This window comes from Glutamicibacter sp. JC586 (assembly GCF_009805585.1).
GTDB lineage: Bacteria > Actinomycetota > Actinomycetes > Actinomycetales > Micrococcaceae > Glutamicibacter.
Genome location: NZ_VHIN01000009.1, coordinates 115,343 through 230,685 on the forward strand (window position 1 = coordinate 115,343; position 115,343 = coordinate 230,685).

At 56.2% G+C, this 115,343-nt stretch carries 101 protein-coding genes, 1 tRNA gene and 1 pseudogene (2 of these 103 running past the window's edge); 34 read left to right on the top strand and 69 right to left on the bottom strand.

All coding sequences use genetic code 11. From position 1 onward, the window contains the following. The 4 genes from FJV47_RS07000 to FJV47_RS07015 form a co-directional block, all read right to left on the bottom strand. Positions 1 to 247: the 5' end (the start) of an SH3 domain-containing protein gene (locus tag FJV47_RS07000; protein WP_159611426.1), read on the bottom strand. 1,184 nt of this gene lie to the left of the window's left edge; 247 of the gene's 1,431 nt are visible here — the first part of the coding sequence; the start codon lies at positions 245 to 247; its stop codon lies off the left edge, out of view. Positions 248 to 655: 408 nt separating this feature from the next. After that, complete coding sequence (locus tag FJV47_RS07005; protein ID WP_159611428.1) at positions 656 to 2,134, bottom strand: MFS transporter; 1,479 nt, start codon at positions 2,132 to 2,134, stop codon at positions 656 to 658. 197 nt (positions 2,135 to 2,331) lie between these two features. After that, positions 2,332 to 3,150: an IclR family transcriptional regulator gene (locus tag FJV47_RS07010; RefSeq protein WP_159611430.1), complete on the bottom strand. Its 819-nt coding sequence runs from the start codon at positions 3,148 to 3,150 to the stop codon at positions 2,332 to 2,334. Further along, positions 3,150 to 4,211: a D-2-hydroxyacid dehydrogenase gene (locus FJV47_RS07015; RefSeq protein ID WP_159611432.1), complete on the bottom strand. Its 1,062-nt coding sequence runs from the start codon at positions 4,209 to 4,211 to the stop codon at positions 3,150 to 3,152. Before FJV47_RS07015 ends, FJV47_RS07010 begins: the two co-directional genes overlap by 1 nt. Before the next feature lie 119 nt (positions 4,212 to 4,330). Between FJV47_RS07015 and FJV47_RS07020 the strand changes: the two genes are divergently transcribed. Further along, complete coding sequence (locus tag FJV47_RS07020) at positions 4,331 to 5,275, top strand: NAD(P)-dependent oxidoreductase (protein WP_159611434.1); 945 nt, start codon at positions 4,331 to 4,333, stop codon at positions 5,273 to 5,275. A gap of 28 nt (positions 5,276 to 5,303) precedes the next feature. On the opposite strand, the gene FJV47_RS07025 is transcribed toward FJV47_RS07020, so the two are convergent. The 5 genes from FJV47_RS07025 to FJV47_RS07045 are packed head-to-tail and all read right to left on the bottom strand — an operon-like array spanning position 5,304 to position 10,984. Next, the gene (locus FJV47_RS07025; RefSeq protein ID WP_159611436.1) at positions 5,304 to 6,446 is read right to left on the bottom strand and encodes a cysteine desulfurase family protein; all 1,143 of its coding nucleotides are present in this window, start codon (positions 6,444 to 6,446) and stop codon (positions 5,304 to 5,306) included. Continuing rightward, positions 6,443 to 7,309: a carboxylating nicotinate-nucleotide diphosphorylase gene (gene nadC, locus FJV47_RS07030; protein WP_159611438.1), complete on the bottom strand. Its 867-nt coding sequence runs from the start codon at positions 7,307 to 7,309 to the stop codon at positions 6,443 to 6,445. The genes FJV47_RS07025 and nadC overlap by 4 nt, the downstream gene beginning before the upstream one ends. Next, on the bottom strand, positions 7,306 to 8,937 hold the full coding sequence (locus FJV47_RS07035; protein WP_159611440.1) for an L-aspartate oxidase: 1,632 nt from the start codon (positions 8,935 to 8,937) through the stop codon (positions 7,306 to 7,308). The genes nadC and FJV47_RS07035 overlap by 4 nt, the downstream gene beginning before the upstream one ends. Continuing rightward, the gene (gene nadA / locus FJV47_RS07040) at positions 8,934 to 10,214 is read right to left on the bottom strand and encodes a quinolinate synthase NadA (RefSeq protein ID WP_159611442.1); all 1,281 of its coding nucleotides are present in this window, start codon (positions 10,212 to 10,214) and stop codon (positions 8,934 to 8,936) included. The genes FJV47_RS07035 and nadA overlap by 4 nt, the downstream gene beginning before the upstream one ends. Before the next feature lie 44 nt (positions 10,215 to 10,258). After that, positions 10,259 to 10,984, bottom strand: a complete 726-nt coding sequence (locus FJV47_RS07045) for an NUDIX domain-containing protein (RefSeq protein WP_159611444.1) — start codon at positions 10,982 to 10,984, stop codon at positions 10,259 to 10,261. Positions 10,985 to 11,100: 116 nt separating this feature from the next. Here FJV47_RS07045 and FJV47_RS07050 point away from each other — a divergent pair, with 116 nt between their 5' ends. Continuing rightward, positions 11,101 to 11,850 (top strand): alpha/beta fold hydrolase, encoded by a 750-nt coding sequence (locus FJV47_RS07050; protein ID WP_159611446.1) that lies wholly within the window; start codon positions 11,101 to 11,103, stop codon positions 11,848 to 11,850. A gap of 176 nt (positions 11,851 to 12,026) precedes the next feature. On the opposite strand, the gene FJV47_RS07055 is transcribed toward FJV47_RS07050, so the two are convergent. Beyond that, complete coding sequence (locus FJV47_RS07055) at positions 12,027 to 13,613, bottom strand: Na+/H+ antiporter (RefSeq protein WP_159611448.1); 1,587 nt, start codon at positions 13,611 to 13,613, stop codon at positions 12,027 to 12,029. Between the two features lie 529 nt (positions 13,614 to 14,142). Between FJV47_RS07055 and FJV47_RS07060 the strand changes: the two genes are divergently transcribed. Then, on the top strand, positions 14,143 to 14,853 hold the full coding sequence (locus FJV47_RS07060; RefSeq protein WP_159611450.1) for a hypothetical protein: 711 nt from the start codon (positions 14,143 to 14,145) through the stop codon (positions 14,851 to 14,853). Between the two features lie 88 nt (positions 14,854 to 14,941). On the opposite strand, the gene FJV47_RS07065 is transcribed toward FJV47_RS07060, so the two are convergent. Beyond that, entirely contained in the window at positions 14,942 to 15,721 is a 780-nt protein-coding gene (locus FJV47_RS07065) for a helix-turn-helix transcriptional regulator (protein ID WP_159611452.1), read from the bottom strand. An 85-nt stretch (positions 15,722 to 15,806) separates the two neighbouring features. On the opposite strand from FJV47_RS07065, the gene ilvD reads away from it, so the two are divergent. Further along, the gene (ilvD, locus tag FJV47_RS07070) at positions 15,807 to 17,729 is read left to right on the top strand and encodes a dihydroxy-acid dehydratase (protein ID WP_159611454.1); all 1,923 of its coding nucleotides are present in this window, start codon (positions 15,807 to 15,809) and stop codon (positions 17,727 to 17,729) included. Between the two features lie 118 nt (positions 17,730 to 17,847). On the opposite strand, the gene FJV47_RS07075 is transcribed toward ilvD, so the two are convergent. Continuing rightward, positions 17,848 to 18,510, bottom strand: a complete 663-nt coding sequence (locus tag FJV47_RS07075) for a histidine phosphatase family protein (RefSeq protein ID WP_159611456.1) — start codon at positions 18,508 to 18,510, stop codon at positions 17,848 to 17,850. A gap of 179 nt (positions 18,511 to 18,689) precedes the next feature. On the opposite strand from FJV47_RS07075, the gene FJV47_RS07080 reads away from it, so the two are divergent. The 5 genes from FJV47_RS07080 (at position 18,690) to hpaD (ending at position 24,530) form a co-directional block, all read left to right on the top strand. After that, entirely contained in the window at positions 18,690 to 19,424 is a 735-nt protein-coding gene (locus tag FJV47_RS07080) for a hypothetical protein (protein ID WP_159611458.1), read from the top strand. Between the two features lie 217 nt (positions 19,425 to 19,641). Beyond that, positions 19,642 to 21,168, top strand: a complete 1,527-nt coding sequence (locus FJV47_RS07085; RefSeq protein WP_200831971.1) for a fumarylacetoacetate hydrolase family protein — start codon at positions 19,642 to 19,644, stop codon at positions 21,166 to 21,168. Continuing rightward, the gene (locus FJV47_RS07090) at positions 21,168 to 21,827 is read left to right on the top strand and encodes a GntR family transcriptional regulator (protein WP_159611462.1); all 660 of its coding nucleotides are present in this window, start codon (positions 21,168 to 21,170) and stop codon (positions 21,825 to 21,827) included. Before FJV47_RS07085 ends, FJV47_RS07090 begins: the two co-directional genes overlap by 1 nt. Positions 21,828 to 21,894: 67 nt before the next feature. Continuing rightward, on the top strand, positions 21,895 to 23,388 hold the full coding sequence (hpaE, locus tag FJV47_RS07095; RefSeq protein ID WP_159611464.1) for a 5-carboxymethyl-2-hydroxymuconate semialdehyde dehydrogenase: 1,494 nt from the start codon (positions 21,895 to 21,897) through the stop codon (positions 23,386 to 23,388). 32 nt (positions 23,389 to 23,420) lie between these two features. Then, positions 23,421 to 24,530 carry a 3,4-dihydroxyphenylacetate 2,3-dioxygenase gene (gene hpaD / locus FJV47_RS07100; protein ID WP_370514979.1) on the top strand — a complete coding sequence of 370 codons (1,110 nt, stop codon included), beginning with the start codon at positions 23,421 to 23,423 and terminating at the stop codon, positions 24,528 to 24,530. A 282-nt stretch (positions 24,531 to 24,812) separates the two neighbouring features. Here the strand turns inward: hpaD and FJV47_RS07105 are convergent, their stop codons facing one another. Then, entirely contained in the window at positions 24,813 to 25,523 is a 711-nt protein-coding gene (locus FJV47_RS07105; protein WP_370514981.1) for a FadR/GntR family transcriptional regulator, read from the bottom strand. 152 nt (positions 25,524 to 25,675) lie between these two features. Between FJV47_RS07105 and FJV47_RS07110 the strand changes: the two genes are divergently transcribed. The 5 genes from FJV47_RS07110 (at position 25,676) to FJV47_RS07130 (ending at position 32,801) form a co-directional block, all read left to right on the top strand. Next, positions 25,676 to 27,037, top strand: coding sequence for an SLC13 family permease (locus FJV47_RS07110; protein ID WP_159611466.1), 1,362 nt, complete (start codon positions 25,676 to 25,678; stop codon positions 27,035 to 27,037). An 82-nt stretch (positions 27,038 to 27,119) separates the two neighbouring features. Next, on the top strand, positions 27,120 to 28,325 hold the full coding sequence (locus tag FJV47_RS07115) for a CaiB/BaiF CoA-transferase family protein (protein ID WP_200831975.1): 1,206 nt from the start codon (positions 27,120 to 27,122) through the stop codon (positions 28,323 to 28,325). After that, positions 28,326 to 29,834, top strand: a complete 1,509-nt coding sequence (locus FJV47_RS07120; RefSeq protein WP_159611469.1) for a carboxyl transferase domain-containing protein — start codon at positions 28,326 to 28,328, stop codon at positions 29,832 to 29,834. It begins immediately after the preceding gene. Between the two features lie 99 nt (positions 29,835 to 29,933). Then, positions 29,934 to 31,574 (top strand): ABC-F family ATP-binding cassette domain-containing protein, encoded by a 1,641-nt coding sequence (locus tag FJV47_RS07125; protein WP_159611471.1) that lies wholly within the window; start codon positions 29,934 to 29,936, stop codon positions 31,572 to 31,574. 129 nt (positions 31,575 to 31,703) lie between these two features. Beyond that, the gene (locus FJV47_RS07130) at positions 31,704 to 32,801 is read left to right on the top strand and encodes an acyl-CoA desaturase (RefSeq protein WP_235026387.1); all 1,098 of its coding nucleotides are present in this window, start codon (positions 31,704 to 31,706) and stop codon (positions 32,799 to 32,801) included. A gap of 78 nt (positions 32,802 to 32,879) precedes the next feature. On the opposite strand, the gene FJV47_RS07135 is transcribed toward FJV47_RS07130, so the two are convergent. The 6 genes from FJV47_RS07135 to FJV47_RS07160 form a co-directional block, all read right to left on the bottom strand. Beyond that, positions 32,880 to 34,436, bottom strand: coding sequence for an MFS transporter (locus FJV47_RS07135; protein ID WP_159611475.1), 1,557 nt, complete (start codon positions 34,434 to 34,436; stop codon positions 32,880 to 32,882). Between the two features lie 101 nt (positions 34,437 to 34,537). Next, positions 34,538 to 35,287 carry a TetR/AcrR family transcriptional regulator C-terminal domain-containing protein gene (locus FJV47_RS07140; protein ID WP_159611477.1) on the bottom strand — a complete coding sequence of 250 codons (750 nt, stop codon included), beginning with the start codon at positions 35,285 to 35,287 and terminating at the stop codon, positions 34,538 to 34,540. Positions 35,288 to 35,341: 54 nt separating this feature from the next. Beyond that, positions 35,342 to 36,331, bottom strand: coding sequence for a hypothetical protein (locus tag FJV47_RS07145; RefSeq protein WP_159611479.1), 990 nt, complete (start codon positions 36,329 to 36,331; stop codon positions 35,342 to 35,344). A 104-nt stretch (positions 36,332 to 36,435) separates the two neighbouring features. Continuing rightward, positions 36,436 to 37,356: a sugar ABC transporter permease gene (locus FJV47_RS07150; protein ID WP_159611481.1), complete on the bottom strand. Its 921-nt coding sequence runs from the start codon at positions 37,354 to 37,356 to the stop codon at positions 36,436 to 36,438. Then, a complete protein-coding gene (locus FJV47_RS07155; RefSeq protein WP_200831972.1) occupies positions 37,356 to 38,951 on the bottom strand; it encodes an ABC transporter permease subunit in 1,596 nt (531 codons plus the stop codon). The genes FJV47_RS07150 and FJV47_RS07155 overlap by 1 nt, the downstream gene beginning before the upstream one ends. Before the next feature lie 116 nt (positions 38,952 to 39,067). Continuing rightward, positions 39,068 to 40,333 (bottom strand): maltose ABC transporter substrate-binding protein, encoded by a 1,266-nt coding sequence (locus FJV47_RS07160; protein ID WP_159611483.1) that lies wholly within the window; start codon positions 40,331 to 40,333, stop codon positions 39,068 to 39,070. A 265-nt stretch (positions 40,334 to 40,598) separates the two neighbouring features. Between FJV47_RS07160 and FJV47_RS07165 the strand changes: the two genes are divergently transcribed. Continuing rightward, positions 40,599 to 42,287, top strand: coding sequence for a glycoside hydrolase family 13 protein (locus FJV47_RS07165; RefSeq protein WP_159611485.1), 1,689 nt, complete (start codon positions 40,599 to 40,601; stop codon positions 42,285 to 42,287). Between the two features lie 119 nt (positions 42,288 to 42,406). Further along, the gene (locus FJV47_RS07170; RefSeq protein ID WP_159611487.1) at positions 42,407 to 43,420 is read left to right on the top strand and encodes a LacI family DNA-binding transcriptional regulator; all 1,014 of its coding nucleotides are present in this window, start codon (positions 42,407 to 42,409) and stop codon (positions 43,418 to 43,420) included. Positions 43,421 to 43,521: 101 nt separating this feature from the next. On the opposite strand, the gene FJV47_RS07175 is transcribed toward FJV47_RS07170, so the two are convergent. Further along, on the bottom strand, positions 43,522 to 44,862 hold the full coding sequence (locus FJV47_RS07175) for an MFS transporter (protein ID WP_159611489.1): 1,341 nt from the start codon (positions 44,860 to 44,862) through the stop codon (positions 43,522 to 43,524). 263 nt (positions 44,863 to 45,125) lie between these two features. On the opposite strand from FJV47_RS07175, the gene FJV47_RS07180 reads away from it, so the two are divergent. Beyond that, on the top strand, positions 45,126 to 45,821 hold the full coding sequence (locus FJV47_RS07180; protein WP_159611491.1) for an IclR family transcriptional regulator: 696 nt from the start codon (positions 45,126 to 45,128) through the stop codon (positions 45,819 to 45,821). 88 nt (positions 45,822 to 45,909) lie between these two features. Here FJV47_RS07180 and FJV47_RS07185 read toward each other — a convergent pair whose 3' ends face one another. The 3 genes from FJV47_RS07185 to FJV47_RS07195 all read right to left on the bottom strand — a co-directional run bounded on the left by FJV47_RS07185 (position 45,910) and on the right by FJV47_RS07195 (position 51,515). Beyond that, positions 45,910 to 47,184, bottom strand: coding sequence for an MFS transporter (locus FJV47_RS07185; RefSeq protein ID WP_159611493.1), 1,275 nt, complete (start codon positions 47,182 to 47,184; stop codon positions 45,910 to 45,912). Positions 47,185 to 47,298: 114 nt separating this feature from the next. Beyond that, a complete protein-coding gene (locus FJV47_RS07190; RefSeq protein ID WP_159611495.1) occupies positions 47,299 to 50,352 on the bottom strand; it encodes an AAA family ATPase in 3,054 nt (1,017 codons plus the stop codon). Further along, entirely contained in the window at positions 50,349 to 51,515 is a 1,167-nt protein-coding gene (locus tag FJV47_RS07195) for an exonuclease SbcCD subunit D C-terminal domain-containing protein (RefSeq protein ID WP_159611497.1), read from the bottom strand. Before FJV47_RS07195 ends, FJV47_RS07190 begins: the two co-directional genes overlap by 4 nt. Before the next feature lie 51 nt (positions 51,516 to 51,566). On the opposite strand from FJV47_RS07195, the gene FJV47_RS07200 reads away from it, so the two are divergent. Continuing rightward, positions 51,567 to 52,505 carry a hypothetical protein gene (locus FJV47_RS07200; RefSeq protein ID WP_159611499.1) on the top strand — a complete coding sequence of 313 codons (939 nt, stop codon included), beginning with the start codon at positions 51,567 to 51,569 and terminating at the stop codon, positions 52,503 to 52,505. A gap of 95 nt (positions 52,506 to 52,600) precedes the next feature. Here the strand turns inward: FJV47_RS07200 and FJV47_RS07205 are convergent, their stop codons facing one another. The 5 genes from FJV47_RS07205 to FJV47_RS07225 all read right to left on the bottom strand — a co-directional run bounded on the left by FJV47_RS07205 (position 52,601) and on the right by FJV47_RS07225 (position 56,475). After that, a complete protein-coding gene (locus FJV47_RS07205; protein ID WP_159611501.1) occupies positions 52,601 to 53,602 on the bottom strand; it encodes an exonuclease domain-containing protein in 1,002 nt (333 codons plus the stop codon). 218 nt (positions 53,603 to 53,820) lie between these two features. Beyond that, positions 53,821 to 54,318, bottom strand: coding sequence for an SRPBCC domain-containing protein (locus FJV47_RS07210; protein ID WP_159611503.1), 498 nt, complete (start codon positions 54,316 to 54,318; stop codon positions 53,821 to 53,823). 158 nt (positions 54,319 to 54,476) lie between these two features. After that, positions 54,477 to 55,172, bottom strand: a complete 696-nt coding sequence (locus FJV47_RS07215) for a hypothetical protein (protein ID WP_159611505.1) — start codon at positions 55,170 to 55,172, stop codon at positions 54,477 to 54,479. Then, positions 55,169 to 56,086, bottom strand: coding sequence for an ABC transporter ATP-binding protein (locus tag FJV47_RS07220; RefSeq protein WP_159611507.1), 918 nt, complete (start codon positions 56,084 to 56,086; stop codon positions 55,169 to 55,171). The genes FJV47_RS07215 and FJV47_RS07220 overlap by 4 nt, the downstream gene beginning before the upstream one ends. A 29-nt stretch (positions 56,087 to 56,115) precedes the next feature. Beyond that, entirely contained in the window at positions 56,116 to 56,475 is a 360-nt protein-coding gene (locus FJV47_RS07225) for a GntR family transcriptional regulator (RefSeq protein ID WP_159611783.1), read from the bottom strand. Positions 56,476 to 56,802: 327 nt separating this feature from the next. On the opposite strand from FJV47_RS07225, the gene FJV47_RS07230 reads away from it, so the two are divergent. From FJV47_RS07230 to FJV47_RS07240, 3 genes are read left to right on the top strand one after another with little or no spacing between them, the layout of a single operon-like run. Then, positions 56,803 to 57,420, top strand: coding sequence for a DUF4956 domain-containing protein (locus FJV47_RS07230; protein ID WP_159611509.1), 618 nt, complete (start codon positions 56,803 to 56,805; stop codon positions 57,418 to 57,420). Beyond that, the gene (locus tag FJV47_RS07235; RefSeq protein WP_159611511.1) at positions 57,417 to 58,190 is read left to right on the top strand and encodes a polyphosphate polymerase domain-containing protein; all 774 of its coding nucleotides are present in this window, start codon (positions 57,417 to 57,419) and stop codon (positions 58,188 to 58,190) included. The genes FJV47_RS07230 and FJV47_RS07235 overlap by 4 nt, the downstream gene beginning before the upstream one ends. A 7-nt stretch (positions 58,191 to 58,197) precedes the next feature. Continuing rightward, positions 58,198 to 60,009 (top strand): CotH kinase family protein, encoded by a 1,812-nt coding sequence (locus FJV47_RS07240; protein ID WP_159611513.1) that lies wholly within the window; start codon positions 58,198 to 58,200, stop codon positions 60,007 to 60,009. A 72-nt stretch (positions 60,010 to 60,081) separates the two neighbouring features. On the opposite strand, the gene rdgB is transcribed toward FJV47_RS07240, so the two are convergent. The 6 genes and pseudogenes from rdgB to clpS all read right to left on the bottom strand — a co-directional run bounded on the left by rdgB (position 60,082) and on the right by clpS (position 64,322). After that, the gene (rdgB, locus tag FJV47_RS07245; RefSeq protein WP_159611515.1) at positions 60,082 to 60,717 is read right to left on the bottom strand and encodes an RdgB/HAM1 family non-canonical purine NTP pyrophosphatase; all 636 of its coding nucleotides are present in this window, start codon (positions 60,715 to 60,717) and stop codon (positions 60,082 to 60,084) included. After that, positions 60,714 to 61,448, bottom strand: coding sequence for a ribonuclease PH (gene rph, locus FJV47_RS07250; protein ID WP_159611517.1), 735 nt, complete (start codon positions 61,446 to 61,448; stop codon positions 60,714 to 60,716). The genes rdgB and rph overlap by 4 nt, the downstream gene beginning before the upstream one ends. A gap of 290 nt (positions 61,449 to 61,738) precedes the next feature. After that, positions 61,739 to 62,533: pseudogene (locus FJV47_RS07255) on the bottom strand (MBL fold metallo-hydrolase); the annotation flags it as partial. After that, positions 62,530 to 63,453, bottom strand: a complete 924-nt coding sequence (gene murI, locus FJV47_RS07260; protein ID WP_159611521.1) for a glutamate racemase — start codon at positions 63,451 to 63,453, stop codon at positions 62,530 to 62,532. The gene murI and the pseudogene FJV47_RS07255, both read right to left, overlap by 4 nt. A 3-nt stretch (positions 63,454 to 63,456) precedes the next feature. After that, positions 63,457 to 64,035 carry a DUF2017 domain-containing protein gene (locus FJV47_RS07265; RefSeq protein ID WP_159611523.1) on the bottom strand — a complete coding sequence of 193 codons (579 nt, stop codon included), beginning with the start codon at positions 64,033 to 64,035 and terminating at the stop codon, positions 63,457 to 63,459. A 2-nt stretch (positions 64,036 to 64,037) separates the two neighbouring features. Then, a complete protein-coding gene (gene clpS / locus FJV47_RS07270; protein ID WP_159611525.1) occupies positions 64,038 to 64,322 on the bottom strand; it encodes an ATP-dependent Clp protease adapter ClpS in 285 nt (94 codons plus the stop codon). A 141-nt stretch (positions 64,323 to 64,463) separates the two neighbouring features. Between clpS and FJV47_RS07275 the strand changes: the two genes are divergently transcribed. The 3 genes from FJV47_RS07275 to FJV47_RS07285 all read left to right on the top strand — a co-directional run bounded on the left by FJV47_RS07275 (position 64,464) and on the right by FJV47_RS07285 (position 67,047). Beyond that, positions 64,464 to 65,762, top strand: coding sequence for a nicotinate phosphoribosyltransferase (locus FJV47_RS07275; protein ID WP_159611527.1), 1,299 nt, complete (start codon positions 64,464 to 64,466; stop codon positions 65,760 to 65,762). A gap of 22 nt (positions 65,763 to 65,784) precedes the next feature. Then, positions 65,785 to 66,378 carry an isochorismatase family protein gene (locus tag FJV47_RS07280; protein WP_159611529.1) on the top strand — a complete coding sequence of 198 codons (594 nt, stop codon included), beginning with the start codon at positions 65,785 to 65,787 and terminating at the stop codon, positions 66,376 to 66,378. An 84-nt stretch (positions 66,379 to 66,462) separates the two neighbouring features. Further along, the gene (locus FJV47_RS07285; protein ID WP_159611531.1) at positions 66,463 to 67,047 is read left to right on the top strand and encodes a dihydrofolate reductase family protein; all 585 of its coding nucleotides are present in this window, start codon (positions 66,463 to 66,465) and stop codon (positions 67,045 to 67,047) included. Here FJV47_RS07285 and FJV47_RS07290 read toward each other — a convergent pair. The 9 genes from FJV47_RS07290 to FJV47_RS07330 all read right to left on the bottom strand — a co-directional run bounded on the left by FJV47_RS07290 (position 67,044) and on the right by FJV47_RS07330 (position 77,610). Further along, a complete protein-coding gene (locus tag FJV47_RS07290; RefSeq protein WP_159611533.1) occupies positions 67,044 to 67,670 on the bottom strand; it encodes a DUF998 domain-containing protein in 627 nt (208 codons plus the stop codon). The two genes, FJV47_RS07285 and FJV47_RS07290, sit on opposite strands and share 4 nt — an antisense overlap. After that, positions 67,667 to 68,509 carry a hypothetical protein gene (locus tag FJV47_RS07295; protein ID WP_159611535.1) on the bottom strand — a complete coding sequence of 281 codons (843 nt, stop codon included), beginning with the start codon at positions 68,507 to 68,509 and terminating at the stop codon, positions 67,667 to 67,669. Before FJV47_RS07295 ends, FJV47_RS07290 begins: the two co-directional genes overlap by 4 nt. Further along, the gene (locus FJV47_RS07300; RefSeq protein ID WP_159611537.1) at positions 68,509 to 70,227 is read right to left on the bottom strand and encodes a bifunctional lysylphosphatidylglycerol flippase/synthetase MprF; all 1,719 of its coding nucleotides are present in this window, start codon (positions 70,225 to 70,227) and stop codon (positions 68,509 to 68,511) included. Before FJV47_RS07300 ends, FJV47_RS07295 begins: the two co-directional genes overlap by 1 nt. 34 nt (positions 70,228 to 70,261) lie before the next feature. After that, positions 70,262 to 72,028, bottom strand: a complete 1,767-nt coding sequence (locus FJV47_RS07305; protein ID WP_159611539.1) for a DEAD/DEAH box helicase — start codon at positions 72,026 to 72,028, stop codon at positions 70,262 to 70,264. Between the two features lie 55 nt (positions 72,029 to 72,083). After that, positions 72,084 to 72,335, bottom strand: a complete 252-nt coding sequence (locus FJV47_RS07310) for a DUF3039 domain-containing protein (RefSeq protein WP_159611540.1) — start codon at positions 72,333 to 72,335, stop codon at positions 72,084 to 72,086. 220 nt (positions 72,336 to 72,555) lie between these two features. Further along, complete coding sequence (locus FJV47_RS07315) at positions 72,556 to 74,121, bottom strand: transporter (RefSeq protein ID WP_159611542.1); 1,566 nt, start codon at positions 74,119 to 74,121, stop codon at positions 72,556 to 72,558. Continuing rightward, on the bottom strand, positions 74,097 to 74,861 hold the full coding sequence (locus FJV47_RS07320) for an ABC transporter ATP-binding protein (RefSeq protein WP_159611543.1): 765 nt from the start codon (positions 74,859 to 74,861) through the stop codon (positions 74,097 to 74,099). Before FJV47_RS07320 ends, FJV47_RS07315 begins: the two co-directional genes overlap by 25 nt. Before the next feature lie 122 nt (positions 74,862 to 74,983). Next, positions 74,984 to 75,895, bottom strand: coding sequence for a co-chaperone YbbN (locus FJV47_RS07325; protein ID WP_159611545.1), 912 nt, complete (start codon positions 75,893 to 75,895; stop codon positions 74,984 to 74,986). A 5-nt stretch (positions 75,896 to 75,900) separates the two neighbouring features. Continuing rightward, a complete protein-coding gene (locus FJV47_RS07330) occupies positions 75,901 to 77,610 on the bottom strand; it encodes a hypothetical protein (RefSeq protein WP_159611547.1) in 1,710 nt (569 codons plus the stop codon). A 161-nt stretch (positions 77,611 to 77,771) separates the two neighbouring features. Between FJV47_RS07330 and FJV47_RS07335 the strand changes: the two genes are divergently transcribed. Then, entirely contained in the window at positions 77,772 to 79,088 is a 1,317-nt protein-coding gene (locus FJV47_RS07335; RefSeq protein ID WP_159611549.1) for an AI-2E family transporter, read from the top strand. Between the two features lie 28 nt (positions 79,089 to 79,116). On the opposite strand, the gene FJV47_RS07340 is transcribed toward FJV47_RS07335, so the two are convergent. Further along, entirely contained in the window at positions 79,117 to 79,467 is a 351-nt protein-coding gene (locus tag FJV47_RS07340; protein ID WP_159611551.1) for a hypothetical protein, read from the bottom strand. Positions 79,468 to 79,526: 59 nt separating this feature from the next. Between FJV47_RS07340 and nucS the strand changes: the two genes are divergently transcribed. The 3 genes from nucS to FJV47_RS07355 all read left to right on the top strand — a co-directional run bounded on the left by nucS (position 79,527) and on the right by FJV47_RS07355 (position 82,332). Continuing rightward, positions 79,527 to 80,222 carry an endonuclease NucS gene (gene nucS, locus FJV47_RS07345; RefSeq protein ID WP_159611553.1) on the top strand — a complete coding sequence of 232 codons (696 nt, stop codon included), beginning with the start codon at positions 79,527 to 79,529 and terminating at the stop codon, positions 80,220 to 80,222. Positions 80,223 to 80,321: 99 nt separating this feature from the next. Further along, the gene (locus FJV47_RS07350) at positions 80,322 to 81,044 is read left to right on the top strand and encodes a DUF4126 domain-containing protein (RefSeq protein WP_159611555.1); all 723 of its coding nucleotides are present in this window, start codon (positions 80,322 to 80,324) and stop codon (positions 81,042 to 81,044) included. Between the two features lie 79 nt (positions 81,045 to 81,123). Beyond that, positions 81,124 to 82,332, top strand: coding sequence for an N-acetylglucosamine-6-phosphate deacetylase (locus FJV47_RS07355; protein ID WP_159611557.1), 1,209 nt, complete (start codon positions 81,124 to 81,126; stop codon positions 82,330 to 82,332). A gap of 73 nt (positions 82,333 to 82,405) precedes the next feature. Here FJV47_RS07355 and FJV47_RS07360 read toward each other — a convergent pair whose 3' ends face one another. The 20 genes from FJV47_RS07360 to argS all read right to left on the bottom strand — a co-directional run bounded on the left by FJV47_RS07360 (position 82,406) and on the right by argS (position 103,853). After that, positions 82,406 to 82,834, bottom strand: coding sequence for a DUF2550 domain-containing protein (locus FJV47_RS07360; protein ID WP_159611559.1), 429 nt, complete (start codon positions 82,832 to 82,834; stop codon positions 82,406 to 82,408). An 8-nt stretch (positions 82,835 to 82,842) separates the two neighbouring features. Then, positions 82,843 to 83,112, bottom strand: coding sequence for a F0F1 ATP synthase subunit epsilon (locus tag FJV47_RS07365; RefSeq protein WP_131087871.1), 270 nt, complete (start codon positions 83,110 to 83,112; stop codon positions 82,843 to 82,845). Positions 83,113 to 83,114: 2 nt separating this feature from the next. Then, positions 83,115 to 84,560, bottom strand: coding sequence for a F0F1 ATP synthase subunit beta (gene atpD / locus FJV47_RS07370; protein ID WP_159611561.1), 1,446 nt, complete (start codon positions 84,558 to 84,560; stop codon positions 83,115 to 83,117). Positions 84,561 to 84,596: 36 nt separating this feature from the next. Next, positions 84,597 to 85,490 (bottom strand): F0F1 ATP synthase subunit gamma, encoded by an 894-nt coding sequence (locus tag FJV47_RS07375; RefSeq protein ID WP_159611563.1) that lies wholly within the window; start codon positions 85,488 to 85,490, stop codon positions 84,597 to 84,599. Positions 85,491 to 85,566: 76 nt separating this feature from the next. After that, positions 85,567 to 87,204 carry a F0F1 ATP synthase subunit alpha gene (gene atpA, locus FJV47_RS07380; protein ID WP_159611565.1) on the bottom strand — a complete coding sequence of 546 codons (1,638 nt, stop codon included), beginning with the start codon at positions 87,202 to 87,204 and terminating at the stop codon, positions 85,567 to 85,569. A gap of 123 nt (positions 87,205 to 87,327) precedes the next feature. Then, entirely contained in the window at positions 87,328 to 88,140 is an 813-nt protein-coding gene (locus FJV47_RS07385; protein WP_159611567.1) for a F0F1 ATP synthase subunit delta, read from the bottom strand. Further along, positions 88,140 to 88,694 (bottom strand): F0F1 ATP synthase subunit B, encoded by a 555-nt coding sequence (locus FJV47_RS07390; RefSeq protein WP_159611569.1) that lies wholly within the window; start codon positions 88,692 to 88,694, stop codon positions 88,140 to 88,142. The genes FJV47_RS07385 and FJV47_RS07390 overlap by 1 nt, the downstream gene beginning before the upstream one ends. Before the next feature lie 80 nt (positions 88,695 to 88,774). Continuing rightward, complete coding sequence (locus FJV47_RS07395; protein WP_022876338.1) at positions 88,775 to 88,981, bottom strand: ATP synthase subunit C; 207 nt, start codon at positions 88,979 to 88,981, stop codon at positions 88,775 to 88,777. Between the two features lie 105 nt (positions 88,982 to 89,086). Then, positions 89,087 to 89,878, bottom strand: a complete 792-nt coding sequence (gene atpB, locus FJV47_RS07400) for a F0F1 ATP synthase subunit A (protein ID WP_159611571.1) — start codon at positions 89,876 to 89,878, stop codon at positions 89,087 to 89,089. Between the two features lie 286 nt (positions 89,879 to 90,164). After that, positions 90,165 to 90,599, bottom strand: a complete 435-nt coding sequence (locus tag FJV47_RS07405; protein ID WP_159611573.1) for a hypothetical protein — start codon at positions 90,597 to 90,599, stop codon at positions 90,165 to 90,167. A gap of 168 nt (positions 90,600 to 90,767) precedes the next feature. Next, the gene (locus FJV47_RS07410; protein ID WP_159611575.1) at positions 90,768 to 91,886 is read right to left on the bottom strand and encodes an MraY family glycosyltransferase; all 1,119 of its coding nucleotides are present in this window, start codon (positions 91,884 to 91,886) and stop codon (positions 90,768 to 90,770) included. Next, positions 91,883 to 92,566 carry an L-threonylcarbamoyladenylate synthase gene (locus FJV47_RS07415; RefSeq protein ID WP_159611577.1) on the bottom strand — a complete coding sequence of 228 codons (684 nt, stop codon included), beginning with the start codon at positions 92,564 to 92,566 and terminating at the stop codon, positions 91,883 to 91,885. The genes FJV47_RS07410 and FJV47_RS07415 overlap by 4 nt, the downstream gene beginning before the upstream one ends. A gap of 42 nt (positions 92,567 to 92,608) precedes the next feature. After that, positions 92,609 to 93,469 (bottom strand): peptide chain release factor N(5)-glutamine methyltransferase, encoded by an 861-nt coding sequence (gene prmC / locus FJV47_RS07420; protein WP_159611579.1) that lies wholly within the window; start codon positions 93,467 to 93,469, stop codon positions 92,609 to 92,611. A gap of 8 nt (positions 93,470 to 93,477) precedes the next feature. After that, entirely contained in the window at positions 93,478 to 94,551 is a 1,074-nt protein-coding gene (gene prfA, locus FJV47_RS07425; RefSeq protein WP_159611581.1) for a peptide chain release factor 1, read from the bottom strand. Positions 94,552 to 94,716: 165 nt separating this feature from the next. Beyond that, the gene (gene rho, locus FJV47_RS07430) at positions 94,717 to 96,990 is read right to left on the bottom strand and encodes a transcription termination factor Rho (protein ID WP_159611583.1); all 2,274 of its coding nucleotides are present in this window, start codon (positions 96,988 to 96,990) and stop codon (positions 94,717 to 94,719) included. A gap of 339 nt (positions 96,991 to 97,329) precedes the next feature. Then, the gene (gene thrB / locus FJV47_RS07435; RefSeq protein ID WP_159611585.1) at positions 97,330 to 98,262 is read right to left on the bottom strand and encodes a homoserine kinase; all 933 of its coding nucleotides are present in this window, start codon (positions 98,260 to 98,262) and stop codon (positions 97,330 to 97,332) included. Between the two features lie 131 nt (positions 98,263 to 98,393). Continuing rightward, positions 98,394 to 99,494, bottom strand: a complete 1,101-nt coding sequence (thrC, locus tag FJV47_RS07440; RefSeq protein WP_159611587.1) for a threonine synthase — start codon at positions 99,492 to 99,494, stop codon at positions 98,394 to 98,396. A 1-nt stretch (position 99,495) separates the two neighbouring features. Next, entirely contained in the window at positions 99,496 to 100,782 is a 1,287-nt protein-coding gene (locus FJV47_RS07445; protein WP_159611590.1) for a homoserine dehydrogenase, read from the bottom strand. Next, positions 100,783 to 102,204 (bottom strand): diaminopimelate decarboxylase, encoded by a 1,422-nt coding sequence (gene lysA, locus FJV47_RS07450; RefSeq protein WP_159611592.1) that lies wholly within the window; start codon positions 102,202 to 102,204, stop codon positions 100,783 to 100,785. A gap of 5 nt (positions 102,205 to 102,209) precedes the next feature. Then, positions 102,210 to 103,853, bottom strand: a complete 1,644-nt coding sequence (gene argS / locus FJV47_RS07455) for an arginine--tRNA ligase (RefSeq protein WP_159611594.1) — start codon at positions 103,851 to 103,853, stop codon at positions 102,210 to 102,212. A 167-nt stretch (positions 103,854 to 104,020) separates the two neighbouring features. Between argS and FJV47_RS07460 the strand changes: the two genes are divergently transcribed. The 5 genes from FJV47_RS07460 to FJV47_RS07480 all read left to right on the top strand — a co-directional run bounded on the left by FJV47_RS07460 (position 104,021) and on the right by FJV47_RS07480 (position 107,324). Continuing rightward, positions 104,021 to 104,096 (top strand) — tRNA-Arg (locus FJV47_RS07460). 99 nt (positions 104,097 to 104,195) lie between these two features. Next, positions 104,196 to 104,918, top strand: coding sequence for a VIT family protein (locus FJV47_RS07465; RefSeq protein ID WP_159611596.1), 723 nt, complete (start codon positions 104,196 to 104,198; stop codon positions 104,916 to 104,918). Positions 104,919 to 104,946: 28 nt separating this feature from the next. Beyond that, complete coding sequence (locus FJV47_RS07470; protein WP_159611598.1) at positions 104,947 to 105,435, top strand: N-acetyltransferase; 489 nt, start codon at positions 104,947 to 104,949, stop codon at positions 105,433 to 105,435. A gap of 79 nt (positions 105,436 to 105,514) precedes the next feature. Continuing rightward, on the top strand, positions 105,515 to 106,714 hold the full coding sequence (locus FJV47_RS07475) for an MFS transporter (protein ID WP_159611600.1): 1,200 nt from the start codon (positions 105,515 to 105,517) through the stop codon (positions 106,712 to 106,714). 127 nt (positions 106,715 to 106,841) lie between these two features. Continuing rightward, complete coding sequence (locus tag FJV47_RS07480; protein ID WP_159611602.1) at positions 106,842 to 107,324, top strand: hypothetical protein; 483 nt, start codon at positions 106,842 to 106,844, stop codon at positions 107,322 to 107,324. Positions 107,325 to 107,464: 140 nt separating this feature from the next. On the opposite strand, the gene FJV47_RS07485 is transcribed toward FJV47_RS07480, so the two are convergent. The 3 genes from FJV47_RS07485 to FJV47_RS07495 all read right to left on the bottom strand — a co-directional run bounded on the left by FJV47_RS07485 (position 107,465) and on the right by FJV47_RS07495 (position 110,247). Beyond that, on the bottom strand, positions 107,465 to 108,256 hold the full coding sequence (locus FJV47_RS07485; protein ID WP_159611604.1) for an ABC transporter ATP-binding protein: 792 nt from the start codon (positions 108,254 to 108,256) through the stop codon (positions 107,465 to 107,467). After that, positions 108,249 to 109,166, bottom strand: coding sequence for an ABC transporter permease (locus FJV47_RS07490; RefSeq protein WP_159611606.1), 918 nt, complete (start codon positions 109,164 to 109,166; stop codon positions 108,249 to 108,251). Before FJV47_RS07490 ends, FJV47_RS07485 begins: the two co-directional genes overlap by 8 nt. 85 nt (positions 109,167 to 109,251) lie before the next feature. Next, complete coding sequence (locus FJV47_RS07495; protein WP_159611608.1) at positions 109,252 to 110,247, bottom strand: ABC transporter substrate-binding protein; 996 nt, start codon at positions 110,245 to 110,247, stop codon at positions 109,252 to 109,254. A 399-nt stretch (positions 110,248 to 110,646) separates the two neighbouring features. Between FJV47_RS07495 and hrpA the strand changes: the two genes are divergently transcribed. Continuing rightward, positions 110,647 to 114,594, top strand: coding sequence for an ATP-dependent RNA helicase HrpA (hrpA, locus tag FJV47_RS07500; RefSeq protein ID WP_159611610.1), 3,948 nt, complete (start codon positions 110,647 to 110,649; stop codon positions 114,592 to 114,594). On the opposite strand, the gene FJV47_RS07505 is transcribed toward hrpA, so the two are convergent. Next, complete coding sequence (locus FJV47_RS07505) at positions 114,589 to 114,912, bottom strand: branched-chain amino acid transporter permease (protein ID WP_159611612.1); 324 nt, start codon at positions 114,910 to 114,912, stop codon at positions 114,589 to 114,591. The genes hrpA and FJV47_RS07505 overlap by 6 nt on opposite strands. After that, a protein-coding gene (locus tag FJV47_RS07510) for an AzlC family ABC transporter permease (RefSeq protein ID WP_159611614.1) crosses the window boundary here: on the bottom strand, positions 114,902 to 115,343 show its 3' portion. 308 nt of this gene lie beyond the right edge of the window; only the last 442 of its 750 coding nucleotides appear in the window; the start codon falls outside the window, past its right edge; its stop codon occupies positions 114,902 to 114,904. The genes FJV47_RS07505 and FJV47_RS07510 overlap by 11 nt, the downstream gene beginning before the upstream one ends.

Consider the following 115,343-nt stretch of genomic DNA (forward strand, 5'->3'; position numbering starts at 1 on the left):
TGAGCTTGGTTCCCTTGGGAATCACGACCAAGGTGGCCGAATTGGCGGTGGCCTTGGCACGCAGGCGCAGGTTAGCGGTGGTGCGCTTGGTGACGGAGCTCTTGGCTGCGACGACTTTCAGGTGGGTCGAAGGCAATGATTTGGGAACGTCGGCCTTGGCCGGAGCGGCAACTACCGCCTGTGCACCCGTTCCTACGGTCATGGTTACGGCCAGCGCTACGGCGGCGGTACGTCCAGGAATCCTCATAAGGTCCTTCTCTTGGTGAGTCGGAGCAGTCCCCTGCCACGGATCTTGCGTGGCGTGGCGCTACCCCAACGAGCGATGCGAGTTGACTCAGTTCTAGGCTTGAGCCTTGAGACTGCGCCGGTTCCGAGGCCTAATTAGGACTAGGTTCCCAGTGTAACTTTGCCATATCTAGCGCGTCCGTGCACCTATATTCGGCCATATCAGTGCCAATGTCTGATTTTAGATAGGAGGATTACTCTCCGCTTACTACTTCTAAGTAGTCAAGTTCTTCGTGTTTATTGACTGCCGTGGCCAAGATCCCTACTCCCCGCACCAGCTCGCTCAATGTGCGTTAACAGCAAGAACCCCCGAGCAACTGAAATTGCCCGGGGGTTCCTGCGTTACTTATTTAGTGTGCGTCGCTTGACCTTAGCGTTCGTCAGCGGTGACCGACTCACGGTCCACGGTAAAGGAGGTACGAGCCGAGACTGCCGAAGCTCCGATACCTTGGCTTCCTTTGAGCCAAACATCGTCTCCAGCCTCAACCGATGAGATCTTCACCGCATCGTCGGTGCGGGTCAAGTCGCGGCGCAGGGTTTCTGGAACCAGGAAGGTTGATCCGACGGTGATGGCGGAGAGAGCTGCCATGTACAGACCCAGCACCAACCAACTGCCATCGGTGATAGCAATCAGGTAAGCACCTAGGACACCGGCCAGGCCACCGGCGAGCACTGCGGAGATTTCGCGAGCCATGGCCACACCGAGGTAACGGTGACGACTACCAAAGAGTTCAGGAAGCATTGCGCACTGTGGGCCAAGCATCGTGGCAACGCCAATGCCGATGCCCAGAGCGATTACCGTAATGGCCAGTGCGTGGCTGCCCAGGGTCAGCGCCCACCAGGCCGGCAGCGAGTAGACCAGCATAAAGATGGCACCTGCACGGTAAATGATGCGACGTCCGAAGCGGTCAGAGAGCGCCCCAGCGAATGGAACGGTAAAGACTGCGATCAGCGAACCGATGGTCACGCCCCAGGTGAGCAATCCCTTGTCTGCCTCTGGTCCAACAACGGTGACGAAGAAGCTCAGGGCCAGACCCTGGAACATGTAGGAGCCACCGTTCTCAGCCATACGTAGCCCGATGCCTACCAGAACGCCAGGGAAGCCATTGCGGAACAACTCACGCATTGGGTGTTCGGAAACCTGCTCGCGCTTTTCCATCTCAACGAAGGTTGGGGTTTCTTCCAGCTTCGTACGGATCAGCACTGCCAGGATAATCAGCAAGAAGGATGCCAGGAATGGTACGCGCCAGCCCCAAGTCATCAGCGCTTCTTCGGGCAGCATGGTCAGTAGCGAGAAGACCACTGCAGCAAGCAACGTGCCGACCTGAATACCGACAAATGGCAGGGCCGAGAAGAAGCCACGACGTGCGGTTGGTGAGTACTCGGCCATTAGCACGGTTGCACCAGCCTGCTCAGCACCTGCACCGAAGCCCTGCAGGAGCCTGAGCAGTACCAGAAGGATTGGTGACCAGATGCCTGCGGTCTCGTAGGTTGGCAGCACGCCGATCAGTGTGGATGCTCCACCCATGAGCACGATGGTGATCACCAAAACGATCTTGCGTCCCAGTCGGTCACCGAGCATACCGAAGAACATTCCGCCGAAGGGGCGGGCGACAAAACCAACGCCGAAGGTAGCGAATGCTGCCACCGTGGCCATAGCTGGGTCCCCTTGCGGGAAGAAGAGCACGTTGAAGATCAGCGCTGTAGCCAAGCCGTATAACGCGAAGTCGAAGTACTCAAGGGCGCTACCGACGCTAGAGGCCAAAGTGGCCCGTTGCAGGTTCTTAGCGTAGTTGGCATCAGCTGCCGAACCGCCGGAGCCTTTGGCCCCTGTTGGCGTTGAATTCATGGTGGTCTCCTTTGACGAGTGAAGCGCATCACTTCTACCTGAATTGAAGATACCAGTATAGCGAACGCTGTACAACATATTGAACGCACTATTTTGAGAGATTTTTATCTGCAGACAAAAATCTCGCCCCACCGTGCCTATATCTAGGGACGGTGGGGCGAGAATTCGTCGATATATTCAGTTCTTAGGCTGGAGACTTAGTCACGTGCAGCGCGTGCCCTCCACGGATTTTCCAGCCGGGCAGCCACTTCGCGCAGCGCCGTACCCACCGCAGCAATGCGCAACGGATCGGCCTGGTCTACCGGAAGCGCAGTTCCTAGGGCCAGTGGTGGGTCACCGGGCGACCAAGCTGCCAATGGAACAGCCACACCCATAACTCCGCTGGTTGAGCGACCGTCATCGACGGCGAAGCCACGTTCACGAGCCAGCTTTAGTCGCTCACGTAGTTCCTGACCGGTCAGCTCATGGCCGTCGACATCGCTACGCCTGGGCAGCTCGTGATCAATCACCGCAGAGAGCTGTTGTTCATCTAGTGAAAGCAACAGCGCATTTCCAGCAGCGCTCATCACCGCAGGTAGGCGTGAGCCCAGGGGCGCACCAAAACGGTAGGGCATACGCCCTTCATGTCGCGCCAGATACAGGGCCTGAGACCCATCAAGCATGGCAATCTGCACCAGCTCGCCGCGCAGGGTGGGCGAGGAAGAAATAAGTCCGAAAAATTCTCGCACCTGATTGAACTGTACCGAGTACGCCCCGCCAAGTTCAGCGTTCCGTCGCCCGAGTCCAAAGCCATCACTGGTGCGGCGAATCATTTCGCCATCCTCTAAAGCCTGGCAAAGATTCGCACAAGATGATTTGGCAATGCCCAGCGTCCGAGCCAGCTCGCTTAAGGACAGCGAGCGACCCTCAGCTTCGGCCAACAAGCCAAGGATTCCCAAGGCGCGGGTCACCGCCGGAGCGGGATCCCTACCAACCCGTTCTCCGGACTCTTCTACGACCTCGTTCACGCTTGTCATTAGTAGAACTCTACGGTGTCTACCTTGTTGCGCACAGCCTGACCGTCCAAAATACTGGTGGCATTCTGGGCGAACAACCGAGCAATGCGGGTGGTTTCCTGGGTGCTCAATGCGGCAGTATGCGGACTGATCAGAACATTGGGGTGTTCCCACAACACACTGTTAGGATCTAGTGGCTCTTGCGCCACCACATCTAGTGCAGCAAAGCCGATGCGGCCCGCCTCCAAAGCAGGAATCAGTGCAGACTCATCAACCACAGTTCCGCGTCCTACATTGACAAAAATGGTTCCCTCTTTGACAGCTTCAAAGACCTCGGCCCCCAGCAACCCTTCGGTGCTTTTGGTGCCCGGCAAGGTGGCCACAATAGCGTCAACTTGGCCCGCGACTTCGGCGATCTTTGCTGGATCAATCAGGCGGTCCACTCCATTGACCGGCTGGCCACTGCGCGAGGTTCCCCAAACCGTTGAACCGCAGGCCTTGAAGCGTTCAGCCACTGCGGTACCAATACCACCAAGGCCTACAACCAGAACGGTCATTTCATCAAGGTGGCGCATGCCCCAGCGCTCCGAAGGCCAGAATTTATTGGCCTGGTCTGCCTCCAACTTGCGCAGGTTTTTCGCTCCGGCCAAGACGCCAAAGAGTGCAAATTCAGCCAGCGTTGATCCGTGAACACCGGCGCTGGTGGTGAAGGTGACCTTCTCGAGTTCTTCTGAGCTCAGCCCGGCAGCCTTGACTTGAGCGCCACCGCCGGCAGCCGTGGTGTGAACCCAGATGAGGTCCGGATTCTGTTCCACCGTTTTCTTCAGCAGAGCTGGATTAACGTCCGGAATGCCAAAGAGGGCTTGCGACGAAGTGATGATCTCTTCATAGCGCTTGGTCTGCTCTTCTGTGCGAGTGAACTGCGAATCACCCTCCCAGTCCCCCTGCCAGCGCTGTGGGCGATAGAGTCCTGGTTCGTACGCGAAGTCCAGGCGCGGTTCGAGCTCTTTCATCAATTCAAGATCTGCAGCGGGGAGATCTACAGCGATTCCTACGCGCAAGCGTTCGGTTTTAGGCGTCATTGCTCTGTTTTCCTTTCGTCTGGTGACAGCATACCGGTATGGACAGTATATTGAACAGTGTTCGCTATATTGACCAATAATATTTTTGGTATTGCCACCTCACAACAAAGGAGTTGCTGATGAATCTACCAGCCTCACACCACACACCGAACGTTGGCGTTATCGGCCTGGGAGCTATGGGCCGTCCCATGGCGCGTCTACTGGCTCAGCGCCATGGCGCAGTCACTGTCACCTCTAGTCGCGATGAAGAGGCTGTGCTGCGTGAGCTGCGTTCAGAACTACCCGAGGGCAGCACCCCCTCGAGTATTCACTGGGCCGATAAGACCGCACAGCTCGCCGTGTCTTGTGATGAAATCTTACTGATGCTGCCAGACCTTCCGCAGATCATCGAGTGCCTCGAAGCGCGAGAGGGACTGCTGGCAGGTTTAGAGCACCGCGAAGAGAATGCGGAACCACTGCTGTTGTTGATCGGCTCCACCTGCTCTGCCCCCGGAGTTAGAAAGCTAGCCGAAGATCTCAACTCTCGCTTCGGCGAGCGCATTGCCGTAGTTGATGCTCCAGTTTCCGGTGGTGAAGACGGAGCAAAGCAGGGTTCGTTATCCATCATGCTTGGCGGATCAGAAGAACTCTGCGAGCGCGCAGCTGCGGCTCTTGCTCCATGTGGCACCCCGGTGCGTTTAGGTCAGCTCGGATCCGGTCAGGTGGCCAAGGCATGTAATCAGTTGGTGGTGAGCGCGACGATCTTCGCCTTGGGCGAAGCCTCGGTCTTGGCCGAGCGTTCAGGTCTTGATCTACAGGCCATGTGGGATCTGTTAGGTCATGGTTATGCTTCCTCACGCTTGCTCGATAGCCGTAAGGATCGGTTGGTCAGTGGGGATGACTCACCATCGGGTGCGATCAAGTACATGGTCAAAGATCTGCATGGCGCCAATGACATCGCTAAAGCTACCGGGACCAATGCCACGCTGTTGCCACTATTACGTCAGGCGGTGGATGAGGTGGTTGATGCGGGGCTTGGCGACAGGGACATTTCGGTCACCAAGCGTTTTATCGCCGGGCGCTAGGACGCCGCTAGAGCAATAGGAGCTTCGCTTAGCCAACCAAGGACTTCAGGGTGGCTACCACTGCGCTGGCGACCTGGGAGATTTCGTTTTCTTTGCTTCCACGGGTGAATGATAGTCGAACGGCGGTGTGCGCCAATTCTTCGGGGTACCCCATGGCGGTGAGCACCGCTGAGGGTTCAGTGCTACCTGCCGAGCAGGCCGAGCCCGAGGAACATTGGACGCCTCGACGTTCCAACTCAATAAGTACGGTTTCACCGGCCGTGCGGGGGAAAACGAAGGAGACGATGCCACCGACGCGTTGGACTTGGTGACCGGTTAGTTCAACTAATCCGGGAGCGATGGCGCCGACTTCTTTGGTGATGCGTTCTATGAGGTATTTTCCGTAGCCTTCACCTGTGCCAGCCGCACGCTGTTCACTCGATAGTTGCAAGGCACGGGCTATTCCAACGGCTGCCGCGGGGTTTTCGGTGCCTGAGCGCATTTCCCTTTGTTGCCCGCCACCGTGGAGCAGTGGGACCAAATGATGCTGGTTGCTGAAGTACAACACTCCGCTGCCTTTGAGCGCTCCAATTTTGTGCCCAGAGATGCTCAGCGCATCAACGTGCTTGGTTACTTCAGCGAGGTCCAACCATCCGGCTGCTTGGACGGCGTCGGTATGCAGCAGTGCCCCGGCTTGGTGAGCCATTGCCGCTAGTTGGGCGATGGGTTGGATGCTGCCCACCTCGTTATTCACCGTCATCACGGACACCACACTCACCTGTTCATCAATCAGGTCTTTGGCGGTTTCGAGATCGACCACCCCGTGATGGTCTACCGGGATGATGCGGTGGGTGAAGCCGTGAAACCTCACTAGGTAGGCACACGCTTCGAGTACCGCGGGGTGCTCAATGGAGCTGGTGACCATCACCTTGCCACGAGGATTGGCCAGCGCCGCGCCGATCACTGCGGTGTTATCTGACTCGGTACCGCCGGAGGTGAAGTAGATTTCACTCTCATCCACACCAAACTGCCCAGCTACCTGAGCTCGTGCCCAGTCATTGGCTCGTTTGGCTTGATGCCCAAGCTCATGCAGGGACGCCGGGTTGCCAAAGTTGCTGGTGAGCAACGGGGTGACAAGGTCAAGAACTTCTTGGCGAGGTGGTGCGGTGGAAGCGGCGTCCATGTAGATCATGCAATAACCATATCCAAACCGAGGTCAATGGCTCGCACCGAGTGAGTTATTGCTCCGCTAGAAATGATGTCCACCCCGGTCTGCGCAATGGCTGCTACGGTTTGTGCGCTCACCGTTCCGCTGGCTTCAATAATTGCTTGCCCGTTGATGAGCTCGATTGCTGCCGGGATGTCCAACAGGTCAAAGTTATCGAGCATGATGATATCCACCCCTGCATCAAGAACTGCTGGGATCTGTTCAATCCTGTCTACTTCCACTTCCATGGCGGTGGTATGGCCTAGCTGGGAGCGGACCCGCTTCAACGCTTGACTCAGTTCTTCGCCTTCACCGAGCAAAGCGAGGTGATTATCTTTAGCCATGAACGCCTCGGAAAGATTATCTCGGTGGTTCACTCCCCCGCCACAGCGCACCGCGTAGCGTTCCAACACGCGTAGGCCCGGTGTGGTTTTACGGGTATCGGCAATCCGTGCCTTGGTTTGCGAAACCAGCTCCACTAGCTGGGAGGTAGCCGTGGCAATAGCACTCATGCGCTGCAACAAATTCAGCGCTACTCGCTCCGCGGTCAGTACTGAGCTGGCTGGTCCCTGTACGCGTAGCAGTTGGGCCCCGACCTCAAATTTTTGGCCATCCTCAATCAGTTGAGTGATCTCAATGTCGGTGTTGATCATCTTCATCGCCCGAGAAAATACTGTCCCGCCGGAGAGGACTCCTGGTTCGCGGGCACTGACCACTGCGTTAGCCACGGAACCGGTGGGAACGATGGAGTCCGCGGTGATATCTCCGCGTGGATTATCTTCGGCGAAAGCGAATTCCAAGATGCGGTCGATGGCTGCGGCTGGGACCGGGCGGATTGGCTGGTTCACGCGTGGACTTCCTTGCTTTCGTTCTGCTGGTTTATTGGTTGGCTGCCCTCGATGGTCCAACCGAATCGTTGTTTGTTGCTCTTAGTGTTCACCTGAGCATCAAGGCGATGATGTGCGCCTAGGCTCTGCGTTCGGTTCAAAGCTGCGTGGGCAATGATGCGGGCGGTGGTAAAGAGATTGTTCAACTCAACCTGTGCCCGTTGCTCATCGGCTACCGGTTCACTGGAGTCGAGCACGTCGATCAGTTCGCTCAGCCCCACTCCGGTGCGGTGCACTCCCAGGTGGGTGCTGGCCAACTCTTGTAACTGCGCTAATCCCAGCGGTGCTTTGGCAGCCACCGACGGCAGGTTAACTACCTGAATCTCCGCTACTTGAGCACAACTCTGGGGTGAATCGGTAGTCATCGCAAGGACAGCCTCACGGGCAAATACCATCGCTTCAAGCAGCGAATTACTAGCAAGCCGGTTGGCTCCATGCACACTGGTATTGGCACACTCACCGGCAGCATAGATTCCCGGTACGCTGGAACGCCCCTGCGTATCGGTATGAATCCCGCCCATCACATAATGTTGAGCAGCCAGGACAGGAATCGGGGCCACGGCAAGATCTAGGCCGCAGTTCTTGAGCCTCGCCGAGATGGAGGGGAAGCGAGAGGCCAAGAATCCGTCTCCACGCTCGGCTTCAACTGCCCTGGCGTCAATAAATACCTGATGGCCCGCTTGGTATTGAGCGTGGATGGCTCTAGCCACCACATCGCGCGGAGCCAATTCGGCTAGCGGATCAATCGCCAGCATGAAGCGCTCGCCAGTCTCATTGATCAGTACCGCCCCTTCACCACGGACCGCTTCGCTGATCATGCCAGCTTCTGGGTAGAGTTGCGGGTCAACCAAGGTGGGATGGAACTGAATAAATTCGAGGTCACTGATCACGGCGCCGGCACGGGCAGCGAGCCCGATCCCGTCAGCTGTGGCTCCAGCTGGATTGGTGCTGGCTTCAAAGAGGCTGCCGATACCGCCGGTGGCTATGAGTACCGCATCAGCTGCGTCTGCCAACTGTTCGGCATCCCGGCCATACCCTTGAAGATACGACACGCTCAGTTGTGGTCCTTGGCCCCGGTAGATGTCCATAACCATCGCGTGCTCAATAATCTCGATTTTCCCCTGAGCCTGAGCCGCGATCACCTGTTGCTTCAATGAAGCAATGAGCCCGGCGCCGGTGGCGTCGCCACCGGCGTGCAGAATCCGGTGGGCACTATGGGCGGCTTCCAAACCCAGTTGATAGTTACCTGCCACGTCCCGGTCAAAGTGCACCTGGTAGTTTTCTAGGCTGCTCACCAATTCCGCGGCTGAACCACAAAGTTCTTCAACAGCTTCTTTTCTTCCATAGAACGCACCGGCACGTAGGGTGTCGGATACATGGCTGGTGACTGAGTCTCCCAAGGCCTCACCCTGACCGGTCACGGCCGAGAGGCCACCTTGAGCACAAGCACTATTGCCGGAGCCGAGCTGCTCCTTGGTGAACATAACCACCGGTGCACCTAAACGAACTGCCTCCAGCGCGGCACATAAACCGGCCACCCCAGAGCCGATGATCACCAGCTTGCGCTGAGTCAGAACTTTGTTGCTCATGGTTTGGCCGCCAACATTCGCTCCAAGGCAATCTTGGCATCGCCTTGCTGTTCTGCCGGCACGGTGATTTGGTTTACGACCCTACCTTCGACCAATTCTTCGAGCACCCACGCAAGATAACCCGGGTGGATCCGGTACATGGTGGAGCAGGGGCAGATCACCGGGTCGAGGCAGAAGATCGTGTGCTGCGGGTATTGGGCTGCTAGGCGATTGACCATGTTGATCTCGGTACCGATGGCAAAGGTCGTTGGCTCAGTGGCTGCGGCAATGGCTTTTTGGATGAAGTCGGTGGAGCCAGCCGAGTCGGCAGCGTCCACTACCTCCATGGGGCATTCGGGGTGCACGATGACCTGGACACCTGGGAAGTCCTCACGTGCCTTCGCGATTTGGGCTGGAGTGAAACGCTTGTGCACCGAGCAGAAACCGTGCCACAAGATGACTTTGGCATCCAGCAACGTCTGGGAATCATTGCCACCAAGTTCCTTGCGCGGGCTCCACATTGGCATCTGTTCCAATGGCACGCCCATGGCCTTAGCGGTATTGCGTCCTAGGTGCTGGTCTGGGAAGAACAGAACGCGCCGTCCGCGTTCAAAAGCCCACTCCAACACTGTGGCGGCATTCGAGGAGGTGCACACTAATCCCCCGTTACGACCAACAAAGGCTTTGAGTTCTGCCGAACAGTTCATATAGGTCACCGGGATCACCGGCATCCGGCCATCATCTTCTTCGTCAGCATAAAGCGCGGTCAGTTCTTCCCAGCATTGCTGGACGCTAGGACCATCGGCCATGTCAGCCATGGAACAGCCGGCGGCCAAATTAGGAAGGATCACCGCTTGATCATCCCGGGAAAGAATATCGGCGGTTTCAGCCATAAAGTGCACGCCACAGAACACGATGGCTTCTGCTTTGTCCTTGGTAAGGGCTGCGTTAGCGAGTTGGAAGGAATCCCCCACGAAGTCTGCGTACTTCACCACTTCATCTCGCTGATAGAAGTGTCCGAGAATAACCGCTTTCTCCCCCAACTTTTCCTTAGCAGCCAAAATTCGGGTATCAAGTTCAGCGTCGCTTGCATTCAGGTACTGCTGAGGGATGGATCCTTGCTTCGGGTAGTTCGCAGGAATCTTGTCTTCCTGAGAAGCGCCGGGGCCGTATCCTGTGGCAGTGTCCCAGGGATTGGATGCCAGGTCGGTGGAGCAGGTGGATTCAGGGGCGAGAAGATTCAGGCGGGTGATGTTTTGTGCGACAGATTCGTTGCTGTCGGTCTGTTGGGTAACCATGGTGATAGTCCGTTTCTTGCGAAGTAAAAGTGAGTGGAAGTTTCTTAGCCCTGGGACGGGTCGACTTCTAGCGGGTCTGGCCCGTGCCCGACGTACCGGTAGAGTCGCGGCGGACGGTGCTGTCCGCCGGCAAGATATTCTTCGGTGGCCTCGATGGTCGCAGTGTTCTTCAGGGTGCGGCGGAAGTTTGCCGGGTCTAGTCGTCGGCCCAAGATCGCTTCATACACTCCACGCAGCGCGGCCAGTGTGAAGCGCTCGCCCAATAGGCGGTGAGCAATTTGTCCGTACTCGGTCTTGTTGCGCAGGCGCCAGAGCGCGTAATCCACGATCTTGCGGTGATCAAAGGCCAGCTGTGCCATATTCGGATCATCAATATCGAACCAAGCCACGTTCTCGTCTTGCACCGTGGCTCCAACTTGGTCAGCGTTCAGCAGTGCGAAATAGGCGATGGTCACCAACCGATGCGTGGGTGAACGGTCAATATCGCCAAAGGTATAGAGCTGTTCGAGATAGCTAGGGCGAAGACCGGTGGTATCAGCTAGGCTTCGTCCGGCAGCTTGGCCCAGCGATTCGCTTGCATCCACCGGCCCTCCGGGTAGTGCCCAGAGTCCTGCGTGGGGTTGGCGGATGCGGCGGACCAATGGCAGGCAGAGTTTATCCGGCCCTCCGTCGTGGCCCTCGCGGATGCCGAGAATGACCGTTGAGACGGCCAGTGCTGGTGGCAGGTTGCGTCGCTCGTTGACGTTGGCCCATCCCGGTACCGATGACATCTTGTTCTTGCCTCGTTTTCACTGCGTCAAATTCGTTAGAGTCATTCTGACATTAAGTGTCGTTGGACGCGAACACCTGTCCCGAAAAATGTTAGAGATGGCCTATGATCAAAGACATGACACTGGATCTCAATCTTCGAGTGGTTCGCACAAACACTGAGGTGAACGGCCCATCCGTGCTGTTCATTCACGGCTTCGCTTCATCTGGCGAGCTGAATTGGGAGCGATCACGCTGGCTGAAATATTTCACCGATGCCGGGCGCAACGTACTACTTGTAGACCTTCCAGGACACGGAGAAAATCCACGCCGCAATGAAGGCAGCTGGGCACCGAGCCAAATCCGACAAGCACTCGCTGCGATCGTGATGGATCTTGACGAAGGTCCCGTTGATGTCATTGGATATTCGTTGGGTTCTCGTCTTGCGTGGGAATTTGCCGCATTCAACCCAGACCTAGTAGAACACCTGGTCATGGGCGGACCGGGCGTGGGCGACCCACTGGCAGCATTCGATCTGGCTCAAGGCCGAGCCAATGTGGCCAGTGGAGAAGCAATCAACGATGATTACACGGCAACCATCATGAAAATTGCCGCGGCTGAACCAAGCAATGATCTAGAAGCACTCTTTGAATTGATCGAGGCAATTAAATCCGAGCCTTATGATCCCGCAGCCAAGGTGCCTACATCTCCCACTTTGTTGGTCGCCGGCGACCAAGATGATCTGGCTACGACCATGCCGCGGCTTCGACGCCTGCTCAAGGACGCTGGCACACCTAATGATGTGCTGTGGCTTGCCGGACGCAATCATGCCAATGCAGTGACCAGCCGTGAGTTCAAAGAAAAAGCGCTCCAGTTCTTGCGCAGCTAACACGATCAACGGCCTCTTATTGAAAAACAGCGATTGCGAAGGCGCCCTGGAACCGATGTGTCTGCGTACGCTCAAATATGAATCCTGATCCGCCAACTGCAATACCTCACGGCGAGAATCACAACCGGAAGTGGAACGCAGTCGCACGATTGTCGGGGCAGTTACGGCCCCACATCTCACTCACCTTGCTGTTCGGGTGCCAAACGTAGTTCCTCGGCATCCATCTTGTTCTGGATAATACGCAAGACGGTATCGTCGATATGTTCCTCGTTGCGCAGGCGCACCACAGTGGCTCGTTTATATTCCAACATCTGTAGTCGAAGGGTCTTGTACTGCTGGTCCCTACGCAGCTCATCCTCGCCGTCACTATTTTCAGTACCGGCCTTCAGGATCCGCAGATGCGCTTCATATTCTTCACGCAGACGCTGACTGACCATGGTGTCGGTGCCCAACGTCGCAGCGGTTTCGTCCAAAACTTCCAAGGCAACTTTTGTTGCCGTTGATTCTGCAAGGCGCCGTTCTTCTTCAATGGCGGTGTCTTGGGATAGCGCTGCCCAATCAACCACCACGGGCAAGAGCAAGCCTTGGACGATAATGGTCACGACGACGACTCCGGCAGTTACAAAAACGATCAAATCCCGCCCCGGGAAAGGATCACCCGAAGCAATCAACAATGGCACACCCAACGCGGCTGCCAACGAGACTGCACCTCGGAAACCGGCGACGCCACTGACGATTCGAGCCCTATGATCAATTCTTCTCAATCGTTGAGTTGGGCGTCGATCCAAAAGCCGGATGATGTAAGTCACCGCAAACAAATGAACGATGCGCACAGCGATCAGGCTCATTGAAATGATGCCAACCAATAGCAGTCCACGGATAATCAAGCTGGAGTCTAGTAAGCGCGTTGCCGATTGCAGTTCAAGACCTACAAGCACAAAAAGGGACGCGTTCAACAAGAACGTGGACAAGCTCCAGAATCCATCAGCCTGTCTGCGCGAGGCTGCTCGGCCGGCTCGCGGGCGCGCCTGAGACATCATCAGTCCGGCAGTCACCACCGCCAATACTCCCGAGGCTTCGATGGTTTCAGCCATAAAGTAGGCCAAGAACGGGGCCAAGATATTCAGCGCGGTCTCTTGAATGGGGTTGTCCATGCGAGCACGTAACTTCATCACAGCCCACGCCAGTATGGCACCAATGAGCATGCCACCCACATAGGCCAGGACAACAAGCCATGAGACGTGCAGGGCGGTGATCTGTTCGGTGCCAACCGTCGCGGTGACTGCAATCCCGTAAATAACTAGCGCCGTGCCGTCATTAATAAGGCTTTCGGCTTTCAGCAGGGTCACGGTTCTGCGGGTGAGGTTGCGGGTTAGCGCACCGACCGCAGTTGCATCAGTGGGTGCTAGCGCGGCACCAAGCACCCATGCCGGTCCCCAGTCCATCCCGAAAAGATGAGCGATGACTGCCACCGAACCGGCGGTGGCCAAGACCAACAAGGTGCTGGCCAAAATGATGCCGCGTAGATTTGCCCGAATCTCTCGCAGCGATGTAGTCAGGCTCTCCCAAAACAGTAAAGCCGGTAGGAACAGGAAGAGTACAACCTCCGGTGGCAGGGAAATTTCGCGAAGCGCTGGGATAAATCCCAATAGCAGTCCGCTGACCAACAAGAGCACCGGAGGCGCGATATGCACCCTACTGGCCAGGCCGGTACAAATCACGATCGTTACTCCCAAAATAACGACAAGCTCTAACCCAAACATCGATTGATCCTTTACGGCTAAGGGCCCCGCTGCCCGGGCTGAGCTATAAGCGCGAAACACGATGTCGCTCTTCCCCGCCAACGCACGCAAATTAATGTGATGCTTCAAGTGTGGCAGTGGGAGATTTCGCCGGCATTTCAAGCAGTTGTCATCTAAACTGCCATCAAGTTCTTGTCTGGACGTTGCCATCGCTACCAAAACTCTTCAGGTACAAATATTGGCAAGGGTGATCCGTCAAAAATCACGAAAAGCTACATGGGGCCCAATCGAAACGAAACAATCTTTACCAAAGCTTCACCACCAGTTTCTGGACAAAGTGCAGTTTTTCCCTTTCAGCCATCCCCTTGAAATAAGTCCTTGTTTTCCATGTCAAAGCGATGTTAGCGTTTGTGCTTAAGATGAGTTCTTTCTTCTGACTGCTCACTGGTTCTCGTTTCGGCAGAACCCGCAGGAACCAAGATGATTCGAATTTCATCAACTTCCAGCATTTCAATCACTTTGTACACCAGCATGAATTCGAGGGTCCGCAATGAAGTCCAAACTCCCACTACTACTGGGGTTAAGTACCGTACTTCTGGCCACCTCATGTGCTGCCAGCACTGAATCGGCTACAAAGTCCGGAACAACCGCGTCGCCTGTCTCTATTGTTAGCGAATCATCGCCGAGCCAAGAATCCAGCGCCACCGCAACCCCTGCGGCGACCTCTAAATCAGTCAGCGCAGAAGATCTCATCCCTGCGTTCTCTCGTGAGCAAACCAGCGAGGACAGGCCTGAAGATAAAGTCACAGACTCAACCCTGAAGCCTGAATCCTTCCGGCTGTTGAATCTCATGTCCTACGCATCGCAATACGTTGCAGTCAATGATTCTGATGAGCTGTGCCTACTAGCATGGGCCAAGAGCGGGGACCAAGACGGCACTGGTATCACCAATGGGCCGAACACTGAATGCCAAGACCCGGCAGTGGTGAAGCAAAGCGGTATTCAGTTGGAAGTCACCGGCAATTCAGATCAACCAGAAGTTGTCCTCGCGATGCTTCCGCCTGATTTGACCGAGAAGATTGTCCGCACTGAGCTCCTCAAAATTCCGGGCAACCACGAGGATCTTCGTCCCCCAGTGGAGTTCAAAGCTTCCGAAGATGGAATCGTTTCGGTTGCGATGGAAGTAGACACCGCTCGCGATCTTGGCAAGATCAGTTTCCCACGTCCTGACGGCACGAAGTTCACTTTGAATCTACAGTAGGACGGTTTCGTCCAAGGAGCGACGCAGAGATCCGAAGCCATGGCAACTGCGTCGCTTCTTCATGCTCACGCCACGATCGGTACTTAGGCTACAGCGGCGTATACATCAGCAGCGTCAGATCGGGAGCTTCCGCTGGAGTCAGATTGTGCTGTTCGTAGGTCGTTAGCCCCTTGACCGGATGACGGAAGACTCGCTCCCCTGTCTGAAAACCGGCAACGTCGCGTTCATTCCAAATAGCCGCAAATTCTTCCGATGCCGCCGACACTCGGGCAACGATCCCGGTGTCCCCCGATGGGCTGAGCCAACTTCTGGTTTCTGCACGGAAGCTTCCGACAAATCCGCGACTTTGCTTCTTCCAGTCTGGGAGCATCTCACGTAACTGTGCGTCGGTAAAGACCAGCCACAACAGGTTGCGGTCCTCGGGGTCCACCGAAGCGATGCGTGGATACAACTGAGCATATTCGGCATTCCATCCAATGATGGCCCAATCTGCGGAGAGTAAAAACGCCGGAAAGTGCATAACATCCAACAAGCGTTGCAGGGCCGGCGTCATGGCGCTAGATTCCTCCGGCGCCAGTTCTCCATGACCAGCCATAGCCAAGAGGTAACTGGTTTCCACAGCACTGAGCCTGAAAAGTCGAGCCAAGGACTGCATCACCTGACGTGACGGATTGATGTCGCGCGCCTGTTCGAGCCAGGTGTACCAAGTGGCTGATACGCCAGCCAGCGTAGCTACCTCTTCACGGCGAAGTCCACGGACGCGGCTGCGCCCAACCTCAGGCAAGCCATGCGAGGCCCTATCCGCACGGGCCCTGCGATCTTTAAGAAAAGCCGCCAGTTCCTCACGGCGTCGCTGACCTGCGTCCATAATCAAAACCTTCTTATCATGGTAGTAGTACTACTAGTATCAGCGCCGTCTGGGTTTGAGCACAAATTTGTGGTGTGATTTAGAAATGACCACACTTCGTTCACACACCGTTACCCATGGCCGCAACATGGCCGGCGCACGCGCACTGTTCCGCGCAGCCGGCGTTAATGGCGCAGATCTTGGCCGCAAGCCAATCATCGCCGTGGCCAACAGCTTCACCGAATTTGTTCCCGGACACACCCACCTACAGCCTGTAGGGCGCATCGTTTCCGAGGCAATCGAAGCTGCCGGCGGTATCCCACGCGAGTTCAATACCATCGCCGTAGACGATGGAATCGCTATGGGCCACGGCGGCATGCTCTATTCACTGCCATCACGCGACCTCATCGCTGACTCCGTGGAATACATGGTCAACGCTCACTGTGCTGATGCGCTGATCTGTATCTCCAACTGTGACAAGATCACCCCGGGTATGCTCATGGCGGCCCTGCGCCTGAACATCCCTACCGTGTTTGTTTCCGGTGGCCCAATGGAATCGGGCCGTGCCACCTTGGTTGATGGCACCGTTCGCACCCTGGATTTGGTCGATGCCATCTCGGATGCCGTGAACGAAAACATCTCCGACGCTGACATGCTGCGCATTGAAGAGTCTGCTTGCCCTACCTGCGGTTCATGCTCCGGTATGTTCACCGCCAACTCGATGAACTGCCTGACCGAGGCCATGGGCCTCTCGCTTCCAGGTAACGGTTCAACCCTGGCTACCCATACCGCGCGTAAGGATCTGTACCAGAACGCCGGCAAGCTGGTAGTGGATATCGCTAACCGTTACTACGGGGAGAGCGACGAAACCGTATTGCCACGCAGCATCGCTACCGTAGAAGCTTTCGGCAACGCGATGGCACTGGATATCGCCATGGGCGGTTCCACCAACACCATCTTGCACCTGTTGGCCGCCGCCCGCGAAGCTGGCGTGGACTTCGGTTTGGATGAGATCGATGCAGTCTCCCGGCGCGTACCTTGCCTGGCCAAGGTGGCTCCTAACGCAGCTGGCGCCGGAAAGATCTACTACATGGAAGATGTTCACCGCGCCGGTGGCATCCCAGCAATCCTTGGCGAACTTCGTCGCGGTGGCTTGCTGGACGAAACCGTGCACACCGTTCACGCCAGCACTTTGGGTGCATGGCTTGATGAATGGGATATCCGTGGTGGCAAGGCTTCCGAGACTTCCTTCGCCCTGTGGCATGCAGCCCCAGGTGGCGTACGCTCCTCCACCGCTTTCTCGCAGTCAGCCCAGTGGGAAACCCTGGACACCGATGCTGAGGCTGGTTGCATCCGCTCGGTTGAAAACGCCTACTCCAAGGACGGTGGCTTGGCCGTGCTGCGCGGCAACATAGCCGTTGACGGCGCAGTGGTAAAGACCGCCGGCGTTGACCCATCAATCTGGACCTTCACCGGCCCAGCCGTAGTTTGCGAGTCCCAGGACGAAGCCGTTGAAAAGATCCTGAACAAGCAGGTTAAGGAAGGCGACGTAGTTGTCATCCGTTACGAGGGACCGAAGGGTGGACCGGGCATGCAGGAAATGCTCTACCCAACCTCGTTCCTGAAGGGGCGCGGCCTAGGCAAAGCTTGCGCGCTGATCACCGACGGCCGATTCTCCGGCGGTACCTCGGGCCTGTCCATCGGGCACGTATCCCCAGAGGCCGCCTCGGGTGGCATGATCGCGTTGGTTGAAGACGGAGATACCATCTCCATCGACATCCCAACTCGCGAGCTGACCTTGAACGTCTCCGAAGAGGTGCTGGCCGAACGTCGTGAGCGTTTGATCTCCACCACCGGCTACCGTCCAAAGAGCCGCGAGCGTGTGGTCTCCCCCGCGCTGCGCGCGTACGCTGCCATGGCGCTCTCGGCCGATAAGGGCGCGGTCCGCGACGTTGATCGCGTGGAGCGCGCACTGCGTGAAGCCGATGAGCGCGAGGCCGCTGCTGCACGCGCAGGAGCTCAGGCCTAGTCTGATCACTACTCACGGTCAGTAGCACAGCGAATGCCGGTTCAGTCTTTTGACTGAACCGGCATTCGCTTTATCTGCTAGCGCCCAAACGATTTTCAGCACTGAGAAGCGACCAGCCTCAGCTACTTGTAGATTCAGCAGCAGGGCCATCAGCTCCGAGCGCTTCTACATCTGGCCCGCCCATGGCTTGCTCTTGCCAATGCAGGACATACCACTGCCCATGAAAGCGCTCAAGAACAACGATTCCCGTATTCGATACAACCGCCTGTGCAACAAATCCCGGATCGAGATTAACGGCCCGTGATCCAGCCCATGCTCGAATCATTGCCCCATGAGAAACGATCACCGCACTTTGCCCACCAGCGGCGAGAACTTCATCCACGACGCGGTCGAACTCAGCTAGTACTGCTGCCCCGGATCGACCAGTGCCCGGCATTTCAACATTTTGATCCCCATCAGCCCAGCCAATGGCAATGCTGAGGTACTTCTGGATAGAGTCCTCGTCGTTAGCCATTTCGAGATCTCCAGCGGAAATTTCCCGAAGCCCGACACGAACCTGAATTTCAAGACCACGCGCTTGAGCCAGTGGCTGTGCAGTTTGCTGCGTCCGCATCAAGGTCGAAGCATAGATGGCATCAATCCGTTCATCTTCTAACGCTGCTGGCAACGCTTGCGCCTGTTCTTGGCCAAGAACAGTCAGCGGAGCACCCGGTTCTGCCGTGTCGAGGTAGCGCCCGATATTTGAAGCAGTTTGACCATGTCGTATGAGGATGATTCGCATGCGATCATTGTCGCAGACTGTTCGTATCAGCCGGACTAAGGCCAGCGAGGTCAGAAAAACTCAATATTCTGTCGTAAGAATTGGTACTTGAATCTTAAAAGTCGGTCCCATAAATTACGATCTCCTTATTCAAGGCGTCCGCCCTGAATCATCACTCGCACTCTTACGGGGAGTACAACATGCAAGTTTTCACACTTCGCCGCGTTCGCAACGCGGTGGTGACACTGGTTGCAGCCGGGGCGCTCGCGCTTGGCACAGTTCCAGCTCAAGCCAGCGAACGACCAATCGACATCACAGATTATTCCGTTTCGTCGATCACCGTCGCCGATTCAAATTGCCGCAACTTAACCGTCAAGGCATCCACAAAGGTCAAGGGGGATTACGAGGATGCCTCTGCCTACATCGACGTCACCCGCAATGGTGGTCTAGTTGCCGGTGTCTCATTGGAAAATCGAAAGATCGCGGACCGCGCCTTTATCTGCCCAAGTCTCTATGGGCTCGGTGCTTACAAAGTTGGTCCAGCGGACGTGTCTGCGACCTACAGTTCATGGAACTCGTACTGGGATGACTACGATACTGAGTACACCTACTACACCGACCGCACCAGCAAGACCTTCTACGTTCGCGGAAAAGCAAAGAGTTCGGTCTCCGCAAAGCGTTCAGGCCGAAAAGTAACCCTCACCGCCAAGGCTCAGGTCTACTCGCCAGAAAAGTACCGTTACGCGCAGTACAACGCCAAGAACGCAAAGTTCCAGGTGAAGTCCGGTAGCAAGTGGAAGACACTGAAGACGGTAAACTTGAAGAAGGGAACGGCCAAGCTAACCGTGACCCAATCAAAGAAGAAGACTTACCGCCTGTCAGTTCCAACGGCCAGCTGGGCTTCTGCAACAAATAGTTACTCCGTAACTAAATAAACAACAACTGCCAGGCGAACTTGTCAGGCGGCCAGAGAACAATAACTAGGGCACCGTTCAGGGATTCTTCCTTTAAACGGTGCCCTAGTCGTTGCCAGTAGTTTGTTAAATCTTCACCACCACAATCCCGTGAGAACGTTCGCTTTGGCACACCGCTTGACACCAAGTGAGATTCAGCGCACACTGATCGTATACGATTTGATGTACGACATAATGTATGACGAAAGTAGGACGATCAACGGTGAGCACTACTGTTCCAGTAACCCAAGAGACCTTCGCCCAGGCCGGCAAAGTTCTGGCTGTACACCTTAGCTACTCATCCCGCGCTGAACAGCGCGGACGTACCCCAAAATTCCCTAGCTACTTCATGAAGGCATCGAGTTCATTGGCCGTCACCAATGGCACCGTTGAACGCCCCGCCGGCACCGAGCTCCTTGCCTTCGAAGGTGAAATTGCCTTGATCATCGGCACCACCGCTCGCCGCATCAGCGTTGACGAGGCCTGGGGCTATGTCGGATCGGTGACCGCATCAAATGACCTAGGCGTGCACGATATGAAGTACGCAGATAAGGGTTCCAACATCCGTTCCAAGTCCGGCGACGGCTACACTCCTCTAGGCCCTAGCCTGTTGGACGCCGCAAGCATTGATCCAGCCAAACTACGAGTGCAGACCTGGGTCAACGGCACCCTCGCGCAGGACGCAACCACCGCAGAATTACTCTTCTCATTCGCCACGATCATCGCCGATCTATCTCAGCAAATGACCCTGCAGCCAGGTGACATCATCCTCACCGGTACTCCCGCTGGCTCCACCGTGTTCTTCCCCGGCGACGTCGTTGAAGTTGAAGTCACCGACCTGATCACCGGCACCTCCACCGGCAAACTAAAAACCACCGCAGTCGAAGGCACCGCCGCCTTCGGATCCTTCGGCAACCAGCCCAAGGTCAACGAGAAGGATAAGGAAGACGCCTACGGCGATCGCGCTTCAGCTGGACTTCCTCCGGTAATCACCGGCAAGGACGTACTGACCGACAAGGTGCGCGAACAACTCGCCTCGGTCGCCACCGCCACCCTATCCGCCACCCTGCGCAAGCGCGGATTAAATAACGTGAACATCGAAGTCCCCGGCGCCACCAAGGGAATGCAGCGAGTCATCGGCACCGCCCGCACCTTGCGCTACATCCCCAACCGTGAAGATCTGTTCAAGGCTCACGGAGCTGGCTACAACACCCAGAAGCAGTCCATCGACTCCCTTGGCAGCGGCGAAATCCTCGTGATGGAAGCCCGTGGAGAAACCGGCTCGGCCACCCTCGGTGACATCTTGGCGCTCCGCTCCCAGCAGCTAGGTGCAGCCGGCATCATCTCAGATGGTGGCGTCCGTGACCTGGACGCCGTGTCCAACCTGGACATCCCTGTTTTCTACAACGGCGCTCACCCGGCAGTGCTTGGACGTAAGCACGTGGCATGGGATAAGGACATCACCGTTGCTTGTGGTGGCGTCTCGGTTCAGCCAGGAGATGTGATCGTTGCCGACTCCGATGGCATTGTGGTCATCCCGCCAGCACTGGTTGAAGAAGTTGCCGCCGAGGCAGTAGTTACCGAGTCAAATGACGAATTCATCTTTGCCATGGTCAAGCGTGGCTACGGCATCGAGGGTCTGTTCCCAATGAACGCTGAATGGAAAGCCAAGTACAACACTTGGAAAGATGCTGGAAGCCCGGAGTTGGATTCATGGTCACTGTAATGAGCGCTTCAAAGTCTGAGGTCGCCTATCAACTGGTCTCAGAACGCATCAACACTGGCGCTTACTCCCCCGGATATCGTCTGGTGCTCGGCACCATTGCCGAAGAACTGGGCTGTTCGGTAGTGCCGGTGCGTGAAGCAATCCGCCGGCTGGAAGCCGAAGGTCTTGTTCACTTCACCCGCAATGTTGGGGCTACCGTAGCCCAAGTGGATTCCACCCTGTATCTGCACACCATGCAGACGCTGATGATCATTGAGCCAGCTGCCACCGCTTTAGCAGCGCACGCCATGGACGCCGCATGGTTGTCCAAAGCGCGAGCGTTGAACGAAAAAATGCGTCAGTGCTTGGAAGATTTTGACCCGGTGGCCTTCACCAGAATGAATACCGAATTCCATCAGTTGCTTTACGGACAATGTCCCAACCCGCACATTTTAGACCTAGTGCAACGCGGATGGCGCCGGCTGGCAGCAATGCGGGCCAGCAGTTTCACCCACATCCCGTATCGTGCCCGCGAATCGGTCAAGGAACATGACGGGTTGCTGGATCTAATTGAATCCCATGCCACCCCGGCACAGATTGAAGCGGCCTGTCGTGAACACCGAGCCCACACCCTCAACAGCTATCTGAAGGCCGCTGGTATGGAACCCAGCGTCATCTAAGACAGAAAATTCTTCCCTCCCCACGGCAACGATGCCGGAACCACCACCAAAAACGAAAGAAATTCTCATGAGCGAGCACTTCGTACCAGAAAACCTTCCAACCCATCTGCAGCACTACATCGACGGAACCTTTGTTGATTCCATTTCTTCAGCAACTTTTGACGTTCAAGAACCGGTAACTAACCAGAATTACGCCACCGCCGCCTCGGCCCAGCCAGAGGATGTTGATCTGGCGGTCGCCGCAGCTAACAAGGCGTTCAAAGAAGGTCCTTGGTCCAAGATGCTGCCACGTGAGCGTTCGCGTGTATTGCACAAGATCGCTGACATCGTTGAATCTCGTGATGACGAGCTGGCCCTGCTTGAGTCCTACGACTCGGGTCTGCCAATCACCCAGGCTAAGGGTCAGGCACGTCGAGCAGCCGAGAACTTCCGTTTCTTTGCAGACCTCATTGTCGCTCAGGTAGATAACTCCTTCCGCGTCCCAGGTCGCCAGATGAACTACGTGAACCGCAAACCAATTGGCGTCGCCGCATTGATCACCCCATGGAACGTACCGTTCATGCAGGAATCATGGAAGCTGGCTCCGGCCATCGCCACCGGTAACTCCGTGGTTCTCAAGCCTGCCAGCTACACCCCACTTTCGGCAGGACTATGGCCAGCAATCTTCAAAGAAGCTGGCCTTCCAGAAGGCGTCTTCAACCTGATTTTCGGCTCCGGTTCAGTTGCCGGCGACTACCTGGTCAAGCACCCTGATGTGCCACTGGTGTCCTTCACCGGCGACTCGTCCACCGGCGCCACCATCTCCACTGCAGCAGCCCCATTCTTCAAGGGCCTGTCCTTGGAACTGGGCGGAAAGTCTCCTGCCGTAGTCTTCGCCGATGCTGATCTAGAAGCCGCCCTGGACGCCACCGTCTTTGGTGTCTTCTCACTGAACGGTGAGCGTTGCACCGCTGGTTCCCGCGTGCTCGTACAGCGCGATATCTATGATGACTTCGTAGCCAAGTTTGCAGAACGCGCGAAGAACATCCGGGTGGGACTGCCAAGCGATCCAAAGACTGAAGTCGGCTCGCTGGTTCACCCGAAGCACTTCGAAAAGGTGATGAGCTATATCGAAATCGGCAAGGGTGAGGGCCGGTTGCTGGCAGGTGGCGGACGCGCTGAAGGCTTCGAAGAGGGCAACTACGTTGCACCGACAGTCTTCGCGGATGTAGCACCGGATGCGCAAATCTTCCAGGACGAAATCTTTGGTCCAGTTGTGGCTATCACCCCGTTTGATACCGACGAGGAAGCACTGGAATTGGCCAACAACACCAAGTATGGTCTGGCTGCCTACGTATGGACCTCCAATCTGAAGCGTGCACATAACTTTGCCCACCAGATTGACTCCGGCATGGTTTGGCTGAACTCGAACAATGTCCGTGATTTGCGCACGCCATTCGGTGGCGTGAAGGCTTCGGGTCTAGGCCGCGAAGGTGGTTACCGTTCGGTGGACTTCTACACCACCCAGCAGTCCATCCAGATCACACTCAACGAAGCACACTCCCCTAAGTTCGGCGTTTAGCCACCATTAGCTTGATTGCAAAGGAGCACATCATGAGCAAAGAAATTTCAAACCCAATTCCCACCCCATCGGTTCCAGCGCCAGATATCCTGCGTTGCGCCTACGCAGAATTGGTCGTTACCGATCTTGAGCGTTCCCGTAATTTCTACGTGGACGTGCTGGGCCTGCATGTTTCATACGAAGATAAAAACCAGATCTTCCTGCGTTCCTTCGAAGAATTCATCCACCACAACCTGGTACTGACTAAGGGTCCAGTAGCAGCACTGAAAGCCATGGCATTCCGCGTTCGATCCACCGAAGAAGTAGATAAGGCCGAGGCCTACTACAAGGAGTTGGGCTGCCGCACCGAGCGCCGCAAGGAAGGCTTCGTTCGAGGCATTGGCGACGCTGTTCGTGTTGAGGATCCGCTGGGCTTCCCTTATGAGTTCTTCTTCGAGACCACCCATGTTGAGCGCCTGCACATGCGTTATGACCTGTACTCGGCCGGCGAATTGGTGCGCTTGGACCACTTCAATCAGGTCACCCCGGATGTACCGCGTGGACGCAAGTACCTCGAAGATTTGGGCTTCACAGTTACCGAGGATATTCAGGACGATGAAGGCACTACCTACGCTGCTTGGATGCAGCGCAAGGGTACCGTTCATGACACCGCGCTGACCGGTGGCAACGGACCACGCCTGCACCACGTTGCCTTCTCCACCCACGAGAAGCACAACATCATCCAGATCTGCGACAAGATGGGTGCGCTGCGTATCTCCGATCGCATCGAACGCGGCCCGGGCCGTCACGGTGTGTCCAACGCGTTCTACCTGTACATCTTGGATCCAGATGATCACCGCATCGAGATCTACACCCAGGATTACTACACCGGCGATCCAGATAATCCGACCATCACCTGGAACGTGCACGATAACCAGCGCCGCGACTGGTGGGGCAACCCAGTAGTCCCATCCTGGTACACCGAGGCTTCCAAGGTCCTAGACCTTGATGGCAACGTGAAGGAAATCGTCGAGCGTACCGATGATTCCGAACTTGAGGTCACCATCGGTGCCGACGGTTTCTCCTTCACCCGCGATGGTGATGACACCGGTTCGTACCATGGTCAGGCTTCCAAGGGCTTCAAGCTGGGTAACCAGGTCTAAGCTGCTGGGCTAAATAATCCCGGGTTTCTCGCGTATTGCGCGGGAAACCCGGGGTTATTTGTTGTGAATCCTATTTTGTTGCCGGTTGCTAGAGCGTCTCTTCGGGCGGGCCTCTTCTTTAGATCCGACTTCGCTGTTTCAAAAACCAGTCGGCCTATCGATGCATCGACACACGTAAGCACGCATGCTCGTCATTTCTATAACTAGCTGACCACCGAACCATCCGGGCTCGGTCGATGCTTCCACTTACATTGCGGCGACACACCGCTTACTACTGCTGGCCTACTGGCTGTCCTTAAGCAATGCCACGTCGGAAACCAGTTCAATATGCTCCTGCATTGCAACTGCAGCCGCCTCACCATCCCCATCACTAATCGCTTCAGCGATCTTGCGGTGAGACTCCAAGGAGCGTTCTGGCCGGCCTGGTTGCCCCAGGGATTCCAGTCGAGTTTCCAGCACCATTTCAGAAATAAATGTCATCAGTTTCTGCAATACCGAAGACTTGGCGGCACCGGTGATTGCTTCATGAAAGAGCTCGTCCCCTTTCTCGCCGCGCCCGCCGTTTTTAATCTCTTGAGACATCACAGTCAGTGCCTGATTGATCTTTTTCAGGTCTGCATCGGTGCGCCGTTGCGCGGCCAACGAAGCAAGTTTTACTTCCAAGGTGCTTCGCGCTTCAACAATTTCTGGGAGCCTATTTTCGTGCTCACGAAGTTCACGCAACACCGTGGCGACGCTGGGGCGGTAGACCAATACAGCCCCGGTTCCGTGTTTAACATCAATGACACCCAGAACTTCCAAAGCCACTAGTGCCTGAGCCAATGTAGCTCTCGAAACCCCTAGCTGATCTGCTAATTCGCGCTCTGCAGGCAAGTGATCCCCGGGACCCAATTGCTCCTGTTCCACAAAAGCTAAGATCTGCTGCATGAGCTGCTCATAGAGCCTTGGGCGTTGCACCTTGGCAAAACCAGCCGGCTTCTTGATTTCAGCCACGTTCCCTCCCTCTGCTGTGTTCTAGGACAAACTTACACCGAAATTTAGCTTGACAAGACACTCGGAGTCTAGGAGGCTAGGCCAGTGAGCCAGTGACTCCCGTCACACAAAACAAACTCGCTTTGCGGCCTACTGCGAAAAGGATCAACCACATGTCTGTCGCGTTAGTTTCAATCTTGATCTTGGCGGTGATGTTCATCATTGCCACAATTTTCCCCATTAACATGGGTGCCTTGGCCTTTGTCGGAGCATTCCTGCTGGGCACCGTCTTCCTTGGAATGGACACCAAAGAAATACTCGCCAGTTTCCCCGGCGGCCTGTTCCTCACCCTAGCGGGCGTCACCTACCTCTTTGCCATTGCCCAAAATAACGGCACCATCGACATACTGGTGGATAAAGCCGTCAAACTGGTGGACAGCCGAATCTCACTGATCCCCTGGGTCATGTTTGTCATCACCGCGGCCATCACCGCCATTGGTGCCCTCGGCCCAGCAGCGGTAGCGATCATCGCACCGATCGCACTGAACTTCGCGCAGCGCTACAAGATCAACCCACTAATGATGGGCATGCTCGTGGTTCACGGTGCACAAGCCGGCGGCTTCTCCCCAATCGCGGTCTATGGCGTGATCGTCAACGGACTGATCGAAAAGGCTGGTTTCGATTTCAGCTCCACCGCGCTGTTCCTGACCAGCTTCATCTTCAACTTGGTCATTGCCATCGTTCTGTTCATCGTCTTGGGCGGACGGCAACTCGTCGGCCAGCGCGCCGGTGCTATCGCTGAACATGTTGCCAAAGCTCGCCTGGAAGTTTCCGCCGGCGCCCATGCAGCAGACGTTGACTTCAAGAGCAGTGGCTCGGGCACCTACGGGCCACGCGATCCAGCCGGCGACGGTGCAGCACCCCATGAACCAGGTCAGCGTTTCGGTCAGGTCATGACCATCATTGGTTTGATTGCCTTGGCAGTAGTCGCCCTGGGCTTCAAGGTGGACGTTGGATTTGTCTCCATCACCATCGCGGTGTTCCTTGCCCTGGTAAACCCAAAGGCGCAGAAGGGTGCCGTAAACAAGATCAGCTGGGCCACGGTGCTATTGATTTGCGGCATGCTCACCTTTGTTGGCGTGCTCGAAGAAGCTGGCACCATCGAATACGTTTCCAACAGCGTTGCTGGTCTGGGTGCACCACTACTGGCCGGCCTGTTGATCTGTTACATCGGCGCCGTCGTTTCCGCTTTTGCTTCCTCCACCGCTATTTTGGCCGCACTGATTCCGCTGGCCATTCCGTTCCTGAATACCGGATCCATCAGCGCTACCGGCCTAATCTGCGCACTGGCCATCGCCTCGACCGTAGTTGATGTCTCGCCTTTCTCCACCAATGGAGCACTGGTGCTGGCCAATGCCCCCGAAGGTACCGACAAGGACCGCTTCTACAAGCAGGTCTTGGGCTACGGAGGAATCGTTGTACTGGTTGGTCCGGTGCTGGCCTGGGCACTACTGGTGTTGCCCGGCTGGCTCTAAGCGGCACCCTGAACACCATTCGAAAAATCTTTAGGAGGCTGATATGAGTTCAACAAAAGAAAAACACTCGACTGCTACCAACATGGACGGCGCAGGGCCGAGCACGATCGGACCCCTAAGCGGCTACGTCATCCTTGACCTCACCCGTGCCTTGGCTGGTCCGCACGCCGGAATGATGATGGGTGATCTTGGTGCCAAGGTCATCAAAATTGAAAGCGTTGACGTTGGGGATGACACCCGAGGCTGGGGCCCACCCTTCGTGGGCCCTGAAGAGAATCCCCAGGCCACCTACTTCCTGTCCTGCAACCGCAATAAGCTCTCACTTTCGCTAAATCTGAAAGATCAAGAGCACAAGGCCAAACTTGTAGAGCTGATCAAGAATAGCGATGTTCTGATGGAAAACTTCCGAGCTGGTGTTTTGGATCGTCTGGGCTTCAGCGTGCAAGTCCTGCACGAGTTGAACCCGCGCCTGGTAATCATGTCGATCACCGGTTTTGGTCACGACGGTCCAGAAGCCCATCGCAGCGGCTACGACCAGATCTTGCAGGGCGAAGCCGGCCTGATGTCCATAACTGGGTCGGGTCCCGAGGATCCGCAAAAGGTCGGCGTTCCCATCGCTGATCTGCTCTCGGGAATGTACGGCGCCTATGGAGTGCTCGCAGCCTTGTTGGAGCGCGAAAAAACCGGGCTCGGACAGGTGGTGCGCACTTCCCTGCTGGCCTCCATTATTGGTGTGCATGCCTTCCAAGGAACCCGTGCCACCGTGGCCGGCCAGAACCCGCAAGCCATCGGAAACCACCACCCATCCATCGCACCCTATGGTTTGTACGCATGCAAGGACTCCAAGATACAGATCAGTATCGGCAGCCAGAAACTGTGGCAGAATTTTGCCACCACCTTCAACCTGCCCGCAGATGATCCGCGTTTTGTTGATAATCAGTCCCGTGTGGCCAACCGCCCCGCGCTCAACCTACTCATCGAGCAGGGATTCGCACAGTACAACGCTGAAGATCTCTTAAGGATCCTCGATGACGCCGGCATCCCTTCGGGCAAGGTGCGCAGCATTGAAGAAGTATATGAATGGGAACAGGTGAAATCTCAAGGACTCATCGTTGAGGTGGAGCATGAAGTTCTAGGCAAGATCAATTTGCCCGGCCCACCCTTGCGCTTCTTCGATCCGGCCACCAACAAGGAGACCACACGCACCGCGCATGCTGCCCCGCCGGTATTGAACTCGGACGCAGATGAAATTGAGCAATGGCTGCTCTCACGCAAGGAGGGTAGGTAGATGAACACTTCGACAATGCGTATCGATGCTGCCACGCTACTGGATATCGTGTTGGATGCTGGCTCCTTTGAGTCATGGGACCAGACCCCGATCCAACCACCACTAAGCGATGAGTACGCCGCGGACCTGCACGCAGCGACGGCTAAAAGCGGAACCGACGAGGCGGTTATCACCGGTAAAGGTCGGATCCACGGCCGCGAGGTTGCGGTAATCGTCTCCGAGTTTAGATTTCTGGCTGGTTCCATCGGTCAGGCAGCAGTGCAGCGCATCGTAGCTGCGATTCAGCGAGCCACCGCGCTCAAGCTTCCGTTGCTGGCAGGTCCCGCCTCGGGTGGTACGCGCATGCAGGAAGGCACGCTGGCCTTCTTGGGAATGGTGGCCATTACCGATGCGGTCCGCCGCCATAAGGAAGCCGGGCTGCCCTATCTGGTGTATCTGCGCCACCCGACCACTGGCGGTGTGATGGCCTCATGGGGTTCGCTCGGGCACATTACCGTGGCCGAGCCCGGTGCACTACTAGGCTTCTTGGGCCCACGAGTGTATGAAGCTCTGTATGACCAGAAGTTCCCGGATGGGGTGCAAGTTTCGGAGAATCTGTTCCGTAAGGGACTGATCGATGCGGTGGTCCCAGCCGATGAGCTCTCGAACTTGGTGAATCGGGCCCTATCAATTCTTCAACCGTCCCCCACCAAAAATAGCTTCCCTGCCCCTATGGGCCAGTCCTATTCACGGGGTAACAAGGATGTCTGGGATTCGGTTCTTGCTAGCCGTAACCCGCGTCGCCCAGACACGAGAATGTTGTTGGCGACCGCCGACGAAGCGTTGCCACTAAACGGTACCGGTCAGGGCGAAAAAGATCCCGGCCTGATACTGGCCTTGGCCCGTTTTGGCGATCAGGCCTGCGTGGTGATTGGGCAACAACGTCCTCGACACCCAGAAACTGCCAGCTTGGGTCCAGCCTCATTGCGGGAGGCTCGTCGAGGCATGCAGTTGGCTCAGGAGCTGAAGCTACCGTTGGTGACCATCATCGATACCACCGGTGCCGAATTATCCGTGCAGTCAGAAGAAGGTGGGCTAGCCGGAGAAATCGCGCGGTCCCTCAATGAGCTCATCGGTTTGCGAACCGCTTCGGTGTCGGTGCTTCTGGGGCAGGGAACCGGAGGTGCCGCGCTAGCGTTGCTTCCCGCGGACCGGACGCTGGCTGCGGAAAATTCTTGGTTATCCCCCTTGCCACCCGAAGGCGCCAGCGCCATCATTCACCGCAGCACCGATAAAGCTCCCGAGATGGCGCGGCAGCAGAAAATCGGTGTGCCGGCGTTGTGTGAAGCAGGTTTGGTGGACCACGTGGTGGAAGAACAGGTGGATGCTTCGAAGCAGCCGCGTGAATTCTGTCAACAGCTTGGCTTAGCCATTGCTGCAGAAATTTCCTTGGCCCGGGCCATCCCGGATGCACACCGTTTGGCCCGCCGACAGCTGAAATTCCAGCGCATCGGCGAAGCTGAAGCCTAGGCCCACGTACAACACAGCGGTTCGAGCCCTTGACAGTTCTTGTCTTGGGGCTCGAACCGCTGTGCTTTGTGCAGCTTTCAGCACACTAAACTTAATTCCATGACTGCAACGCTCGTGGCCAAAGACCTCTCTGGTGGCCACGCCCACCGAACCCTGTTTTCTTCGCTGAGCTTTACCGCTAGCTCCTCAGATGTGTACGGGGTGGTGGGCGCCAACGGCGCCGGCAAATCAACGTTGCTGTCATTGTTGGCCAAGGCAGCTACACCACAGGCCGGATCGGTGAGCACCGCCCCAGACTCAGCATTCATCGGCTGGCTACCTCAGGAACATGAACGCATCCCGGGTGAAACCATCACCGATTATTTGGCCCGCCGCACCGGATGTGCCCAGGCCACCGCTCGCATGGAAGAAACCACAGAGGAACTAGGTAGCGGCAAGCCCGGCGCCGACGATGCCTACGCCACGGCCTTTGACCATTGGATGGCCTCCGGGGCGATGGACCTTGAAGACCGCATTCCCGAAGTGCTGGCCAAATTGGGCTTCACTCTGGCCTTAGACACCGAGATGTCTTCACTCTCCGGTGGACAAGTGGCACGCGTAGCCTTGGCTGCCTTGTTGCTTTCCCGCTTTGACATCGTATTGCTCGATGAACCGACCAATGATCTGGACCTTGCGGGACTCGAACTGCTCGAAGAGTTCATCAATTCCTTGCGCTCCCCAGTCATTCTGGTGTCCCACGACCGAGAGTTTCTGGCTCGTTGCACCACCGGCATTATTGAGCTAGATCTGGCCCAGAATAAAGTGGCGGTCTATGAAGGCGGCTACGACTCGTATCTGGCCGAAAGGGCTATCAACCGTAGCCACGCTCGCGAGGCCTACGAACAATTCGAGAATCAAAAAGCAGACCTGGTTTCCCGCGCCCGCACGCAACGCGAGTGGTCATCCCAAGGCGTACGCAATGCCATGCGTAAAGCACCGGATAACGACAAGATCCGCCGTCGAGCCAATAGCGAATCTTCGGAAAAGCAGGCCGCTAAGGTCCGACAAATGGAATCTCGGATCTCTCGTTTAGAAGAAGTGGAAGAACCTCGCAAGGAGTGGGTTCTGCAATTCTCCATTGCGGCTGCCCCGCGTGGCTCCTCGGTGATGTGCACACTCAATGAAGCTCAACGACAACTTGGCCAGTACAGCGTTGGACCGGTCTCGGTCCAGGTGAATTCCGATGACCGTATCGGAATTACCGGTCCAAACGGCGCCGGTAAATCCACATTGCTGAACATGCTGCTTGGCAAGATTGCTCCGGATCAAGGAAGCGCGTCGCTAGGTAGCTCTGTGAGCATTGGCGAAATCGATCAGGCCCGCACCCAGTTACCGGCAGATCTGAGCCTCGGGGCAGCATTTGAACAAGCTGTTCCCGAATTCTCTTCGGCCGAGGTGCGCACCCTCTTGGCAAAATTTGGGCTTAAAGCCGACCAGTCAAATGCTTTGGTCCGCTCGCTGTCCCCCGGTGAACGTACTCGGGCTTCAATGGCTTTACTTCAAGCCCGCGGAGTCAATCTTCTGGTGCTTGATGAGCCAACTAACCACTTGGACGTGCCAGCTATCGAGCAACTCGAAGAAGCACTTGAAGTCTACGAAGGCGCCCTACTGCTGGTCACGCACGACCGTAGGCTGCTAGAAAATGTCCGCCTGACCACGCGCTGGGAAATCACCGACGGCGAACTCACTGTCCAGTATTAACACTGGCTAGGTAGCAGGACTTTTATAGTTCGTTCACAGTCTCGTGCCGTAGTCTTGAACGCATAGGAGCCGAGACTTTCAGTTCTTTCGACTGAGATGTCGCCCCGCTACCACAGCCTAGGAAACGACTTGAGTAGCAGTTCCATTCTTCAGCCCTCCGCACCATCAAACCGGCCCGGAGACCCCAAAAGCTTTTTCCACGTTAAGAAACTCGTCCAAGATGCAGGCCTATCTGGACGACGTCGCGCACACTACCTAGGACTTGGCTCTGTACTGGTGATCTTGCTTGGTTCAGCGATTGCTGGATCCATTCTTTTGGGCCACAGTTGGTATCAGCTATTGATTGCTGCAGCCTTGGGAATTTTATTGACTCAGTTCGCATTCCTGGCACATGAGGCGGCGCACCGTCAGATCCTGTCTTCGGGCAAGACCAATGACAAGCTTGGTCGTTTTTTGGCCAACGTGGTTGTGGGCATCAGCTACCAGTGGTGGATGAATAAGCACAACAAGCACCATGCCACACCCAATACCATTGGCAAGGACCCGGACATTGAATGGGACACCATTTCCTTCCAGCCCGCTGATGCCAAACGACAGCGCGGTTTCCTGAAATGGATCACGGAACGTCAGGGCTATCTGTTCTTCCCTCTGCTGACCATGGAAGGATTAAATCTTCATATTCAGTCGATCCGTTACTTGTTCACTGCAGAGCGCACGAAGCGTCGTAAGCGTGAAATTGCCGCCATTGCCTTGCGCGTAGGAATTTACCTTGCGCTGATTTTTGCCTTATTACCCCTCGGCATGGCCTTCGCTTTCATTGGAGTTCAGCTAGCAGTCTTCGGTATCTACATGGGCGCTTCCTTCGCCCCGAACCACAAGGGCATGCCCATGGTTCCCGGCGATGCGCGTATCGATTTCTTCTCACGCCAAGTTCTAACCAGCCGCAATATTATGGCTCGCTCCTCCTGGGGCAACCGGATACTCTCCCACCTCTTTGGTGGTTTGAATTACCAAGTGGAACACCATTTGTTCCCCTCGATGCCCCGTGCCAATCTGGCAGCGGTTTCCGACATCGTGCGTCAGTACTGCGCAGAACATCAGATTCCCTACACCGTAGCCGGCATTCGAGAATCCTATGCTCAGGTGATTACCTACCTGAACAAGGTCGGCCTCTCGGCACGAGATCCGTTTGATTGCCCCATGGTTTCTGGATACCGCATGAGCTAAGAACCACAGATCATTTCGCCATGACGCGAAAAGGGACACTGACCAAATGGTCAGTGTCCCTTCGCTTTACTTTGACGTTTAAGGTTGCGCGTCGGCCGGTTGGCTGGGCTCTTTTGGACCCACCACATCGATGGCACCGGTCACCGTACGTGGGGGTTCATTGGAAACCGGTACGTACTCTTGACGCGTTGAAACACGCTTCTCCGTACGGCTTTGACGCAGGTCGATAATGGCAACTAGCAAGGTGGCAACTACCAGCAACGAGATCGCTACGAAGGATAATTCCATAGCCACAGAGTAACCGGCGACGTGGTTCAAACCGTAGAACACTGCGGTAATGACCGCGATTCCCACGGCTGTGCCCACGCGCTGAGAGGTCTGCATTAAACCGCCGGCGCTACCCGAATTGGCCACCGGAACTTCCATGAGGGTCAGAGCTTGGTTTGGGGAAATGATGAAGCCTTGCGCAATGCCGATAAAGGCCAGCGAGAGCAACATCCACCACACATTGAGGTTGTTGTGCTCTTCAAAGAACACCACAGCAATCGTTGCTAGGAGCCCGAAGAGCGCGCTAAGCGTTCCGCCGATTAGTAGTTTGCGTCCCAGAGTTGTGGCGTAACGGCCGGCGATATGCGAGCTGAAGGCCGATAGCAGTGCTGCTGGTAGACAGATCAGACCGGCCTGAAGTGCACTAAATCCTTGGGACGCTTGAACATAGATCGCCACTAGCACCCAGACGCTGGAGACGCCCATGAAGTACAGCCCGGCGATCAAAGTTCCGTTGGTGAAACTTCGAATTTTGAACAGCGCGAGTTCCACCATGGGTTCGCGACCACGTTCTTTGTAGTTCTTTTCCCACACTACCCACAACACCAGCAATACCACCGCCGCAATCAATAGCCACCATAACAGCGGATTTTCGCGGCCTTGGACGAAGGGCAAGAGCAGCGCGAAGATGCTCATCGCCAGCAACACCCCGCCCACTGGATCTAGATCTAGGCGTCCAGCGGGTTTGGTGAACAGCGGTTTAGGAAGCCAAATGAGCGCCAAGATGATCGCGCCGATACCAACGGGAACGTTGATCAAGAAGGTTGAGCGCCAACCGGCATCGGCTCCCAGCCAGTTGATTAGTAACCCGCCAAGCACCGGCCCCACAGCTACCGAGAAACCAACTACGGTCCCGAGCAAACCATAGGCCCGGCCCCTAGCTGCACCGCGGAAGTGTTGCTGGATCATCCCCATGACTTGAGGGTTCAACAGTCCGGAACCAACGCCCATGATAAATCGAGCAATGTTGAGCATCATGGGGTCGGTAGCACATCCTGCCAAAACGCTGGCCACGGTAAAAATGACCAAGCCCGTCACGAAGACAATACCTCGACCCAACAAATCACCGGCTCGCCCTGCCGCCACCAGTACCACGCCGAAGGTCAGAGCATACCCAGCCAGTACCCACTGCATGTCCGCTTCACTGGCATGCAATGTGGAACCGATGGAAGGTAGCACCACGTTGACGATGCTCACCGAGACCAGGGACATAAAAATGGCTGCAAGCAGGACACCAAGCAACCGCCACCGGGCGCCAGAGGAGAGTTCGTCGGTTTCAGGTGGCGCTTGCCTAGGACTGTTCGGCATTGACACTACTTTCAGCACAAGTTCAGGCCCCAGGATCCTGTGGCCTTAGTCCCTACAGCGTAACTTGGTCCGCAATTATTCCGTGACCAGAAGTTTTATGCTTAGTCAGTGGCGGATTGTCGATTTTTCGCGAGGTAATGCTCAACGGCGAGAAGGCGAGTCTCAATTAGTTCTTCGAAGAGTTCATCGCTGTCCGGTGCTGGTAGTTCTAAGGCCTGACGCGAAAGTGGGGCTGCAATTTCTGGATAAGCGTCAAGTCGTTCGGCCGAAACCAAGTGGCTCACGAATTCTAGGTTGCCAGGTTCGAGTCGGTCATAGACGTAGTCGACGTTCAGGACAAATCCCAGAACATCACGTTCCAGTGCACGAACCATGCTCACGGATTGCTTGAGGGTCAACCCGATATCCACATAAAACCGAAGTATGCGTTCAATCAATTCGGTTCGCCGTGGACCAGGTACAGCGTCCACTTTCTCGTCCCAGTTCATTTGGGATGCTCGCGGATAGGCGCGCAGTGCATTGCGCGTAGCAACATATGCATCGCGCACGCCCTGCTGCCAGTGGGTGGCATCAAATTCAACTAACGGGCTGATGGCAAGGAAACGTTGTACTGCCAGATTAACCACTTCTTGGCGGTCCGCTACGTAGTTATATAGGGCACGAGGCGTGACACCCAATTCGGATGCAAGTCGGTGCATGGTCAAGGCGCCGTAGCCTTCGATACCAGCGATTTCTAGTGCCTTTTCGGCCAATAATTCTTTACTCAGAGATGTGAACGCAGAATCCTTGCGGGGACGTCCACGCCCACGCTTCGCCGCCGTTGCGGGCGAAGTTTCCTTATTTTCGGCCATCTCAAGAGGATATACGTAGTTTCTGAGTAAATCCGTTTAGCACGCCCATGATGCTTAGAACAGGGCCAGCAACTTGCGAGCACGATCGTGCCACATGTCAGCGGCCACGGCCAGGTGCCCGGCTGCAAATGAGAGTCCTCCGGCCAGCCATGGCCATATAAGTGTTGCGCCGTAGGCATCTGGCAGCGAGGCCACGTAACCGGCCACAATCACCAGCAGCCCGGCGACGACGAGAGCAATGTGGGCGATTCTCCAACGGAACGGAAGCAAGATGCCTAGCACTACCAAAACAGCACAAGGAGCAATAATCATCCAGCCCGAACCAGCAAAATCGTTCAGGCCAGCGACTGCTGCAAAAATGATCGCGGCTGCCAGTAGAATCGCCGCGGTAATCATCCAGCCCGGATCGGGGCGGGCCATGGATCCTCGCATCATCAGCAGGGGCGTGAACACCTGCGCCCACAACAAAATCGTGACCGGGATGAAATACAGGGCCAAAGCCGAACCACCGCTAAGGCACACCACGCTCATCAGCACTGCGCCAAGCACTCGAAGAACCATCGATGTCGCGCCATGCGTCCACAGTGGCAACAAGCTAAAAACAGCCGGAACAAAGGCCAGCCAGATCAGCTGAGAACCAACGAGAGTTTCAAGGTCCGAAAGCCAACCACCCCAGTGGCCAAGTACGCTGAGCGCTGCTTGCTGCCCTACCTCAGCATCTTGGGGTGGCGAGAAGAGCACCACCACAATTGTGAGTAACGACAGCGCAAAAATCGGCCAGGCCAAGATTCGAGTCAGGAAGTAGTTACCGCTGCTCACTTCGAGCTCTTCAGGTTCGGTGCGCTCGAACTTCAAAGCTCTCATCGCCGGATCCCCCAACAAATTCATCAGCTCGCGCTTGCGACGCCCGCCACCGGGCAAACTTCTAATCTCTTCACGCGTTTGTTCAAGAACTTGCTTTCGTTCATTCTCAGAGAGGAAATCCAAGGCACGACGAAGTTGCTCCAAATAGTTGCGGGCAGCGCGTGGCAGATTCTGGCTCATACCTTTTACTCTACGTGGCTTCAGCACAGCTAGAACGTAACAATGCGGGACAACGCCAGTGGCGTGCCCCGCATCATCAATTTTCCCTAGTTCTTATTTTCTGCTTACTTTCCAGCGCCCGCCGTCAGGCCACCGACGATGTATTTCTGCAAGAACAGGAACAAGGCCATCACCGGCAAGGCAGCGAGTACGGCGCCAGCGGCAAAGACAGACCAGTTAGAGGTGAACTCTTCAGAAACATAGGAGTACAGGCCCACAGCCAAGGTCTGGTTTTCCGGAGAAACCAGCACTACCGAAGCCAGGACAAAGTCACTGGTGCTGGAGATAAAGGACAGCAGTCCCACCACGGCCAGGATTGGAGCAACTAAGCGAAGGATCATGGTGAAGAAGATCCGCGCGTGACCGGCACCGTCAATCTTTGCTGCTTCATCGATCTCCACCGGGATGGTGTTGAAGAAGCCATACATCAGATAGGTGTTGACCCCCAAAGCACCGCCGAGGTAGACCATGATCAATGCAATCTGATTATCAATGCCCAGCGCTGGGAATACATCACCAAGCGAGGTGAGCAGGATGAAGATCGCGACCACAGCCAGAAGCTGCGGGAAGATCTGCACGACGAGCAAGCTGACCAAGCCAACGCGACGACCGGTGAAGCGCATGCGCGAGAAACTGTATGCGGCCAGCGCCCCGAGGAAGACCGACGCGGCAGCTGTGGTCAAGCCGATGATCAGGGTGTTGGCAAACCAAGCTGCGTAGGGACGTTGTTCATTGTGGAACAGATCGATGTAGCTCTGGAAACCAATGGTGGAAAAGAAACCGTTGGAGGAAAGCAGAGTTCCGTTCGGGTTCAGTGAGGCAGAGAGTACATATAGCAGCGGGAAGGCCGCGTAGATGCACAGTGCCACACCAATTAGATGTCGCCATCCGGTGGTAGCAAACCATTTTCCAAAGGTACGACGCCCAGGCTGCGCAGGAGTACGGACGTTGAGTTTTGGTGTTGTTGAAGTGGTGTCGGCGCTCATTAGTTCAGCTCCTCCAGTGCCTTGGTCTGCTTAAAACTGATGATGGAAATGATCGCTACGATCACGAAGATGATGATGGAGAACGCACTGGCCAGCCCGTAGTCACGTTGTGAGCCGACAAAAGCTACCTTGTACACCATCGAGATCAGGATGTCGGTTGAACCCACGTTCAACCCAGCGTCTTCTAATCGTGGACCGCCTTCGGTGAGCATGTAGATCACGTTGAAGTTGTTGAAGTTGAAGGCGAAGGAGCTGATCAACAGCGGAGCGACAGAAACGAGCAGCAGCGGCAACTTGATCAGTCGGAAGATCTGGAAAGGTTTCGCTCCGTCAATGGTGGCAGCTTCCGAAAGCTCTTGCGGGATTGACTGCAATGCGCCGGTGCACACCAAGAACATATAAGGGAACCCCAGCCAGAGGTTGACCCACAGCACCGAGAACTTGGCCAGCCACGGATCGGTGAGCCATGGGATTCCTGCTCCCCCAAAGAGCACCTGGTTCACGAAGCCAAAGTCCTTGTTCAGCATGCCGGCCCACACCAGGCCGCCTAAGAAGGCAGGGAAGGCGTAAGGCAGGATCGAGATGACGCGATAAATCTTGCGCCCCTTCATTCGCATGTCATTGAACACGATAGCCAAGAAGAGCCCGAGGAAGAAGGTCGATGCCACTGACAAGAACGCAAAGGCAAAGGTCCAGACCGAGACGGAGAACAGTGCTCCACGGATTGACGAGTCGGTGAACGCGCGGGTGAAGTTATCAAAGCCGACGTTGATTGACCAGCCCGGCATCAACTGCGTCCCGTCTTGCGCGGTGAACGCTCCAACCCCGGTGTCGGTGTAGACGGTACCGGTTTTCTGATCGGTCATCGTATCGGCATCACGGTCGTAGCTCAGCGAGGAGGTGTACTGATAGGCGGTGCGTCCATCGCTAGTGCGCAACGTTCCTTCGGCTGGATCATCGCTGATTGCGACCTTCAGTGAGGTCACTTCCCCCTGACGGCTGAGCAAGTCAGCAAATTTGAGCTGGGTGTAGTTTGCCAAGGTGGCCGGGTCAACGGGTGCCAACGCGTCATCAACGTCGCCGAGCATCTGTTGGCCGTCTTTTTCAACCACCATGGCCAGACCGTCTTCACCGGTGTAGAGAGTGACCGGGTAGCCAGGGGAACCGGCAACACGTTCCTGGTTGGACTGCAACAGCGCTGAGACCGCGTCGGCTTTGTCCGAATTATGTCCCGAGCCATAGTTGGTGAAAGCAATGTAGCCGGTGTAACCGATGACAAAAACTTGGAAGATCAACAAGAAAATCGTGCCCGGCAACAGGTACTTCGCCGGCAACCAGCCCTTCTTGAAATACACCACGTTGATCACCACGGTGATCACTGCGATGACGGTGGCAATTAACCACGCTTCACGGCCGATAGCAGTAAAAATTGCAAAAACTGCCGTCGCGTCGATTAGGGCAACCATGATGATCTTGATCAGGATAGAACCGAGGCTGGTGCCTGATGCATTGGCAAATCGCTTCGCAGCTGGTGAGAGCTTGCGCTTGGGATCCTGTGTGCTGTTCGGTGGTGCCGGAGGGGCTGTCATAGTCATCTTCCAGATGTCCCTGTCATATAAAGCTCTGTGAGTGCTGGCCTGAGGTCAATGCTGGAGCCGGCGGCGAAGGCCAATCCGGCTCCAGCGTTAGAGGTGATGTGTAGGCAGGCGACCTACTTGCTGATGGCCTTTTCAATATCCTTGGTCATCTTTTCCCAACGCTGGGTTGGATCGGCCTTGCCGGTAATGATTTCAGCTTCGGCAACGCCCCAGTATTCCCACACTGCAGCCATTTCAGGAATGTTCGGCATTGGCACACCGGTGGCACCCACTTCACCGAAGGATGCGATGGTCTCATCGGACTTAGCAGCTTCGAAGGCAGCCTTGTTGGCCGGCGGGCGATTGCCTACTTCATACAACTCGGTCTGTACTTCTTCGGTACCGATGTAGTTGGTCAAGAACTCAGTAGCTGCCAACAGGTTTTCGGTCTTGGATGAGACGAAGAAACCCTGAACTGCAACGAACGGCTGTGCTTCTTCACCGCCTGCGGTAGGGATTGGGTCGATGGCCAAGTTGATCTTTGCTTTTTCGGCCGCTTCCACGTTCCATGGACCGGTCAACAGGAATGGTGAGTCGCCGGATGCGAACTTTTCCTTGGCAATATCGGCATCAATGCTGGTCTTGAGGGTTCCAGCTTTGCCTTGCTCCGCCAGCCACTTAGCGAATTCAACGCCGCCTTCGTTGCCGATCTGTAGATCCTTCGGATCATAGGCGCCCGCCTCATCGGTTCCGAACACTGGCGCTCCAAAAGAACTCTGGAATGGGTAGGCGTGGAACGGATCGCCTACATCGGTGACCTGGACCAAGAAGGGGAACTTGGTGCCCGCTTTTTTGCCGGCGGCAATCATGTCGTCGAAGGTTTCTGGAGCCTCTTTGACAAGGTCTGCGTTACGCAAAAGCGCCAGGTTTTCGGTGGCGTAAGGAACCCCGTAGGTCTTGCCTTCGTAGCTCATGGCGTTAACGGATACATCTTGGAAGTCCGAGGCTTTATCCCCGAGCTCAACTGGCTGAACAACACCGTTGTTCACCATGTTGCCCAACCAGTCGTGGGCGCCGATGGTGATATCAGGTCCCTTGCCGGTAGGAACTTGGCGCAGGAAGTCTTCCTGGATCTTTGAGAAGTCTTTGACGACCAGTTTCACCTTCACGCCAGACTGCTTTTCGAAGTCTGCAGCTGCTTCCTTGAGTACTGGCTGGCGGTTGGCATCAACCCAAACGGTCAGCGATCCACCGGAGGCAGCTGCTGGAGAAGATTCAGCAGCGGCTGGGCTAGAAGATGGCTGGGAGGTTGAACCGGATCCGCCGCAGGCAGTGAGTGAAAGAGCTGCGATTGCAGTCAAAGCTCCGCCAACTAGCCAAGGGTGTTTTTTCACCTTCATGGGATGTCCTTTCGTGACAACTTTGTCCGATGGGCCGGATCGGTTACGGAATTTCGTAGCACCGCCGGTGAAATCTAAAAATGCGAGTGTGCTTCACTTGTAAGCGTTTCCAGAGTGGCACACATCACGAGACTTAGCAAGTAAACATCTAAAAAACTTGCGCATGGGCGAAACAAGGAAGATCCAACCATCTCGTGAGGCCGACGATCAGCAGTTCGGATTGCAAGCGTTTACATTCATCCGAACATCCATTATCGTTACCGTCATGACTCAAACTCGCTCCGACGTTGAAGCTCTCACCCAGTCCAAAGACGCACAGTGGTGGCGCTCCTCGGTGATTTATCAGATTTATCCTCGCTCATTCGCCGACTCTAATTCCGATGGCATGGGCGATTTGAATGGCATTACGCAACGACTTGAGAGCATCGCGGACCTATCCGTTGACGCTATTTGGTTGTCACCATTTTTCTCGTCACCGCAAAAGGACGCCGGATACGACGTTTCCAACTATTGCGATGTAGACCCCTTGTTCGGCACCCTCGAAGACTATGACGCTATGGTGGCCAAGGCGCACTCACTAGGTTTACGGGTAATTGTCGATCTGGTACCTAATCACTGTTCCGATCAGCACCCGTGGTTCCAAGAAGCCCTCGCCGCAGCACCGGGCTCCCCCGAGCGAGATCGTTTTATCTTCAAGGACACTCCAGCATCAGGGCACCCAAATAACTGGGAATCGGTTTTTGGTGGACCAATGTGGAGCACAACAACCAACCCAGATGGAAGCGTGGGTCAGTCGTACCTACACATTTTTGATTCTTCTCAGCCCGATTTCAACTGGGAAAACGAGGAAGTGCGGGCAATGTTCCGCGACGTGCTTCGTTTTTGGCTTGATCGTGGCACCGACGGATTCCGTGTGGACGTGGCCCACGGCCTGATCAAGGCCGAAGGGCTTCCAGATTTCACCCCGGATCCTACTGCGGCATCCATGGGCGGCACCGAAGAACTCGCCCCTTGGTGGGGCCAAGATGGTGTCCACGAAATCTACCGCGACTGGCGCACTGTGCTCAATGAATACGATGGTGAGCGCGTACTGTGCGCGGAAGCTTGGGTTAACCCACTCTCGCTCATGGCAAAGTGGGTTCGCTCTGACGAGATGCATCAGGCATTCAATTTCCCCTACCTTTCCTGCGATTACGATGCGCAGCAGATCCGGGCAACCATCGACGAGTCACTGGCAGAGTTCAGCGCGGTCGGTGCACCGAGCACCTGGGTGCTTTCGAATCATGACGTGGTTCGCCATGCCACTCGTTTGGCACTGACCGAAGATAATCCTCAGGGTGACGGCATCGGTCCGAACACTCCGAATTTGCCTGATCCTGCCGTAGGTTTGCGTCGCGCGCGCTCGGCAACTGCTCTCATGTTGGCCCTTCCAGGCGGCTCCTATCTGTACCAAGGCGAAGAGCTTGGCCTTCCAGAGGCGGTGGATCTGCCCGATGAATCACGTCAAGATCCGACCTGGTTCCGCACCAATAAAGAGCGCTACGGTCGCGATGGTTGCCGCGTTCCTTTGCCCTGGGAAGCTGAGGGTGCCTCCTATGGGTTTAGCGAGAATGGCGAAAGCTGGTTGCCACAACCACAACAGTGGGCCGCTTACGCACGCGATGTTCAGCGCGAGGATGCTGATTCCACGTTGAACCTCTATAAGGCGCTGCTTGAACAGCGTCATACCCATAATTTGGGAACCGGCGAGCTTGTTTGGGTTCCCCAGGAGCACCAGGATTTGCTGGCATTTACCAACGGCAAAATTCTTGTAGTGGCCAACTTCGGCCAGAGTCCTTTGGCGCTTCCCGAGCTAGCAACAGGCGCAGAAGAACTGGTACGTAGCCAGCCTTCTACCGATGCTCAGTCCGGGAATATTCCAGCGGAAACCACCATCTGGTTCCAGTTGCCTTAGTAAGGTCATACGGTGCCAGAACATACTAGAGCACCGGGTATTGTTGTTTCGTGGCCGCGGCGTGAAGAAAATACTTCTTCACTTGATCCGCGGCCACAAATACTTAGGAAGGACACATCGTGGCGGGGATCAAAGATGTCGCTGAAGCGGCTGGAGTCTCAATCGCGACTGTCTCTCGCGCCCTGTCCGGACGAGGCTCAGTCTCATCGTCGGCGCAAGAGGCAGTACAGCAAGCGGCCGCAGAACTTGGGTACGTCGTCTCGTCCTCAGCATCCGGCCTTGCTTCGGGCCGCACACGAAATATCGGTGTGCTGGTTCCGGTGATCAACCACTGGTTCTACGCCAGCGTATTAGAAGGCATCTCCAGTTCGCTGATGAATGAAGGTTATGACACCACGCTTTACCAGCTGACCAAGGACCGCGCTCAACGAGAAAAAATCTTCTCGGACTTCCTACTGCGCCAGCGTGTTGACGCCGTCATTGCGGTGAACGTTGAATTGGATTCCGAGGAAGTTCACGCACTGCATGCGCTGGATAAGCCATTGGTTGGTGTCGGTGGCCCTCTTCCTGGTGTGCCTACGCTCCACGTTGATGATGAAGGTATTTCTTCATTGGCTACCGAGCATCTGCTTTCCTTGGGCCATGAACGGATCGGCTTCATCGGCGGCAATGAAGAAACGGATGTCGACTTTAGGGTTCCTAGCCATCGGCTGACTGGATACGAACGTGCCCTCACCGAAGCAGGTATCGCGGTCGATGATTCCCTGTGCGTCGGCGCTGACTTCACCATGCCTCAGGCCTATCAGGTAGCCAAGCAACTGTTGGGCAATCCGAAGGGCCGGCCCACCGCAGTGTTGGCCGCGAGCGACGAGATGGCCATTGGCGCCATCCTCGCTGCCCGGGATCTTGGGATGCAAGTCCCCCAAGAACTCTCAGTGATCGGCGTGGACAACCACGATCTTTCCGAAATGTTTGGACTGACAACCATCGAGCAGCGTCCGCATGAACAAGGAAATCTGGCTGTCGCTATGCTGCTTCGCGCCATTCGTGGCCAGGAGCCAGCCGCCGCAAACGAACTCGAGCACAAGTTGGTAGTTCGCTCCTCAACGACCCGCCCGTCATCATCTTCATAGAACCGTAGGTGCAGTCAAAGAGAACTGCCTGCGTTGCCGATGGACTTTCTTCCATCCGCCGCGCAGGCAGTTCTTTTTGTTTCTTTTGTGTTGGCTAGCCTCTAACGAGCGTCTTCGAGATCAGCCGACGTGCCTTCGATTTCCTCAACATGCAGGTTACGTCCGCGAGTCTCTCCGGCCCACAAGACCGCGCCGACTGAGATGACGGTCAGCACCATGATGTAAATGGCAATGGAGATTGACGACTTGGTTGATTCAAGCAGGATCTGAGCGACCGTAGCTGCAAATGCTCCGCCGAGAATGGCACCCAGTGCATAGCCGATGGAGATGCCTGAGTAACGCACGTGCGCTGGGAACATTTCGGCGTACATGGCCGACTGAGGACCATAGGACAGTCCCAGTCCCACTGTCAGGACAAAAATGGCGATCGTGTACAAAACAATGTTGCCGGTATCAACCAGCATAAACATCGGAATCATCCAAATGAATACGATGACGTAACCGATAACAAAGGTTGCCCGACGGCCAATCACATCCGAAAGCCAGCCGCCGACGAGCGTGAAGATCAGCCAACCAACCGAACCGATGGTCGTTGCCAACAGCACAGGGGCCACCGGCATTTTCAGCGCCGTGGTCGTATAGGAGATGAAGAATGCAATGACTAGGTAGCCGGCCGCATTGTTGGAGATGAAGATCAGCGCAGCCTGGATGACCTGCTTAGTATTCTTGGCCATAAGTTCACGCAACGGAGTATGCTCCGCCGCCTTACGCTGCGCCAGCTGCTTGAAGACTGGGGACTCTTCCACCGCACGACGGATCAAGTAGCCGACCAATACCAGGCCTACCGAAAGCAAGAACGGAATGCGCCAACCCCAGGCAGCAAAGGCCTCTGGGGACATGGAAATGCGAAGTACATAAAGCAGCCCGGTAGCCAGAATCATTCCGATAGGCACACCGATCTGTGGGTAGGCGCCGAAGTATCCACGACGATTTTTTGGTGCGTGCTCAACGGCCATCAATGCAGCGCCGCCCCATTCACCGCCGGCGGAGAATCCCTGAATAACGCGGAGTAGAACCAAAAGAATTGGAGCTGCGATGCCAATCGATGCATAGGTTGGTAGCAAACCGATCAATGCCGTGGCGACCCCCATAAGGATCAAGGTGAGAACCAAGATACGTTTGCGACCATACCGGTCCCCCAAATGGCCAGCGATCACCGCACCCAGTGGGCGGAAGAAGAAGGAGATGCCGATCATTGCGAAGGAAAGGATCTGCGCAAGCCCCGGATTCGATTGACCTAGGGGCGCCAAGAACAGTGGCGTCAAAAGGGTTGCGGTGAGCTGAGCGAAGATGAAGAAGTCGTACCACTCAATGGTGGTTCCCACGAGAGTTCCGGCGAGGACCCGGCGCTCTTCCTGGGTGCGAGTGACTGTAGATGACATGAGATGCCCTTTGCAGGTTATTACCGACCGTTCGGACGGTATATTGTGTTCACCATCATAATCTGAGAGTGAAGCAGATCACAAGAATTGTAGGATCTCCGCCCAAATTACGAACACCGATCTCCGATCGTGTCCGAAAAGAATTCGGTGTTCTAATAGAGAACGACTAAAATTTCAAACAAGAGCACCCATTCAGTAGTCGCAAGGCTCACAGCGAAGGCGCAAGCAGGCATTAAAAATGCCCCTTGCCAGATTGAAGTTTCATGCCTACCTCCCAGACGCTTTCCCGAGGAATCCGCGTCCTAGAAATCGTCGCCAGTTCTCCGATCCCACTGTCCATCGCGGAGATCGCACAAAAGCTGGAGGTGCATCGTTCCATCGCCTACCGAATAATCCGAACGCTGGAGCAGCATCATCTGCTCAACCGTGACGACGCTGGACATATTCGCTCAGCCTCGGGGCTTGCAGTACTGGCACGCTCGGTCCAGCACGACCTTCAAGCCGTTTCTACTTCTGAACTCACCGCGTTGGCCAACGAACTTTCGATGACTACCTTCGTGGCGGTGTGGGAATACGACTTGTGCACCACCTTGCAGTCAGTAGCTCCGCTGAACTCACAACGTGCCATCGTCCACCGCCCAGGTACCGTTCACGGGATGGATGTTGGGGCTGCTGGCATTGCCATTCAATCGCAGTACACCCCAGAAGAATGGAGCGCATTAGATAGCTCCGTCAACTATCGAGAAGCTGCAATTCAGGCGCGTCTGGACGGATTCGCCACCAGCGAGAATGAAGTCATTCAAGGTGTCATGTCCATTGCGGTCCCAATTATTCGCCCCGGCCAGACTCCGGCCGCATTAGCCGTAGTTTTTGCTAGCAGCACCGTAGAGAGTTACACACCGATCATCGAAGAATTGAAGTTCGCAGCCCAGCGCATCAGCGACAAACTTATGGCCTAAGGTACTGCAAGGCAAGTGAAACGACCCCGTGGTAGATCCAGTCAAGGATTTACCGCGGGGTCGATGCGTGAAACTACGCTCTTGAGAACTAGCGCACCCGAGACAACGAAGGTGCCTTGGCAACAATGATCTTCATCAGCAAGGCAGCGATCAGAATGACAGCGGCGCCACCGGTCGAAACCCAAAACGCTCCGAGGTATCCCAGCGACTGCGCAAAAACGCCAGCCAACCCGTTACCAATTGCAGTACCTACGACGATACCTGCCGAGAGCATGGTCATCACGGTTGAAAGGCGCGCAGCTGGCGCTACTTCCCCGCCCAAGGTCATCACAGTGACAATGACCGGTCCGACCGCAAATCCGGCGACGAACAATGCAACAATCATCCATGGTGTGGACGACGCGATATGAAGGCCAAAACTCAGGATCGTAAGCATGGCACCACACAGAATCCAACGGTTGATCTGTCGGAAGTACTGCGGCCAGGCGGCCACCGAGACAGCTGCAATCGCACTGGACAACCCCATGGCGCCGTATAGCAAGCCACCCTCGTTGGAGTTTCCTTGCTCTCCGGCGAAGGCCAAAGTACCCGCAGCAGATGAACCAAATACGGTGCCCAAGGCAATCATGCCCAAGACCAAGGCACTAATTGCAGCAACCTGGGCGCGAGTAATCGATACCTTCACCGAGCTCTTGGCACTGGCCACCGGTTTGACCGCAGCGCCTGTGCGGTGTGTGGCAAATACTGGGACGAGAACCAAGGTTAATATCGCAGCTAAAAACAACGGCAGCACCGGATTCACCAATGAAGCCAGTAATCCAACTGCTACCGGGCCAAAGACAAAGCCCAGCTCATCAAACATGGACTCGAGGCTGAGGGCCGCAGAAAGCACTTTAGGATTTTTCTGTTGTGCTCGCGTCATGGCGATCCACCGGACACGGGACATTGGGCCAACCTGAGGCCCCGTGGCACCGGTAACCAGACACATGAGGATCAGCAACGGCAACGACATTTCTGGCCCGGTGTTGCCCAGTAGAGTCAGCAAAACGAGCAAGACACTGTGAATAAGAGAAACGGTCACCAATACAGGGCGCTGACCATGACGGTCAGCGAGGTAACCAATGCTGGGTCCACCCACGGCAGAGCCGACTCCCACCATGGCGGCTGCGAGCCCGCCCAATGCATAAGAACCAGTACTAGCCGTCACCAAGGTCATCGACCCAATGGTCAACATGGCCAGTGGTAGGCGAGCAAAAAATGTTAGAGGCAGGAAAGGTGCTCCCACCAATGGAACGAGCGCAGAGTAACCGGATTTCATCGCTGAATCCTCACGGTCTTCTCCGGACAACGCATACTGAGTCATTAAAACTCCATGACGAAGCGTACGTCGTCCCACACCCCCCGACGTACAAAATTTCCCAGACATGCCAAATGGCACTAATCTCAAGATATCTAGCGCGGAGAAACAAGTCCAGTCCTAGAGACTAAGGGTAAGCAACCCCTCACGCTGAATCGTTGAACCATGCTGAGTCTTGAGCACGGAGACCCTGTTGGTAATCCTCTGCTTCATCTCGGCCACGTGCGATACCAACCCAATAGTTCGGCCACCAGCGCGCAGATTTTCCAAGGCTTGCATGACTTCTTCGAGGGTTTCGGCGTCAAGAGAACCAAAACCTTCGTCAACAAAAAGTGTCTGCATATCCACGGCACCCGAATGATGTGAAATAACATCGGCCAATCCTAGGGCCAATGCCAATGAGGCCATGAAAGTTTCTCCCCCGGACAGTGTCTGGGTCTCACGGTATTTCCCAGTCCACGAATCCAGAACTCTTAGGCCCAGACCAGATTTTGAGTTACCTTGTTTGGAGTCATCATGGTGCAGCGAATACCGGCCACCACTCATGGCGTCCAGGCGTTCAGTTGCCGCAATGGCCACTTCTTCAAGTCGGGCGGCCAGAACGTAGGTGCTCAAGGTCATTTTGTAGAGGTTCTCTCCCCCACCTCGAATGACTTCGGCAAGACCACGCAATCTGCGGTAGGACTCAATGACCGGTCCGGCATCAGCTCGTAATTGCTGTAGTTGGCTTACTGATTGTTCGTGACGTTCCAGTCGAGTCTGTGCCAGTACTACTCGTTCGCGCGCAAGTTCAAACTGTTCATCAGCTTCCCTTGCAAACTCAGCGGCCTCAAGAATTTGCGCTTCGTCAGGTGCCTGGATGTCCTGGGCTTCTAGCTCGATTGCCTTGCGACAATCCTCGGATCTTTCTAGCGTCGAAATCGCACTAGCCAAATCTGCGTCGGTACGCTGAAGCTGACGCAATTGTTCGCGTTCAGTTGGCTCAAGCAGTGCCGCCTCAAAGTCGGCCAAGGTCGCAAAACCTGCGTTGGTTCGTTCTTCATGCCATGTGGCCTGCGCCTTGGTCATGGTTTGTGCAGATTCTAGAAGCGTATGTAAAGACTGAACGGCTTTGGACAGGCCATTTGAGCGCAAAGTCAGTTCCGAAACCAGCGCGGGGAGATTTTCTTTTCCTTGACGTAGCTCACTCAGCTTCAGATCCAGTTCTTTGAGCTGGCCGGCCAACGACTGAGCGTTCTGCACTGCTGTAGCGTGTTCCAAGGTCGCTTGAGCAACGCGTGCGGTGAGCTGCTCGATGCGTTGGCGCAGGCTTTCTAACTTCGTCACCCGCGTGGCCACTTCGGTTTGTCGCTTGATAGCAAGTTGCAGCTCGTTATGAGCCTGATCAAGATTGCGGCGCAGTTGCTCGATCGTAGTGTCACCGATAGCTTGCTGGGCGGTCTCCAGTTTTGCCACAAGCATGTCGCGACTTTGAGCCGCTTTTTGGCCTTGTGCCCGCGCACTGGCTACTAGGGCTTCGAATTCCACGATTTGCCCATCATCAATCAAGGCGGCCCCAGCGTCGGCTTTGGCTGGCGCTGGATGCTCTGCGGATCCACAGACGAGGCAAGGTTGCCCGTCTTCTAGGGCAGCAGCCAACCGTAAAGCGCTCTGGTTCAGTTGCTCTGTGCGCAGAGCTAACAAACCCTTTTCCGCTTCAACAATCTTGAGTTCTTGTAAGCTGGACTTTTCGCGCGCGGCCAAGACTTTTTTCGCTAAGTCATCACGTACCGTTGCCTGTTCAATTTGGGCTGAAATCGATTGCTCCAGGTCCTTGGCCTGTTGCAGATTTTCTCCGGCAGCAACTTGATTCAGGTCTTCGGCTTCTAGCTTTTCACGCTCGGATTTCAGCTGCGCGACTTCTGTTTCGGCTTCGAGGCGAGTCTGTTCAAATGTTGAAACTAATTGTTCAGCCTTGGCTACTTCTCCTGCCAGTACGCCACGTTTGTGTTCTTCTTCGACTGCCGATTTGGCCACGGCAAGTTCTTCCGCCACCTCCGAGGCATGGGTGCGAAGGTCGTCCAAGCCCTGTGCATCAGAACCGATCTCTAAATAAAGAGAAGTCTTCAACCAGGCTTGATGTTGTTCCCAAGCGTTGGTGTTCTCATGCTTGGTCACCTGTGCGTACTTAGCCTGTACCCAATACGCCTGCACGGCTGTTGCCTTGGCATCATTTTCTAGGCGGGTAGCGGCAGCTGACGCAGCATCGTGTTGCTGAGCATATCGAGTCTGTGTGGCCCGCAATTCACTAAGCCGTGCAAATATTCTTTGTTGCTCTTCGAGGTTCTTGGCGTTCTGCGCGGTTCGCGTTTTTTCAGTACGCAACTTGTTGGCTTGCGCTTCGGCTTGAGAATGCACATGGCTGATGCGACGGTGAAAATCAGCAAACTGCTCATCGATGCTTAGTTCTGCGTGCTCATCATTTTCCTCAGGGGTCGCAGTTCTTTCCCGACCGGCGAGGAAAGCGGTCGCTTCAGAGACAATGCCCTCTTCACTTGCGCTCAGGCGCGCTTCAATACTCTCGGTATTTTTGCGTTCTGCGGCTAAGCGCGCGGCAAATTCCTCTTCGATTTTGGCGTAATCGCTCGTATCGAAGAGATTGGCCAGAAGGTCCTCGCGGTCTTTGGCCTTGGCGCGCAAGAAGTCTGCAAACCCGCCTTGAGGCAGCATCACAACTTTAGTGAATTGGTCGCGGTCCAACCCCAGCAAGCTGCCCAGAACATGCCCAACTTCATCGTTACGTGTCGAGAGTTCTTTCCATCCGGTGCTGGTGAACTCGCGCAGTAGGCTCGTCGCTTTTTGCTCCGTCGTCTTGTTCTTGCCACGCTTTGAAGGGCGCAGCCACGCTGGCGACCTGGTGACTTCGAATCGGCGGTCACCGATAGTCAGCTCACAGACAATTTCGGGGGCCAAATCGGAAGGTGCATGGTCTGAACGGATTTGCCGGCTCCCAGAGCGGCTTCCTGGTAACGATCCGTAGAGTGCATAGCAGATGGCATCGAGAATACTTGATTTGCCAGCACCGGTGGGACCATCCAAGAGGAACAGTCCCCCGTCAGCCAATTCATCAAAATTGATCGCTTCACTGCCGGCAAAAGGACCGAATGCTTGGATCTGTAGTTTATGAATTCTCACTGGCTCACCTTCGACTCTCGCGTGGAACGGATCACCGAACTAATAACTTCACGTTCCGGCTCATCAGCGCAACGCTCACGTACATGCTCCATGAAGTCGCTCACTACTTCTTCGGTACTCGCGGCCTTGGCCATCCGTTGGGCATAACTGGATGGTTTTTCTTTTTCGTCGACACCCTCTGGGGCAAAGTTCAGGACCACGGTGTCGGGGAATCGTGCGCGGATGGCGGTCATGGCATCTGCTGGTCGCTGCGCGTCAGTTAGTGTCACCTGGCACCAGGCGGTGGTCGCAAACTCTAATTCGGGGTCAACAAGCAAGTCCGCCAGTTTACCTTTGAGCACCGCTAGCTGTTTGGGAACGGTCAGTAAGATTTCTTGGACCGAGGCAATTCCTTGGGCGTTGGTGTCGATAATCCATACACCCTTGCGTTGCTTAACCTCGGAGAATGAGTAGGCCAATGGTGAGCCAGAGTAGCGGATATAGTCACTGACTTTTTGCCGGCCGTGCAAATGTCCCAGGGCCGCGTAGTGGAAGGTCTCAAAGAGGTCAGCTGGAACCACGTCCAGATTTCCGGTGCTCAATTCACGTTCCGAGTCGCTGGCAAATCCGCCCGCGGCAAAAAGGTGAGCCATGACAATTGATACGGTCGGCTTTTCGGAGCCTGCCAAGGCTCTCAACTTCTCATCGATTGCTTCAACCGCGGCCCGGACCACCGCTTCGTGGCTGGCCTTGGGCGCACCCAATCGTTCCATCACCATACGAGGTTCCAAATAAGGAATCCCATAGATGGCCACCGTGTGGTCTTCTGCTTCGCGGACTACTGGATTCAGCATCCGGTCAACGTCTGCAATGATGTGCACCCCAGCACTGTCTAACAGGTCAGCGCCAAACCCGAGTCGAGACGCCGAGTCATGGTTCCCGCTTGTGATCACCACGGTGGCACCGGTGGCGCGCAGTTCACGTAGAACCCAGTTACACAATTGGACTGCGTCCACATGTGGCAGGGCGCGGTCGTAAATATCGCCGGAAATCAGCACCACTTCAATCTGCTGGTTAATCGTGATGTTGATGATTTCTTGCAGCACGGTTCGTTGCGCTTCAAGCAGGGACGCACCGTGGAAGGTACGGCCAAGATGCCAGTCTGAGGTGTGAAGCAATCGCATGTTTCCAACCATATGCAATAACACGGACAACTTGGACATTAGAATGGAGCTGTGAATGAAACCGGTGAATCTGCAGTCCTGCCAGAGAACTACTCAGACAAGGTGTTTGCGATCCTGCTCGGCCTAGCCGACGGCGCAACCCACGCCCGTGATGACATTGATCCCGGCGCGACCGAAATCCTGCCGCTCTACTTGGCCGATGGCCTACTAGAGGCGTTGGAATGGGCTCGTGACGGTGTCGCTAGTGACGAAGCCGCCTGCATGTGGCTGGCTGCGCTTCGTAGCTACAAAAAACTGACCGGATCCTTCCCGGCCGGTGCCCCTGAGCCATTGGGCCGCTGGATTGATCAGGAATTCCCTAAGGTCGAGATTTTCGAAAAGATCGCCGACGGCGACCGGCAGAACATTGCTGGCCTGAACGGTAACGACATGGGCCAGCCGGGCCGACCTTCGACTGAGGGCGCCGACTCAACCGGTGTGCTGCCTCGCGCGGCCATTACCGCTCTGCTCGCTCGCGTGCCAGTGGGCACCACCGAATCCTTGGCTCGTTCGGCAGCGTATTTGACCCACGATGCCCAGGCGGCAAAAACCGCTGTGGCTGCAGCTAAGATTCTTCGCACCGCTATCGAGCGAAGCGAAGCCTCCGTGGGCGAATGGGAGTCACTGCTCGAAGGTCTTGAAGGGCCTTCCGCTGATGCCCTTCGTGAGGTGGTCGCCAAGATCAGCGAGAACATTGCGCTCTCCCCAGTTGCGGCCTATGACGCGTACTTCGGTGAGAATGCTATGGAAGCAACGGACGAATCTGATGTTTCCGCTGCTCCAGAAGTAGTCGTGGCAGATCCCGAAGAACGCGATCCAGAAGTGGATGCCTACGCGGTGGCACTTCTCGCGGCGATTTACGGCACCGAAGCTGTTGGTGAACGTCCTGCTAGCGCACTAGATGACATCATCTCTGAGTTACATGATCGTTGGATGGCTCTGGTCGACTAGAGCTCTAGAACATCAAGTTGCACGTAAGGCCGGCTCGTATTGAGCCGGCCTTACGCATCTTGTAACGCAATCTGAAATGACGCAGTTATAAACGACTAAACATTCAGCCCAAAGCCACCGACCATTTGCATAAATTCGCCCTCAGAAATGATGGAAACTTTCTGACCGTTTTCGCGCAGGCGCAGTACGTGCTTAGCTTTGTTGGTCAATCTGCCATTGGCTAGATCTTCAGGAACAAACCCATCGCCGACCACCAAAGCGGTGGTGGCACGGGTGACCCGAGAGGCTGTTTGTGCACCGTTTTCCGCCGCCAATTCCTTGGCTTTGGGACGAGGCAACGCCAAATTTCCGGTAAACACCATGATCTGCCCAAACAGTGGATGGCTTGGATCGGCATCCATGTTTGGTGTCGGGTTGGGGCCTTCTTGGGGCCAATTGTTGAAAGCGTCCTGGGGTGGCAGCGGATGACCAGAAGCTAGCCAACCTTGGGCATCGCGCGTTGCCCGCGAGTATTCATCGCCTGGTTGCCAGGCGGAAGTCAGACCCAATCGGACACTGTGGTGGTCGGCGACTTCAAGCAAATTCTCAAGACCGGCGCGTTCTGCCATGTCGATCATCGCCCACGCGCAGGCTTCGGCGTCGGCCAGCGCTTCGTGGTGATTTTCGATCGGGTGTCCGGCTTCTTCGGCGACAAACGGCAATGAATAGCTTGGCAGGTCATAAGCCTTGCGGGAGAGCTTTACGGTGCACAGGTGAGCGATTTCGGGTACCGGGATCTGACTTGCTTCAGATGCTGCACGAATGACGCCGGAGTCAAAAGACGAGTTGTGGGCTACTAAGACATCGGGCCCGATGAAATCCAGCAACTCTGGGAGCAGCTCAGAGACGCGTGGTGCATCCTCAACCATGTCTGGGGTGATGTGATGGATCGACACGTTGCGCGGGTCGAAGTGGTCAAAACCTGCCGGTGGCTTCATTAGCCACTGTTTGGTTTCTGCTATTTGCCCGGAACGGACTTTGACCAGGCCCACCGAACAGGCGGAGCCGATAAAACCGTTTGCTGTCTCAAAATCTACTGCTGTGAAGTCCAATGCCACGCCCAATAGCTTACTCGCTTAATCGCGGGCACCGGCATGGGTGTGACGCGCGCGCCGTGCCCGGCGGGGTTTTCGCAGGGCGATACCGTGGTGGCAATTCACTGCAGTTCCGGAATTGACCTGTGGATATCAATTGATTGCCCGCCCGCGCGGCGCAATCCAGAGGCAGGGCATCTCACATTCGAAACCGGCAACCTCGCTTTTGGTGTGACCGGAAGTCAGCTGCAGAACAATTCCTCGTAGTACGAGCTGAGCGCCGGATAGTAATCGGGCTCGAAGACTACGCCTGCCACGTTGGTTCCATCCACCGCGGCGGCCAGCCGATCAAGGTAGAACTCCCAGCCCGGCCCGATGGACCCGGCCTGCTGCGGGTCAAGCCCCGGCATCTGGAAGACCAGCCAGCTGCCCTGGCCCGATGCCTCTACCTTCAGCTCCAGCTGCCAAGCCGAATCGCCGGTTCCAGTGCGCACCTGCAGCTGTCGCGTGCGCGGATCGCACTGCAAGATCTCCACGCGTTCGGTGGGCGCTTCTTCTTCGGCCAGCAGCACTACCTCGACTGCGCCGCTTTTTGGATCCCCGTGCCAGGATCCGAACCAGAGCGCCAAGTATTCGGAATCGGCCAGATAGCGCCAGATCCTGCCCGGGGATTCAGTGAACACGCGGCGCAATTCCAGCGCGCCGTGCGCGGTGCGGTTTCCGGTGGGCATAACGCTCATGGCTGTACTCCTGGGTTGCTCCACTGCCACCGCGGCACTGGCTATTCCAATGCCTTCGCCGGCAGTGATTGAAGAATAGCAAAAAGCGCTGGCTTCCCTCCCAAATGGAAAAGAAACCAGCGCTCATTTCATGATCTTGGATCCGGCCAGCAGACGGGCTACGCTGTGGCCTTGCGCAAGGTGAGATAGGAGCCGCCAGCCATCAGCAGGGCGACAATGCCGCCCCACAAGGTCACCCCAGCGGCGGTCCAGGTCAGTGCCCAGCTCCAGAACTCGTCCCAAAAGTTGGTGAAGGTGAACAGGGCGATGATCCCCAGCACCAGCACACCCAAGCAGATGAAGAATGCCACCATGCCAGTGGTGCGCCACCTCATGTAGATGGTCGCTGCCAGGAATCCGATCATGAACAGCAGCACCATCAGCACGAAGTAGAACAGGATCTGGACCAGCCAGTTGTTATCCGCAATCCATTGCAGCGCAAAGAACTGTCCGCCCATGCCCCAACCATCGGTAGCAACTTCCAGCAGTCCCATCAGGTAGTAGAACACCGAGAGCGCCAGCGCGCATACGGAGAACAGTGCCACGGTGCCCAGATAGAAGGTACGCCGCGAAATGCTCATGGCCATGGAGAACGGGAAGGTCAACGTCAGCGACTGGATTCCCAGGGCTAGGAAGTACCACATGGGCGCTTGGGCGCCGCCGCCGTACATTGCCCCGTCTCCGCCGTTGCGCCGGACCAGCCACCAGATGGCCAGGGTGAAGAGGAATGATGCACCCAGGATGATCAGCGGAATTCCGATGAAGGTGCCCTTGTTGATCAGTTGCATGCGGGCAACTTTGATGACGCGGTTCATTTTCTTGCCTCCGTCCGTTCTTCTGTCCTTTGTGCCGTGCTGCCGCTCAATGCGCTGCGCACCACCAATTGCTGCAGCGACACGGGGCTCAGGTCCAGGCCCATGAGCTTCGCCTGCTCGCGCTGGTCCGCATCCAGATTGGCCTTGATCGTGACGCTGGCCAGGGCGCCGAGCGCATCGCGATGCAATACCTGCGCGGTGCCGATGAATTCCTGGACCTTGGCGGTATCACCAGTGACAGTGACCGCCGTGCCGCGCAGCTCTTCGGCATCCGAGTCGATGACGATTTGCCCCTTGTCGATCACGATGACGTGTTCGAGAAGGTTGGCGACTTCGTCGATCAGGTGGCTGGAGAGCACGATGGTGCGTGGGTATTCAGCGAAGTCTTCGACAAGGCGGTCGTAGAAGATCTGCCGTGCTACCGCATCGAGGCCGAGGTACGGCTCATCGAAGAAGGTGATGTCGGCCCGCGAGGCCATGCCGATGATGACGCCAACCGCGGACAGCTGCCCTCGGGAGAGCTTCTTGATCCTCCGCTTGATCGGCAGCGCGAACGCTTCGACGAGCTCCTGGGCCAGATCATCGTCCCAGTTCTCGAAGAACAGGGCTGCGGATTCGAATGCCTGGTGGACCTTGAAGTCATCGGGATATTTCTGTGATTCGCGGATGAAGCAGATGCGCGAAAGCGTCGGATCATGTTCGAACGGGGCGTGGCCGAAAATTTCGGCGGTGCCCTGGTCTGCATAGTTCTGCCCGGTCAGGATGGACATCAGCGTGGTCTTGCCGGCTCCGTTGCGTCCAAGCAGCCCGTAGATCCGATCCGGCTCCAGATCCAGGGTGACGTTGTCGAGCGCTTTCACGTCCTTGTAGGTCTTGCTCAGTTCGCGTGTGGCGATTGCTGTCGTGCGTGGCATGTCGTTCCTCCCTGTGCTGTAGAGATGTTTCAAGATTCCGAGCCGGTCCTGATCATGGCGACCAGCTCATCCACGCCAATGCCCAGCTTGGAAGCTTCTGCGGTCAATGGCGCTATGAATTGCTGCTGGAATTTCTCGCGGCGTTGCGCTCGCAGCCGCTGCGGTGCTCCTTTGGTGACGAACATGCCGATTCCCCGTTTCTTGTAGAGCAGTCCATCTTCCACGAGCCGGTTGATCCCCTTGGCTGCGGTGGCCGGATTGATCCGGTAGAACGCTGCGAATTCATTGGTTGATGGAACTTGCGCTTCTTCCGCCAGAACACCAGAGATGATGTCGTTCTCAATCAGCTCAGCAATTTGCATGAAGATCGGTTTTGAATCATCAATCATGCTGGCTCCCTCCGTGTTCATTCCCACCAGGTTAGTTAGTGAGTTAGTTACTCATGTAACTAACCATAGAACCATGACCCCGATTTGGCAAGCACGTGCGCTCTCGCCCGTTCTGGGCATTCTCATAAAAAACGCATAAGCGGGACAAAAATAAGCTGAAAATCCGCAGAATTCCGCGCCCAATTTCTCTAAGATCTCATTTTCAGCTGACGTTGAGAGTGCCTCTTGACGTGCCCCTTAGCAGTTTCATGAGACCACCCTACGAATCGCACAGAAAGAGACTCAACACTTTTAACACCCCCCCTTTCGAAAACATTAAGGAAATTCATGAACGTCTTGCTCTTTGCCGCTGCCGATATCATTGCGATGCTGATCCTCACCTTCGGCCTCTACCTGCGCCGTCACCGACGCCGAGATCTGGCCGTGTCCTACATCGGAATCAACATCGGTGTTTTCGCCGTAGCAACAGCTCTGGCCGGAAGCACAGTCAGTGCTGGTTTGGGCATGGGCCTGTTCGGCGTCTTGTCGATCATCCGACTACGCTCAACCGAGCTGGAACAGCATGAAATCGCCTACTACTTCTCGGCACTGGCCATTGGTTTGATCACGGGCATGGGTCCATCACCAATCTGGTTGCCATTGGCTCTGGTTGCTCTGATCCTCGTCGCCATGACCATTGCAGACCACTCCAAGGTCCTGCCAACCTATCGTCATCAGGAAGTCGTCATTGACCGCGCGATCGCCAATGACGATGAGCTCTTTGCCCACCTAAGCATGCTCTTCGGCGGCGCCACCATTCACCAGGCCGTGGTTCAGCAGCTGGACTTGGTCAATGACAAGACCATCGTGAAGGTTCGCTATGCGCAGGCACCCAGCGGGTTTCACAACCCAGCACACACCCGAACCGTAGATAATCACGAAGTCATTGCGGAGCAGTCACGATGAATTTCACCGACAATCTAGAAACCATTAGCCTCGATGAGCTCAATGAAGCTGCCGCGCTACAGAGACGCACCGACCGCAAGTACATCTTGACCCAAGCACAAGCCGAGCAGGTTCTTCCTCAGTTGGCCCAGCAGGCTCTGGTCCTTTCCATAGACGGGCGCCGTTCCTCGGATTACACATCGGTCTACTTTGACACTCCCGATCTGGCTAGCTTTCACCTAGCAGCCCATCCACGTCGTCGCAGGTTCAAGGTCCGCACCCGAAGCTACATGGATACGCAGCAGTGCTACCTGGAAGTGAAAACCGAAGGCGCACGGGCTCAAACCGTCAAGGAACGAATTGAGCATCCGTTCAATGCTCGTGCTGCACTCAGCGAGCAATCGCTGATCTACATTCAAGAAACTTTGAACCACGAGCTTGGAACCTGTCCTATTCACACCGATGCTCTGGTCCCAGTCATCGATTCTTCTTACACCCGCACTACCTTGTATTTGCCACAAACGAATAGCCGGGTGACGGTGGATGAAAACTTGGTCTGGACAGATCCAAAAACTGGATTCCGACTTGAATGCAACGAGATCATCGTGGAAACCAAATCGGCAATGAACGCCGGTCCAGCTGACAAGTTACTCTGGCGCCACCAGATTCGCCCATCACGCATTTCAAAGTTTGCCACCGGCATGAGTTTGCTTCACCAACACCTGCCAGCCAATCGCTGGCATAAGACCACAAAACATAAAATTTCCACCGCAGTTTCGCTGCATCCCTAGGAGTATCATGAACGACTCACCCAAACATCGGGCAGCCTATCCGGGCCGTTTCTCCGTCAAATCACCCCGCGTCCTGACTGCCGTTGCGTCCTTGTCCATCGGAGCTCTGGCTCTGGCAGGGTGCACGAACGCCGCCTCAGCGCAAAGTAGCATCGTCAACACCGAAGTCAGCACCGAAACCTCAACGTTCTTCAATTCAGATGAAGTCCATGAAATTAGTGTGACCGCGGATCCTGGTGACATTACCGCGGCGTTGAAGGCTTACGCTGCTGATGGCACCAAGGACTGGATCTCAGCCGACGTCACCATTGACGGAAATACGTTTAAGAATGTTGGTTTGAAGCTCAAGGGCAATTCCACTCTGCGTGGTGCAGATGAATCGTCGGATGCTGCGACGTTGCCGTGGATCATCCGCCTGGACAAGTTTGAAGCCAATCAAAGCTACTCGGGCCGCACGGAGTTTGTCGTTCGTACCAACAACACGGAGTCTTCACTCAACGAAGCTGTGGCACTTGACCTGCTTGGTGAAGCTGGCCTCGCCACGGAACATGCTGCGGAAACCAAATTTTCGCTCAACGGTTCAGATGCCGAGTTGCGTCTTGTCATCGATAACCCATCGGATGAACTGTACAGCGACGAAACCTTTGACGGCGACGGCATCACTTACAAGGCTGATGCCAGCGGTGACTACTCGTACCGCGGAGACTCAGGCAGTGACTATGAATCCGCATTTGAAGTTAAAGCTGGCGAAGATGACCTGACTCCCGTCGCTACTTTCCTGCATTTCGTGAATAACTCCTCGGATGAAGACTTCTCAGCAAAACTCTTCGATTACTTGGACACAGATCAATTCGCTACCTACCTTGCAATGCAAGATTTGGTTTCAAATTCCGATGACATTGACGGACCGGGTAACAACTCATACCTGCGTTACGACAGTGCCACGAAGAAGATGACCGTCGTGGCCTGGGACCAGAATCTCTCCTTCGGCGGCATGGGCGGAGGAATGGGAGGCGGCAAAGGTGGTGGCATGGGCGGGAACATGGGCGGCGGTCCTGGCAAGATGGACCCAGACTCTTTGCTGACCAGCATGCTCCCGGACGGCCTATCGTTGGATGATGCCAAGAAGCAGATCGAAGCGGGCACAGTTCCCGATGGGATGGAACTTCCCGACCAGATGAAACTCAGCGATGGCACCAAGCTCATTGATGTTGTCAAGGATCTCGTTGACGGAAACATGCCAGACGGCCTGACCTTCGCCGGCGGAGGCCAGCGCCCCGAGATGAATGGCCAGGGCGGCGCTCCGGGTGGAAACATGACGCCACCGGATCAAAACTCGACAGATAGTTCCAAGTCCACCGATAGCTCGGCTGATTCCAAGACGACTGATTCCACCGACACGAAGTCCACGGATTCCACGACTACCGATGAGAATACCAAGGGCGACAACGCCGCAGGCGCTCAGCGCGGTGGTGGCGGGATGGGTGGCAAGTCTAACGCGTTGGTCACCCGATTCCTGGAAGATGAGAATTTCAAGGCCCAGTACGAGTCCGCTAAGTCAGATCTTCAACAAAAGCTCTTCGACTCGGGTACTGCCGAAGAAATTCTGACCAAGTGGACCGATCTACTGACCAGCGATGCAAGTGATCTGATTGAGTCGGACACTGTGAGCAGCGAAGCTGATTCGATTCGATCGCATTTCACTTCGGAGTCTTCTGATTCTTCATCGTCCACTACTCAGCAGCCATCCACTGCTCCGAAGACCAAGGATGAAGAAGCGACACCAAGCGCTTCGGCATCGGCATCAACCGATTCCTAATTCTCGGTCATACTCAAAGGTTCGGGCCCGCATTCCCAAGGAATACGGGCCCGAACCTTTTAACTACTATACCTAGTCTTGCTTTAGCGCGTTGCCGACCACTTCGACAATGACCGGAAGCAACGCAGCGAAAGCCCGGGCGCGATGCGAAATCGCGTTCTTTTCCTCGGGCGTATGTTCCGCCATCGACTTGCCGGCACCGACCGGTTCAAAGATCGGGTCGTAGCCGAAACCATGCTCGCCAGCACGTTCGCTGCGAAGCACGCCCTCGACTTTGCCCAGTTCAACATGCTCCTGACCTTCAGGGGTGGCCAACGCGGCAGCACACACAAACTGAGCCTGGCGGTGCTCGGCTGCAATGTCCCCTAACTGCGCCAACAACAGATCAATGTTCGCTTCGTCATTACCGTGGACCCCGGACCACCGCGCAGAGAAAATTCCCGGCGCCCCGCCAAGCACATCCACGCTCAGACCAGAGTCGTCGGCGAGTGCGATGAGTCCGGTCGAAGCCGAAATCTCGCGGGCTTTCTTTAACGCGTTACCTTGGAAAGTTACTTGATCTTCCACCGGATCTTTGGCACCTGCAGTGGCAGCGTCAATGACCTGAGTATCAACATCAAGTCCGGGAACTGTCCCGCGCAGTAGTTCGCGTAGTTCCCGCAGTTTTCCTTGATTATGCGAGGCTAAAACTAAAACTGGTTCGCTCATTTGGCGTTCTTCAGAGTTTCGCGCTGAATCTGAGCGAGTTCATTGGTTCCACCCAGTGCTAGATCCAGCAAGGCGTCAAGTTCTTCGCGCTTGAACGGCGCACCTTCAGCGGTGCCTTGAACCTCAACAAAGTCGCCGGAACCGGTGACAACAACATTCATGTCGGTTTCTGCGCGGACATCTTCTTCGTAGGGAAGATCTAGCATTGGGGTTCCATCGATGATGCCAACAGAGATGGCGGCCACCGAGTCGGTCAGTACCTGGGCATTGGCCTTGACGATGCCTTCGGAGCGGGCCCACGAGAGCGCTTCAGCCAGTGCAACATAAGCACCGGTGATCGCAGCGGTGCGGGTTCCGCCATCGGCCTGCAGGACATCGCAGTCAAGCACGATGGTGTTTTCGCCCAGTGCCTTGGTGTCGACTACCGCACGCAGGGAGCGACCGATCAGGCGGGAGATCTCGTGGGTACGTCCAGAGAGCTTGCCCTTGACCGATTCACGGGAGTTACGGGTGTTGGTTGCGCGTGGCAGCATTGCGTATTCTGCGGTGACCCAGCCGGTACCTTGACCCTTAAGCCAGCGTGGCACACCCTCGGTGAACGATGCGGTGCATAGTACTCGGGTATTGCCGAATTCAATCAGCGCCGAACCTTCGGCCTGAGCGGACCAGCCGCGGGTAATGGTGATATCTCGAAGTTGCGCGGCTCCTCGGCCGTCAGCACGTAAAGTCATATCTCCATCCTAACCACGCTGGGGCGCCGTTCTTGAGCCGGCGTCCAAAGAGTTGCGGTGAAATACACCTCGCCAGGCAGAACACAAGAGCACCGCGAGAAAAGAAACTCCCATCGCTCGGTGCTCTGAACTCAGTTGTGTCGTTACTTTTTGCGTTTGAGCAACGGGAACTTGCGAGTTTTTTCGTACTTGATCGTTGGCAACGTTCCGGTCGGCGTTGTCAGGTAGTCGGTACCGCGCTCCCCTTTAAACAGGGTCGGGTCTTTCTCCTCTTTCAAACTGCCCGAGTACACACCGTAGGTCACACCAGAAACTGCCACGGCGATACCGCCGTCGTAGGTCTCCTTGGCTTCTTCAACAACTTTGTTAATGTCGGTCCACACCGGGATGTGCGTAAGTAACATACGCTCTGCTCCGGCTGCCGTAGCCATTTCTCCGGCACGTTTGCCAGTGAGGTGCACACCATCAATGGCATCGTCGCGGCCCTCTTCAAAGGCAGCTTCGCACAGGAACATATCAGCGTCTTTGGCCGCTTCAACCAGTGAGTCGCAGGTGTCGGTATCACCGGAATAGGTCAGCACACTGGTGAGCATTTGACCATCCGGGCCAGGCTCGGTCGCTTCCACCCGCAGGGCGTAGGCTTCTTCAATTGGGTGACGTACCGGGACCGGTGTGATCGTAAACGGGCCGATATTAACTGGCTTGTAAGGGGTCCAGACCTGGAAGTCATAATCCTTAGCCATGGTGTCACCTTCGGGCAACGAGTACGCTGTCTCAATTCGTTCGGCGGTGGCCTTGGGCCCGTGAACCAGCATGCGGTCTCGACCCCAGCCGTTGGGATCCCAACGGATTGCCACGTGCATACCGCACAAATCCATGCAGTGGTCCGGATGTAGATGGGAAATCATGATCCCATCGATATCTTTGATATCTGTGTAGCGTTGCAAAACGCCTAAAGCCCCGGACCCCAAATCCAAAAGGATCTTCCAGTCACGGGTGCCATCAAAGGCAGACACGAGGTAGCAGGACGCAGGCGAACCCGGTCCCGGGAACGACCCGGTGCATCCAATGATGGTCAGCTTCATTCGTTTCTCGCTTTCGACGCGGCAATCATCTGCGGAGTGATCCGCGCAATGGCGCCGGTCGGGTAATGGGCGGCTACGTGGTCCACGTGGCGCACCTGCAACACCTCAGGTCCGAGGAAACGGCGAGCCAGTACACCAAAACTATCAGCGTTGCCTGTGGCAAGGAACTCATGACTCGCCGGGTTGCCGTCTTCACGAACCAGCGAATGACGGGTCAACGCGCGGAATGCGTCCTTAGCGGTTTCTTCGGCGCTAGAAACTAAAGTGACGCCATCGCCCATGACATAGGAGATCACACCGGTGAGCAGCGGATAGTGAGTACAGCCCAAAATCAGCGTATCTACCTCGGCGGCTTGCAATGGTGCCAGATACTCTTGAGCGATCTCCAACAGTTCTGGGCCGGCGGTAATACCTGACTCCACGAACTCAACAAATCGAGGACAGGCCACCGAGGTCACCTGGAGGTCCGGGGCCGCAGCAAATGCATCTTCATAGGCACGGGAGCCGACCGTAGCCTGAGTACCGATGATGCCGATCTTGCCATTTTTGGTTCCGGCCACTGCGCGGCGCACCGCTGGCTGAATGACTTCAACCACCGGAATTCCATAACGTGCGGTGTAGCGTTCGCGAGCATCACGCAGGACAGCCGATGACGCTGAGTTACAAGCGATCACCAAAAGTTTTACACCGGCATCAACCAACTCGTCCATGACGCCCAGCGCGTTGGCGCGTACTTGCGCAATCGGCAATGGTCCATAGGGTGAGTTCGCGGTATCTCCGACATAGATAAGCGACTCACCTGGAAGCTGGTCGATAATCGCGCGAGCTACGGTCAGCCCACCAACACCCGAGTCAAAAATCCCGATGGGGGTATCAGAGTCGGGAGCCGAAACCTGACCAGTAGCAAAATATGAGTTCATCGATTAAAGCTCCGCATCCATCAGTGCGCTCATCAAAGTATCTTGGATCCACGAGACCAAGTTATAAACCAAGGCCAAGTATTCATCGGGGGTCTGCACCTCGGCCGCATCAAGAACTTCGGCGACCCTGGCCGCATCATCTTCGTTACGGATTTCCAGACGTTCAGAGAGGACAAGACGAACATCATTCAGCGCCTGAGCGAACCGTTGCGCACTGGGCTTTTGCAGGACAATCTTGTCGTTTTCCATCAAGAAGGCTGCTTCGCGCAAAGCGCCGATCTTTTGGGTGATCAGATCCGATTCGGTTAACCGTCGATGCTCGGCAGCAACCACAGCATCATCGCTGGCGTCTGGGAGCAGACGAGCCAGGGCCGGATCGGATACCTCGGGCAGATCCATTGACTCTGGACGCATCCCGGTCAACGCGTATAAAGGATCAATGTCTTCGGGAAGTTGATGTACCTCGGCTCGTTCTTCGAGCATCACGATGACATCGTTAAACAGTTCACGCAAGATTTTTCGTTCGGGCGAATGCAAGGTGCCGCTAATGCCGTGGGCACCGTATTTGAAGGCCTTGGCCACGCTTATGCCCCCTGAGTCATGGTCGCATTCAGACCATAGCCATGCATTGCCTGCACATCCGATTCGATGGCCTCCCGGCTGCCGCTACGTACCGTGCAGAAACCGTCATGGTGCACCTGCAACATGAGCTGCTCAGCCTTTTCCTTAGAGAAGCCAAAGTAGGAACGGAACACATATGACACGTAGTTCATCAAGTTCACCGGGTCATTCCACACAATCAAGCGCCATGGCTTTTCATTAGTCGTGGCGGTGTCAATTTCAGGAAGTACATCGGGCATAGCGGTCATAAGTTCCATTTTACGCGCCGATCGCCAACGCCACGCAGGACACGGTAAATATCACCTTGAGCGTGAGCCGTTATACAGTAAAACCGGTCGCTACTACTACCCGCGGCCCCGTTGACCCTTTTCGATCCTCAGGAGCGTCCCATGCGCACCAGCCTCTTCACCGACCACTACGAGCTGACCATGCTTCAGGCAGCGCTCGAGTCCGGTGCGGCCCACCGCCCATCCGTGTTTGAAGCATTCGCACGGCGCCTGCCCGAGGGTCGACGCTATGGCGTAGTCAGTGGTACCGGACGACTGCTCGAAGGTCTGGCCAATTTCCACTTTGACGATGAGCAACTGCGTTACCTCAGCGATCACAAAGTAGTGAACGCCGCCACCATCAAATATCTGGAGAACTACCGCTTTTCAGGCAACATTTCCGGCTATGCCGAAGGCGAGCTGTACTTCCCTAACTCTCCGCTACTGACCGTCGAATCGACCTTCGCCGAGGCTTGTGTCATTGAGACCTACTTGCTCTCGATCATGAACCATGATTCCGCCATCGCCTCGGCTGCCTCGCGAATGATCGCTGCCGCCGGCGAGCGCCCTTGCATCGAAATGGGTTCACGACGCACCCATGAAGAATCGGCCGTGGCGGCCGCCCGTGCAGCGATGATTGCCGGTTTCACCTCAACCTCAAATTTGGAGGCAGGGGCACGCTATGGGCTAAAGACCGTGGGCACCTCGGCACACTCTTTTACTTTGCTTCATGATTCAGAGCGTGCTGCCTTTGAAGCTCAGGTCGCTTCCTTGGGTAAGGACACCATCTTGCTGGTGGATACCTATGATGTGGAAAACGGTGTGCGTACCGCTGTTGAGGTGGCTGGACCGGAACTGGGCGGTGTACGTCTGGATTCCGGTGACCTAGTTCAGCAGGCTGGCTGGGTTCGCAAGCTACTTGATGATCTGGGCAACTGGAACACCAAGATCACCGTGACCTCGGATCTCGACGAGTACGCCATTGCTGCCTTGGCGAGCGCACCGGTTGATTCCTACGGGGTTGGTACTGCCCTGGTGACCGGTTCGGGACACCCGACCGCATCTATGGTCTACAAGTTAGTTGCGCGCCAGGACGATGCGGGTAGCTGGATTCCGGTGGCCAAGGCCGCAGCAAATAAGGCCAGCGTCGGAGGTCGCAAGCATGCGGTTCGCCAGCTCAATGAAAGAGAGCGCGCCATAGCTGAGGTTGTCTCCACGACTGCTCACACCATCGGTGGCCCAGAACGAGAACTAGTGGTTCCATTGGTGGTCAATGGTGAAATTGATCAGTCCTACATTGGAGCGTCCGGGGTCGAGCTGGCCACCAAGCGCCATCACGCCTCGATTCAGGAGCTACCTGGTGTTGCGCGCAAGTTGCAGCGTGGCGAGCCAGTGATTCCAACCGTTATGGTTCAGTCCTAAATTATCGCCTGAGGAGCCAGTCATGAGCCGAGCACTTTTGATCATTGATCTACAGCCTGATTTTTGTGAGGGCGGTGCTCTGGCCGTGGCTGGCGGTAACGCGGTGGCCGAGGCGATTGTCCAGTGGGTTACTTCGCGGAGAGGTAACTACTCGGCCGTGATCACGACCCAAGATTGGCATATAGCACCTGGAGATCATTTCTCAGATCACCCAGATTTTATTGATTCGTGGCCGGTTCATTGTGTGGCCGGCACACACGGCGCGACCTTACACCCGCTGATTGCTGAGCTTGAGTGCGACGCGCACTTCGCCAAGGGGCGTTTCGCCGCGGCATACTCTGGTTTTGAGGCTCGCGAGCTGAACACCACTGCAGATCTAGGCGATGAATCAGGTTTGTTGCTGGCCTCGTGGCTGCGCTCGCACCACATTGATTCCGTGGATGTAGTTGGTCTCGCCGCAGATCATTGCGTTCGTGCCACCGCTTTGGACGCTGTCTCCGAGGGTTTTGGCACCACCGTGATAACAGAGCTCACCGCAGCGGTCAGCATAGAGAATGTGCCAGCACTTCATGACGAATTACGCGCTGCCGGCGTTAGCCTCGTGAGCTGCAACTAATCCACAGCTCCAATCATCATTGACCGACTGTGGCTCGCCTGACATGCTAGGTGCACGATTTGCTGGTTGATGAATGGACTGGATATGAGAAAGCTCGTTTACTACGTTGCCGTCACCCTAGATGGCTTCATCGCTTCCCCAGACTCCTCGGACCCCAGTGACTCCGAGTTCTTCCCCATCACCGAAGACCTCATCAAATTTATTGTTGAGCACTACCCAGAAACATTGCCGGCACCGGCTCGTGCAGCCATGGGAATTACTGCCCCAGGTGAACATTTTGACACCGTTCTAGAAGGTCGTAATTCTTACGAAATAGGCGTCGTCGCTGGCCTGCGCGATGCCTACCCGCATCTTCGACATCTTGTCTTCTCGAAGTCTCTGGGCAGTGTTGGCGATGATATTGAAGTCGTTACTGATCATGGTCTACAACGTGTACGCGAGCTAAAAGCCGAGCAGGGTAAAGACTTGTGGCTCGTGGGAGGTGGCACGCTGGCCCACAGCCTGCTACCGGAGATCGACAGACTTGTGCTGAAACTGAACCCTTCGATCATCGGAGCTGGCATTCCACTATTTAATGGCCCCTTTGCATTCCACGAATTCCGCCCTACCCACGAGGTCCGCCTCGATGCGGGAGTGAGGGTTCTAACCTACGACCGGATAAATCACTAACGTGCCACTTGTTTATCGTGCCGAGCGATTTCCCAACAAAGCAAGGTGAATCCCAGTGTTTGGATCCTTTGCACCGCGCCGGGCAACAGTTTTTCAGAAGACAAGCTTGCGATTCCGGCAACTTGCGCCGCGATAACCGCTGGGCCGGCGAATTTGCGTAGTGATCCTTTCTGGAAACGATGTGCTTGCCAGTCGTGAAGGCACACCCCCGTTGCTGCCACACCTGCCACGGTGGTGGTCAGGTAATGAGAGTAGTGACTCAGCGTCCTGTGACCGGGGTACCCTTGGGCTTCTGGCCGTAAGTGATCATGTGAAATCGGGTAATCCAATGGACTCAGTGCATCAGCGATGGTGGCAATACCAAAAATCTTCAGACACGTTCTAAGCAAGACCGGGGCATGGGCCGGCGCTGTTGCACCGGCTGCCACAAACAAGCTGCCAGCGATCAAGTCACTGGCTTGAAAAATCCGACGGTGTTCCCGGTCTTTCGCTGCTAATTCTGAGAGCAACGTAAACCGCGGATCTAATTTCCAACCGAGCAATGCTTCGCTGAGGATCCCCGAAGAATAGATCAATGCAGCCCCATCGATCAGTCGTGAATAGAGTCTTCTTCGCGTGCTCATTGGCCTACCTGCTTTGAATCAGAATCGACAGGGTATTTCTCAGAGGAATCAGGCACAGCTCCTGGTTGTCCGGCCAGCCACAGCACTGCCCCGATGGCTAGAGCCAGCGCAACGAACTTGGCTACTTCCCATCCAGGCCGGGCAGCATCCCCAAATACCAGCATCCCAAACAGCCCCGGGATAATCACTTCAACTGCTGTGAACACCGCCGTTACCGCCGAAACAGCGCCAGTTTCCAGCGCACGGGTGTACCCAATCATCGCTAGCGCACCGCTGAGTACTACTACCCAGATCATCGGTGAAGCAATCAACATCCACCAGTGGACAGGTAGCTGAAGTCCTCGTCCTGCCAAGGCCGCCACGCTGGCGGCCAGACCCGCAAGCACGGAGAGCACCATGGGAGAAAACCACCGATGCCCCACCAGAACTCCCCCACCGATGATGACCAACGCGCCAATGAGCACCAGCTCCAATGAAGCCGGCGTCGCAGATGGCCGCTGCGCCCCGGTGGATAGGGCCAGGAGCACCAATCCTGCGACCATGAGCCCCATTGCGGCCCACGTGGCCGAGCGCATCGGTGTGGAAAATGCCTTGCGGGCCAAGAAAATCGTCACGAGCAGCGAACTAGCAACTATCGCTTGAACCGTAAAGAGCGTGAGGTGTTGTAGGGCCACCAAGGAACAGATCCACGCCACCGCGTCGAGTCCCAAACCAATCAGGTAGAGCGGATGGATGTAGATCTTGGTTCCGGTGGCTTTGCGCGCCGCCAGCGCTTCAAGCACCGAAGCGGTTCCATAGCCCACACTGGCAAGCACTGCCGCGAGGAGGTAGGGAAACATTAGCGTTGCCCAGCTTCGCTACGCGAACCGCGTACCGGCAAAGTCGGCAGGTTAGGAAGCTCTGTGATTCCCTCAGCTTGAGCCATTTGTAAGGCTTGGGCCAGCCAGAGGTCCATTGACCCCACGGCCGAATAGCGGGGTTGCCACTCGGGATCATATTTGGCATTGAACTTCCACAAGGAGGCCACCTGAGCATGTTTTGAGGCCTGTTTGGCGACGATTTTTTCAAATCTTGATGCTTGGCTGTCTTCTTCTACTGCTTCGCGCAGCACCGCAAAGTTCAAACCCAGACCACGTTGCCCGTCACGGACCATCTTGGCAATCATTTCGATGATGAGTAGATCCATCAGGCCACCGGGAACATCCTCGGCGGTACTACGACGCATAACATCCAAGGACCACCCATTAACAGCTGCTGCCGGTGTCCATTGAATAAATCCCTGGGCAACATCGTTTGCATCGATGGCGATAGAGAGCAGCAGTCCTTGATCCGCTGGATCAAAAAGCCTGGATAACGTCATAGAGAAGCCACGTTCGACTTCCCCGTGCCGGCTTTCTGTAGTGATCTGCTCAAGTCGTTGTCGCATCACATCACTCAGAAGCAGCGGATCAACATGTTCGACCCGGTATCCGGCACGAAGTAGACGGGCGTGTCCTTGACGCAACGACTTTGACTTCTTGCCGGCCAACGAGAATCGCTGAGCATCCACGATGGCTTCATCGCCAAGATAGACGGTACGCAACCCCGAATTTTTATAAATTTCAAGCCAGTCGGCTCCCGCGCCCAACACGCTCACCGCAAGTCCTCGACGCTCGGCCCAGAGCATGAATTCTTCCCAGATTTCTTCACGCTGTTCAACTGGACCAATAGGGTCTGGGGAGACTAGACAGCCTGAGCCGCGAACGCCATAGGCCACCACGGAGTCTTTGAGAAAGAACCATTCCTTGTCATCGCGCAGTCCAAAATAGTCCAAGGTTCCGCCACCATGGCGTTGAATGATTTTTCGAGCACGCTCACGATTTTCTAGATGCTCCCCTGCTCCCACAGTGCGCGAGTGAGTCGCCTCGTACCAATAAGACCCCGCCCACCACAGCAGACCAAAGAGGTACGCCGCAAGGACATCTATGCGCGGATGATTGCCGCGTTCATGCAGTTCGCCGCTAAGCGAGCCGAACATCATCGACAGTCCATCGCCCAAGCTCAAAGACTCGGCACGAAGATGATGGATCAAATGGCCGATGACAATCGAAGTTGCCACAACCGTTACACCCAAAGCTACCCACAGCGCCCGTCGAATCTGCACTTTGCTCGGCATAACTGGAAATGCCGGCCTATTCAGCCCCAGCCAAATGGATGCAGCAACGCTGAGCACTGCCACCGGCCAGTCGATAGATTTTCCTGAGTGAAAAAGTGCGATCAGCAGCAACCATATGATCGATCCGCCCCAAGCCAACCGATTGCCCGACCGCAGATACTTCGCTAGCACAAAAAGGCCAAAGGCCCCGAAAATGATATAGATGCGCGACAGCTGGTACAAAAACGGTGGGAACGTGGCCAACGGTCCGGAAAACAGCGCCGGCACCAACCCTGCCAGATGAACAAACAGTGGAGCTAAGAGACTAACCAAGCCAAGGGCTATGGCCAGATAGGACGCAACCGCCCGGACGCGATCCCTACGATGCACCCGAGCGGCTGGCAAAAGGTCAATACTGGGCATGCCTGAATTATGGCACTTACCTCAGCATTTCCAACTATTTGCGTCCGACAAACCAATCTTGCAATTTGTCGATCCGAGCTTGTAGCTGGTCCGCGGTGGCTTGTGGCACAGCCGGTCCGCCACACACACTACGCAGCTTATTGTGAATCTGTCCGTGCGGTGTTCCGGTTCGCGCTGCCCAGGCAGAAACGTTTTTGGACAGCTTGGTCCGCAACTCCATCATTCGCCGGTGATCCGAGACCGGTTCAGGCTTTGAGACGCCCTTGTTGATTTGCTTGTTCTGCTGCTTGCGCAACAGTTCGGAGACCTGATCGGTGTCCAGTAGGCCCGGAATTCCAAGGAAGCCAAGTTCCTCATCGCTACCGATGTCGGCGCCGGTACCAAATTCACCACCGTCAAAGAGCACACGATCAAAGGACGCTTGTGAGTTCAGCGCCTCAAACTTGCTGCGAACGAGATCGTCGCTAGCCTTGTCTTCCTTATTGGCCGCTTCAAGCAGCGAGTCGTCTAGGCCATCTTCGTCCTTGGAGCCTTCACGGTCCAAGGCATGGTCGCGCTCAACTTCCATCTCGTTGGCCAGGGCCATCAAAATGGGCACCGAAGGAAGGAAGACGCTGGCAACTTCTCCGCGTTTACGGCTACGCACGAAGCGTCCGACGGCCTGCGCGAAGAACAATGGGGTTGAGGTACTTGTGGCATATACGCCAACGCACAGACGCGGCACGTCCACGCCTTCAGATACCATGCGCACCGCGACCATCCACCGTGAATCAGATTCCGAGAAGTCGTCAATTTTCTGCGAGGCTTTGGGATCATCAGAAAGAATGGTGGTGACCTTTTCACCACAAATCGCTTCCAACTGAGCGGCATAGCCACGCGCGTCTTCATGATCGGTCGCGATGATCAAGCCGCCAGCATCCTTCACGGTACGGCGAACTTCTGACAAGCGTCGATCAGCGGCTTGTAACACCGAAGGGATCCAGTCGCCGTGCGGGTCTAGCGCGGTGCGCCAGGCATGGGCGGTGATGTCTTTGGTGAATCCTTCACCAAGGTTTGCTTCCATCTCTTCGCCGGCCGCGGTGCGCCAACGCATATTGCCCGAGTAAGCCATGAAGAGCACGGGACGAACCACATGGTCGGCCAGCGCGTTACCGTAGCCGTAGGTGTAGTCGGCTTTGGAACGTCGAATCCCGTCGCCTTCATCTACGTACTGAACGAAGGGAATCGGAGCAGCGTCGGAACGGAACGGAGTACCGGTCAACGCCAGACGGCGTGCGGCAGGTTCAAAGGCTTCGCGAATGCCATCGCCCCAAGAAAGGGCATCACCTGCGTGGTGAACCTCATCCATGATGACCAGGGTCCGACCGCCCTCGGTCTTGGCACGGTGTACCGCTGGCTTCAGCGATACTTGGGCATAGGTGACAACCACACCCATGTAGTGCGAGCCGTGGCGCCCGTCAGAGTTCTTGTAGTTCGGATCCAAGGCAATGCCCACGCGTGCTGCCGCATCCGCCCACTGCTTTTTCAGGTGGTCGGTCGGTGCGACAACGATCATGCGGTTGATCTTGCCCGAGTCAATCAAAACCTTAGCAAGTCGCAGTGCGAAGGTGGTTTTACCTGCACCAGGGGTTGCCACTGCCATGAAGTCTTTGGGTTCAGTCTCAAAGTACTGGGCTAGGGCTTCTGCCTGCCACGCACGAAGCTTGGGGCCGGTGCCCCAGGCAGTACGTTCCGGATACGCTAAAGGGAGTTTGTCTTCCAGTGGAAGCTTGTCACCAAAGTCAAAAAGTGTCTCGGTCATATACCTTTTCCCGGCCGCGTGCTGTGTGTGAAGTAGTGCTAATAAATCTTGGGCACTACCCCATCAAGGATTCGTAAACTTCCTTGCACTCAGGGCATACCGGGAATTTCTTGGGGTCTCGGCCCGGAGTCCAGACCTTGCCACACAACGCGATCACTGGTTCACCGGACAGCGCCGATTCCATGATCTTTTCCTTCTGGACGTAGTGCGCAAAACGCTCATGATCCCCGGCCTCGACACTCTGGGTTGTCTCGGTACGTTCGATCGTTGCTGTGCCGCCACGGGTTTCTTCAGACTGTTCCACCATGCCATCAAGTCTAATACGTTTTGAACTCACAATGGGTCGATCAACCATGGGAGCTTGTCCACACACCCGAGCCAAAACTCGCGGTAACCGGCTGTCACCTGCCCGATCTACACCCACAGCACGAGGCATAATTCACCGGGTTTTAACATCAAAAACGACACGGGATCATCAACCAAAAAGCTTGACGGTGATGTTCCCGTGTCGTGTGGAGGCGATGCTGCTATTTGTTCACCATAACCGCTTGCATCAGTTCCGGTGCACGCTTTTCGTACCACTTGCCACCAAGAATAATTCCAAGGATCAGCAATCCGATGCCTTCAACTAGACCGACGGCCAGGGCAACCAGGCCAAGGGCCTGCGACTTTTGAAACCACCCCATCAAGTATGGAATCAGGACCGGCAGTAGCAAGATGGCCATAGAACCAATGGTCCCGAGCTGGGTCAGCGCCACGCGCATTCCGTTACCCGGAGGAGTTTTCATCGGGTTGTCCCCCGGCAAAGGAACCGCGTAAATATACCGGGCCGAGGCCAGTGAAGAGACGCCCAAAGCGATGAGCAAGGCGGCCAAGGAGATTCCCAGATCGCCAGCGATCCGCCAGGTTTCTCCCGCTATTGCTCCGGGCAAAATGGCGGCCAGCAGCACCGGAATGATCGACAGCGCAAAACAAGCAAAGGCTCGCCCAGCCCTGTCCGCCCTGCCCTGAACACCGGTGAGAACATGCAACGCAAAAGCGGTGTTGTCATAGGAAATATCTGCCGAAATGGAGAATCCCAGCAGGATGCCAATCAACGGGCCAATCAAATACATCATGGTGTAATCGCCGGACTGATTGCCGGTGAACCAGAAAATCAGGGGAAGCACCGGTACCATCAGCACACCGATGGCATAGCGCGGATCTTTGAACCAGTAGGTGAGCGCACGCGCCGTCACAGCGCCCGTAGGAGTTGCGGGCACAAACTTGAAAAAGCCCAAACCACTTTGTTTCGCCGCGCGTTGTTCTGGTGGTGGGGTCACGGTGGCCTCCGCTGTAGCCCTAGCCACCAAGAAGTACAGTCCGCCGAGGTATATCACGGCGAGTAGCAGACAGATGGCGAACTTCGCGAAGTTTGACTCGGATAAAGCTCCCGGTAGTGCCGCGGCAGCTCCAAATGGCGTGTAGGACAGTACATTGCTCAGTGGCGAGAGCCAGTCCGTCATGCTCTGCGCAGCACCGGCCACTGAAGAGATGATCGGTCCAAGGCAGATCAGCACCAGGAACAACAGCGCGAAGGTCAATTCGCGGAATCGCCGCTTAGCCCGCAATGCGGTGGAGACAATAGTCAGGTACTGACATACGAGCACTGCCATGGCCGCGGTGACCAGTGCGGCAAGTACCGCCGCCACCATCGGCCCAGCTTCAAAACGCCAGAGTAGAGTTCCGCCGAGCAAACCAATGATGGTCAGAATGGCTGGCAAGGAGATAAACCCGGAGAGCACCAAGGCTGGAGCCAGAATCTTTTGTGAGATCCCAAAGTGCACAAAGCGAGAAGGCTCAAGGGTAAGATCCACGCCGGTCAACAGCGGTGGAACGATCGCCCAACCCAGTACCACCACCGAGGCAAGTACGATGCTCAGTTCGGCAGCGTTCTGCGTTTGCCCCGCCGAATAGAAAGCGGCCAAGGTGAGCATGACGATCATCCCTAAGGCGTACACGCCACCGATGATTACACCGATCAGTTGTCCAGTGGAACGCTTAAAACCGTTGCCCAGGAGTCTGAGTTTTAGTTTGAGGATGTGCGCAACCATGACAACCCTTCATTGTTTCCGCGTCCGCCGACAAGATCTACGAATCGATCCTCAAGGCTCATGTCGCCACGTACTTCATCCACCGAGCCCTGTGCCTTAAGCACACCACCGGCAATGACTGCCACGTGCGTACACATGCGCTGTACCAAATCCATCACGTGCGAGGAAACGATCACGGTACCACCGTAGGCCACGTAGTCGTTGAGAATGTCTCGAATGTTCGCTGCGGAGACTGGGTCTACGGCCTCGAACGGTTCATCAAGGACCAAAAGCTTGGGCGAATGGATCATCGCGGTGGCCAGCGAGATCTTCTTGGTCATACCGGCCGAATAGTCCACCACCAGCTTGTCGCCGTCGTTGGACAAGTCCATCACTCGAAGGAGGTCCTCGGTGCGTTCGGTCACCTCGGCTCGCTCCATGCCCCGCAACAACCCGGAATAGGTCACCAGCTGTCGTCCGGTGAGCCGGTCAAATTGTCGAACACCGTCGGCGAGTACGCCCAAAGTGGACTTGGCGGCCTGTGGCTGCGCCCAGATATCTAGGCCATTGACCAGTGCTTGACCTGCGTCCGGTCGAAGTAGACCGGTGGCCATAGACAGCATCGTTGTTTTACCTGCGCCATTGGGCCCGACCAATCCATAAAAAGAACCGGTAGGCACCTCCAAGCTGACATTGTCTACTGCAACTTTGGGACCAAATTGTTTGGCGAGGCCGCGGATATCAAGTGCGATCTGATTCATTTCTTCAGCGTAGCAATAGCCCAAGTCAGTAAGCATCATCCTTTGGAATTACCCTTGGATACGACAAAGCGCCACGGTCCGGAAGTTCCTTACCTTGGACCGCGGCGCTTGATAGCCGTGATTTAGAACAGTACGCGCGCCAATTTCTGGCGGGACGCAGCCACGCGCGGATCAGTATTACCGACCACTGCATAGAGCTCAATGAGACGACGGCGAACGCGCTCACGCTCATCGTCGGCCAAGCGCGCAATGAGTGAAACTAAGCGAGCAAACGCGTCTTCCACGTGCCCACCGATGACATCTAGATCAGCCACGTCCAACTGGGCAGCAAGATCCTCGGGATTCTGTGCAGCCAGTTCGCGGGACTTGTTCAGATCCAGATTCTGCGTACGTGAGAGCAAACGAACCTGATAGATGCCAATCTGAGCTTCGTGATCGTTGGGCTTTTCATTTAACGCTTCATGGTACGCAGCTTCAGCCGCAGCGTAGTCTCCCGCATCGATGGCGTCGACAGCCTTCTGATGCAATGGAGGCAGCGCTGGCTCGGTCTGCGTTGGCGTGCCGGAGAACGGAGGAACCGTGCCGGTCAATCCCTGCTGGATAGCCAACTGCTCAAGCTGTACCAGGAGCTGACTGATTTGTTCTTCGGCGGCAGGGCCTTGGAACAGTGGCACTGGCTGACCCTTGACCAACGCAACAACCATCGGGATTTGCTGGGCTTGGAAAGCCTGAGCAATCTGCGGGTAAGTTTCTGCGTCAACCAAACCAAGAACAAACTTACCGTCCTTGGCATCAACTAAACGGGTCAGCGTTGCGTCAAGATCGGCCGATACTTGCACACGAGGCGAACCCAAGGAGACGATGGCGGCAACACTTTGGGACAGGCCCACAAATTGCTGGAATGCCGCTTCATCTAACTTGGTGGTCCAACTGGCAGCGGTTGGGGCCGGGCTATCGGTGGCCTGCGGTGCCTGGTTAGCCAGTGCCGACAGGTCCACCGCGCCACGAGTCGATGGGATGTTCTCTTGTGTCATGGGTACTAGTCAACTTCTTTCACGCTGAGCAGGACCTGGTCAGCCGAGATCAGCTGGATCTTATCGTCGGAATCGGCAGCTGGAATGTAGAACATCACCGGTTCGGCATAGGTGCTCTCCACATTGCCAGTGGATTCATTCTTACCCAACAATTGCTGGGTGAGCTTATCCGAGCTCTTGAGCGGATCAGCATCCTTGGTGCGTTCGAACAATGCCTTGTTCTCCAGCTTGCCTGCAACAATTGCTCCGCCATCTGGGGTGGAAACAGCGTACGTGTCGGTCTTGGTGACCGAGCGCTTGTAACTCACATCGGCCTCATTGGCGTCCTTGGACTCGGTCTTCTGAGCTGCGTGGATAGCCTTGATGAAATCGGAATCAGCAAACTTATCGGCCTGCTTCGACTTCTCGTTGGTCAACACATCACCTAAGGCATCCAGTGCCTTTTCTGGGGAAAGCAGTAGATCCTTGGCATTGGCGGTCAGCTGCTTGGTTGCTGGGTCACCAACGGCGATACCTGGGAAGGAAGAGCTAGGCAGCATCTGTCCGGCAAAGACGACCTGATAGTTTTCGCGCGCGCTCTTCTGTACCAAGGTCAAAGCCTGTGGAAGGGTATTAGCATCGTTGTCCTTGGCAGTGACAACGGAGATTACACGAGGGAACTTTGCCTCACTTGCGTTAGGCACCGCTGCCGAGCGCAAAACCTGGGTGTTCAAGGTCTGTGGCTTGTCCACGCGGAACTTCTTCTTGAGCATGTCATAGCGCTGCCCACGAAGGTACTTGAACGCTCCAGCGGCGCGAGACTCCAAGGCCTTCGCATCGTTCTTCTCATCGGCGGCTTCCACCTGCTTCTGAACATCCGCTAGGACGTTCTTCAGCTGTTCTTCGGTCAGCACTGGGAACTGGGTAGTTTCCTTCGCGCTGCTTGAAGTTGGGGCAGATTCATCAGCAGACTGCGAAGCCGCTGGGCTGGAACTAGCATCGGCGGACTTGGAAGCAGACTCCGAAGGTGACGCGCTGGCATCATCCGATGGCTGCATTGGCAGGGTCACCCCGGAAATCGCCAGGGCAACAACGGCAGCTGCTGCTACCGAGTGCTGAGTGTTAGCGCCCTTGGTCTTTGGCTTGTTCGGGCGCATGACCAGCAGGGCCAGTCCGAAGACTAGCAACAAGGCGCCGGCAATGATCAGCGGCAAGGCGAATGGCATCGCGTCGTCGTTAGCGTAGGTTACGGAAATATCCACGGGAGCGGCGTCCTTTCCGTCAGCAGCCAAAAGTAGCGACCAATCACCGGAATCTGGAGCAGTCCAACGGTAGGTCATGGTGCCATCGGCCTTCTGGGAATCGAAGAAGATGTCATCACCAGCAGGGTTTGGAACCTGCGCGTCGCCCTTGACGTATTCGGCGATCATCTTGTGGTTCTCGGTATCGATACCGGTCAGCGACACGTGCGCTGCCTTATCTACCCAAGCGTCAACATCGTAGCTACGGCCGAGAGACGCGGTGAATTCACCTTTGCTCTTGATAACTAGATCAATGGGGTCAAGATTAGAGTCATCGATCGATGGTTCGATCAATGTCAGCGGCGCCTCACCGTCCAATTGCGGCATTGAAGCGGTGACCGTTTCGGGCGGGGCCCAAAAGGTCTTCTGTCCGATGCCTACAACAAGGGCCGCGGCCCCCAGAAGCATCGCGATCACGGAGATTACTTTTCGCACGAGTTCACCTATTCGCCTACGTCTCACAGCAGTTCTGTCCCAAGTCTAACGAGTCCGGCGCGATCATGGTTCCGTTCTTTGGTTGTGAAGTGACTCATGAGGTATTGCACTCGGTGTCTTGAAGCACAAAATCGTGCCGAACCCGCGATATGCTCAGTGCCATGGAGCCAGATCAGCCGGAAGAACGTCGTGATCCTCGCAGGAGCGACGAAGCCACTAACGCGCCACAATCCGGTGCAGAATCATCAACGCCCGAACCACAGACTCACGGTACTTCCGCCCAGAGTGACTCCGCTACTTTGCCGACGCAAGCGCTATCGGCGCCGAGCGGCCTGTTGCAACGGTTTGGCACAACGCTGAACAAATTCTTTAATGTTCCTGCGCGCGCCGCGGCATTGGGCGAGGAACCGGAGCACCATTCGGATGAGGTCTTTGATCCTTTCCCTATGCTTCATCCGATCTCCATGGGCTTCCTTGCCACTATTGGCGTGGGTTTGGCCCTTGGCGGCTACTATGTCCTGGCCAATGTTGGCTCCTTGCTCACATGGATCGCCATTGCCCTGTTTATCGCTCTGGGTCTAGATCCAGTGGTTCGATTCTTGGTTCGTAAGGGGCTCTCGCGGCCACTGGCTGTTGTGGCCACCATGGTGGGGTTGTTGCTAATTTTTGGCGGCTTCATGGCTTTGATCATCCCTACCTTGGTCAATCAAATCTCCACGTTCATTGCGCGGGCACCTGAGATAGTGGCCGATTTTTTGAACACACAGTGGGTGCAGGACATCGACACCCAGTACGCGCTCACCGAAAGAATTACCGAAGAGGTGGATCGTTTCTTTGGTGACTCGGGCGCCGTCACCAACGTTTTTGGTGGCGTTCTCGGCGTGTCGCAAACGGTCGCGCAATCCATGTTCGGTGTGCTGATCGTTTTGGTGTTGGCCATTTACTTCCTGGCGTCATTACCCGGCATGATGGGCTTCTCGTTGCGCCTTGCCCCACGTTCCAAGCGTGAACGCGTGACCGAATTGGCCGAACGCATTACTCGTTCGGTGGGTAACTACGTAATGGGTCAGGCCACCGTGGCGATACTCAATGCGCTGGTGGCACTGCTATTGATGACAATTCTGGGCGTCCCATTCACTGCCTTGCTGACCTTGCTCGTCGCGGTTCTAGCCTTCATCCCGTTGGTCGGTGGAGTGATCGCCGGCATTCTGGTCACCTTGGTGACTTTGTCACTGGGTTGGCAAACCGCGGTGATTTATGCGGTGTGCTACTTCGGCTACCTGCAGGTTGAAGCCTATTTCGTCTCCCCACGCATCATGCGTCGAGCCGTTGCGGTGCCAGGTGCCGTTGCGGTGATCTCCGTGATTGCGGGTGGAACTCTGGCGGGTGTGACCGGTGCGTTGATGGCTATCCCGGTGGCGGCCAGCGCCATGATCCTATTACGCGAAGTATTTATCGCACGACAGGACCGGCGTTAATCCTGACTTTCACCGCCGAGATGAAGTCCTAATAACGATATGAGCGGGTATCCCAGCAATGCGGATGCCAGTGTCGTCTGGCGTTGGCTGCGGCGTCATCACCAGACCAATGGTCCGCTCGCCACGCCACCAGATGCCCTACCCCAACGCCGATCTGTCGGTTACATCCCGGGCAAGTGTAAACCTTGCTGGCATTCATCGGTGAAATTTGGCGTACGTGCCATTGGCCGTCGGGCGCATCTTGCAGGCGAACCACACCAAAGCGGGCTTTCTGCAGCCAATCATCACTGCCAGCTTCATACTCTGATTCTTCGTTATAATTCCGCGCCTTGTTCACACGTGAGCTCTTAGGGCGGCGAGGTCGATTTGAACGAGGCATGTCATTAATCATGCCGTATCTCCCAGCTCTTTACGCAACCACCTAGTAAAGTGTGTGAGGTGCGTTTAGTGGTTGCAAAGTGTTCAGTAGATTATGAGGGCCGTCTTCGTGCCCACCTCCCGTTGGCGACTCGTCTGGTGATGGTCAAGGCCGACGGCTCGGTGCTCATTCACTCAGATGGTGGTAGTTACAAGCCATTAAACTGGATGAATCCCCCATTAACTCTTCACGAGATTGAACCCGATGAAGATGCAGCGGCTATGGGTGCAATCGCCACGTGGACCGTGTCCAGCGCGAAGACCGATGATAAGTTAACCATCAACTTCCATAGCTTCGAGCACGACTCGGCGCACATTCTTGGCACCGATCCAGGGCTGATCAAAGATGGCGTTGAGGCAGACCTGCAGCGATTGCTGGCCGAGCAAATTGAACTGCTCGGAGAGGGTCATAAGCTTATCCGGCGCGAATATATGACCCCGATTGGTCCGGTCGATATCCTTGCCCGCGATCATCAAGGCGCAACCGTGGCAGTCGAGCTTAAGCGCCGCGGCGACATTGACGGTGTTGAACAGCTAACTCGTTATCTCGAACTGCTCAATCGTGATCCCCTGCTACGCCCGGTGACCGGAATCTTTGCAGCCCAGCAGATTAAGCCACAGGCCCGCACCTTGGCAGAGGACCGCGGAATCCGTTGCCTCACTTTAGATTATGATGCCATGCGTGGTGTCGATGACTCGGCCGGTCGCCTGTTCTAATCTCCCTATCCCCTCAAGTTCGATTCACTGCTACTGTATTTTGCACCAACACCTGATTCTGGTGCTGCAATAGATCAGTATTCCGATTCAGGAGGAACTGTGGATCCGCTGACCGCTTCACTTATGGCCATTGGTAGCGGCTCTGCCGCAGGCCTTCGACCCTATTTCACTGTTTTGGCATTGGGGCTGGCCGGGCTTCTGATCCCTGATACCGCTCCCGATTGGCTGGCAACAACGGCCAACCAGATCCCCCAGAGCCTGTCTAACCCTTGGGTCCTAGGAATCTGTGCGGTGCTTGCCATTGGTGAAGCCGGCCTAGATAAGATCCCTTTTCTGAATCTGTCTATGGAAACCGTTTCCGTGTGGCTGCGCCCGATTTTCGGCGCCCTGGTGGGCGTAGGTCTAGGGGCCAATTCCAGTGTTGAAGTGGCGGTGCTCACCGGGCTGCTCGGAGGCGGTTCGGCCCTGAGCGTGAGCTTGGGCAAATCTTCGGTGACCGCGGCAAGCAATGTCGTCCTGGAACCGCTCACGCAGTGGGTGCGTAGCCTCATCGAGGATTTTGGTGCCCTCGTTCTTGTCTTTGCTGCAGTACTGCTACCGGTCCTCGCTGCGCTGCTAGGTATTCTCGCCATAGTCATTGGATTCTTGCTCTACCGCATGTTCCGGCGGGTCTACCGCTCGCTCAAGCAGAGTTTCGGCAACGTTGCACAAGGCCGACAGACTGCTCGCAACGTGCGTGAGGCACAGCCAGAGACCGTCCAGAGCCCTACAGCGATGCAAACCCTGCGACAACTCGCTGCACACCCCGAAAACGCTGACTAAACTGCCCCAAGTCGATTTGCAGAAATTCATTTGTCTTCAAGCCGGTGACTAGATGCAATCTCTCTTCTAAGCTGGGAACATGACTACAACGCGCTATGCACTTTTCGCCACCCTAGTTTCCGATGGACTTGAGGTGACTGACGGCGTGTTGGCCGTTGACGGTGACCGCATCAGATTCGCTGGAAACGTTGATGACTTCACCGCCCTGCCTGATTCGGCAGACTACGAGGTCCGCAAGCTCGACGCCGGGTCGATCATCATCCCAGGCCTTGTTGATTTGCACTGCCACGGCGCCATGGGTGCAGATTTCTCCGCCCCTGATCATGCAACCATCACCGATGCCCTTGAATTTTTACACCGTAGTGGAACCACAACGCTGCTCGCATCCTTAGTCACTGCCGAACCGGATGCCATGGTTGCCTCCGCGGAGATACTGGCGGAGTTTGCTGAAAGTGGCAAGATTGCTGGAATCCACGCTGAAGGCCCGTTCCTATCCTCTCAGCGTTGTGGCGCCCAAGACCCATTTTCACTTCGCGACCCGGATCCAGAGTTGGTCTCACAGTTGGTCGCTGCCAGCCGCGGTCAGTTGCGCACCATGACCTACGCACCAGAATTGCCAGGCAGTGAAGATCTCATCGAACAGCTCGTCTCCCACGGTGTAGTCCCTTCCCTGGGCCATACCAACGCCAGTGCCCAGGTGGCCGCCGATTCGCTGCGATTCGCCCGCGAAGAACTGCGTAGCGCTGGGGTGGATGGCTTCACCGAACGCCCCACTGTCACTCACCTGTTCAATGCCATGCCATCCCTGCACCACCGGGAACCGGGTCCGGTTGCCGCCTGCCTTGAGGAAGCCGCGAACCACAATGCCTTTGTGGAACTGATCGCTGACTCAGTGCATCTATCCCCCGATACAGTTCGGTTGGTATACCGCCTGGTGGGTGCGAACAATATTCTGCTCGTCAGCGACTCCATGGCTGCCACCGGCCTGCAAGATGGCGCCTATACGCTGGGTCCTCAAGACGTGAACGTGGTAGAAGGTCAGGCCCGGCTGGCAAAAGATGATTCATTGGCCGGTGGCACCAGTACCTTGCTTGAAATTCTTCAGCACACCGTGGCCGCCGGTGTTCCACTGGTGCAGGCAGTAACTTCTGCGACCAGCATTCCAGCCTCGCTCATCGGTCTGGCCGATGAAGTTGGGTCACTGCATTATGGATTTGCTGCGGACGCACTAATCTTAGATTCTCATCTGCAACTTGCCCAGAGCATCCGAAAGGGCGACTACCTCTAGGCAGATCCACTGATTGAGGATACGTGAAAGCCACCGTGAGCCTTGGTTCACGGTGGCTTCTTCGTATCAAGTTTTAGATCTGCCAGCTTCCGGCAATCGGCCCGGCTTCAAGCCATGCCGAAAAACCAGTGTAGTCACGATAGTCCATGGCTAGCAGTAGCTCTTCCCCGTTTCTGGTGAGCATCACGATAATAAATCCTGGCGGGATGCGTGAGGATTCATCATCGGTGGCTCGCCGGGTTCCGGAAATATCCAAACCCCGTCGGTTCAGTTGGAACCGTGGTACCGGCGAAACAGAGAAAAACCGCAACAGATCTATATGTCCGCCGCCGTAGCGGCCGATGACCATCATCCATTTGCCCTGAGGCGTTTGAATGGAGGCATCAAAGGTGCCCAGCGTGCGCCGCAATTGAATGCGGCGCACAGCCATGGCGCCAAAGAACATTGCAATGCCGATCAAGATCAGCAGAGCGATTAGAACTGGTGCGGTTATCTCAAACAATTCATCGCCTACGCTGCGGTACCAAGCACAGCGTTGTCAGCAACGATCACGACGCGGTCAGATTCAACGGAGAAGAATCCACCGTCAACCTGAACCGAGAAGCGTGACTCGGACACTGGATCGATTTCCAGGTCCCCAGCGGCAAGCACCGAAAGCATCGGAACGTGACCAGGCAATACGCCGATCTCGCCGTCTACCGAGCGAGCCTTGACCAGCTTCGCAGCGCCGGACCACACGAAGTGATCCGCCGCGACGATTTCGACCTGAAGCTCAGCCATAACTAGCTAGCCTTCTGGATTTCGGCCCACTGGCGCTCGACGTCGTCAAGACCGCCGATGTTAAAGAACGCCTGCTCTGCAATGTGGTCCAAGTCGCCATCGCAAATAGCCTTGAAGCCTTCGATGGTGTCCTTGATCGACACGGTCGAACCCTCAACACCGGTGAACTGCTTTGCGGTGTAGGTGTTCTGCGAAAGGAACTGCTGGATACGACGTGCGCGAGCAACGACGATCTTGTCCTCTTCGCCCAGTTCGTCGATACCCAGGATCGCGATGATGTCCTGCAGTTCCTTGTTCTTCTGCAGAATAGCCTTCACACGGATGGCAACATCGTAGTGAGCCTGGCCGATGTACTGCGGATCAAGGATGCGCGAGGTCGAAGTCAGCGGATCGATCGCTGGGTACAGACCACGCGACGCGATTTCACGCGACAGTTCGGTGGTTGCATCCAAGTGAGCGAAGGTTGCTGCTGGAGCCGGGTCAGTGTAGTCATCGGCCGGGACGTAAACAGCCTGCATCGAGGTGATCGAGCGGCCCTTAGTCGAGGTGATTCGTTCCTGAAGCAGACCCATTTCATCGGCCAAGTTCGGCTGGTAACCCACGGCGGAAGGCATACGGCCCAGTAGGGTCGACACCTCGGAACCGGCCTGGGTGAAGCGGAAGATGTTGTCGATGAACAGCAGCACGTCCTGGTTCTGAACATCGCGGAAGTATTCCGCCATGGTCAGTGCCGACAGTGCCACGCGCAGACGAGTTCCAGGTGGCTCATCCATCTGACCGAACACCAAGGCGGTGTCCTTCAGAACGTTAGCCTCATCCATTTCGACCCAAAGGTCGTTACCCTCACGGGTACGCTCGCCAACACCAGCGAATACCGAAGTACCACCGAAGTTACGTGCAACACGGGTGATCATTTCCTGGATCAGAACGGTCTTGCCAACGCCAGCGCCGCCGAACAGGCCGATCTTTCCACCCTTGATGTATGGGGTGAGAAGGTCGATCGACTTGATGCCGGTTTCCAGCATTTCGGTCGAGCCTTCAAGTTCGGAGAACTTAGGTGGCTGACGGTGGATTGGCCAACGCTCGGTGACCTGAATCTCCGAGTTATCAACGTCCAGGGCGTCGCCCAATACGTTGAAGATGTGGCCCTTAACGCCGTCGCCTACTGGGACGGAGATAGCAGCGCCGGTGTCGGTCACGGAGGTACCGCGGACCAGGCCGTCGGTGGCCTGAAGCGATACCGCACGAACTAGGCCTTCACCGAGGTGCTGGCTGGTTTCGAAGGTGATCTTCTTGGTTTCGCCGTTGAGGGTCAGCTCAGCGGTCAGTGCGTTGTAGATAGCAGGCAGTGCGTCGGCTGGGAACTCGACGTCCACGACCGGGCCAGTCACGCGCGCGATGCGACCGATGGCCCCTGCGGTAACCTGCTCGTTGAGTTGGGCAGTCATCTTTCTCACTTCTTGTCTGGTCGGAACTAGGGGGAATTAGCTGTTCAGCGCGTCTGCGCCGGCAATAATTTCCGATAGCTCCTGGGTGATTTCAGCCTGACGGGCATTGTTGAGCAATCGTGTGTACTTCTTGATCAGTTCGCCGGCGTTGTCGCCTGCAGCCTTCATCGCGCGCTGACGTGCAGCAAGCTCCGAGGCTGCGGACTGCAGCTGGGCGTTGAACAAGCGGGACTCGATGTAGCGTGGAAGCAGTGCGTCAAGCACTTCTTCCGCCGATGGCTCAAACTCGTACAGTGGCAAAAGCTCGTCGGTTGGAGTCTCGGATTCATCCTCGACAACCTCCAACGGCAACAGACGGATGACCGTCGGTTCCTGCGTGACCATCGACTTGAACTGGGTGTAAACGACGTGAATTTCTTCTACGCCACCCTCTTCATAATCGGTGTCGAAGTCCTCTAGGAGAACGTCACGCAGCTCGCGTGCGGTTTCGAAACGCGGAGAATCAGTTTCTCCGGTCCACACTCGTGCGTACTCTCGTGAACGGAAATCAAAGTAAGCCTGAGCCTTACGGCCGACCAAGTAGGTCTTGACTTCTTTGCCTTCTTCACGCAGGAGTTCCACAAGGTGCTCTGCCTGCTTCAGAACGCTGGCGGAGTAGGACCCGGCAAGTCCTCGGTCCGAGGTCATCACCAAGACCGCGGCGCGGCGTACCTGCGCCGGCTCGGTGGTCAGTGGATGCTCGACATCGGCCTGGGACGAGACGGCGGTTACTGCACGGGTAATCGCATTGGCGTATGGCAGTGATGCCGCGACACGCGTACGTGCCTTACCAATGCGGGATGCAGCGATCAGTTCCATCGCCTTGAAGATCTTGCGCATCGACTTGGTCGATCCGATCTTCTGGCGGTAGACCCGAATCTGGGCTCCCATGTGTGTCCTTTCCTTATCCCCTGTGCTGTTGTTGCGGCGCCGTTACCGGCGCCGCAACTTCAGCACAAGAAAATTGTCAGCGCTTCTGCTTGACGATCTGTTCCTGGTCAACGGACTCGGCGTTCAGAGCGTCATGCTCCTCGTGGCCAGCGGCAACCAGCTGGTCGCTGCCTGCACCGAAGAAGCCAGCCTTGAAGTCGGTGATACCGGACTTCATAGCTTCCAGGGTCTCGTTCTCCAACTTGCCGGTCTGGCCGATAACGGTCAGCACGTCGGTGCGGTGACGCAGGTAGTCAATGAACTCAGCTTCGAAACGGCGTACGTCCTCAACTGGAACATCGTCCAGGTAACCGTTGGTGCCGGCCCAGATCGAAACGACCTGATCCTCAACGGCGTAAGGGGTGTACTGACCCTGCTTAAGCAGTTCCATCAGGCGTGCACCACGGGTCAGCTGCTGCTTGGAAGCGGCATCCAGATCCGAAGCGAACATGGCGAATGCCTGCATGTCGCGGTACTGAGCCAATTCAAGCTTCAAAGTACCGGAGACCTTCTTCATTGCCTTGACCTGTGCCGAACCACCAACGCGGGATACCGAGATACCCACGTCGACAGCTGGACGCTGGTTAGCGTTGAACAGGTCCGACTGCAAGAAGATCTGACCGTCGGTGATCGAGATCACGTTGGTCGGGATGAACGCGCCCACGTCGTTTGCCTTGGTTTCGATGATTGGAAGACCAGTCATCGAACCTGCACCCAGCTCGTCGGACAGCTTGGCACAACGCTCAAGCAGACGGGAGTGTAGGTAGAAAACGTCGCCCGGGTATGCTTCGCGTCCTGGTGGACGGCGCAGCAACAGCGACACGGCGCGGTAAGCTTCAGCCTGCTTGGACAGATCATCAAAGACGATCAGTACGTGCTTGCCACCGTACATCCAGTGCTGGCCGATGGCCGAGCCTGCGTATGGTGCGAGGTACTTGAAGCCCGCTGGATCAGATGCTGGGGAAGCCACGATGGTGGTGTATTCCAGGGCACCCTGCTCTTCGAGGGTCTGGCGTACGGCAGCGATGGTCGATGCCTTCTGGCCGATTGCCACGTAGATGCAACGAACCTGCTTGGTTTCATCACCGGTTGCCCAGTTATCGCGCTGGTTCAAGATGGTGTCAACCGCGATCGCGGTCTTACCGGTCTGGCGGTCACCAATGATCAGCTGACGCTGGCCACGGCCGATCGGGATCATGGCGTCGATAGCCTTCAGACCGGTCTGCATTGGTTCGTGAACGCTCTTGCGCTGGGTAACGCCTGGTGCCTGAAGTTCCAGTGCACGACGTCCCTCGGCCTCGATTGGGCCAAGGTTATCCAGTGGTTCACCCAGTGGGTCAACAACGCGACCTAGGTAACCGTCGCCGACTGGAACCGAAAGGATCTCGCCGGTGCGCTCTACCTTCTGGCCGTCTTCGATGCCGGTGAAGTCACCAAGCACAACGACACCGATTTCACGGGTATCGAGGTTCTGGGCCAGGCCCAGGGTGCCATCTTCGAACTTCAGCAACTCGTTGGCCATGACGGAAGGAAGACCTTCCACCTTGGCGATGCCGTCGCTCGCGGCGACGACGCGTCCCACCTCGGTGCGCTCTGCCTTACCCGGTTCGTAGGAAGATGCGAACTCGTTTAGGGCATTGCGGACGTCGTTGGCATTGATGGTCAAATCGGCCATCTGCAGTCCCTGCTCTCCTAAATTGTGATCCACCCTCAAGAACGGTGGATCGATGTGAATGAAGTCTGTGTTGGTCCCGGAAAGCCGGAACCTCTGCCAGGAGTTAGCCTCCTGGCAAAAGTTCTAGCCAACCAGTGTGCGGCGCAATTCGGCCACACGTGATGCCACGGAAGCGTCGACTACTTCGTCGCCAACCTTGACTACCAGTCCACCGACAATCGATGGGTCGATAGTGGAGTTGAGCTTAAGCTGACGACCGTATAGCTTGTTCAGGCTGGTCTGCAGACGCGAACGCTGCAGTTCCGAAAGCTCTACAGAGCTGGTCACCGAAGCGATCCAACGCTGCTGGCGCTTGGCCACAAGCTCTACGAAACTTTCAACCAGCGTTGCAGGCTTCAAACCACGTGGGTTTGAAACAGCCTGAGCGATCAAAACCTGCGAGGTCTGCGACGCGGTAGGCACAAGCTTCAGCGCAAGATTGCGCTTAGCTTCAACTGGGGCCTGTGCATCATCCAACGCACGCTGTAGCTCGTGGTTACCACGCACTACCTCGATGAAGGAGAACAGATCCTGCTCCAGCTTGTTCAGTCCTGAAGCGCCGTTGTTCTGTTCAGCCACTGCGGTCACCGCAGTCACTGCCAGCGTTTCCAGCGCATCGCTAATGTCGCGTTCCGAGCTCCAGCGGGTTGAAGCCAACTGAGCGACGGTTTCCTCGGCAGTAGCCGAAACCTTACCGCGCAACAGCTGAGCCAAAAGGCTTGCCTTTTCGGCATCTTCACGGGCAGGATCAGTCAATGCTCGGCGAAGACCGGCATTTGCATCCAGTACTTCCAGGACCGCGAACAGTTCCTTTGGCAACTCAATAGATGCCAGTGCCAACTTGGGTTCCAAGAACTCCAAGGCCTTTGCCAATGACTCGCTCGATACACTTGCCATTAGTTCGATGCACCTGCGCTCTGCTGAGATTCCAGATCATTCAGGAAGCGATCAACCACGTGCTGTGCACGGGCGTCGTCCTTCAGAGCTTCGTCAACGATCTTGCTTGCAAGCTCGGTGGCCAAGGTGCCCACGTCGGTGCGAAGCGATGCCTGAGCAGCTACGCGCTCAGCCTGGATCTGACGCTGAGCCTGCTCGCTGATGCGAGTAGCCTCGTCGGTTGCTTTGGTCTTCAGATCTTCAAGGATCTGAGCGCCTTCGCTGCGAGCTTCCTCGCGGATGCGGTTCGCTTCGGTGCGTGCTTCTAGAAGCTGAGCCTTGTACTGTGCCAAGGTCTCCTCTGCTTCCTTCTGCGCTGCTTCGGCCTTCTCCAGGCCACCCTCGATCGCGGTAACGCGATCTTCATAAGCCTGCTCGAACTTCGGAGCAATCACCTTGATGACGATGAACAGGAGCACCGCGAAGCCAACGCCTGTGGCGAGAATTTCCCACGGGTTAGGCAGCAGCGGATTGACCGATTCTTCCGCAGCGAGGATGAAGTCAGTGCTATTCATTCTCACCATTCCTTATCTAATAGTTTCCACTTGTGTGTATGCCTCGCGATAGTGGCGAGGCCACTACAGCCGGGAAGGACTTACTTGATAACGAAGGCGAAAACCAGGCCAAGGATGGCCAGTGCTTCAGCAAGTGCGAAGCCAAGCATTGCGATTGGCTGCAGGATGCGCTGTGCTTCTGGCTGACGTGCAACACCATTGATGTAAGCAGCGAAGATCAAGCCCACGCCGATAGCCGAACCAATTGCTGCCAGACCGTAACCGATCATGTTCAGGGAGCCGCTCATGCGATTTTTCCTTTCAAGATACCGTGCTTCTTAGCCGGTAGGTTGTGGAGGTTTTCCTTGAAGGTCCAAGGAAGAACTTTTGGGATTTAGTAAATAAGAAATGGCCTAGTGGGCGTCAGCTTCAATTGCACCCTGGATGTAGATCGCGGTCAGCAGCGTAAAGACAAACGCCTGCAGAACCATGATCAACAATTCAAGGAAGTACATTGCTACGTAACCGACGATTACCAGAACACCAACACCATTCAGTGCCAGCTGGTCCTGGACGACGATCAGGTAACGAGCACCTGAGGCTGCCAGCATCACAATGATATGGCCTGCCAGCATCGTTGCCATCAAACGCAGCGAGTGCGTCAGCGGGCGAACGATGAAGTTAGAAATGATTTCCAAAGGCACCAGCAGGATCAACATCACTGGGCTGACACCTGGTGGGGTGACTGCCAACTTGAAGTAACGGATACCGTGGTTCTTCAGACCTACAGCAATCCAGGTGCCGTAGATGATGATGGCCATCGCGTATGCAGAACCAGCGTGTGAGAACGATGGAAGCTGCAGGAACGGAATCGCACCGAAGAGGTTGTTGAGCAGTACGAAGAAGAAAGTCGCGAACAGCAGCGGAATCCATGGGCGGAAGTTCTTCTCGCCGATGATGTCGCGGCCGATGCCGTTACGCACAAAGGCGTAACCGGACTCAGCGAGGTACTGCATCTTGCCTGGAACCAATTTCGGGTTCTTGATGGCCGTGGTGAAGAACCAAGAGATAAGCACAACCGACAAAGCGATCATGAGCATCTGCTTGCCGAAACCAGTACCGTACTCAGCTGCCCAAGGGAAAATCTCAGGTAGGTGGGTATCATGCACGGTTGGCGGGATAAAGCCGCCTTCTTCGGAGGCCATTGGGAGCGCAAACGCGAACAACGCGCTGTCCTCTCTGCAGTAACGGTCACGGGCAAAAGGCGGTGACTGGCGGAAACTGCCTCTCACCGTGTGAAGAAAAGATCAAACGGGATCTCATCACAGCCGTTGCCAGAGGCATCAACCCTGATGAGGCGCCATCAGCAGGTTTCCCTGCGAAAGCATTTAGTATCCAGCCTTACGCTTTAATGCGCTCAGCTAAAAATGACCCGTAGTAAGCTTATCAAACTCACAGCATTCCTTGAGACATATCGCCTTCGGGAAATCTCTAGTCCTCGTTGTAGATAGCAAGACGAGCCTTCATGAAAGCTCGCACTTCACCAATCTGCCAGGCAACGAGTGAGATTGCTGCTGCAAGAACGAATCCCTGTCGGTTGACCCATTCGGGCAAACCCAGGTTCAACAACACGAAGGCGATACCAAAAACCTTGATGACATATGCGCCCAAAAACGCGGGCATAGCCCACGTGCGGCGAATTCGTCCCGCTGCTTCGGCGATCAAGATGCCTATAGCAAAAAAGCTAATGACTATCCCTGCCGCCAATGCGCCCGACTGCGCGTATCGAAGATCTGCAACCAACCACGAAATCAGGAAAAATGCGGCGGTGGCAATCAGCGAATACACCAGTGACAAAGCCAGAATCGGCAACCAGATGGACTTCTCAGCTGACGAAACACTGATGCGGGCAGAACCAGAAGTCATGTCCGCAACCTTTCTTCGTCAAATTCGAGGAACCATCATGCACCAACGATGCTGATGAAACTTGAAACTTCCGCTCACCCAAAAAGAGCGTCCGGAAGAAGATCCATTCTGAATTCTACACGAGATAGAAAGCCCTTGCTTGCGGGTTACATGGCCAACCGGCCAGGATCAGGCCTTGCCTAGACGCTTGCGTAATGCAACAAATCTGCGCAAGACCAGGGGCCACCAGGTGCCAACCGCAGCGGCAAGGAAGAGTAGCAAGGCTACAGGCGCCACGAGCACCACTGGAATGAAGGCAACGGACACCACCGATACGGCAATTACGGCCGCCCAAATGTAGAGCAAGATCACTGCACGGCGCACCGAATGGCCCTGAGCCAACATGCGATGGTGAATGTGTTTGGAGTCCGGGGAAAAGGGTGAGCGTTTGTTAGCCAGCCTGCGGAACACCGAGAGTACAAGGTCTAGTACTGGTAGGAAGACGATAACCATCGGCAAAACCACTGGCATATAGGCGGGAATGTTGCGGAAGCGCTGTGCTTCAAGTCCACGCACGTCACCAGTGACCGCGATGGCAGCTACCGAGAGAATCAACCCGATGGTCAGCACCCCGGTCTCCCCCATGAAGATATTCGCGGGGTTGAAGTTATGCGGCAAGAATCCTAAGCACGCCCCCAAGAGCAAGGCACATAACAACGCGCCGACATTCGCGTAGTCATCGGCGCTGACGTGGGTGGCCAGCACGTAGGAATAAACAAAGAACGTTGCCGCACCTATGGCGGCAAGGCCCGCAGCCAATCCGTCCAGTCCGTCAGAGAAATTGATGGCATTCATCGTAAGTACAACCAAAAAGACTGTCAGTACAATCTGTAGCCATTGTTCGTGGATCTGCCATGACCCCACTGGGAGCGACTGAATCAATACCCCATGGGTGGCCATGATGAAACCGACGAGAATTTGCCCTAGCAGCTTGATCCACCACCGTAGGTCAAACATGTCATCGGCCAGGCCGAGGATCAAAATGACCAGTAATGCAAAACTGAGGCCTTGCGGCACGCTGCCGCTAAAAACTCCCCTGAAGAAGTGGAAGTTCCCGGCGAACCATAAACCCATGCTGAAGGCAGCGATGATTGCCACCCCGCCGAATTTCACAATTGGCACCTGATGCTGATCGCGATCACGCAACAGCTGGTTGCTGGTAAACCGGTGCCCTACCGAGCGCACAATGGGAGTCAGCACATAGGAAGAGGTGAAGCTAAAGGCGATCAGCAGTAGGTATATTCTCATGCGTCCTGGCCCGGGGCATCCTGTCCCAAGTCGAGCACTTCAGGAACAACAACGCGCAACTCCTGAATGGAAATAGCGCCGGCACGGACAACCTTCAAAAATTCACCGGTGCAGTCGATAATGGTGGACGGTGCCACGTCGTCTCCGATTTCGCCGCGTGACCCGCCATCTAGGTAGACATCTACCGATTCACCGAGTTGTTCTAGGGCGGAGTCAACATCCAAGGCGGCTGGTTGCCCAGTACGGTTCGCCGAAGACACAGCCAACGGACCAGTTTCTCGCAACAGTTCCAATGCGGTGTCATCGTTGGGCACACGCAGACCAACCGTTCCGCGGGTCTCCCCCAAATCCCAGGTCAATGAAGGCTGGGCCTGCAAGATCAGGGTGAGTCCACCAGGCCAGAATGCCTCAGCCAGCTTGCGCGCTGCATCTGGAATATCACGGGCCAGCCCGTCCATGGTGGCGCTCTGGGCAATCAGTACTGGCGGGGGCATCGTGCGTCCACGACCCTTCGCAGCCAAGAGCATCGCTACACCCTGCGGGCTAAAAGCATCAGCACCGATTCCATACACGGTGTCCGTAGGCAAGACGATGCATCGCTTCTGGGCCAAGGCGGTTTTCGCCGCAGCAATGCCTTCGGCGTGTTCTTGCTCGTTGCTTACCAAAAATCTTGTGCTCACGGGATCATTCTTTCATGCACTTAGCGTGCTCGGTGGTACTACTTAACGGTGTGGTGCGTATCCACAGGTTGCGCGGGCTCGCCCGGTGAGGTCCTCATGTCCGGTAACCTCGACGAATCCGGCGTCGCTGAGCATCGCAGCGGCGGCATCTTTCTGCACCTCTGCATGCTCCATGACAAAAAATCCACCAGGACGCAGGAGCTTCATCGCCTGTTCGGTGATGGCCCGAGGGATTTGCAGACCGTCCTGACCCAATCCATACAGCGCCATTTCCGGGTCGTAGTCGCGAACCTCAACTTCTCGCGGAATCGCATTCGGTGGGATGTAGGGAGGATTTGAAACCACCAAATCCATGGTGCCCTCCAGCTGAATGGGAAGTTTGGTGGCGTCCTGATGCAGCACCGTCACCTGATGTGCCTGCGCGTTGGCTCGGGTGTACTGAATCGCGTCATCGGAGAGCTCAACGGCCCAGACTTTTGAACCAGGGATTTCGCTAGCCAACGCGGCCGCGATGGCTCCAGAACCCGAGCACAAGTCAATGCACTGTGGTGTCCTAAGACCCTGTTGCGCCACAAAATCCAGCCCCAACTGAACTACAGATTCAGTTTCCGGACGAGGGGTAAAGACCCCCGGTCCGACCTTCAGTTCCAAATATCGGAAATGGGCTACACCAGTTAAATGCTGCAACGGCACACGGGTTCGCCGTGCAGCCACCAATTCGGTGAATTCTTCACGGGCTCCAGTCTCGAATTCTTCGCCACGCAGCTCGCGGAGTTTAAGTTCGGAACGATTGATGCCCAAAACGTGGCAGAGCAGTAGGTCGACGTCGACGCCGGGGCTTGGTACCCCGGCGTCGGCCAATGCCGCAATCGCCTGACGACGTACGACAGATAGTTCTTCCAATTCTGTTCTTACTCGCCCAGCGCTGCCAAGCGCTCTTCCTCATCCATCTGAATGCAGGATTCGATAACCGGCTGCAGTTCGCCGCCCATTACTGCGTCAAGGTTGTAGGCCTTGTACCCGGTGCGGTGATCAGCAATGCGGTTTTCTGGGTAGTTGTAGGTACGAATACGCTCGGAACGATCCATAGTGCGGATCTGGCTGGCACGCACTGCCGAGTTTTCCTCGTCAATGATCTGCTGCTGGTGAGCCAATAAACGCGAACGCAAGACGCGCATCGCGGCTTCACGGTTCTGGATCTGTGACTTTTCGTTCTGCATGGCCACCACGATGCCGGTAGGCAGGTGGGTAATGCGAACGGCGGAGTCAGTGGTGTTCACCGACTGACCACCAGGACCCGAAGAACGGTACACATCGATCTTCAGATCGTTCTGGTGGATATCAACTTCTTCTGGCTCATCAACTTCTGGCAATACCAGTACGCCGGCGGCCGAAGTGTGAATACGGCCCTGGGACTCGGTCACTGGCACACGCTGCACGCGGTGTACGCCACCTTCGAACTTCAGCTGGGCGTATACGCCTTCTGCTGGATCGTTGGACTTGCCCTTGATCGCCACCTGGGCATCTTTGTAACCGCCAAGGTCGGACTCGTTATAGGAGATCATTTCGACCTTCCAGCCCTTGTGCTCCGCGTAACGGGTGTACATGCGCAAGAGGTCGGCGGCGAACAGTGCTGCCTCATCGCCACCTTCACCACCCTTAACTTCGAGGATGACGTCACGGGCATCATTCTCGTCGCGTGGGATCAACAGACGGCGTAGCTTTTCTTCCAGCTCAGGCATCGCTGCGGTGAGGGTTTGCACCTCTTCTGCAAAATCTGGATCTTCGTCAGCCATTTCCTTGGCTGCTTCCAGATCTTCGGTGGCGCTGTGCCAGCGGTTGTAGGCCTCAACGATGCCGTTGAGCTGTGCGGAACGGCGGCCGAGCTTGCGGGCCAGCGATTGGTCGGCGTACACCGCCGGATCCGAGAGCTGCGCCTGGATCTGGGCATGCTCTTCTAGTAGCGTCTTGACGGATTCGAACATGGTGATGTGCTTTCCTTGTCGGCGGTGCCCGCGCAGTGAGACCAAAGGGCCTAACGGGCTGCTGAGATTAAATTCTAGTGGGTCAAACTCTCACTACGCGCCGATGGCGTCCAGCCAGCAGCCCGAGGTGGGCATACTGGCTGGACGCCATGGCGGGTAGAGCAACTAATCCTTGTTTGGGGTGGTCTTGTTGACCAGCATCAAGAATTCCGCGTTGGATTCGGTTTCGCGAATCTTTCCGGTGAGCACTTCCAGAGCCTGCTGTGGATCAATGCCCGAAAGCATACGACGCAGACGCCACATGATGCGCACCTCTTCGGCACTCATCAGCTGCTCTTCACGGCGGGTGGAAGAAGCGTTAACATCAACGGCTGGGAAGATGCGCTTCTCGGCCAGCTGACGTGAGAGGCGAAGCTCCATGTTGCCGGTGCCCTTGAATTCTTCGAAGATGACCTCGTCCATCTTGGACCCGGTCTCCACCAGTGCGGTGGCAAGGATGGTCAGCGAGCCACCGTTTTCGATGTTGCGGGCAGCACCGAAGAAACGCTTTGGTGGGTACAGTGCAGCCGAGTCGACACCACCTGAGAGGATGCGACCCGAAGCTGGGGCTGCCAGGTTGTAGGCACGACCCAGGCGAGTCATCGAGTCCAGCAGAACGACAACATCCATGCCCATTTCCACCAGGCGCTTGGCGCGCTCGATAGCGAGTTCAGCCACGGTGGTGTGGTCATCGGCTGGGCGGTCGAAGGTCGAAGCAATAACTTCGCCCTTGACGGTGCGCTGCATATCGGTAACTTCTTCGGGACGCTCATCAACCAGAACCATCATCAGGTGGACTTCTGGGTTGTTGGTGGTAATCGCGTTGGCAATAGCCTGAAGGATCAGGGTCTTACCGGCCTTAGGAGGCGAAACGATCAGACCGCGCTGGCCCTTACCGATGGGCGAAACCAGATCGATAACACGTGGGCCGACCAGTTTTGGATCGGTTTCTAGGCGCAGGCGCTCGGTTGGGTACAGCGGTACCAGCTTGTTGAACTCAACACGTTCACGGTTATCTTCTGGCTTCTTGCCGTTGACCGAAGTCAGCTGCACCAGGGCATTGAACTTCTGGCGTGGGTTCGGGGTCTCGCCCTCGCGTGGCTGGCGGATCGCACCAACGATGGCGTCGCCCTTGCGCAGGTTGTACTTCTTGACCTGACCCAGGGTGACGTAGACGTCGCTTGGGCCGGGCAGGTAGCCGGAGGTACGAACAAAGGCGTAGTTCTCCAGTACGTCCAAGATGCCGGCGATCGGCAATACGACGTCGTCTTCGCTCAGCTGTGGCTCGTCGTCATCACGGCGGTTGCGGCGGTTGCGGTTATTACGATCGTTGCGGTCGTTGTTGCGTTCGCGACGGTTATTGCGATCATTACGATCATTGTTGCGCTCACGGCGGTTGCCACGATCATTACGATCGTTGCGATCCTCGTTCTCGTTCTCGCCGGAGTCGTTGCGATCGTTGTTGCGATCGTTGTTGCGGTCGTTACGATCGTTGTTGCGGTCGTTACGATCGTTGTTGCGCTCGCGGCGGTTGCCACGTTCACGACGCTCTTCGCGACCCTCGGAGTTATTCTCCGACTCGGCTGCCTCATTGCGCTCGTTGCGGTCATTACGATCGTTGTTGCGCTCGCGGCGGTTGCCACGTTCACGACGCTCTTCGCGGCCCTCGGTGTTATTCTCCGACTCGGCTGCCTCGGTGCGCTCGTTACGGTCGTTGTTGCGCTCGCGACGGTTGTTGCGATCACGGCGATTGTTATTACGCTCACGACGCTCTTCGCGTGCATCGGTGTTGTTCTCGGTGGCTTCTGCCTTTGGCTCTGCCTCCAGAGCTACTGGCTGCTCAGCGTTTGCTTCGGCCTTGGCCTTGGAGTTGCGGCGCTGGCGTGGGGCCTTCTGCTCTACCGGTGCTGCCTCGGCCGGTTCTGCAACTGCTGGTGCTTCAGCACTTTGAGCTGGCGCTTGAGCAGCTGGGGCCTTACCGGAGTCGGTCACGCGACGCGATGGACGACGAGTGCGTGCTGGCTTCTGCGCTGGTTCAGCGTCGCTGGCAGGCTGAGCAACCGGCTGTTCAGCAGGTGCTTCTTCAGCTTCTGCTGCCGGAGCGCTCTTTGGTGCACGGCGGGAGCGAGCCTTGGTTTCGGTTGGTGCGGCATCGGTGGCTGGTGCCGTTGCGGTTTCAGCCTTTGCTGATTTTGCTTCCTTTGCGGCAACGGAGCCGCCGCGCTGATGATCGCCGATGGCCTTAACCAGATCAGCCTTGCGCATCCGCGATCCGCCGGTAATTCCCAGCTGCGAAGCCAACTGCTGAAGCTGGGTCATCTTCAAAGAGGCCAGACCGGCGCTCTTGTTTTCGGAAGTCTTGGTGTCCACGCCTTCGTTGAGGCTCGTGGTTTCGGTCACGAAAGTTCCTTCTGACTCGTAGGATGGGCCGCTTCAAGGCAGGCCCACTATGCCGTAAATGATGTGTTGTAGCCGAAGAATTCATGGCTACCGCACCTTCCGCCGAGCGTGCCCAGAAACCAGGTCACTAAACTGCGGTGGAATATATAAGAGGTCTGATATCTCGACGGCACGAGGCTGTGCATAAGTGTGGGATATCAAAATTGCTGTGAACGGCAGGAAGATCCGGAACGGCTGGACGAACAATGTGGGGTTCAAGAACCGAACTTGTCCGTATCAACACTGGCCAAAAGAGATTTGAACCGTGCTAGGACCCAACAGTTCTTGCCTGCCCTAGTGTTACAGCACTTCTACTGTAACACCGTTGGTAGCAAGCTGAGGAACTTCTGCACGCCACGACACTGTAGATTCCGCAGAAAACTCTTGGATCATCGCCAGGGCCTGCTCCACCTGTTCTTGGCCGGAGACCAAAATTAGTACCGTGGGACCTGCACCTGAGACCACAGCTGCCAGTCCGGCCTCACGCAAGGTGGTGATCAACGACGCACTTTCAGGCATCGCCGCGGCGCGGTAATCCTGATGCAGGTAGTCCTTGGTGCCGGCCAACAAGACCGAAGGATCGTTACTCAGCGCATGAATCAGCAAGGCCGCGCTGGCACTATTGGCAGCCGCGATACTGTGTTCAACCTGCGCTGGCAGTGCACCGCGGGCAACTTCGGTGGACAAACCGTTGGAAGGAATCGCCAGCACTGCCTGAAGATCGCTATGCAGTGGTACCTGTACCGAATCAAAACTGCCATCGGTTTTGGTCGAGGAAATGCTCAAGCCACCAAAGACCGCCGGGGCCACATTATCCGGATGTCCTTCCCACGCGGCGGCCGCCTGAAAAATACCTTCTGTTCCACAACGCGCACCCACTGGCAAGAGTGCATCGGCCGCAGCATAGGCGGCAACAATTGCCGCGGCTGAGGATCCCATGCCGCGAGCGTGAGGAATGTTGTTCTCGGCTTCTAGCTGAACACCGACCGGCTCAAAACCTGCCTGCCTCCAGTAATGGTGCATCTCTTTGATGATCAGATGCGATTCGTCCTTAGGCAGCTCATCGGCGCCGTCCCCAGTAATTTCAACCCTGCTGAGTGCAGCTGTCCGCACCACCAGACGGTCCCGGTATTCCAGGGCCAGACCCAGTGAGTCGAAGCCTGGGCCAAGGTTGGCGGAGGTGGCAGGTGGGCAAACGATCAGGTGTTGTCCCAAGGCGATCTGCTGCGTCATGGTTCCTTCAGTGTCGAAACAGGAATAAAGAAAATGGACAATGGCCCGCCACCCCCGGTCAGGCATCCGAACTGGAAAACCTGCCAAGGCGCGACGGGCCAGGATCAGCCGGTGAATCACCGGCAACGGTTCTAGGCCAGGCCCAGTGCGCCAGCTACCTCAACAACGTCGAAGCCGACCTTCTTGGGAGTGACAGCTGAACCATCAGCCTGTTTCAGGGCCCAGTCCGGATCTTTCAGGCCATGGCCGGTGACGGTGATGACAATTTTCTTGCCGGTTGGAGCATTGCCAGCGGCGTGGTGCTTGAGCAACCCGGCAACGCCGGCGGCCGAGGCAGGCTCCACAAAAACACCTTCGCGGCTTGAGAGCCAACGGTGTGCTTCCAAGATCTGCTCGTCGGAAACCGAATCGATCTGTCCGCCGGACTCATCGCGTGCTGCTTCAGCTTGCTCCCATGATGCAGGGTTGCCGATACGGATCGCGGTGGCGATGGTATCTGGTTCGGTGATCGGATGGCCGGCCACGATCGGAGCGGCCCCTTCAGCCTGGAAGCCCCACATGATCGGAGTCTTGGTGGCTACCGGCTCAAGGACCTTGCCTGCTTCGTTGGTGAACTGCGAGGAGTACTCCTTGTAGCCCTTCCAGTACGCGGTGATATTTCCCGCGTTGCCCACTGGCAGCATGTGGTAATCCGGGGCGTCACCCAAGAAGTCAACGACCTCAAACGCACCGGTCTTCTGCCCCTGGATACGGGCCGGGTTTACCGAGTTCACGAGGAAGACCGGGTAGTTTTCCGAGAGCTTGCGCGCGACCTCAAGGCAGTTATCAAAGTTGCCGTCGATCTGGATAATGTCAGCACCGTGGGCGATCGCTTGGGAGAGCTTACCCATGGAAATCTTGCCGTCCGGAACCAATACCGCACACTTCAGGCCTGCCTGGGTGGCGTAGGCGGCGGCCGAAGCCGAGGTGTTACCGGTGGAAGCACAAACCACTGCCTTCGCGCCGGCGGCTACCGCGGCGGTCATCGCCATGGTCATACCGCGGTCTTTAAAAGACCCGGTGGGGTTCATGCCTTCAACCTTGAGGTACACCTCGTTGCCGGTGTGTGCCGACAGGGCTGGGGCGTACACCAAAGGGGTGCCACCTTCGCCCAGGGTGATGACCTTGGTGTTTTCATCTACTGGTAGACGATCGGCATATTCGCGGATTACCCCGCGCCACTGGTGAGCCACGTTAGTTTCCTTCAACTCGCATAACGGATAGTACACTGTGCACAGCGTCCAAAGCCTTCAGGGCTTCGACGGTGCTAGCCAGGGCTGATTCGGTGCCCTGGTGGGTGAGGATGCGCAGCTGCGCACCGGAATGTTCGTCGCCCTGCTGGCTCATCGACTCGATCGAAACCCCATGCTCACCAAAGACGGTGGCGATGGATGCCAGTACCCCAGACTGGTCCTTGACCGACAGGCCGATCCAGTAACGGGTGGTGATCGCGTCAAAGTCGAGCATTTGTGGGCTGCGCTGGATGGAACCGTGTGGCAAAGGTGCGCCAGCAGCAATCTGTCGGGCCACGGCCACAACATCGCCCATCACGGCACTAGCGGTGGCGTTGCCACCAGCTCCAGCACCGTAGAACATAAGGTCGCCGGCGTTTTCTGCTTCAACGAAGACTGCATTAAAGGCACCACGGACGGTGGCCAGCGGGTGGCTGCGGCGGATCAGTGCCGGGTAAACGCGCACCGAGATTCCAGCCTCGCTCTGCTCTGCGATAGCCAAGAGCTTGATCACATAACCGGCAGCCGCGGCAGCAGCTACATCTTCTGCGCTGACCTCGGTGATGCCTTGGGTAGAAACTTGCTCCGAAGAAACAGTGGTGTGGAATGCCAGCGAAGCCAAGATGGCAGCCTTGGCCGCCGCGTCATGTCCGCCTACGTCGGCGGTGGGGTCGGCCTCCGCGTAGCCCAGCGCTTGGGCTTCGGCGAGAACATCGTCGAAGGCTGCGCCGGTGGAATCCATGGCGTCCAGGATGAAGTTGGTGGTGCCGTTGACGATGCCCATGACCTTGGTGATGTGATCCCCGGCCAGCGAGTCAGCGATCGGACGCAAGATTGGAATTGCCCCGGCCACTGCGGCTTCGTAGCGCAATTGCGCGCCAGAAGAGGCGGCAACGTCGTTCAGCTCGGCACCCTGAAGCGCGATCAACGCCTTGTTACCGGTAATCACGCTGGCGCCCTTGGACAGGGCCGCAGCGATGTACTGGCCTGCGGGATCCAGGCCGCCGAGCAATTCGATGACCACATCGGCCTGCTCGATCAGTTTCAACGCGTCGGTGGTGAAAAGCTCTTGAGGCAAGTCAACGTCGCGCTTGGTCTCCAGATTGCGCACGGCAATACCGATCAGCTGCAGACCGGCACCGGAACGCGATGCCAGTTCGTTGGCGTCTTCCAATAGGATTCGGGCCACTTGGGCTCCGACCGTACCGCAACCCAGTAGGGCTACCTTCAGGTTCTTTTCGCCGCTCAATTAAACTCCCATGTCGCGGGCTAGCAAGTCGTCTTCGGTTTCCCTGCGTACGATCAAACGGGCTTGGCCATCGCGTACAGCTACCACCGCGGGGCGGGTGAGGTAGTTGTAGTTGCTCGATAGGGCCCAGCAGTAGGCGCCGGTGGCCGGAATCGCGAGCAAGTCGCCAGCCGCCACGTCTTCGGGCAGGTAAACGTCCTTCACGACTATGTCACCTGACTCGCAATGTTTCCCAACTACGCGAGAAATAATTGCGTCGCTTTGCGTCATACGACTAGCCAGAACGGCGGTATATTGCGCGTCGTAGAGCACCGGACGAGGGTTATCACTCATGCCGCCATCCACCGCAATATAACGACGTGGGTGCAGCTGACCTTGTGCGTCTTCGACCTGAACGTCCTTGAGCACCCCGGTCTCATACAGGGTGAAGGTCGTCGGGCCAACGATGGCGCGGCCTGGCTCGATGGAGATCCGTGGGCAGGCCAGTTCTAGCTCCGCGCAGGTTGCCGATACGACCTCTGCCATCTGCCCGGCCAACTTACCCGGGGTGGAGGGATGGTCCTCGGAAGTGTAAGCAATACCGTAGCCACCGCCCAAGTCCAGTTCGGGCAATTCGATGCCGTGGATCTCACGGATATGCGCCAGAAGGCCCAACATGGTACGAGCGACCATGGCGAAGCCTTCGGCCTCAAAAATCTGCGACCCGATGTGGGCGTGTAGACCTAAGAGGTTCACGTTGTTCGCTTCAATAGCACGAGCAACTGCGCGCAACGCAGGCGAGGTGCCACTGGCATCGGCCAGGATCGAGAGGCCGAATTTCTGGTCCTCGTGGGCGGTGGCAATGGCCTCGTGGGTGGAGGCATGAACCCCGGGAGTAATGCGCAGCATGACCTGCGCGGTCAGCTTTGAGGCATCGGCTAAGGCAATGACGCGTTCGAGTTCATCGAGTGAGTCAATGACAATTCGCCCCACGCCCATTTCTAGGCCACGGATGATTTCCGCCTTGGACTTGTTGTTCCCGTGCAGCGAAAGATTCTCGGCGGGCACGTTGGCTGCCTTGGCCACGGCCAGCTCACCGCCGGAGCAGGTATCTAGGCGTAGACCTTCTTCGGTCACCCACCTGGCAACCTCGGTGCAGACAAAAGCCTTGCCGGCGTAGTAGACGTCTACTCCCCCGCACAGGTCCTTAAACGCTTCATCAAAAGCAGACTTAAAGCCTCGTGCGCGGGCGCGGAAGTCGTTTTCGTCCAGCACAAACAGCGGGGTGCCAAATTCTTGTGCCAGTGCAGAGACCGCAATGCCCTGGACGGACAGTTCACCGCCAGCCTCGCGGGTAACCCCCGAAGCCCATTCGATCTCTCGTAGTGCGTTAACGTTCTCGGGGAATTGCAGCCATTGCGGGGCCAGCGGCGATACAGCCATACCAGTTACATCCTCTCTGGGGCCGAAACGCCCAGCAGTTCCAATCCATTGGCCAAGACGGTGGTGGCCGCGTCGTTCAGCCACAGGCGGGTGCTGTGTACTGGTGCGATCGCTTCATCTTCACCGACCGGGGTAATACGAGTTGCTGCGTACCAGGAGTGGTACGCGCCAGCTACCTGCTCGAGGTAACGGGCAATGCGGTGTGGTTCGCGGAATTCTGCGGCACCTGCCACCACCGATGGGAACTGGCCGAGCACTGCGAGCAGTTCGTTTTCGGTTGCGTCGGTGAGCATGGTGGCGTCGAACTCGGCACGGGTAACCCCCTTGGCAGCAGCATTGCGGGCTGCGGCTGCCGAGCGGGCGTGAGCGTACTGCACGTAGAAGACCGGATTATCGTTGGTGTTCTTTTTCAGCTGCTCTGGGTCTAGCGCGATCGGCGAATCGGCTGGGAAACGCGCCAGCGAGTAACGCAGGGCGTCGGCGCCGATCCAGTTGATCAAATCGCGTAGCTCAATGATGTTGCCAGCGCGCTTAGAGAGCTTGGCACCGTTGACGGAGATCAGCTGCCCGATCAACACCTCGATGTTCTTCTCCTTGTCATCTCCGGCGCAGGCGGCGATGGCCTTAAGGCGGTTGACGTACCCGTGGTGATCGGCGCCGAGCAGGTAGATCTTCTCTTCGAAGCCGCGGTCCTTCTTGGATAGGTAGTAGGCGGCGTCGGCAGCAAAGTAGGTTGGTTCACCGTTGGCACGGATCAGCACACGATCCTTGTCATCACCGAAGTCGGTGGTGCGTAGCCAGACGGCACCTTCCTGATCAAAGATATGTCCCTGTTCGCGCAGACGAGCTACGGCATCGGCTACCGCGCCGCCCTCGTGTAGCGCGGTCTCTGAGAAGAAGACATCAAAGCTGACACCAAAGTCAGCCAAGGTGGCCTTAATGTCTGCCAGCTGAGCCTTGTAGGCAGCTTCACGCAGCGCAGGAATGGCTTCGGCTTCCTCCAGCTTGCCCAATTCAGGATTCTCGGCGAGCACAATGTCGCCCAGTTCCTTAATGTATTCGCCCGGGTAGCCGCCCTCTGGCACAGGCAAACCGTGAATTCGGTTGTAAACCGAGCGCGCGAAGACGTTCATCTGGTTGCCGGCGTCGTTGATGTAATACTCGCTGGTCACTTCTGCACCCGAAGCACGCAGCACACGGGAAATTGCGTCACCCAGTGCGGCCCAACGGGTGTGACCGATGTGCAACGGTCCGGTAGGGTTCGCCGAGACGAACTCCATATTAACTACGTGGCCGGCCAGGGCCTGGTTGTTACCGTAAGCGGCACCAGCGTCAACGATGGTGCGGGCCAGTTCGCCGGCAGCTCCAGCTTCGAGGGTGATGTTCAAAAAGCCTGGACCTGCGATGTCTACGGCTGAAACTCCTGGAACCTCAGCCAGGCGTCGAACAAGAATCTGCGCAAAATCGCGCGGGGCCATGCCGGCCTTTTTGCCCAGCTGCAGAGCGATGTTGGTAGCCCAGTCACCGTGTTCACGGCTCTTTGGACGATCAACACGTACGTTCTCAGGTACCTCGACCGAGATTTCACCAGCGCTTACGGCTTCGGTGAGGCATGCGGATATTGCTGCGGAGAGTTCTTCAGGAGTCACCGTTCAAGAATACCGGTAATAACTTTGCTTTAAGGGCATTCATGACTCCCCGAAGACTGTGAGACTTTCTTGTTCTGGTGACTTTTGCAACACATCAGCGACCGTAATCGCCAATTGCGCAGATCAACGCACCACCTGATAGTATTTTTTCTGTTGCTCAGCAACCCGCCTCTGTAGCTCAGTGGATAGAGCGTCTGCCTCCGGAGCAGAAGGTCGAAGGTTCGATTCCTTTCAGGGGCACCAGCAAATTGCAGGATCTGGTTTTCCAGACCTGCAATTTTTTTATGTCCCCTCGCGTAGCGTCACTAACCTGGACAAGCATCCAAGTGATTATCTTGGATCATGACTGATTCTATTAAGGCCCACCCCGATGAACCGCATGATCAGAACTTCGCCGAACGTCTGAACTGGTTGCGTGCTGGCGTGCTCGGGGCGAATGACGGCATCGTCTCGGTAGCAGCCACGGTGGTTGGCGTTGCCGGTGTCACCAACCACACCGCCCCGATCTTCACTGCCGGGATGGCGGCGGTGATCGGTGGAGCGATCTCAATGGCACTGGGTGAATATGTGTCGGTCAGCAGCCAACGCGATTCTCAGCACGCACTGATTGAAAAGGAACGAGCGGAGCTCATCGATGATCCCGAAGCCGAGCTCACCGAATTGGCCGGAATCTACCAGGCCAAAGGTCTGAGCGAACAGACAGCGATGCAGGTCGCGACGGAACTTACCGAACACGATGCCCTCGCCGCGCATCTTTCCGCGGAGCTGAATATCGACGAAGAAGAAGTCGTGAACCCATGGCATGCTGCCTATGCTTCGGCGGCGGCCTTCATTATCGGCGCGATCCTGCCCATGCTGGCGATCTTGCTGCCGCCGGAACAGATCCGTATTCCAGTAACCTTTGTAGCGGTCCTCGTTGCCCTCGCGCTCACCGGAACGCTTGGCGCCTACATCGGTGGAAGCTCCAAACGCGTGGCAACATTGCGGCTGGTCATCGGTGGTGCCCTGGCCTTGGCCGCAACCTTCGCCATCGGCTCTCTGCTTGGCTCCAGCGGGATCATCTAGCCCACGACCACCGTCTAGGATTCTATTCATGGACTACCAATCGGTAACTTTTGCTCAAGTCACACAGCAGGATTCGAAGCCCGTCCATGGCGTTGCAAAGATTTGGGCGCTGGCTGTCGCCCGACGAGACCACCAGCCCCAGCCTGCCGACGGTGCCCGCGCACTGGCCGGTGTCCAACGTCGTTTGGCATTGCCCGATGCCAGGCTCATGGTCGCATCCAAGGCCGGAGTGCTGGCGGGATTTACCCTCTGCGCCCCGCATGATGGATATCTGGAGATCTACTACGTTGCTGTTGCACCGGATTTCTGGGGACAGGGTCTGGCACACGAGCTCTTGGCCGAAGTGGACCGGTATGCGCGGAAAACCGGCTTCCAAGAGACACGTTTATGGGTCATCGCCGAGAATTCGCGGGCTATCAAGTTGTATCAGGCCAACGGCTATCGACCTACCGGCGAGGAACTCATAGATGAAGCCTCGGGACGAGTAGAAGTGCTGCTGGCCAAGGCATTGCTCTAGAAAGTTTCCAACGAAACGCCGGTTGCGACTTCCCAAGATTCGGCCCAGTTCTACCGGCCCATACCGATACGCTGGGAGCGTGGCAACTCAACGCGGATTCGCAGCCCTGTGGGCAGCATCTTCGCTGTCCAACCTTGCCGATGGGGTGGCTTTTGTAGCGGTTCCGTTGATCGCGTCATCTTTGACCCAAGATCCCCGCCTGATAGCCGGACTGTCACTGTGCTACTCGACGCTGCGTTTATTCCTTGCCTTGCCCACGGGGGTATTGGTCGACAGATTCGATCGGCGCACCTTGCTGAGCTGGGCAAATATTTTGCGTGGAATCGCCTTGCTGGTGCTAGCTACATCTTTTTATTTCTCCGGCCCGAATCTGTTGGCTCTTTACCTGGCCATGGCGTTCATTGCCATAGTGGAGGGTACGGCAGACACGGCGGCGATCGCTTTATTGCCGCAAGTGGTAAGCCCAAAAAATCTGGATCGAGCCAACAGTAAGATCGCTGCCACGCAATTGGTCACCGATGAATTCGCCGGCCCTCCCCTCGGAGGTTTCCTTTTCGCTTTCGCCGCGGCCATTCCCTTATATGCGTTGGGAGGGCTTTGGACCCTTGCTGGTATGTTGGCTCTGGCTTTACCTCGTAGCGCACGTCCGGCAGTAGGTTCCGGCGAGCGCCAGCATATCTGGGTTGAGGCTAGTGCGGGAATTCATTGGCTTAAGAAGCACCGCTTGGTTGGGACTTTGGCAATGATCAGCGGATTAGCCAGCGTCGGGTACATGATGGCATTTTCAATTCTGGTGTTATTTGCCAAGGAACGACTCGGCCTGGATTCCTCCGGCTATGGGCTTCTGCTCGCGTTTTCAGCGCTTGGCGGTCTTGCCGGAAGCGCCACGGCGCCAAGGCTTCGCCGCATTCTGGGCTACCGCAAGGCGATACTGGGAAGCCTTGTGCTGGGATCGCTGAGCCTGGGGATACTCGCAATTAGCACGTCGGTGTTACTGGCCGGCTTCATGCTGGCTTTGTACATCATGCATGCCGTGATCTGGAATGTCTGTTCAATTTCCTTGCGCCAACGGCTTGTGCCGGAACAACTCATGGGCCGGGTCAGCGCAGCAAGCAGGGTGCTCGGTTTAGCCGGTCTTGCATTGGGTTCCGTAGCAGGAGGACTCTTAGGAGGTATCAACCTCACGGTGCCGGTTGTTGCTGGAGCATGTGTCTTAGCACTCTGTGTGGCATTGGCGTCGCTGGGCCTTGGCAAAGAACCAGAGGCACTCGCTCAGTGAAGGCCAGCAAGTAGACTTCCCGGCCAATCCTCTCGGCTCTCTTCTTGCAAACGTCTGCTGACCAGCGCATCTGCGACTTCCGAGCCCGCCAGGTACGGCTATTTGCGCGGCCCCGTAGGCTATGTCCATGCCACGCATAGATTCAGCGCCAATGGATCTAACCATCGCTACGCACCGCGGGGTGGATTGTCGTTTTGAAGGTCTCAACCTGAGAACAGATCTGCCCTATTCGAGATATGTCACGGGCGACAATACTGGTTTCGAATTCCATTTGAGGGCTATCACCAACGATGAAACCCGACGGTTGGACGCAAAGTTCTACGAGTCCTTGGATTCTTGGGGTGCAAGAGCGCAAGAACAGGGTGCAAGCCCAACAAATCATGCGCCGCAAATGTCCAGCGTTGATGTTCTCGAACCCATCAAGGCGAACATTACCGATGACGCAGGAACTAGCTATATCTGCATCTGTGGGCGAACTGGCGGCACTGGTACGGATTGGGACGCCACGTGGATCTACTACCCGGTCCCACCAGCCGAGGCAGAGTCATTGACATTGGAATTCACCATTTCCGGTATTCCAACGGGCCATTCGTGCGTCATCGAGTTGTAGGCGTCGAGACCGGACTCTGCCCAATGCCAATTACCGATTCAGCAAACTTGTGGCCATTGAGTTCTCAGCGCCTCGTGCCCTTAAACCACTGCGGGCCTCGAACCTAAAAATAGGTGCGAGGCCCGCTGGGAGCATTTTCGTTATTGGAGCATGGTCTTGTCGTCCAGCTGCGCGCCCTTGATCTTCCCGAACTCGTCGAGCAGATCTTTCACTGTCATCTGAGATTTTTCTTCCTGGTTCAAGTCCAAGATGATCTCTCCGTCATGCATCATGATCAGACGTGTTCCTAATTGCAGCGCCTGTTCCATATTGTGTGTGACCATCAGCGTGGTCAGCTGATGGCGTTCGACAATCTCCTTGGTCAAGCGGGAAACCAGCGCTGCTCGCTGAGGGTCCAGCGCCGCGGTGTGCTCGTCAAGCAGTAGGATCTTCGGCTGCGAGAAGGTCGCCATCAACAGGCTCAACGCCTGACGCTGGCCACCAGAGAGCAGACCAACCTTGGTTTTCAGGCGCTTCTCCAGACCCAATTCCAAGCTCTTGAGCTCTTGAACAAAAAGCTCTCGACGCTTAGACCCCACGCCAAGGCCCAGACCACGAAAGCGTCCTCGAGCGTAGGCTAGGGCCATATTCTCTTCGATGGACATGGTGGGTGCGGTACCGGCCATTGGATCTTGGAATACCCGCCCAATATATTTGGCGCGGCTGTAGTCAGCCAATTTGGTCACGTTTTTACCGGCGATGCTCACCGTACCGACATCCGGTTGAAGTTTGCCAGCCACCATGTTGAGCACGGTCGACTTGCCAGCACCGTTGGAACCAATCACCGTGACAAATTCGCCATCGGCCAGTTCCAGATTGATATTGCGCAGTGCTTTGCGTTCGTTGACCGTTCCCGGGAAGAACGTGCGCGACAGGTTCTTGATACTAAGCATTGGTGCGCTCCCCTTCCTTGGCAGTCACAACTGCGGGCGTACGCTTGAAGGTTTTCACGATTTTCTGGAATCCCTTCCACTTCGGTAGCAGTAGCGCCACCACCACCAGCACCGCAGAGATCAGCTTCATGTCGTTGACTTCCAGGCCAGCTGAGAGCGCCAGCTGGATCACCAGGCGGTAGATCACTGCGCCGAAAACCACGGCCAAGGCCGCCAACCAGATATACCGTTGGGTGAAAATTGCCTGTCCCACGATCACCGAAGCCAGACCAATTAGAATCAGGCCGATACCCATGCCTACGTCGGCAAAACCCTGGTATTGCGCAATGATGGCACCCGAGAGCGCCACCAGTCCGTTGGACAGCGCCAGTCCCAAGATCTTTTGGTTATCGGTGCTCACGCCGAAGGAGCGGATCATCTCCTGGTTATCACCCGTGGCGCGCATGGCCATGCCCAACTCGGTGTGCAGGAACCATACGATGGCGCCAACAAACAACAAGCAAATGACAAAGAAGATCGCAATCGATGACCATGAACCGAGTAGACCCGCTGTACGCAACGGGCTGATCAATGTGTCTTCGCCCAATAAGGGGGTATTGGCTTTGCCCATGATGCGCAGGTTGATCGAATACAACGCGATCATGGTCAGAATGCCGGCTAACAAACCATCGATTTTTCCCTTGGTATGTAGCAGGCCGGTGATAGTGCCAGCGACCATGCCGGCGAAGAAGGCTAGCACGGTGGCAAGCCACGGATTCATCCCGCCAACAATACTCACCGAGGCGACCGCCGCACCGGTGGTGAAGCTGCCATCAACGGTCAGGTCGGGAAAGTCCAGAATACGGAAGGTCAGATACACGCCGAGCGCCATAATGGCGTAAATCAGGCCGAGTTCAACCGCTGTGATCATTTGTGGATCCTTGAGTTGTAGAGTCACAAGACAAGGCGAGGCATCAGATCATGCGCCTCGCCTTGTCTCGTGGGGTCTTGCTGGTTTAGTAGACCTCGACGGCCTTGGACTTCTGATCCTCGGTGAATTCGATGCCAACCTTTTTAGCAGCATCTTCATTCAAGTAGAGGTCCACCTGGGAGATGGTTTCTACCGGTAGCTCGCCGGCTTTGGCCTCACCCTTGAGTAGTTTCACAGCCATGGTCGCGGTCTGTTCGCCCAACTTCTCGTAGTTAATACCGTAAGTGGCGGTGGCACCGCGCTTCACCGACTCACCGTCAGCGGAGATCACTGGAACCTTCTTTTTATCTGCAGTTTGCAGCAGACCCTCAAGCGCCGAAACCACGGCGTTGTCGGTCGGAACGTAGTAGGCGTCAACATCCAGCGAACCAGCAGCCTGCTGGACTTCACTCGATGCGGAGATCGCAGCCTTCTCTATGGTCAGGCCCAGATCCTTGGCAGCGTCTTCGGCCATTTTGACCTGAACAGCTGAGTTAGTTTCACCCGAGGAGTAAACGATGCCGACTTTCTTGGCATCTGGCTTCAACTCCTTGAGCAGGGCCAACTGCTCGTCCACCGGATTCATGTCTGAGGTTCCGGTGACGTTGGCACCGGGCGCTTCATTTGAAGCAACCAATTTAGCAGCCACCGGATCGGTCACTGCCGAGAACAGAACGGGAATCTTGGTGATGCTCTGGGCTACGGCCTGGGCCGATGGAGTGGCAACGGCCAACACGAGGTCAATGTCCGAGTCGGCTGCGAGCTTGCCCGCAATCGAGGTGTTGGTGGCCTGGTCAGCTTCGGCGTTGTTCTCGTCATAGGAAATCTTGTCGCCCGAATACCCGGCCTTTTCCATTCCGGACTTAAATCCGTCGACCACTGCGTCCAGTGATGGGTGCGAGACGTACTGTGCGATACCAATCTTTACTGGTCCGTCGCCAGCCGCCGAATCGCCTGATCCGTCGCTGCCGCCACAGGCGGTAAGTGCCAAGGCACTAGCTGCCACAACCGCTGCCAATTTCATTGCGGTGAAACTCTTCATTGAAATCCCTTTCAAGTCCCCGAGGTGCGAGTGAAGTCATCGATCTAGCTGGTTGTTGGGGCTGCATGACCACAGGTGTTATGCATCCGGGAACTGCTCCAACACCGTCTCGATGATTACCCACGATCTTACATGTGAACGACCTCACCTTGCTCATCAGAAAGGCTGTTTAGCAGACGTTTTAATCTTGATTTCGATTTGAATGGACACTATTTCATTCTGCGGGGACAAAATTGCTACGTTTTGTATTTTGTCACCACAAGTTGTCGACATTTACTTAGACGGTCTGAAAATTTGACTCGGCGTGATGCATCATTTTTGACCCGCCTGGGACGCAGATTTCGTTCTCGGCTCGGCGGCCACCGGAATGTGCCGACCACGAATAGAATGGATTACATCATGGCGCTTAGCATTACGTATCCAGAAGCCCTTCCCGTCTCGGCCCGTCGCACAGACATCCTTAAAGCAGTGCGCGAAAATCAGGTGGTTGTCATTGCCGGCGAAACCGGCTCGGGCAAAACCACCCAGCTGCCCAAGATGCTCATCGAGCTGGGTCTGGCTGAGAAGGGCATGATCGGGCATACCCAGCCTCGACGCCTAGCCGCACGGACCGTGGCCGAACGTATCGCCGAGGAACTGGGGACACAGATCGGTGATGAGGTGGGCTTCCATGTGCGTTTCACTGGTGAGGTCTCACGCAATACCAAGCTCAAGGTCATGACCGACGGCATTTTGCTTGCCGAAATCCAGCGCGACCGTCTGCTGAAAAAGTACTCAGCGATCATCATCGATGAGGCCCACGAGCGCAGCTTGAATATCGACTTCCTGCTTGGCTACCTCAAACAGATCATGCCTCGGCGCCCAGACCTTAAGATCATCATCACTTCGGCTACCATCGACCCGCAGCGCTTCGCCGAGCATTTCGGTAAGAGCTTGCCCTCCGGTGAACTGCAGCCAGCACCAATTCTTGAAGTCTCCGGTCGCACGTTCCCGGTTGAACTGCGCTACCGGCCGCTACAGGCTGAAGCCGAGCTTGATGTCCAGGACGCGGACGAGAATTCACTGGAAGAAGAACGAGATCCGCTTGATGCGGTCACCGACGCGGTGAAAGAACTCAGCGGTGAAGCGCCGGGCGATATCCTGATCTTCTTCTCCGGAGAACGCGAAATCCGCGACGCCGCCGAAGCGCTGCGAGCCATGGTCACCGCCAATAAACGCCTGCCACGCTACGAAGTCCTGCCGCTGTTTGCTCGCCTCTCGCTGGCCGAACAGCACCGAGTCTTCCATCCAGGAGGCAATCCGCGCATCATCTTGGCCACCAACGTGGCTGAAACATCGCTGACGGTACCGGGGATCAAGTACGTCGTCGATACCGGCACCGCGCGTATCTCGCGCTACTCGCACCGCACCAAGGTGCAACGGCTGCCCATCGAACGCGTCTCCCAGGCCAGCGCTAATCAGCGCTCGGGCCGTTGTGGTCGTGTGTCCGAGGGCATCGCTATCCGCCTGTACGCAGAGTCGGACTATCAGGCGCGCCCCGAATTCACCGACCCCGAAATTCTGCGTACCAATCTGGCCAGTGTCATCTTGCAGATGATCTCCATGGGTGTTGTGTCTTCCGCAGCGGAAGTTGGGAAGTTCCCCTTCGTTCAGCCCCCGGAAGCCAAAGCCATCACCGATGGTGTGAACCTGCTACGAGAACTAGGTGCGCTGGAATCCAATAAGGCCGCCAAGCTCACCAGCATCGGTCGCAAACTAGCGCAGTTACCGTTGGATGTTCGCCTCGGGCGCATGATCGTTGAATCCGCCGATCGCGGCGTGGCCAAGGAAGTGATGGTGCTCGCCGCCGGGCTGAGCATCCAAGATCCTCGCGAGCGGCCCAGCGAAGACACCGGAGCGCGCGAACGTGCGGTGGAACTGCACAAACGCTTCACCGACGAGAAATCCGACTTCATCGCCCTACTCAACCTGTGGGCCTACTTGCAAGAGCAGCAGAAGGAACTGTCCTCTTCGGCTTTCCGCCGGCTGTGCAAGGCAGAGCACATCAACTACCTGCGCGTGCGTGAGTGGCAGGATTTGTTCACCCAGTTGCGCCAGCTGGCCAAGCCCTTGGCAATCACCGTGGCTGCCGCCCCGATTGACCCTGCGGCCAATGAGGATCAAGTTCACAAGTCCTTGCTAGCCGGATTGCTCGGACACATCGGCTTCTATGATGAACGCAAGCGCGATTACCTCGGTGCACGTGGGACCCGTTTTGCCATCTTCCCCGGCTCCGGTCTGTTCAAAAAGTCTCCGACCTGGATCATGTCCGCTGAGTTGGTAGAAACCTCGCGCTTATGGGCTCGGATGAACGCGGCCATCGCCCCCGAATGGGTCGAGGAGATCGCCCCTCATCTAGTCAAACGCACTCACTCAGAGCCGCATTGGTCCAAACGTACCGGCTCAGTTATGGGCTATGAGAAGGTCACCCTTTTCGGCCTGCCGATCATCCCGCGCCGCCAGTTCCACTACTGGCGTGTTGATCCAATTTTGGCACGCGAACTGTTCATTAGGCATGCCCTAGTTGAAGGCGATTGGCGAACCCACCACAAGTTCTTTGCTAAAAACCGGGCGCTGCTCGAAGAAGTTGAAGAGCTGGAAACTCGCATGCGCCGCCATGACCTGCGAATCTCCGATGAAGACCTGTTCACCTTCTATGATGCCCGCGTGGGCTCCGAAGTTTACTCCGAGCGGCACTTTGATCGTTGGTGGAAAAAGGCACGCGCTACCGACCCGTCGCTCTTGGATTTTGACCCCGAAGCACTCTTGGCCGACGGTGATTCCCTGGACGAGACTGACTTCCCTACAACCTGGCAACTAGGCAATATTCACCTGCCGCTGAGTTACGAATACAACCCTGCTGCCGGCGCTGGCGAGGGCGACGGGGTAAGCCTAAAGGTCCCCGTGGTCTTCCTGAACCAGTTGGATCCTGCCCGCTTTGCATGGCTGATCCCCGGGCTAAGACATGAGCTTCTCACTGCCCTGATTCGTTCGATGCCCAAGGCTGTACGAAAGAACTTTGTTCCCGCCCCGGATGTGGCTTCAAAAGCATTGGAGATGCTGGAGCAAGACTTCGATCCAAGCACCGATGATTTAGCCGAATCCCTAGCTTTGGTCTTGCGACGGTTGCGTGGCATGGTGGTGGATCCAGCGGTCTTTGATTTCTCTGCGCTGCCAGCCCACCTACGCTTCGGGTTCACCGTCACCGATGCCTCGGGCAAGGTTCTGGGCCAAGGCGATGACTTGGCTGCACTGCAGTACAAGTTCGCCGCAGCCAATCGAGCCGCGCTAGCTAGTGGCGTGAACAGCCCCGGCAAACCTACCGCCCCTTCCTCCCCATCCGCCCCAGCCAAAAACAAGACCAAGAAGAGCGCCAAAGGTCCTGGCAATCAGTCCGCCGCCGGCGCATGGGATCAGCAGGCTCTGGATCATTGGCCACAGCTTGAATCTTCGGGTGATACCCTCGGGGACACGTTGCCCACTAAGGTCACCACCACCGTGATGGGTCAAGAGATCACTGCGTTCCCGGGCCTTAATGACACGGGCTCGTTGGTCGACCTCACGGTATTCCGCAGCCAGGTGGAACGCGATGCGGCCCACCGTGCCGGTGTCATCCGATTGCTCATGCTGCGCCTACCATCGTCGGCAAAATTTGTGATTTCACACCTGAAGAATGCCGAAAAGCTGGTCTTCACGCAGAACCCACATGGATCGATCGACAAGCTCATCGCCGACTGCACTATGGCGGCCGTCGATCAGCTGGTTCCGGAGAAATTGCCGATGAACCGAGCCGACTTCGAGGCACTTTATGAAACTGTGCGCGCGGAGCAGATCGATACGGTCTTCACCATCACCGCTGTGGTAGCAAAGGTGTTCGGCTCGTCCACAAGAATCAACAAGGACCTGAAGAACACCAAGTCGTTGGCGATGTTTGCAGCTGTGACCGATATTCGCTCGCAACTGGAGCAGTTGATTTATCCCGGCTTCATTGCTGCTACCGGTGCTGCAAACCTGATGCGTTTGCCTCGCTACATGCAGGGCATTGAGGTTCGTTTGGAGAAGCTTCGTGGCGGAGCTCTCACTCGTGATTCACAAGCCCTGGTTCTCATCCAGAAGTTGGAGGACGAATACGACACCGCGCTGAACAAGGTGCCTCAGGGTGCCCGCGTTCCGGCCATGTTGGCCCAGGTGAAGTGGATGCTGGAAGAAATGCGCATCTCGTTGTTCGCCCAAGAATTAGGCACCGCCTATTCGGTCAGCGAGAAGCGGATCCGGAAGGCGATGAAGGATGGGCTGGCTCAGCTATAAGGGCCAGCTAAGGATCCCGACGTAAACGGCGGTGCCGGCCAGGACGCTGAGCACGGCGTTGGACTTGAATAGGTGCAAGACCACCGTTGTCGTCAGCGCCACCGCTACCGGCCAAGCCACATTTGGGTTCAAGACGTCTTGTGGGATAGTGGAAGCGGCCAGCACGATCATAATTCCCAGAGGCATGCGTTGGGCTAGATAGTTGATCAAGTCACTGCGACGTAGCGCCTTGATGAAGGCGAACGGCAATGCCCGCAGACCGAAGGTCACCAAGGCACTGAGCGCAATCGCCGAAAATAGGTAGAGATTATTCGCCATGTTGCCCCTCCTTTACAGAGCGGTGTTTGCGCACCAGATACAGCGCCGAAAGCCCGAGTAGATACATTAGCATCGCCACTACCATCATGCTTTGTGGAGCGATCAGATTGGCCACTACGACACTAAGCAACGCCAGCATAGTGAGCGGCACACTTTGGTACTCCTTGTAGGCCTCGATCGACAAAACAACAAACAAAGCGGTCACTGCGAATTCGAGTCCTTTGACGGAATCTGGGATCAGGCCCCCGAGCAGTGCACCGGCGAACACGCTGAGGATCCAACTGGCATGAAACAAACTTTGGATGCTCAGAATTCGGATAGCGCTGTAGTTCCTGCGTTCAGCATGCAGGGTGAGTGCGTATGCTTCATCGGTCAGCGCAAACATGCTATAGATTTTTGCCCCTTTGTGCCTCACCCGATGCAGGGGAAAA

Excerpts from the sequence above, each read along its gene's own strand:
- FJV47_RS07005 (WP_159611428.1), bottom strand. The coding sequence starts at position 2,134 with ATGAATTCAACGCCAACAGGGGCCAAAGGCTCCGGCGGTTCGGCAGCT.
- FJV47_RS07010 (WP_159611430.1), bottom strand. The coding sequence starts at position 3,150 with ATGACAAGCGTGAACGAGGTCGTAGAAGAGTCCGGAGAACGGGTTGGT.
- FJV47_RS07015 (WP_159611432.1), bottom strand. The coding sequence starts at position 4,211 with ATGACGCCTAAAACCGAACGCTTGCGCGTAGGAATCGCTGTAGATCTC.
- FJV47_RS07020 (WP_159611434.1), top strand. The coding sequence starts at position 4,331 with ATGAATCTACCAGCCTCACACCACACACCGAACGTTGGCGTTATCGGC.
- FJV47_RS07025 (WP_159611436.1), bottom strand. The coding sequence starts at position 6,446 with ATGATCTACATGGACGCCGCTTCCACCGCACCACCTCGCCAAGAAGTT.
- FJV47_RS07035 (WP_159611440.1), bottom strand. The coding sequence starts at position 8,937 with ATGAGCAACAAAGTTCTGACTCAGCGCAAGCTGGTGATCATCGGCTCT.
- nadA (WP_159611442.1), bottom strand. The coding sequence starts at position 10,214 with ATGGTTACCCAACAGACCGACAGCAACGAATCTGTCGCACAAAACATC.
- FJV47_RS07045 (WP_159611444.1), bottom strand. The coding sequence starts at position 10,984 with ATGTCATCGGTACCGGGATGGGCCAACGTCAACGAGCGACGCAACCTG.
- FJV47_RS07050 (WP_159611446.1), top strand. The coding sequence starts at position 11,101 with ATGACACTGGATCTCAATCTTCGAGTGGTTCGCACAAACACTGAGGTG.
- FJV47_RS07055 (WP_159611448.1), bottom strand. The coding sequence starts at position 13,613 with ATGTTTGGGTTAGAGCTTGTCGTTATTTTGGGAGTAACGATCGTGATT.
- FJV47_RS07060 (WP_159611450.1), top strand. The coding sequence starts at position 14,143 with ATGAAGTCCAAACTCCCACTACTACTGGGGTTAAGTACCGTACTTCTG.
- FJV47_RS07065 (WP_159611452.1), bottom strand. The coding sequence starts at position 15,721 with ATGGACGCAGGTCAGCGACGCCGTGAGGAACTGGCGGCTTTTCTTAAA.
- ilvD (WP_159611454.1), top strand. The coding sequence starts at position 15,807 with ATGACCACACTTCGTTCACACACCGTTACCCATGGCCGCAACATGGCC.
- FJV47_RS07075 (WP_159611456.1), bottom strand. The coding sequence starts at position 18,510 with ATGCGAATCATCCTCATACGACATGGTCAAACTGCTTCAAATATCGGG.
- FJV47_RS07080 (WP_159611458.1), top strand. The coding sequence starts at position 18,690 with ATGCAAGTTTTCACACTTCGCCGCGTTCGCAACGCGGTGGTGACACTG.
- FJV47_RS07085 (WP_200831971.1), top strand. The coding sequence starts at position 19,642 with ATGACGAAAGTAGGACGATCAACGGTGAGCACTACTGTTCCAGTAACC.
- FJV47_RS07090 (WP_159611462.1), top strand. The coding sequence starts at position 21,168 with ATGAGCGCTTCAAAGTCTGAGGTCGCCTATCAACTGGTCTCAGAACGC.
- hpaE (WP_159611464.1), top strand. The coding sequence starts at position 21,895 with ATGAGCGAGCACTTCGTACCAGAAAACCTTCCAACCCATCTGCAGCAC.
- hpaD (WP_370514979.1), top strand. The coding sequence starts at position 23,421 with ATGAGCAAAGAAATTTCAAACCCAATTCCCACCCCATCGGTTCCAGCG.
- FJV47_RS07110 (WP_159611466.1), top strand. The coding sequence starts at position 25,676 with ATGTCTGTCGCGTTAGTTTCAATCTTGATCTTGGCGGTGATGTTCATC.
- FJV47_RS07115 (WP_200831975.1), top strand. The coding sequence starts at position 27,120 with ATGGACGGCGCAGGGCCGAGCACGATCGGACCCCTAAGCGGCTACGTC.
- FJV47_RS07120 (WP_159611469.1), top strand. The coding sequence starts at position 28,326 with ATGAACACTTCGACAATGCGTATCGATGCTGCCACGCTACTGGATATC.
- FJV47_RS07125 (WP_159611471.1), top strand. The coding sequence starts at position 29,934 with ATGACTGCAACGCTCGTGGCCAAAGACCTCTCTGGTGGCCACGCCCAC.
- FJV47_RS07135 (WP_159611475.1), bottom strand. The coding sequence starts at position 34,436 with ATGCCGAACAGTCCTAGGCAAGCGCCACCTGAAACCGACGAACTCTCC.
- FJV47_RS07140 (WP_159611477.1), bottom strand. The coding sequence starts at position 35,287 with ATGGCCGAAAATAAGGAAACTTCGCCCGCAACGGCGGCGAAGCGTGGG.
- FJV47_RS07145 (WP_159611479.1), bottom strand. The coding sequence starts at position 36,331 with ATGAGCCAGAATCTGCCACGCGCTGCCCGCAACTATTTGGAGCAACTT.
- FJV47_RS07150 (WP_159611481.1), bottom strand. The coding sequence starts at position 37,356 with ATGAGCGCCGACACCACTTCAACAACACCAAAACTCAACGTCCGTACT.
- FJV47_RS07155 (WP_200831972.1), bottom strand. The coding sequence starts at position 38,951 with ATGACTATGACAGCCCCTCCGGCACCACCGAACAGCACACAGGATCCC.
- FJV47_RS07160 (WP_159611483.1), bottom strand. The coding sequence starts at position 40,333 with ATGAAGGTGAAAAAACACCCTTGGCTAGTTGGCGGAGCTTTGACTGCA.
- FJV47_RS07165 (WP_159611485.1), top strand. The coding sequence starts at position 40,599 with ATGACTCAAACTCGCTCCGACGTTGAAGCTCTCACCCAGTCCAAAGAC.
- FJV47_RS07175 (WP_159611489.1), bottom strand. The coding sequence starts at position 44,862 with ATGTCATCTACAGTCACTCGCACCCAGGAAGAGCGCCGGGTCCTCGCC.
- FJV47_RS07180 (WP_159611491.1), top strand. The coding sequence starts at position 45,126 with ATGCCTACCTCCCAGACGCTTTCCCGAGGAATCCGCGTCCTAGAAATC.
- FJV47_RS07185 (WP_159611493.1), bottom strand. The coding sequence starts at position 47,184 with ATGACTCAGTATGCGTTGTCCGGAGAAGACCGTGAGGATTCAGCGATG.
- FJV47_RS07195 (WP_159611497.1), bottom strand. The coding sequence starts at position 51,515 with ATGCGATTGCTTCACACCTCAGACTGGCATCTTGGCCGTACCTTCCAC.
- FJV47_RS07210 (WP_159611503.1), bottom strand. The coding sequence starts at position 54,318 with ATGAGCGTTATGCCCACCGGAAACCGCACCGCGCACGGCGCGCTGGAA.
- FJV47_RS07215 (WP_159611505.1), bottom strand. The coding sequence starts at position 55,172 with ATGAACCGCGTCATCAAAGTTGCCCGCATGCAACTGATCAACAAGGGC.
- FJV47_RS07220 (WP_159611507.1), bottom strand. The coding sequence starts at position 56,086 with ATGCCACGCACGACAGCAATCGCCACACGCGAACTGAGCAAGACCTAC.
- FJV47_RS07225 (WP_159611783.1), bottom strand. The coding sequence starts at position 56,475 with ATGATTGATGATTCAAAACCGATCTTCATGCAAATTGCTGAGCTGATT.
- FJV47_RS07230 (WP_159611509.1), top strand. The coding sequence starts at position 56,803 with ATGAACGTCTTGCTCTTTGCCGCTGCCGATATCATTGCGATGCTGATC.
- FJV47_RS07235 (WP_159611511.1), top strand. The coding sequence starts at position 57,417 with ATGAATTTCACCGACAATCTAGAAACCATTAGCCTCGATGAGCTCAAT.
- FJV47_RS07240 (WP_159611513.1), top strand. The coding sequence starts at position 58,198 with ATGAACGACTCACCCAAACATCGGGCAGCCTATCCGGGCCGTTTCTCC.
- rdgB (WP_159611515.1), bottom strand. The coding sequence starts at position 60,717 with ATGAGCGAACCAGTTTTAGTTTTAGCCTCGCATAATCAAGGAAAACTG.
- rph (WP_159611517.1), bottom strand. The coding sequence starts at position 61,448 with ATGACTTTACGTGCTGACGGCCGAGGAGCCGCGCAACTTCGAGATATC.
- murI (WP_159611521.1), bottom strand. The coding sequence starts at position 63,453 with ATGAACTCATATTTTGCTACTGGTCAGGTTTCGGCTCCCGACTCTGAT.
- clpS (WP_159611525.1), bottom strand. The coding sequence starts at position 64,322 with ATGACCGCTATGCCCGATGTACTTCCTGAAATTGACACCGCCACGACT.
- FJV47_RS07275 (WP_159611527.1), top strand. The coding sequence starts at position 64,464 with ATGCGCACCAGCCTCTTCACCGACCACTACGAGCTGACCATGCTTCAG.
- FJV47_RS07280 (WP_159611529.1), top strand. The coding sequence starts at position 65,785 with ATGAGCCGAGCACTTTTGATCATTGATCTACAGCCTGATTTTTGTGAG.
- FJV47_RS07285 (WP_159611531.1), top strand. The coding sequence starts at position 66,463 with ATGAGAAAGCTCGTTTACTACGTTGCCGTCACCCTAGATGGCTTCATC.
- FJV47_RS07290 (WP_159611533.1), bottom strand. The coding sequence starts at position 67,670 with ATGAGCACGCGAAGAAGACTCTATTCACGACTGATCGATGGGGCTGCA.
- FJV47_RS07295 (WP_159611535.1), bottom strand. The coding sequence starts at position 68,509 with ATGTTTCCCTACCTCCTCGCGGCAGTGCTTGCCAGTGTGGGCTATGGA.
- FJV47_RS07300 (WP_159611537.1), bottom strand. The coding sequence starts at position 70,227 with ATGCCCAGTATTGACCTTTTGCCAGCCGCTCGGGTGCATCGTAGGGAT.
- FJV47_RS07305 (WP_159611539.1), bottom strand. The coding sequence starts at position 72,028 with ATGACCGAGACACTTTTTGACTTTGGTGACAAGCTTCCACTGGAAGAC.
- FJV47_RS07310 (WP_159611540.1), bottom strand. The coding sequence starts at position 72,335 with ATGGTGGAACAGTCTGAAGAAACCCGTGGCGGCACAGCAACGATCGAA.
- FJV47_RS07315 (WP_159611542.1), bottom strand. The coding sequence starts at position 74,121 with ATGGTTGCGCACATCCTCAAACTAAAACTCAGACTCCTGGGCAACGGT.
- FJV47_RS07320 (WP_159611543.1), bottom strand. The coding sequence starts at position 74,861 with ATGAATCAGATCGCACTTGATATCCGCGGCCTCGCCAAACAATTTGGT.
- FJV47_RS07325 (WP_159611545.1), bottom strand. The coding sequence starts at position 75,895 with ATGACACAAGAGAACATCCCATCGACTCGTGGCGCGGTGGACCTGTCG.
- FJV47_RS07335 (WP_159611549.1), top strand. The coding sequence starts at position 77,772 with ATGGAGCCAGATCAGCCGGAAGAACGTCGTGATCCTCGCAGGAGCGAC.
- FJV47_RS07340 (WP_159611551.1), bottom strand. The coding sequence starts at position 79,467 with ATGCCTCGTTCAAATCGACCTCGCCGCCCTAAGAGCTCACGTGTGAAC.
- FJV47_RS07355 (WP_159611557.1), top strand. The coding sequence starts at position 81,124 with ATGACTACAACGCGCTATGCACTTTTCGCCACCCTAGTTTCCGATGGA.
- FJV47_RS07365 (WP_131087871.1), bottom strand. The coding sequence starts at position 83,112 with ATGGCTGAGCTTCAGGTCGAAATCGTCGCGGCGGATCACTTCGTGTGG.
- atpD (WP_159611561.1), bottom strand. The coding sequence starts at position 84,560 with ATGACTGCCCAACTCAACGAGCAGGTTACCGCAGGGGCCATCGGTCGC.
- FJV47_RS07375 (WP_159611563.1), bottom strand. The coding sequence starts at position 85,490 with ATGGGAGCCCAGATTCGGGTCTACCGCCAGAAGATCGGATCGACCAAG.
- atpA (WP_159611565.1), bottom strand. The coding sequence starts at position 87,204 with ATGGCCGATTTGACCATCAATGCCAACGACGTCCGCAATGCCCTAAAC.
- FJV47_RS07385 (WP_159611567.1), bottom strand. The coding sequence starts at position 88,140 with ATGGCAAGTGTATCGAGCGAGTCATTGGCAAAGGCCTTGGAGTTCTTG.
- FJV47_RS07390 (WP_159611569.1), bottom strand. The coding sequence starts at position 88,694 with ATGAATAGCACTGACTTCATCCTCGCTGCGGAAGAATCGGTCAATCCG.
- FJV47_RS07395 (WP_022876338.1), bottom strand. The coding sequence starts at position 88,981 with ATGAGCGGCTCCCTGAACATGATCGGTTACGGTCTGGCAGCAATTGGT.
- atpB (WP_159611571.1), bottom strand. The coding sequence starts at position 89,878 with ATGGCCTCCGAAGAAGGCGGCTTTATCCCGCCAACCGTGCATGATACC.
- FJV47_RS07405 (WP_159611573.1), bottom strand. The coding sequence starts at position 90,599 with ATGACTTCTGGTTCTGCCCGCATCAGTGTTTCGTCAGCTGAGAAGTCC.
- FJV47_RS07410 (WP_159611575.1), bottom strand. The coding sequence starts at position 91,886 with ATGAGAATATACCTACTGCTGATCGCCTTTAGCTTCACCTCTTCCTAT.
- prfA (WP_159611581.1), bottom strand. The coding sequence starts at position 94,551 with ATGTTCGAATCCGTCAAGACGCTACTAGAAGAGCATGCCCAGATCCAG.
- thrB (WP_159611585.1), bottom strand. The coding sequence starts at position 98,262 with ATGACGCAGCAGATCGCCTTGGGACAACACCTGATCGTTTGCCCACCT.
- lysA (WP_159611592.1), bottom strand. The coding sequence starts at position 102,204 with ATGGCTGTATCGCCGCTGGCCCCGCAATGGCTGCAATTCCCCGAGAAC.
- FJV47_RS07465 (WP_159611596.1), top strand. The coding sequence starts at position 104,196 with ATGACTGATTCTATTAAGGCCCACCCCGATGAACCGCATGATCAGAAC.
- FJV47_RS07470 (WP_159611598.1), top strand. The coding sequence starts at position 104,947 with ATGGACTACCAATCGGTAACTTTTGCTCAAGTCACACAGCAGGATTCG.
- FJV47_RS07480 (WP_159611602.1), top strand. The coding sequence starts at position 106,842 with ATGCCACGCATAGATTCAGCGCCAATGGATCTAACCATCGCTACGCAC.
- FJV47_RS07485 (WP_159611604.1), bottom strand. The coding sequence starts at position 108,256 with ATGCTTAGTATCAAGAACCTGTCGCGCACGTTCTTCCCGGGAACGGTC.
- FJV47_RS07490 (WP_159611606.1), bottom strand. The coding sequence starts at position 109,166 with ATGATCACAGCGGTTGAACTCGGCCTGATTTACGCCATTATGGCGCTC.
- FJV47_RS07495 (WP_159611608.1), bottom strand. The coding sequence starts at position 110,247 with ATGAAGAGTTTCACCGCAATGAAATTGGCAGCGGTTGTGGCAGCTAGT.
- hrpA (WP_159611610.1), top strand. The coding sequence starts at position 110,647 with ATGGCGCTTAGCATTACGTATCCAGAAGCCCTTCCCGTCTCGGCCCGT.
- FJV47_RS07505 (WP_159611612.1), bottom strand. The coding sequence starts at position 114,912 with ATGGCGAATAATCTCTACCTATTTTCGGCGATTGCGCTCAGTGCCTTG.